Source organism: Actinacidiphila acididurans, assembly GCF_016918855.1.
Classification (GTDB): Bacteria; Actinomycetota; Actinomycetes; order Streptomycetales; family Streptomycetaceae; genus Actinacidiphila; species Actinacidiphila acididurans.
Genome location: NZ_JADKYB010000010.1, coordinates 230,279 through 332,374, shown reverse-complemented (window position 1 = coordinate 332,374; position 102,096 = coordinate 230,279). Strand labels below are relative to the sequence as shown.

The 102,096-nt window shown below is 71.7% G+C and carries 52 protein-coding genes and 2 pseudogenes (1 of these 54 running past the window's edge); 25 read left to right on the top strand and 29 right to left on the bottom strand.

What is annotated here, in order from left to right; translation table 11 throughout:
* Positions 1 to 60: 60 nt before the first annotated feature.
* Positions 61 to 4,893, top strand: coding sequence for a glycoside hydrolase family 3 N-terminal domain-containing protein (locus tag ITX44_RS20700; protein ID WP_205358757.1), 4,833 nt, complete (start codon positions 61 to 63; stop codon positions 4,891 to 4,893).
* Positions 4,894 to 5,023: 130 nt separating this feature from the next.
* Here ITX44_RS20700 and ITX44_RS20695 read toward each other — a convergent pair whose 3' ends face one another.
* The 3 genes from ITX44_RS20695 to ITX44_RS20685 form a co-directional block, all read right to left on the bottom strand.
* Positions 5,024 to 9,292, bottom strand: a complete 4,269-nt coding sequence (locus tag ITX44_RS20695) for a WD40 repeat domain-containing protein (RefSeq protein WP_205358756.1) — start codon at positions 9,290 to 9,292, stop codon at positions 5,024 to 5,026.
* Between the two features lie 7 nt (positions 9,293 to 9,299).
* Complete coding sequence (locus ITX44_RS20690; protein WP_205358755.1) at positions 9,300 to 10,133, bottom strand: lipase family protein; 834 nt, start codon at positions 10,131 to 10,133, stop codon at positions 9,300 to 9,302.
* A gap of 266 nt (positions 10,134 to 10,399) precedes the next feature.
* Entirely contained in the window at positions 10,400 to 11,569 is a 1,170-nt protein-coding gene (locus ITX44_RS20685; protein ID WP_205358754.1) for a cytochrome P450 family protein, read from the bottom strand.
* A gap of 697 nt (positions 11,570 to 12,266) precedes the next feature.
* Between ITX44_RS20685 and ITX44_RS41295 the strand changes: the two genes are divergently transcribed.
* From ITX44_RS41295 to ITX44_RS20560, 5 genes are all read left to right on the top strand, one after another.
* The gene (locus ITX44_RS41295; RefSeq protein WP_265934269.1) at positions 12,267 to 35,111 is read left to right on the top strand and encodes a type I polyketide synthase; all 22,845 of its coding nucleotides are present in this window, start codon (positions 12,267 to 12,269) and stop codon (positions 35,109 to 35,111) included.
* A gap of 2 nt (positions 35,112 to 35,113) precedes the next feature.
* Entirely contained in the window at positions 35,114 to 52,534 is a 17,421-nt protein-coding gene (locus ITX44_RS41290; RefSeq protein ID WP_236061131.1) for a type I polyketide synthase, read from the top strand.
* Positions 52,531 to 54,783, top strand: a complete 2,253-nt coding sequence (locus ITX44_RS42705) for a cytochrome P450 (RefSeq protein ID WP_205358753.1) — start codon at positions 52,531 to 52,533, stop codon at positions 54,781 to 54,783. The genes ITX44_RS41290 and ITX44_RS42705 overlap by 4 nt, the downstream gene beginning before the upstream one ends.
* Positions 54,783 to 55,946, top strand: a complete 1,164-nt coding sequence (locus tag ITX44_RS20565; RefSeq protein WP_205358752.1) for a macrolide family glycosyltransferase — start codon at positions 54,783 to 54,785, stop codon at positions 55,944 to 55,946. The genes ITX44_RS42705 and ITX44_RS20565 overlap by 1 nt, the downstream gene beginning before the upstream one ends.
* Before the next feature lie 137 nt (positions 55,947 to 56,083).
* Positions 56,084 to 56,839, top strand: coding sequence for a thioesterase II family protein (locus ITX44_RS20560; RefSeq protein ID WP_205358751.1), 756 nt, complete (start codon positions 56,084 to 56,086; stop codon positions 56,837 to 56,839).
* A gap of 192 nt (positions 56,840 to 57,031) precedes the next feature.
* On the opposite strand, the gene ITX44_RS20555 is transcribed toward ITX44_RS20560, so the two are convergent.
* A complete protein-coding gene (locus ITX44_RS20555; protein ID WP_236061130.1) occupies positions 57,032 to 57,943 on the bottom strand; it encodes a YDG/SRA domain-containing protein in 912 nt (303 codons plus the stop codon).
* A gap of 336 nt (positions 57,944 to 58,279) precedes the next feature.
* The gene (locus ITX44_RS20550; protein WP_205358750.1) at positions 58,280 to 58,741 is read right to left on the bottom strand and encodes a MarR family winged helix-turn-helix transcriptional regulator; all 462 of its coding nucleotides are present in this window, start codon (positions 58,739 to 58,741) and stop codon (positions 58,280 to 58,282) included.
* A gap of 56 nt (positions 58,742 to 58,797) precedes the next feature.
* Here ITX44_RS20550 and ITX44_RS20545 point away from each other — a divergent pair, with 56 nt between their 5' ends.
* Complete coding sequence (locus ITX44_RS20545) at positions 58,798 to 59,823, top strand: NAD-dependent epimerase/dehydratase family protein (protein ID WP_205358749.1); 1,026 nt, start codon at positions 58,798 to 58,800, stop codon at positions 59,821 to 59,823.
* 115 nt (positions 59,824 to 59,938) lie between these two features.
* Here ITX44_RS20545 and ITX44_RS20540 read toward each other — a convergent pair whose 3' ends face one another.
* On the bottom strand, positions 59,939 to 60,607 hold the full coding sequence (locus ITX44_RS20540) for a winged helix-turn-helix transcriptional regulator (protein ID WP_205358748.1): 669 nt from the start codon (positions 60,605 to 60,607) through the stop codon (positions 59,939 to 59,941).
* 78 nt (positions 60,608 to 60,685) lie between these two features.
* Here ITX44_RS20540 and ITX44_RS20535 point away from each other — a divergent pair, with 78 nt between their 5' ends.
* On the top strand, positions 60,686 to 62,281 hold the full coding sequence (locus tag ITX44_RS20535) for a DHA2 family efflux MFS transporter permease subunit (protein WP_236061128.1): 1,596 nt from the start codon (positions 60,686 to 60,688) through the stop codon (positions 62,279 to 62,281).
* Positions 62,282 to 62,664: 383 nt separating this feature from the next.
* Here ITX44_RS20535 and ITX44_RS43220 read toward each other — a convergent pair.
* The 3 genes and pseudogenes from ITX44_RS43220 to ITX44_RS20520 form a co-directional block, all read right to left on the bottom strand.
* Positions 62,665 to 62,812: pseudogene (locus tag ITX44_RS43220) on the bottom strand (IS701 family transposase); the annotation flags it as partial.
* Positions 62,813 to 62,870: 58 nt separating this feature from the next.
* The gene (locus tag ITX44_RS20525) at positions 62,871 to 64,328 is read right to left on the bottom strand and encodes a carboxylesterase/lipase family protein (protein WP_307795396.1); all 1,458 of its coding nucleotides are present in this window, start codon (positions 64,326 to 64,328) and stop codon (positions 62,871 to 62,873) included.
* 90 nt (positions 64,329 to 64,418) lie between these two features.
* Positions 64,419 to 65,837: an MFS transporter gene (locus ITX44_RS20520; RefSeq protein WP_205358745.1), complete on the bottom strand. Its 1,419-nt coding sequence runs from the start codon at positions 65,835 to 65,837 to the stop codon at positions 64,419 to 64,421.
* 192 nt (positions 65,838 to 66,029) lie between these two features.
* Here ITX44_RS20520 and ITX44_RS20515 point away from each other — a divergent pair, with 192 nt between their 5' ends.
* From ITX44_RS20515 to ITX44_RS20500, 4 genes are all read left to right on the top strand, one after another.
* A complete protein-coding gene (locus tag ITX44_RS20515; RefSeq protein WP_307795395.1) occupies positions 66,030 to 66,605 on the top strand; it encodes a TetR/AcrR family transcriptional regulator in 576 nt (191 codons plus the stop codon).
* 380 nt (positions 66,606 to 66,985) lie between these two features.
* Positions 66,986 to 67,321 (top strand): hypothetical protein, encoded by a 336-nt coding sequence (locus tag ITX44_RS20510; RefSeq protein ID WP_205358744.1) that lies wholly within the window; start codon positions 66,986 to 66,988, stop codon positions 67,319 to 67,321.
* A gap of 447 nt (positions 67,322 to 67,768) precedes the next feature.
* Entirely contained in the window at positions 67,769 to 69,886 is a 2,118-nt protein-coding gene (locus tag ITX44_RS20505) for an MFS transporter (RefSeq protein ID WP_205358743.1), read from the top strand.
* 88 nt (positions 69,887 to 69,974) lie between these two features.
* Positions 69,975 to 70,580 carry a carboxymuconolactone decarboxylase family protein gene (locus ITX44_RS20500; RefSeq protein ID WP_205358742.1) on the top strand — a complete coding sequence of 202 codons (606 nt, stop codon included), beginning with the start codon at positions 69,975 to 69,977 and terminating at the stop codon, positions 70,578 to 70,580.
* Positions 70,581 to 70,618: 38 nt separating this feature from the next.
* Here the strand turns inward: ITX44_RS20500 and ITX44_RS20495 are convergent, their stop codons facing one another.
* Complete coding sequence (locus ITX44_RS20495) at positions 70,619 to 70,873, bottom strand: hypothetical protein (protein ID WP_205358741.1); 255 nt, start codon at positions 70,871 to 70,873, stop codon at positions 70,619 to 70,621.
* Between the two features lie 525 nt (positions 70,874 to 71,398).
* Between ITX44_RS20495 and ITX44_RS20490 the strand changes: the two genes are divergently transcribed.
* Positions 71,399 to 72,784, top strand: a complete 1,386-nt coding sequence (locus ITX44_RS20490; protein WP_205358740.1) for a hypothetical protein — start codon at positions 71,399 to 71,401, stop codon at positions 72,782 to 72,784.
* A 104-nt stretch (positions 72,785 to 72,888) separates the two neighbouring features.
* On the opposite strand, the gene ITX44_RS20485 is transcribed toward ITX44_RS20490, so the two are convergent.
* From ITX44_RS20485 to ITX44_RS20465, 6 genes are all read right to left on the bottom strand, one after another.
* Entirely contained in the window at positions 72,889 to 73,221 is a 333-nt protein-coding gene (locus tag ITX44_RS20485; RefSeq protein ID WP_205358739.1) for a hypothetical protein, read from the bottom strand.
* 1,041 nt (positions 73,222 to 74,262) lie between these two features.
* Positions 74,263 to 74,397 (bottom strand): hypothetical protein, encoded by a 135-nt coding sequence (locus ITX44_RS42260; protein ID WP_265934261.1) that lies wholly within the window; start codon positions 74,395 to 74,397, stop codon positions 74,263 to 74,265.
* Complete coding sequence (locus tag ITX44_RS20480) at positions 74,361 to 74,720, bottom strand: hypothetical protein (protein WP_205358738.1); 360 nt, start codon at positions 74,718 to 74,720, stop codon at positions 74,361 to 74,363. The genes ITX44_RS42260 and ITX44_RS20480 overlap by 37 nt, the downstream gene beginning before the upstream one ends.
* Before the next feature lie 141 nt (positions 74,721 to 74,861).
* Positions 74,862 to 75,719 carry an aldo/keto reductase gene (locus ITX44_RS20475; RefSeq protein WP_205358737.1) on the bottom strand — a complete coding sequence of 286 codons (858 nt, stop codon included), beginning with the start codon at positions 75,717 to 75,719 and terminating at the stop codon, positions 74,862 to 74,864.
* Complete coding sequence (locus ITX44_RS20470; RefSeq protein WP_205358736.1) at positions 75,716 to 76,150, bottom strand: cupin domain-containing protein; 435 nt, start codon at positions 76,148 to 76,150, stop codon at positions 75,716 to 75,718. The genes ITX44_RS20475 and ITX44_RS20470 overlap by 4 nt, the downstream gene beginning before the upstream one ends.
* A 72-nt stretch (positions 76,151 to 76,222) precedes the next feature.
* Positions 76,223 to 76,543, bottom strand: a complete 321-nt coding sequence (locus tag ITX44_RS20465) for a carboxymuconolactone decarboxylase family protein (RefSeq protein WP_205358735.1) — start codon at positions 76,541 to 76,543, stop codon at positions 76,223 to 76,225.
* A 235-nt stretch (positions 76,544 to 76,778) separates the two neighbouring features.
* Between ITX44_RS20465 and ITX44_RS20460 the strand changes: the two genes are divergently transcribed.
* Positions 76,779 to 77,654, top strand: a complete 876-nt coding sequence (locus tag ITX44_RS20460; RefSeq protein WP_205358734.1) for a helix-turn-helix transcriptional regulator — start codon at positions 76,779 to 76,781, stop codon at positions 77,652 to 77,654.
* A gap of 25 nt (positions 77,655 to 77,679) precedes the next feature.
* Here the strand turns inward: ITX44_RS20460 and ITX44_RS20455 are convergent, their stop codons facing one another.
* The 5 genes from ITX44_RS20455 to ITX44_RS20435 form a co-directional block, all read right to left on the bottom strand.
* Entirely contained in the window at positions 77,680 to 78,549 is an 870-nt protein-coding gene (locus ITX44_RS20455) for a helix-turn-helix domain-containing protein (protein WP_205358733.1), read from the bottom strand.
* A gap of 150 nt (positions 78,550 to 78,699) precedes the next feature.
* The gene (locus ITX44_RS20450) at positions 78,700 to 79,581 is read right to left on the bottom strand and encodes an aldo/keto reductase (protein WP_205358732.1); all 882 of its coding nucleotides are present in this window, start codon (positions 79,579 to 79,581) and stop codon (positions 78,700 to 78,702) included.
* Between the two features lie 62 nt (positions 79,582 to 79,643).
* The gene (locus ITX44_RS20445; protein WP_205358731.1) at positions 79,644 to 80,621 is read right to left on the bottom strand and encodes an aldo/keto reductase; all 978 of its coding nucleotides are present in this window, start codon (positions 80,619 to 80,621) and stop codon (positions 79,644 to 79,646) included.
* 107 nt (positions 80,622 to 80,728) lie between these two features.
* A complete protein-coding gene (locus ITX44_RS20440; protein WP_205358730.1) occupies positions 80,729 to 81,763 on the bottom strand; it encodes an alcohol dehydrogenase catalytic domain-containing protein in 1,035 nt (344 codons plus the stop codon).
* Positions 81,764 to 81,826: 63 nt separating this feature from the next.
* Complete coding sequence (locus tag ITX44_RS20435; RefSeq protein WP_205358729.1) at positions 81,827 to 82,147, bottom strand: carboxymuconolactone decarboxylase family protein; 321 nt, start codon at positions 82,145 to 82,147, stop codon at positions 81,827 to 81,829.
* A 181-nt stretch (positions 82,148 to 82,328) separates the two neighbouring features.
* Between ITX44_RS20435 and ITX44_RS20430 the strand changes: the two genes are divergently transcribed.
* Positions 82,329 to 83,246 carry a helix-turn-helix transcriptional regulator gene (locus tag ITX44_RS20430; RefSeq protein ID WP_205358728.1) on the top strand — a complete coding sequence of 306 codons (918 nt, stop codon included), beginning with the start codon at positions 82,329 to 82,331 and terminating at the stop codon, positions 83,244 to 83,246.
* Positions 83,247 to 83,367: 121 nt separating this feature from the next.
* On the opposite strand, the gene ITX44_RS20425 is transcribed toward ITX44_RS20430, so the two are convergent.
* From ITX44_RS20425 to ITX44_RS20405, 4 genes are all read right to left on the bottom strand, one after another.
* Positions 83,368 to 84,150: a DUF1963 domain-containing protein gene (locus ITX44_RS20425; RefSeq protein ID WP_205358727.1), complete on the bottom strand. Its 783-nt coding sequence runs from the start codon at positions 84,148 to 84,150 to the stop codon at positions 83,368 to 83,370.
* A 560-nt stretch (positions 84,151 to 84,710) separates the two neighbouring features.
* Positions 84,711 to 85,190: a MarR family winged helix-turn-helix transcriptional regulator gene (locus ITX44_RS20415; protein WP_205358725.1), complete on the bottom strand. Its 480-nt coding sequence runs from the start codon at positions 85,188 to 85,190 to the stop codon at positions 84,711 to 84,713.
* 523 nt (positions 85,191 to 85,713) lie between these two features.
* Entirely contained in the window at positions 85,714 to 87,987 is a 2,274-nt protein-coding gene (locus ITX44_RS20410; RefSeq protein ID WP_205358724.1) for an ATP-binding protein, read from the bottom strand.
* A gap of 154 nt (positions 87,988 to 88,141) precedes the next feature.
* Positions 88,142 to 89,176, bottom strand: a complete 1,035-nt coding sequence (locus ITX44_RS20405) for an AraC-like ligand-binding domain-containing protein (protein ID WP_205358723.1) — start codon at positions 89,174 to 89,176, stop codon at positions 88,142 to 88,144.
* A 552-nt stretch (positions 89,177 to 89,728) separates the two neighbouring features.
* Between ITX44_RS20405 and ITX44_RS20400 the strand changes: the two genes are divergently transcribed.
* The 9 genes from ITX44_RS20400 to ITX44_RS20360 all read left to right on the top strand — a co-directional run bounded on the left by ITX44_RS20400 (position 89,729) and on the right by ITX44_RS20360 (position 99,121).
* Positions 89,729 to 90,166, top strand: a complete 438-nt coding sequence (locus tag ITX44_RS20400) for a nuclear transport factor 2 family protein (RefSeq protein WP_205358722.1) — start codon at positions 89,729 to 89,731, stop codon at positions 90,164 to 90,166.
* Positions 90,167 to 90,286: 120 nt separating this feature from the next.
* A complete protein-coding gene (locus ITX44_RS20395) occupies positions 90,287 to 91,258 on the top strand; it encodes an alpha/beta hydrolase (RefSeq protein ID WP_205358721.1) in 972 nt (323 codons plus the stop codon).
* A gap of 144 nt (positions 91,259 to 91,402) precedes the next feature.
* The gene (locus ITX44_RS20390) at positions 91,403 to 92,725 is read left to right on the top strand and encodes an epoxide hydrolase family protein (protein WP_205358720.1); all 1,323 of its coding nucleotides are present in this window, start codon (positions 91,403 to 91,405) and stop codon (positions 92,723 to 92,725) included.
* Positions 92,726 to 92,954: 229 nt separating this feature from the next.
* Positions 92,955 to 94,085, top strand: a complete 1,131-nt coding sequence (locus ITX44_RS20385) for an MFS transporter (RefSeq protein WP_307795394.1) — start codon at positions 92,955 to 92,957, stop codon at positions 94,083 to 94,085.
* Positions 94,086 to 94,167: 82 nt separating this feature from the next.
* Complete coding sequence (locus ITX44_RS20380) at positions 94,168 to 94,917, top strand: SDR family oxidoreductase (RefSeq protein ID WP_205358719.1); 750 nt, start codon at positions 94,168 to 94,170, stop codon at positions 94,915 to 94,917.
* A 120-nt stretch (positions 94,918 to 95,037) separates the two neighbouring features.
* Positions 95,038 to 95,898, top strand: coding sequence for a TIGR03620 family F420-dependent LLM class oxidoreductase (locus ITX44_RS20375; RefSeq protein ID WP_205358718.1), 861 nt, complete (start codon positions 95,038 to 95,040; stop codon positions 95,896 to 95,898).
* A 102-nt stretch (positions 95,899 to 96,000) separates the two neighbouring features.
* Positions 96,001 to 96,465: a MarR family winged helix-turn-helix transcriptional regulator gene (locus tag ITX44_RS20370; RefSeq protein WP_205358717.1), complete on the top strand. Its 465-nt coding sequence runs from the start codon at positions 96,001 to 96,003 to the stop codon at positions 96,463 to 96,465.
* Between the two features lie 150 nt (positions 96,466 to 96,615).
* A complete protein-coding gene (locus ITX44_RS20365) occupies positions 96,616 to 97,518 on the top strand; it encodes an NADP-dependent oxidoreductase (RefSeq protein ID WP_205358716.1) in 903 nt (300 codons plus the stop codon).
* A 385-nt stretch (positions 97,519 to 97,903) separates the two neighbouring features.
* On the top strand, positions 97,904 to 99,121 hold the full coding sequence (locus ITX44_RS20360) for an epoxide hydrolase family protein (protein ID WP_205358777.1): 1,218 nt from the start codon (positions 97,904 to 97,906) through the stop codon (positions 99,119 to 99,121).
* Between the two features lie 75 nt (positions 99,122 to 99,196).
* On the opposite strand, the gene ITX44_RS20355 is transcribed toward ITX44_RS20360, so the two are convergent.
* The 4 genes and pseudogenes from ITX44_RS20355 to ITX44_RS20340 form a co-directional block, all read right to left on the bottom strand.
* Complete coding sequence (locus ITX44_RS20355; protein WP_205358715.1) at positions 99,197 to 99,550, bottom strand: hypothetical protein; 354 nt, start codon at positions 99,548 to 99,550, stop codon at positions 99,197 to 99,199.
* Positions 99,551 to 99,636: 86 nt separating this feature from the next.
* Positions 99,637 to 99,825: pseudogene (locus ITX44_RS41275) on the bottom strand (DUF4913 domain-containing protein); the annotation flags it as partial.
* On the bottom strand, positions 99,819 to 100,247 hold the full coding sequence (locus tag ITX44_RS42700) for an adenine nucleotide alpha hydrolase family protein (RefSeq protein ID WP_307795393.1): 429 nt from the start codon (positions 100,245 to 100,247) through the stop codon (positions 99,819 to 99,821). The pseudogene ITX44_RS41275 and the gene ITX44_RS42700, both read right to left, overlap by 7 nt.
* Before the next feature lie 279 nt (positions 100,248 to 100,526).
* Positions 100,527 to 101,225, bottom strand: coding sequence for an SDR family NAD(P)-dependent oxidoreductase (locus ITX44_RS20340; RefSeq protein ID WP_205358713.1), 699 nt, complete (start codon positions 101,223 to 101,225; stop codon positions 100,527 to 100,529).
* A 105-nt stretch (positions 101,226 to 101,330) separates the two neighbouring features.
* Here ITX44_RS20340 and ITX44_RS20335 point away from each other — a divergent pair, with 105 nt between their 5' ends.
* Positions 101,331 to 102,096, top strand: the 5' portion of a protein-coding gene (locus ITX44_RS20335; protein WP_205358712.1) for a helix-turn-helix transcriptional regulator. Its footprint extends 113 nt past the window's final position; the window shows 766 of its 879 coding nt (coding positions 1–766); it begins with the start codon at positions 101,331 to 101,333; the stop codon falls past the right edge of the window.

Here is a 102,096-nt window from a genome sequence, read left to right as displayed (position 1 = left end):
CCCCAGAACTCCCCCCTTGCAGTTCCCGGAACCCCCTTTGAGTACCTGGAGGAAGATCCCATGAGCGGCAAGCCGTCACGTCGGCAGATCCTGAGAACCGGCGGATTGGCGGTCGGCGGCAGCGTCCTGGCAGGCATGGGCCTGCCCGGCACGGCCCACGCCTCCGCCCCGTCCGCGTCGTCCGCGCCGTCCGGCGCCCCGTTGGTCGACTTCCTCTTCCGCGACGACACCGCCGACGCCGGCGCGCGCCTGAGCGACCTCATGCAGCGTCTGACGCTGGAGGAGAAGATCGCGATCAGCACCGGCAGCGTCTCGTCCGCCGTCCCGCGCCTCGGCCTCAACGCCGGCCGCAGCGGCGGCGGCGAGGGCCTGCACGGCGTCAAGGACAGCAAGCACGCCACCGTGTTCCCCAGCCCCCTGGGCATGTCCCAGTCCTGGGACGAGGACCTGTTCCAGCACATCGGCGACATCGTGGCGACCGAGTCCCTCGCCGACAACGGCCCCACCAACCGCCTGGTGCCCGTCCTGGACATCCTGCGCGACCCGCGTGCGGGCCGCGCCTACGAGTCGATGGGCGAGGACGCCCACCTCATCGGCACCCTCGGCCGGGCGATGACCGGCGCGATGAACCAGCGCAGCGCGGACGGCTACCAGCAGTTCCTGCCCACCCTCAAGCACTTCCTGGGCTACAACAACGAGATCAACCGGCTGTGGACCAACACGGTGATGCCGCCCCGCGTCGCCCGGGAGTACTACGTCAAGTCCTTCTGGCTGTGCATCGCCTCGGGCAACGCCAAGAGCGTGATGACCTGCTACCACCTCGTCAACGGCAAGCCGGTCTCGGTCAGCCCGTTCCTCCAGGAGATGCTCCAGGAGTGGACGCCGGACTTCGAGGGCACCGGCCACCACGAGTTCCGCACCGTCAACGACTACGGCAGCGGCTCGAGCATGTGGGTGCACAGCCAGCGCTACTTCGCCGACGACCCCACCGGCCGCTCCCGCGGCAGCGCCCAGGGCGTCCGCAACGGCCAGATGTCCTGGAGCTTCCGCTCGTACGGCGACCCGGTCGCGCAGATCTACGACGCGCTGGCCCGCGGGCTGCTCACCGAGCAGGACCTCGACGACAACGCGCAGCGCAGCCTGGCGCTGAGCCTGCGCCTGGGCGACCTGGACCAGTTGCGGATCCGCAGCCCCTACATCGCCCGTACCGCCGTGACCCGCAGCTCCCTGCTGCCGGGCAACCGGCCGATCGCGATGCGCGCCTCCCAGGAGCAGATCGTCCTGCTCAAGAACGACGACGACACCCTCCCGCTGCGCGGCAAGGCCACCCGGGCGGCGGTCCTGCTCGGTTCCATGGGCGAGGAGGTCCTCAAGGACCACTACACCGGCAACTGGGCCTACGCGATCCCCCTGAAGGACGCGCTGCAGAACAAGCTCGGCGCCGGGAACGTCCACTACAGCCGGGCCGTCGACACGGTCGCGCTGAAGGCGAGCAACGGCAAGTACCTCAAGAGCGCGAACAACGCGTTCAGCGAGCCCGGTTCCTCGACCGCGTCCGACACGCCCGTCCTCGCCGCCGGAACCCCGAAGACCGACAACGCCGTTCAGAGCACCGAGACCGACCTGCTGTTCGAGGTGTACGACTACGGGGGCCTCGACAAGCTGCTGCGCACGCCGGTCAACGACCGCTTCGTGCAGGTCCCGCACGTGACGGCCTCGCCGGCGAACGGCGGCGCGCTCGTCAACAACACCTCGGCGCCCGGCCAGGCCAGCCTGGTGAGCGGCGCGACGCAGTACGTCAACTACCAGAAGCTGCGGCTCGTCCCCACCCCCGACGGCAAGTACGGCCTGTACAGCCCGGTGGCCGGTGACGGCGCCAACAACAGCTACGGCCTGAGCGCGATGGCGTACGACCAGGACGACGAGGACGTCAACAACGGCAGCTACCTGCGCCTGATCACCTCCGGTGCGCAGGCCGGGGGGATCGTCGCGGACACCACCGAGGGCCACGTCGGCCCGTACCGCGACGAGCAGCACACCGGCGGCCCGGACATCGCCACCGCCCCGTTCGACCGCAGCGGCTCCGACACCGTGGCCGACTCCCTGCCCGGCGAGTACACGTTCGACCTGCAGTCCGTGCAGACCAGTGAGCAGGCCATCGAGTCCGCGCTGGCCGGCGCCCCCGCCGACGCCCCCGTCCTCCTCGTCGTCGGTTACGAGCCGCACCTGAACGCCCGCGAGGCCGTCGACCTGTACCGCACGGGCCTGAGCGACCAGCAGATGCGCAACATCGACTACCTGACCGGCACCAAGGGCCGCGACGTCGTCCTGATCGTGAAGACCGGCAGCCCGATGACCATCGACAAGGCCGTCCACGACAACCCCAGGGTCAAGGCGATCGTCGAGATCGGCCACTCCGGGCAGGAAGAGGGCAGCGCCCTGGTCAGCGCGCTGTTCGACGACGGGTACTCGGTGCCCGCCACCGGCTGGGCCCCCACCGCGGACGTCTACCAGCCCTACGGCTCCTACAGCGCCTACCCGGGCCACCTCGGCACCGGCGGCTCCGTCCCGGCGTACTCCCCGGCCGGCCGGCTCACCGCGACCTGGTACGAGTCGATCGCGTCGATGACCGGCGCGAGCGAGGACCACCCGCCGGAGTCCTACCGGTGGCCCGCCTACGACGAGGCCGGCAACGACAACCTCGGCAACCTCAACGGCACCGTCCCCACCGGCCTGCTGACGTACGACATCATCAAGGGCGGCCGCACCTACCAGTACTTCACCGGGGACGCGCTCTACCCGTTCGGATACGGCCTGACGTACACCTCCTTCGCCTACTCCGACCTGAAGGTCTCCAAGGTCGCGCAGGGGACGTTCACCGTCTCCGGGCGCCTGACCAACACCGGGCAGCGCGTGAGCGACGAGGTCGTCCAGATCTACAGCCGGTACACCGGCACCGCGTCGCGGATCGTCCAGCCCAACAACCGCCTGATCGCCTTCGGCCGGCTCCGGGGCATAGCCCCCGGCGAGTCGCGGCGCTTCTCCTACGACATCGACCTCCAGGACAAGCTCGGCGTGTGGGACGTCGAGACCGGCGCGTACATCGTCGAGCCCGGCGCCTACCGCATCAAGGCGGCGAAGTCCTCCTCCGACGCCGGCAAGGACGTCACCCTCCAGGTGACCACCGCGAACGGCGGCCGGGCCGCGGCCCACCGCGACCTCAACCGGCAGGCCCTGGCCGAGGACTTCGACGACTACAGCGACCTCGGCGGCCGGATGACGGACATCGAACTGCTCTCCGCCTCCGATGCTTTCCACTCCGACACGGCCGTGGAGTTCCGCCACGACGGGGCGTGGATCGCCTTCAAGGACGTCGCGATGCCGGCCGGCACGAAGTGGTTGACCCTGCGCGCCGGTTCCGACCGCACCGGGACGGTCAAGGTCTACGCCCTCCCGGCCGGCTCGCCCGCCACGGCCCTGAAGTCCGCCTCGCCGCTCGCGTCGTTCCCGGTCCAGGACACCCGGCCGGTCCCCAACCTGCCCACGGGACTGGGCCGCGGGCCCATCGCCGTCTCCGGCCAGCCGTACGGCAACCTGCCCTACCCCGGCTCCCCGGCCGGGCAGAACGGCAAGGACGCCGGCGGGCAGCCGTACAGATACGCCTACATCAAGCCCGGCTGGATGAACACGGCCGCGAAGGTCTCGGCGCCCTCCCGCTCCGGCGGATCGCGCTACGACGTCTACGTGGTGGCCGAACGCCGGGGCACCCGGCTCGAGTGGCTGAAGTTCGGCACCGCGCAGGAGACCACCCAGAAGATCGCCATCGCGGAGCAGGACACCCTCGACTCGATCCGCGAGCGCGGCGGCACCCTCGCCCTGAGCGCCGAGCTCACGCCGGCCACCTCGGTCTCCCCGGTGCAGTGGTCGGTGTCGGCCCCGAACGGCTCGCCCACCCGGCTGGCGACGATCAACGCCGGCACCGGCGTCCTGCAGGCCACCGGCGGCGGCAACGGCACCGTACTGGTGACGGCCACTTCCGGGGACAGCCGGGCCACCCGGGAGGTCCTCGTCACCAACCAGCGCGCCGCCGACCAGGTCACCATCGGCGCGAAGGCGATGACGGTCGACTACATCCTCCTGCGCACCGGCAGCGGCTTCGGCCCCAACGACAACATCCAGCGGTTCAAGGGCACCAACCAGCAGACCGCGGTGTACTCCGGCCTGTTCAGCGAGAACCCCAACGCCTACTACCTGGCCGGCACCTACCTGACCGTCCCCGACTCCGAACTGAAGTGGCAGGTCACCGGCACCGACGGCGGACCCACCGCGCTGGCGACCGTCGACGCCGTCGGCCTGGTCACCGCGACCGGCACGGGCGACGGCGAGGTGGTGGTCACCGCGACGCTGGTCAGGAACCCCGACATCACCGGCCGGCGCGTCCTGACGCTGACCAACCAGGCCCCCAAGAACGCCTACACGATGATCCAGGCGGAGAACTACGACGCGACGACCGGCGACAAGGCCGCCGCCACCACCTGGGGCTTCGGCGGCAACCAGTTCGGCCTGCAGATCCCCATGCCGGCCGGCAGCACCTGGACCTACCGCAACGTCGACTTCGGGCACACCGGCCCGGACCGCGCCGAGATCCGCCTCGCCCCCGACGACACCACCCGTAACCTCACCGTCCAGATCTGGGCCGACGCCCCCACCACCGCCTCCGGCGGCACGCTCCTGGCCACCGTCCAGGCCGCCACCTCGGGCAACAACGTCCTCTACGACACCTTCACCGCCCAGATCGCGGGCAAGATCGCCGGCGTCCACGACATCTTCCTGACCCCCTCCGCCCCCACCCGCCTCAACTGGTTCGCCTTCGCGGCGGCCGCGCACGCCTGACGCGATCCGATGCGATCCGACGTTGACTGACGTGCACTGACGCGGACGAGCCGGGCGCGCCCATCGCGCGCCCGGCAAGGCACCCCGGCCCGGGACCTCCCGGCCGGGGTGTCCCGCGTCCCCGACGTGCTCAGGGAAGCCGTGCGGCGTCGATGTCCAGGACGAGGACTTCCCGGTCGGCTGCGACCACCAGGCTCTCGGCGTCGAACGCCAAAGCTGTGACCGGATAAGGGGTCGGAAAGGCATCACGCAGGGTTCCCGAGCGGAGGTCTCGGATCTCGATCAGCTGCCGGTCGGTCTTTGTCACGAGGGCCGCGAGGGAATACAGCGGTGAGTTCGTGCAGGCCAGGACGTCCGCCGGACCTGTGGTGCCGAAGGAGGCGGCGCACCGTCCGTCGTGGAGGTCCACGACGGCGAAGTGGCCGTCCCCGTACACCACAACTGCGGAAGGCCGGCCGTTCACCAGCGCGGTCTCCAGGTGGGAGACGTGCTCGTGACGTGGCAGGCGGTACTCGGCGCGGCATCTGCGGGTCCGCAGGTCCCACACCCTCAGCGCGTGAGCCGTCTCCGGATTCGCCTTCTCGATGCGGCGTGCGGTGAGGAGCACGGGCGTGCCGGTCACCGGTGCGATGGCCGTTGTTCCGGCGCCGAGGCCGAAACGGCCGACCTCCTGGTCGTCCGTCACGTCCCGGAGAACGGCGCGGTGCCGTTCATCGGGCAATTCCTCTACGAAGACGGCCACGCTCCGGCCGTCGACGTCCGCCACGCCCTGGAGGGTGGTTTCGGCGGGCCGGACCAGGTCGCGGGCCGTGCGCGTGGCGGAGTCCCACACCTGGACCTCGGGCTCGGGGGGATAAGGGCGGCCGCTTCCTGCGGTGAGCACGAGGAGTGAGGTCCCGGAGCCGGCCCCGGCCAGGGCGACCCGTTGCACCGGCCAGGAGTGGCCGCGGATGTCTGCGATTCTGCTGCCGTCCCGCAGATTCCACAGCAACACCTGCCCGATGTGCATGCCGTCGCCCCAGTCCTCGCCGCCGACTGTGGCGGCGACCGGCGTGCCGTCCATCCTCCCGACAGCGACGGCTGCGTTGTCGAAAGCCGGCCCTTCGATCGGCTCGGCAAGGTCGGGTCCCTCGCGCAGGTCCCACACCAGGGTGTTTCCGGCGCCGGACGTCACGGCCACCGGGATGCCGTCGGCATAGGTGCAGTGGACCGTGTCGATGGTGGTCACCGCGGGCAGGGGCGTCTCACGCTGATGTCCGGTGGCCAATTCCCAGACGGAGATGCGGCCGTCGTTCATGGCGGCGCCGAATCCACGGGTCGCCCCTACGACCAGCAGCACCACACCGTCGACGACGAGGCAGGCCATGTCCACCACCTGGCTCCGAGGGGCGATCGGCGTGGGCATCTCCTCCAGGGTCCGCAGGTTGAACAGGCGCACCTGCTCACTCGCGGTCACCGCGACGGGGATCCCGTCCACCTCGGCGCACGCGACGGCGCGTACGCCGTCGCCCAGTTCGGCCCGCATACTGCCTGTCCGCAGGTCCCACACCATGATCCGGTCGTCGACGGCCGTGACGACGACCGGTGCGTCGTCCACCGTCGTGCACGTCATGGCCGAGAGGCCGCTCGGGTGGCCGACGAGCGCGCACCGCGGAATTCCGGTCCTCAAGTCCCACACGAGGACCTCGTCGCCGTCGTCCCCCGGTAGCCGTGACACTCCGACCGGCTCGCCGTCGACCGTGCCGCAGGCCACCGTGGGGCCGGGGCGGCCGAACCGAACGCGGTGACCGGTGAAGACGGCCTTGGCCCGACCCGTCACGAGGTCGAGCACCGCTACCGCGGTGTCGAGCCCCGTGACCAGGACCGCCGAGCCGTCGACCTCGCCGTGAGCCACCTGGGAGGAGGAGCCTGCGATCACCGAATGCGCGAAAGGATTGAGCATGCCGCCGGTCGCCCACCGCGGGCGCACCGCCAGCCCGTCGTTCAGCCCACGTGCAAGGCCGGTCGCCCTGTACCGGGCGGCGTCGAGGGCGAGGAGTCGGTGCCGGCGCGCGGGCGAGGACCCGCGGTGGGCGACAGCGGACGCCGTGTACACCGCCCGGACGGTGCGGCCGAATGCCGTGCGCGTGTGCGGCAGTGCCGACAGCAGACCCTCGGGGTCGGAGTGGACCAGGTAGCCGACGTCGGACACCAGCGTGTCGATCCGACCGGACGCCACGGCGTGCGCCCCAAGGTGGCGCAGTGCGTAGGGGTGGGCCCGGGACCAGTCGCGGGTCGCGTCGACGCCGTAGGGCACGTCGCTGAGGACCTCGACGAACGCCCGGTGCACCGAACGCGCGTCGGCGCTGCCCCCGCGCAAGTGGTCGGCCAGCGCCTGGTGGTACAGGCGGTACACGGACCGGCCCGCCTCCTGCGATTCGACGACGTAGGCACCCGCGTGTGCCTGCAGCCATTCCAGGTCGGCGTCCGTGTACGTGCGCCCGGACACCTTGGCGGCCAGCGACGCCCACACCCCCGCCCAGGGCAGCCCCTGCCCCAGCGCGTACGCCAGCGGGCGCAGAAGGTCCTCCGCGCGGCCCGCGGCCGCGCCGAGTCTGCTGTCGAGGTCCGCCTGCATGGCGGGGCCGACCATGCTGGGCAGGGAGCGGACCCAGCGGGCGTCGGCCGGGTCGGCTGCCGTGTCGCGGGCAGCCAGGGTTCCGGCGACGATCCGGGCGACGAGGAAGGAGCCGGCCGCAGCGCGTACGACGGCCTGCGCCGCGGCCCGCGCGTGGGCGGGCGGGACCAACCGGTACGGGCTTGCCCGGTGCCCGTCGAGCAGGCACCGGATGGTGTACCGGAGCAGGCCGTCGGGGTCGGCGTACCGCTCGTCACCCAGGTCGATCACGTGGGGCCGGGGCCAGCCGGTCGCGCGGCCGTAGAGCGCCTGTTCGCCACCCGGTTCGAGAAGGGGCAGCAGGTGCGGGCGGGTGCCCAGGAGCATCCGTACCGGCGGGCCGTGGCCGTCGGTTCCCGCGGCAAGGAGGGGGCGCAGCAGGAAGGTGATCAGCTCGTGGGGGTCGGCGGCCTCGTCCAGGGCGTCGATGAGCAGGGTGAAGGGACGTTCGGTGCGGTGCAGGCGGGCGCGCAGCGCGGCGATCAGTCCGGTGGTGTCGTTCTCGGCGGTGCCCAGGGCGGCTGCGATGCCGACGCGGATCTGTGCGACGGTCAGGCCGCCGGCGTAGACGGCGATGTCGACCGCTCCGGACGGCGGCAGGGCGCCAGCGGGCAGACCGATGCCGTCGACGGGAACGGACCTTCGACGTGCGGGTTCCGCGAGGGCGGCCACGAGGCCGAGGAGCGCGGTCTTGCCCACGCCCGGGCCGGCGGTGACGACGAGGGCGGGCTGTGCCGGGGAAGGGGAGGCGAGCCAGCGCGAGACATCGGTGAGTGCTGCGTGCCGGCCGGTGAACCACCAGGCTCCGTTGTCCGCTGCCGGTCCTGGGGCGTTGTCCGCGGCCGGCACGCCGTCGTCGTCAGGGAGCGTGCCCTTGGCGCTCGGGAGGAAACGCGTACGGAACTCCGCCTCGCGCCGGTCCGCTTCGGACTCCCAGCTGAGAGCGCCCTGGAACCGTAGGTCGAGGCCGGCTTCGTCCGGGCGGTGCCGGGGGTTGGGCAGGAAGGCGGGGACCGGTCCGTTCAGGCCGATGGCGGTCCAGCCGATGTGCTGATGAGCGGGGCGTGCGGGGTTGGCGTTCATGGCGCCGACCACGGCTCCCAGGTCCAGAGCAGCCGGAATCCGCCCGGCCGTGGAAGGGGCGTCGACGGCCTCGGCGAGCAGCCGGGGGAGGGCGCCGGGATGTGCCTGTTCGAATGGGCGCGTTGCGGCGACGACGACCAGGCCGGAGTCTGACGGCCCGGTCCAGTCGCGTTCCATGCTGCTGAGCGCGGCGGCTGCGGCCTGGTTGCCTCCCTGGCCCGAGTAGCAGGTGTCGAGGACGAGGAGCAGGCGACGTAAGGGGGTGTCCAGCAGCATGGCTTCGGCCAGCCGGACCGTCGGCAGCAGGAAGGCTTCGTCGTCGGGGTCCGCGTCCGCGGCCATCAGGACGTGGCGGCCGTTCTCCAGGATCTGGCCATGGCAGCTGAGATACATCACGAGGTGGTCGTCGGGCCGGATCCGCTGCCGGCACAGGGCCCGCATTCGTTGCGTGAGGTCCGCCTCGGAGGGGTCGATGCCCGGCTCCGGCAGAAGGGTGTACCCGAGGGTGCGGGTGAACAGGTCGATGATGTCGGAGCGGGCGCCTACGAGGGTCGGCTTGTCGAGTTCCGGGGCCCGGAGGTGGCGGGCAACAGCGGCGGCGATCAGCAGACGCCGGCCGGCGGCGGGTCCAGGGCCGGGGCCCGGGCCGAGACGGGCCATCAAGCGGTCACCGCAAGCCGGCCGCGATGGCCTCGCCCGTCCGACGCTCCGTCAGGTACGGCCGGATGTCGTGGGCGTGCGCACCGTTGTGGGTGCGGATGTTGCGGACCCGCCCGAACCGCGGACCCAGGTCCTTCTCCAGCGCGACGACATCGGCGGCGTCGGCCAGGTTTGTCCAGATGAGGTTGTCGTCCCCCGGCCAGGCGCCGATGCCGTCCGCGCCGGGGGAGGGGCGCAGCCGGTCGAAGATGAGGTTCCGGATCCCCAGGGGCGATCCCACCGTGACGAAGGCGCGCACGCGATGACGCAGCCGGACGGCGCACAGGGCCTCGTAGGCCACCACGGAACCCAGCGAATGCGCCACCACGACCTCGACCTCCCCGGTCAGCAGTTCCGAGACGCGTCGGCGTGTCTTGAGACGGGTGACAGGATCCAGCAGGTAGCCGCTGACCTGTTTCAGGTCGCCGACCATGGTCCGCAGGGCCAGCCCGGCCATGAAGGGTGAGGCGCTCAGGGCGCGCAGCGCGGTCTGGGCCGTACGCGGGGTCCGGACCAGAGTGTCGGCTCCGGGGGCGACCACGGACGGATCGGTCTCGGCGGCGGCCGCCCACCAGGCCGCAAGGAGTTCGCTCTCGAAACCCTCGGCCACGTCACCGGCGCGGTAAACCCTCTCTCCGACCGCCAGGACTTCCCCGGGCGGGCGAAAGAGGTCGCCGTAGAAAGCCATTCCGACATCGCCGTCCGCGAGCAGCCCCGCGACACCCGCGCGGTCCAGTCCGTCCCTGAGGGCCGGGAGCCACTCGGCGAGCAGATCCTCCTTGCCGCGCAACTGCTGCGCCATTCCGTGTACGCACAGGACCCGCAACGCTTCCCCACCCTTCGCTGCCCGTGCGATTGCCGGACCAGTGCAGGGTATGTCCTGGACCGACAGACCCGCTGGGCTTTGGTGCACACCCACCGGAGTCATGCCGTCTGAAGGTCGCTGGATTCGGCGCATGGGAAGCCTGCGGGACATCCCGACCACCGCGACTCGGTCACCGTCCGAATCGCGGTGTGAGCCGTCAATCACTCCCGAGCCGGAAGACTGCTGGTTTCAGAGACCACGGATCACCAGGTGACCGGCAGCGCCTGGAGGCCGCGGAAGACGAGTTCCGGGACGTAGGTGAGTTCGGACTCGTCAACGGCGAGGCGCAGGTCCGGATAGCGTTTCACCACGGACCCGATCGCCACCCGCATCTCCCGGCGGGCCAATATCGCGCCGAGGCAGAAGTGCGGGCCGTGCCCGAAGGCGAGGTGGGCTGCCGGTCCTTCGCGCGTGATGTCGAAGCGGCCGGGATCCGGGTACACACCGGGGTCGCGGTTGGCCGCGACGATGACCGGCAGGACCGGTTCGCCGGCTCCCAGTTCGATGCCGTCCAGTTCGACGGGCTCGGTCGTGACGCGGACCTCGGCCGAGGTGAAAAGCCTGCTGTAGCGCAGTAGCTCGTCGACCGCCGGTCCGATCAGGTCCGGTGACGACCGCAGCAGCGCGAGTTGGTCCGGGTGGCGCAGCAGGGTCAGCAACGAGTTGCCCAACTGGTTGACCGTCGTCTCGTGGCCGGCGATCAGCAGGCCCTCGAGGTTGGCCAGCAGCTCGGGTTCGGTGAGGTGGTCGCCCTCGTCGTTGGCGGCGGCCAGCGCCGAGATCAACCCGTTGTCGGGATTCGCCCGCTTCTCACGCACCAGATCGGCGAGCCAGTCCTGCATCTCGCCCTGCGCCGCCCGCAGTTCGTCCGGAGTGATGTTCGTGACGAACAGCCGCCTGGTCCACCTGCGGATGGCCTCCGCCTCGGAGTAGGGCACGCCGAGCAGCTCGCAGATGACCATCAACGGCAGCGGAGCGCAGAGACCTGCCACAAGATCCGCGGTGGGATCGAGGGAGTCGAGCAGGGAATCCACGATGGACTGCACGCGTGGCTCGAGCTGATCGACCATGCGTGGGCTGAACGCCTGCGACATCAGCTTGCGCAGGCGGCCGTGGCGCTCGCCGTCCAGGCTGGAGACCAGTAACGGGTCGGCGGCGACGGACAGTTTCAGCGGGCTGCCCGGAAGTGTGGCCGCCTCCCGGCTGAACCGGCTGTCGCTCAGGACCTGGCGCACCGCCTTGTAGGAAAGGGCGAGCCAGACGTCTGTCGGACCCATCGCCGCGAGGACGACCGGAGCCTGCGCGAGCAGAGCCTCGGCCTCGGGCTCGTTGTCGAGGTGGTGTGGTGTGGTGAGGGGGAACGTGGCTCGCATCGCTGCCTCCTGACTGGATGGCACCAGGGGCGGGCACGGGTGGTGATCGCCGTGCGGAAGTCGTCCCGGGTGGCCGGATGACGGTCGAGGACGTTCTTTGCGCGAGTGCGAGTGGGGATTCTAGGGCGATGTCACTGGCGGCGTCGACGGTGCCCATGAACCCGGCCCGGTCGCGGCGGTGCAGGCGCGGACGAACGTCCGTGACCGCACCGGCAGGTTTACCGGCAGATGCGTCAGCAGATCCGCCGGCGGACACTGCGACGGGCCGGCGGTAAGAAACGACGCCTTTCATGGGGCACGGGACGGATTTCGCCACGGTGCCTTTGTCATGCAGGCATGTGACGTTGTGATGTGCTTCGTTTGAGACAGCCTTGGTCTGGCCTATGGCGATGGCGTGAGGCTGCTGGCATGCTCGTCTGCGCGGCGGGCCGATCATCGCCTCGGCCCCTACGCGCAGCTCACCAGCGCATCTTCCTCAAAGATCGCCAACGCTGTCGCTTTCGAGGACCGCTCCACTGATCCAGGCGCCCGTAGCGCGATCGAGTCCGGTTCGGATACGACCGCGTCGCCGGGCTGCCCGCGCGCTCGATAATCCGGCCACTCGCGCGGCCGGAGCCGCACCGTCGGGACTGCTACGGAAACACCCCGCCTTCCTTCATTCCCCGGCTCATGAGGTGTCGATGTGATGCGCTTCCCCATGGATTCGGCCGCTGATCGTGTCGCTGTCATCGGAATGTCGGGCAGGTTGCCGAAAGCCCCGGATCCGGAGGCGTTCTGGCGACTGCTGTGCGACGGGGCCGACGCGATCACCGCGCCGCCCGCGGGCCGGCAGGGCGTGCGGCACGGCGGCTGGCTGGACCGGGTGGACGGCTTCGACGCGGCGTTTTTCGGTGTGTCCCCCCGTGAGGCCGCCGGCATGGACCCGCAGCAGCGGCTCATGCTCGAACTCGCCTGGGAGGCGCTGGAGGACGCCCGGATCGTGCCGAGCACGCTGACGGGCGGTCCGACGGGGGTGTTCGTCGGCTCGATGTGGGAGGACTACACGTCCCTGGCCTACCCCCGCCACATCACGCCGCACACGCTGACCGGCACCAGCCGGGGCGTCATCGCCAACCGCGTCTCGCACTTCCTCGGCGTGCGCGGGCCGAGCATGACGGTCGACACGGCACAGTCGTCGGCGCTGGTCGCGGTGCATCTGGCGGTCGAGAGCCTGCGCCGCGGCGAGTCGGCGCTCGCCCTGGCCGGCGGGGTGAACCTCAACCTGACCGCCGCCCGCGAGGAGGGCGCGGTGGAGTTCGGCGGCCTGTCCCCGGACGACCGCTGCTTCACCTTCGACGCCCGGGCCAACGGCTTCGTCCGCGGCGAGGGCGGCGCCTTCCTCGTCCTGAAACCGCTGGACCGGGCCCTGGCCGACGGGGACCGCGTCTACGGCGTCATCCGGGGCAGCGCGGTCAACAACGACGGCGCCACACGGAGCCTGACCGTGCCCAGCGCGCAGGCCCAGGAACAGGTCATCCGCGAGGCACTGGCCCGCGCCGGTGTGCGTCCCGCGGACGTGCAGTACGTGGAACTGCACGGCACCGGCACCGCCGTCGGCGACCCCATCGAGGCCGCCGCCCTCGCGGCGGCCTACCGCGACCCGGCCGTGTCCGGCGACACCGATTCCGGCGACACCGAGTCCCGTGACACCGAGGGCGCCCCCGACAGCGCCTTGCGGGTCGGGTCCGCCAAGACGAACGTCGGCCACCTGGAAGGCGCCTCGGGCATCGTCGGCCTGCTGAAGGCCGTCCTCAGCGTGTACCACCGCGCGCTGCCGCCGAGCCTGAACTACGAAACCCCCAACCCGGGCATCCCCCTCGACGCACTGGCGCTGCGGGTCCAGACCGCTCTGACCCCCTGGCCGCGGCCCGACGCGCCCCTGCTCGCCGGTGTGTCGTCGTTCGGCATGGGCGGCACCAACGCGCACGTGATCGTCGAGCAGGCGCCCGATCCGGCCGCGCCGCCGGCCCCACGGGGCGCCCCCGAGGCCCGGCCGGTGGCGCCCTGGATCGTCACGGCGAGGACCAAGCAGGCCCTGCGCGCGCAGATCGAGCGCCTGCGCGAACACGTACGCAGCCACCCGGACCTGACCGGCGCCGAGGTCGCGCACGCGCTGGCCACCACCAGAACCCGTTTCGCGCACCGCGCGGTCCTGCTCGACTCCGCCCAGGTCGCCGCAGGCCGGGCCGGCACCCCGGGCCGTACCGTCTTCGTCTTCCCCGGCCAGGGCGCGCAGTGGGTCGGCATGGGCCGGGAGCTGTACGTCGCCTACCCCGTCTTCCGGGCCGCCATGGACGAGTGCGCCGAGGCCCTGGCCCCGTACACCGACTGGTCCCTGGCCGACGTCCTCGACGGCGCCCCGCTCGATCGCGTGGACGTCGTGCAGCCCGCTCTGTTCGCGGTGATGGTGTCCCTGGCGGCACTGTGGCGCTCCTTCGGTGTCGAGCCCGACGCGGTGGTCGGGCACTCGCAGGGCGAGATCGCCGCGGCGTACGTCGCGGGCGCGCTGTCGCTGTCCGACGCGGCCCGGGTCGTGGCACTGCGCAGCCGCGCGCTGGTGGCGCTGACCGGCCGGGGCGGCATGGTGTCCGTGGCCCTGTCCGCCGAGCGGGCCGAGGACTACGTGTCGCGCTGGGGCGGCGCGCTGACGGTCGCCGTGGTCAACGCCACCGGCTCGGTCGTGGTGTCCGGCGACACGCAGGCCCTGTCCGAACTGGTCGAGTCCTGCGCGGCGGACGGTGTCCGCGCACGCGTCGTCCCGGTGGACTACGCCTCCCATTCCGCGCACGTCGAGGCGATCCGCGAGCGGCTGCACACCGAACTGGACGGTGTGCGGCCGCGGCAGGGCACCATCCCGTACTACTCCGCGGTCACGGGCGGCCTCCTCGACGACACCACGGGACTCGACGCCGGCTACTGGTACCGCAACCTGCGCGAGCCGGTCCGCTTCGACCTGGCCACCGCCGCACTGCTGGCGGACGGGCACGACGTCGTGGTCGAGGTCAGCCCGCACCCGGTGCTGCTGCCCGCCCTCGAGCAGACCCTCGAACAGGCCCGCGAGCAGACCGGCGTACCCGGCCTCGCCACCGGCACGCTGGGCCGTGACCAGGGCGGGCCGGACGTCTTCCTGACCGCGCTGTCCCGGCTGTTCGTGGCGGGCGTGCCGGTCGACTGGTCCCCGGCCGTCGCCGAGGCCGCGCCGGTCGACCTGCCCACGTACGCCTTCCAGCGCCGCTCGTACTGGCTGCCCGAAGCGACAGCCGGGCAGAGCGTACGGACCCCGGCCGGCCCGGAAACCGGCGACACCGGGGCGGGCGGCACGGACCCGGGCGGCACCGACACGGTCGACCCGGAGCCGGGCGACAAGCCCGACGCGGCCGACGTCGACGCGGCCTCCGTGGTCACCGCGCAGATCGCCCTCGTGCTGGGCCACGAGGACCCCGCGGACATCGATCCCGCGCTCACCTTCAAGGACCTCGGCTTCGACTCGGTCACCGGCCTCGAACTGCGCAACCGCCTGGCCGGCGCGCTGGACCGGCCGCTCCCCTCCGGGCTCGTCTTCGACCACCCGACGCCCGCGGAGCTGATCGACTGGCTGCGCACCGGCCCCGGCGACCGGCCGGCCCCCGCCGCCGCGCCCGTCCACGACGACCCGGTCGTCATCGTGGGGATGGGCTGCCGCTTCCCCGGCGGGGTCGCCTCCCCGGACGACCTGTGGCGGCTCGTCGCCGAGGGCGTGGACGCGATCGGCGACTTCCCGGACGACCGCGGCTGGGACCTGGGCGGCCTGTACGACCCGGAACTGCGCGCCGCGGGCACCACGTACATCACCCGGGGCGGGTTCCTGGAGGCGGTGGCCGGCTTCGACGCGCCGTTCTTCGGCATCTCGCCCCGCGAGGCGCTCGCCATGGACCCGCAGCAGCGGCTCGTGCTGGAGACGGCCTGGGAGACGTTCGAGCACGCCGGGATCGACCCGGCCGCGCTGCGCGGCAGCCGGACCGGCGTGTTCACCGGCGTCTGGTCGTCCGGCTACGCGACCGGGCCGGGCCTGCCGGAGGACCTGGAGGGCTACCTGTTCACCGGCGTCGCGACCAGCGTCACGTCCGGCCGGGTCGCCTACCACCTGGGGCTGCGCGGTCCGGCGCTGTCCGTGGACACCGCCTGCTCGTCGTCGCTGGTCGCCGTCCACCTGGCCGCCCAGGCCCTGCGCGCGGGCGAGTGCTCGCTGGCGCTCGCCGGCGGTGTCACGATCATGGCGACACCGTTCGGCTTCACCGAGTTCTCCCGCCAGCACGGCCTGGCGGGGGATGGCCGCAGCAAGCCCTTCGCGGCCGCGGCCGACGGCACCAGCTGGGCCGAGGGCGCCGGCCTGGTGCTGCTGGAACGCCTGTCCGACGCCCGCCGCAACGGGCACCGGGTGCTGGCGGTCGTCGCGGGAAGCGCGGTCAACCAGGACGGCGCCTCCAACGGCCTGACCGCGCCCAACGGCCCCTCCCAGGAACGCGTCATCCGCCAGGCCCTCGCCAACGCCGGGCTGGAGCCGTCCGAGGTGGACGCCGTCGAAGCCCACGGCACCGGCACCACCCTCGGCGACCCCATCGAGGCCCATGCCCTGCTGGCCGCCTACGGCCAGGACCGGGACGAGCCGTTGTGGCTGGGGTCGGTGAAGTCCAACATCGGCCACACCCAGGCCGCCGCCGGTGTCGCGGGCCTGATCAAGATGGTCATGGCGATGCGGCACGGGCAGTTGCCGCGCTCCCTGCACATCGACGCCCCCACCCCGCACGTCGACTGGACCTCCGGCGGCGTCCGGCTGCTCACCGAGGCCCGGCCGTGGCCCGAGCACGAGCACCTGCGCCGCGCCGGCATCTCGGCCTTCGGCATCAGCGGCACCAACGCCCACCTGATCATCGAGCAGTCCCCCGACCCGGACCCCGGCCACCTTCCCGACCCCGCCGGCCGAGCCGCCCCCACCGCCTGGCTGCTGTCCGCGAAGACCGACGCCGCGCTGCGCGCCCAGGCCGAGCGGCTGCACGCGTACGCGACCGCCCACCCCGACGTCCCGGCCGCCGCGATCAGCCGCGCACTGGCCTCCCGCACCCGGTTCGAGCACCGGGCCGCGGTGGTCGGCGCCGACCGGGACGACCTGCTGTCCGGCCTGGCCGCGCTCCCGCCGGGACTGCCGGACCTGCCGGCCCGTACCGGCGGCACCGTGTTCGTCTTCCCCGGACAGGGGGCGCAGTGGGCGGGCATGGGCCGTGACCTGTACGAGCAGTCCGAGGTGTTCCGCGCCGCCATCGACGCCTGCGCCGCCGCCCTGGCCCCGCACACCGACTGGTCGCTGGTCGACGAACTGCGCCACGGCTCGCTGGACCGCGTCGACGTGGTGCAGCCGGCCCTGTTCGCCGTCATGGTGGCGCTGGCCGACCTGTGGCGGTCCTACGGCGTGCGGCCGGACGCCGTGGTCGGCCACTCCCAGGCGGAGATCGCCGCGGCGTGCGTCGCCGGCGCGCTGTCGTTGGAGGACGCCGCCAAGGTCGTGGCGCTACGGTCCAGGGCACTGGCCGTCCTCGCCGACCGGGGCGGCATGGTGTCCCTCGCGCTGTCCGCCGAACGGGCCGCCGGCTACCTGGCCCCCTGGGGCGAGCGGCTGACCACCGCCGTGGTGAACGGACCCGCGGCCGTCGTGGTGTCCGGCGGCCTCGACGCGCTGGACGACCTGCTGGCCGCCTGCGAGACCGACGGCATCCGCGCCCGCCGCCTGCCCGTCGACTACGCGGCGCACTCGGCGCAGGTCGAGGCGATCCGCGAGCAACTGCTCACCGACCTGGCCGGCATCACGCCGCGCCCGGCGGCGATCCCGTTCTACTCCACGGTGACCGGCGAGCCGGTCGACACCTCCGGTCTCGACGCCGGCTACTGGTACCGCAACCTGCGCGAGCCCGTACGGTTCGACCTGGCCACCGCCCGGCTCACCGCCGACGGCCACGACCTGTTCCTGGAGGTCAGCCCGCACCCGGTGCTGGTGCCCGCGCTGGATGTCGCCGCGACCGGAACACTGCGCCGCGACCACGGCGGCCTCACCGAGTTCCTCGCCGCGGCGGGACGCCTCTACGCCGCCGGGGCCGACGTCGACTGGATGTCGGTCCTGCCCCGCACCGCACCCAGGGCGGACCTGCCCACGTACGCCTTCCAGCGCGAGCCCTACTGGGTGACCGCGACCCCGCCGGCGCCCCGTGACGACTGGCGGTACGAGGTGGCATGGGCGCCGATGAGCGGCGCCGCGGCCCCGGTGGACCCGGCCCGCTGGCTCGTCCTGGGCCCGGCCGGGCACCCGTGGGCGGAGGCCCTGCGGGACCGGGGCTTCACGGTGGCCGACACCTGGGACGCGGCCGACACCCGGCCCGGGCCGGACGGCGTGCTGTCGCTGCTGGCGCTGGACGAGCAGCCGCACCCCGACCACCCGGTGCTCCCGGCCGGCCTGGTCCGCACCCTGGATCTGGTCCGCGCCCTGGACCCGGTACGGACACCGGCCGTCCCGCTGTGGTGCGCGACCAGCGGCGCCGTGAGCACATCCGGCACCGACCCGGTCACCGGCCCCGCCCAGGCCCTGGCGTGGGGCACCGGCGTGTCCGCGGCGCTGGAGTTCCCGCAGGGCTGGGGCGGCCTGGTCGACCTTCCCTCCGTGCCCGACGAGGAGAGCGTGAACGAGCTGCTCGGCGTGCTCGCCGGCACGGGCGAGGACCAGGTGGCGATCCGCGGCACCCGGCGCTTCGTCAAGCGGCTGCGCCGCAAGGCATCGTCGGGCCCGGCCGCGCGGTCCTGGCGGCCGCGGGGCACGGTGCTGGTCACCGGCGGCACCGGCGCGCTCGGCGGACAGGTGGCCCGCCGCCTTGCGCGGCAGGGCGCGGAGCACATCGTGCTGGCCGCCCGCCGCGGCCCCGACGCGCCCGGCGCGGCCGGCCTGCGCGCCGAACTGGAGGCGGCCGGGGCGCGGGTGACCGTGGCGGCGTGCGACGTGGCCGACCGGGACGCCCTGCGGGACCTCGTCGAGCGCGTCGGCGACATCCGCGCGGTCTTCCACACCGCCGGCGCGATCAGGGCGACCAGGCTGGCCGACACGACACCGGCGGAGTTCGCCGAGGTCGTCGCGGCCAAGGTCGCCGGGGCGGCGAACCTGGCCGAACTCCTGCCGGACCTCGACGCCTTCGTCCTGTTCTCCTCCACCGCGGGCGTGTGGGGCGACGGCCACGGCGCGGCCTACGCCGCCGGCAACGCCTTCCTCGACGCCCTGGCCGCCCAGCACCGCGCCCAGGGCCGCGCCACGACCTCCGTCGCGTGGGGCATCTGGGCCGACGGCGGCATGGCGGCCCTTGAGTCGGTGCAGCGCCAGCGCACCCTGCTCGGCCTCGGCGAACTGGACCCGGGCCGGGCACTCGACGCGCTGCAGGACGTCCTCGACCACGACGAGGCCCTCGCGGTCGTCACCGAGGCCGACTGGGCGCAGTTCGCCCGCGCCTACACCCACGCGCGGCCGAGCCGGCTGCTGCGGGACCTGCCCGAGGCGCACAGCCGGCCGCAGGCCCCCCGACCCGCGCCCCCCGCCGGCGGCACCGACCTGCTGGAGCTGATCACCACCCACGTCGCCGGGGTGCTGGGACACGCCACCCCCGAACGTCTCGACCCCCGGCAGGCGTTCAAGGACCTCGGCTTCGACTCGCTGACCGCGGTGGAACTGCGCAACCGCCTGACCGCCGCGCTCGGGGTGAAACTGCCGGCCACCCTCGTCTTCGACCACCCCACCCCGGCCCGGCTGGCCGCCCACCTGTCCGGCGAACAGGGCGAACAGGACGCGCCGCAGGCCCCGGCCGCGACCGCGACGGACGAGCCGATCGCGGTCATCGGCATGGGCTGCCGCTACCCCGGCGGCGTCGGCACCCCCGAGGACCTGTGGCGGCTGGTCGCGGACGGCGTGGACGCGGTCGGCGGGTTCCCGGCCGACCGGGGCTGGGACATCGACCGCCTCTACGACCCGACGGGAAGCCGCCCCCGCACGTCGAGCACGTCCCAGGGCGGCTTCCTCGACGCCGCCGGCGACTTCGACGCGGCGTTCTTCGGGATCTCGCCCCGCGAGGCGCTCGCCATGGACCCGCAGCAGCGCATCCTGCTGGAGACCGCGTGGGAGACCATCGAGTACGCCGGCATCGACCCGACCACGCTGGAGGGCACACCCACCGGCGTGTTCACCGGCATCTGGTCCACCGGCTACGCCGCCGGGCCGGTCCCCGACGACCTGGAGGGCTACCAGGTCACCGGCACCGCGTCGAGCGTGGGATCCGGCCGGCTGGCGTACCAGCTGGGCCTGCTCGGCCCGGCGCTGTCCCTGGACACCGGCTGCTCGTCGTCCCTGGTGGCCCTGCACCTGGCCGCCCAGGCGCTGCGCTCGGGAGAATGCTCCTTCGCCCTGGCCGGCGGCGTCACCGTCAACGCGGCACCCACGCTGTTCACCGAGATGTCCCGGCAGGGGGCGAGCGCGCCCGACGGCCGCAGCAAGTCCTTCGCCGCCGCGGCCGACGGGGCGGGCTGGGCCGAGGGCGCCGGCCTGCTGCTGCTGGAACGCCTGTCCGACGCCCGCCGCAACGGCCACGAGGTGCTGGCGGTCGTCCGGGGCTCCGCCACCAACCAGGACGGCGCCTCCAACGGTCTGACCGCGCCGAACGGTCCGTCACAGGAGCGGGTGATCCGTCAGGCCCTCGCCAACGCCGGGCTGGAGCCGTTCGAGGTGGACGCGGTGGAGGCGCACGGCACGGGGACGACGCTCGGCGACCCCATCGAGGCGCAGGCGCTGCTGGCGACGTACGGTCAAGACCGCGACCGGGACGAGCCGTTGTGGCTGGGGTCGGTGAAGTCCAACATCGGCCACACCCAGGCGGCGGCCGGCGCGGCCGGCCTGATCAAGATGGTCATGGCGATGCGGCACGGCGAACTGCCGCGGACCCTCCACGTGGACGCCCCCACCCCGCACGTCGACTGGGACTCCGGCGCGGTCCGCCTGCTCACCGAACCGGTCGCCTGGCCCGGGGCCGGGCGGCCGCGGCGGGCCGCCGTCTCCGCCTTCGGCATCAGCGGCACCAACGCCCATGTGATCCTCGAACAGCCCGCCGAGGCCGACGCCCCCGCACCCTCCCCCCGGGGCCGCGCGGACGACCAGGTCCTCTGGCCGCTGTCGGCCAGGTCCGAGGTGGCGTTGCGGGAGCAGGCGCGTCGGTTGCGTGCTTTCACTGCCGTACATCCGGAGGTGAGTCCGGCGGCGGTCGGTGGTGCTCTGGCCGCCCGCGCTCTGTTCGAGCACCGTGCGGTGGTGGTGGGTACCGGTGAGGCCCTGGACGCTCTGGCCGAGGGGGGCACGGCGCCGGGCCTGGTCGCCGGGATCGCCCGTCCGCTGGGCCGGTCGGTGTTCGTGTTTCCGGGGCAGGGTGCGCAGTGGGTCGGTATGGGTGGGGAGTTGTACGCCTCGGAGCCGGTGTTCCGGGACGCCATCGACGCGTGTGATGCGGCCCTGGCGCCGTACACCGACTGGTCGTTGGTGGAGGTGCTGACCGGCGGCGGTTCGCTGGAGCGGGTTGATGTGGTGCAACCCGCCCTGTTCGCCATGATGATCGCGCTCGCCGAACTGTGGCGCGCTCACGGCGTGGAACCCGATGCGGTGGTGGGGCACTCGCAGGGGGAGATCGCGGCGGCGTACGTGGCCGGGGCTCTGTCCCTGGACGACGCCGCCAAGGTGGTCGCCCTGCGCAGCAAGGCCCTGGTCGCCCTGGCCGGACACGGCGGCATGGTCTCGGTCGCGCTGTCCGCGGACGACGCCGCCGGCTACCTGAGCCCCTGGGGCGACCGGATCACCGTCGCGGTGGTCAACTCCGCCTCGACCGTCGTGGTGTCCGGCGAACCCGCAGCCCTGGACGAACTGCTGGCAGCCTGCGCCAGGGACGGCATACGCGCCCGCGCCATCCCCGTCGACTACGCGGCGCACTCGGCGCAGGTCGAGGCCGTCCGCGAGCAACTGCTCACCGACCTCGCGGAGATCCGGCCCCGGTCGGCGGCGATCCCGTTCTACTCCACGGTCACCGCGGAACCGGTCGACACCTCCGTCCTCGACGCCGGCTACTGGTACCGCAACCTGCGCGAGCCCGTACGGTTCGACCTGGCCACCGCCCGGCTCACCGCCGACGGCCACGAGGTGTTCGTGGAGGTCAGCCCGCACCCGGTGCTGGTGCAGGACCTGGACGGCGTGGCCACCGGCACCCTGCGCCGCGACCACGGCGCCATCGCGGAATTCCACACCGCCCTGGCCCGCCTGCACGTCCAGGGCGTCCCCGTGACCTGGCCGTACGACCGACCGCACGGCGTCAGGCTGCCGGGCTACGCCTTCCAGCGCAGCACCTACTGGCTCACCCCCGCGGCCGGCGACCACGGCAGCGGGCACCCGCTGGCGGGCACCACCGTCGAACTGCCCGACGGGAGCACCGTGCACAGCGGCCGCGTCTCCACCCGCACCCACCCCTGGCTGGCCGACCACGCCGTCGACGGCACGGTCCTGCTGCCGGGCACCGCCTTCCTCGAACTCGCCACCCTGGCCGGCGGGACCCTCGACGACCTCGTCCTGCACCTGCCCCTCGCGCTCTCGGACACACCGACGGACATCCAGGTGTCGGTCGGCGCCCCGGACGACGCCGGCCGCCGCCCGGTCACCGTGCACTCCAAGGGCGGCGACGGCTGGGTCCGCCACGCGTCCGGAACCCTCGGCGGCCAGGTGACGGCCGGACGCCTCGACTGGCCCCCGAGGAACGCCGAACCCGTGGACCCCGAAGGGTTCTACGCCTTCCTCGCCGGACTCGGATACCAGTACGGACCCGCGTTCCAGGGCGTGCGCGAGTTGTGGCAGAGCGAGGACGACCTCTACGCCGAGGTGTCCGTCCCCGACGGCGCCCGCTTCGGCATCCATCCCGCGCTCCTGGACGCCGCACTCCAGCCGCTGATCCTGCTCAGCCCCGACACCCGGGTCCGGCTGCCGTTCTCCTTCTCCGGCGTCGCCGTGCACACCACCGGTGTGTCGTCCGCCCGGGTCCACCTGACCCGCACGGGCACCGACACCTACCGCGCGACACTGACCGACCTGTCCGGCAACCCGGTCGCGGACATCACCGCGCTGACCGTCCGCCCGGCCGCCGAGGCCCGGGCCGCGGTGCTGCACACCCAGTGGGTGCCCCTCACCCCGAGCACACCGACCGAGGTGGTGCCGAGTCCGGTACTCACCGCGGACGCCGACGCGGACTCCGTGCACGCCCTCGCCCAGCGGGCCCGCGCACTCGTCCAGGACTTCCTGGCCGAGCAGCCGGAGCGGGCGGCCGCACGCCTCGCCGTCCTGACCCGCGGCGTGGCCGGCGCGGCCGTACGCGGCCTGGTCCGCAGCGCCGCCGCCGAGCACCCCGGCCGGTTCGTCCTGGTCGACATGGGCAACGCGTCCGAGGAGGACGCGATCCGGGCCGCCATGACAGCCGGCGACGAACCCGAACTGGCCCTGCGCCGGGAAGGCGTCCTCGTACCGCGGCAGGCCAGGTACGCGCCGGAACTGACCGCCCCCGACGGCGCGTACCGGCTGAGCGAGTCCGGCACCGGGCAACTGGACGACCTGGCCCTGCTGCCCTGGCACGAGACCGCGCTGGAACCCGGACAGGTACGGGTCGCCGTACGCGCGGCCGGCCTGAACTTCCGCGACGTGCTCATCACCCTCGGCATGTACCCGGACCGGCCCCCGCTGGGCGGCGAAGCGGCCGGCACCGTCCTCGACGTCGGCCCCGGCGTCACGGCCTGGCGGCCCGGCGACCGCGTCATGGGAATGATGCCCGGCGCCTTCGGGCCGCGCGCGGTCGCCGACCACCGGCTCCTGACGGCGATCCCCGACGGCTGGAGCTTCACCCAGGCGGCGTCGGTGCCCATCGCGTTCACCACCGCCTGGTACGCGCTGTTCGACCTCGGCGAACTGCGCCCCGGCGACCGGATCCTGGTCCACTCCGGCGCGGGCGGCGTCGGCATGGCCGCCATCCAGCTGGCCCTGAACAGGGGCGCGGAGGTCTTCGCCACCGCGAGCCCCGCCAAGTGGGACACCCTGCGGCGCCTCGGACTGGCGGACGACCACATCGGTTCGTCCCGCGACACCCGGTTCGCCGACCGGTTCCCGGCCATGGACGTCGTCCTCAACTCGCTCGCGGGAGAGCTCACCGACGCCTCCTTGAGGCTGCTCGCCGACGGCGGACGGTTCGTCGAGCTGGGCAAGACGGACGTCCGCTCGCCCGAGGGCCTGATCTACCGGGCCTTCGACCTCAATGATGTCGACCCCGCGCGGCAGGGCGACATCCTCTCCCGGGCCGTGGCGATGGTCGCCGACGGGACGCTGGAGCCGCTGCCGGTCACCGCCGCGGACCTCCGCCAGGCCGTCACCTCCTTCCGGCTGATGAGCCAGGCCGGCCACATCGGCAAGATCGTCCTCACCGTCCCCCAGCCGATCGACCCCGACGGCACCGTGCTGATCACCGGCGGCACCGGCACCCTCGGCCAGGCCGTCGCCCGCCACCTGGTGTCCCGCTACGGGGTACGGCACCTGCTGCTCGTCAGCCGCGGCGGCGGCGCGGTGCCGCACCCGGAGCAACTGGGGGACGTCGACGTACGAGTCGCGGCCTGCGACGTCGCGGACCGGGACGCGCTGGCGGGCGTACTGGCCTCGATCCCGGCTGAGCATCCGCTGACCGCGGTCGTGCACGCGGCCGGCGTGCTCGACGACACCGTCGTGGAACGGCTCACCGCCGACCGACTCGACCGGGTGCTGCGCCCCAAGGTCGACGGCGCCTGGCACCTGCACGAGCTGACCCGCGGGCACCACCTCGCCGCCTTCGTGCTGTTCTCCGCGGCCGCGGGCGTACTCGGCAACGCAGGCCAGGCCGGCTACGCGGCCGCGAACTCCTACCTCGACGCCCTCGCCGCGCACCGGCAGACCCTCGGACTGCCCGCCGTGTCGATGGCCTGGGGCTACTGGGAGCAGGAGAGCGGCATGACCGCCCACCTCACTGCGGCCGACCGCCAACGCCTCGCCCGCAAGGGCGTCCGCCCCATCAGTACCGAACGGGCCCTGGCCATGTTCGACACCGCGCTGGCCTCGGGGCGTCCCGCGCTGACCACCGCGGACCTGTCGATGCCGCAGACCCTGCCGGCGCCCAAGGCCCCCGCGTCGGACCTGCTGTCCCTGGTCGCCGCCCACACCGCCACCGTCCTCGGCCACTCCGACGCCACCGCGATCGCCCCCGGACTCGCCTTCCGCGACCTCGGCTTCGACTCCCTGACCGCCGTCGAACTGCGCAACCGCCTCGCCGGCGCCACCGGCCTGCGACTGCCCGCGACCCTCGTCTTCGACCACCCCACCCCCGCCGACCTCGCCGACCACCTCACAGCCGAACTCTCCGGTGGGGGTGCGGGTGTGGTGTCGGTGGTGTCGTCGTCGGTGTCGGTGGGTGGGGTGGGTGGTGGGCCCGATCCGGTGGTGATCGTGGGCATGGGGTGCCGGTTGCCGGGTGGGGTGGGGTCGCCGGAGGAGTTGTGGGGCCTGGTGTCGGGTGGGGTGGATGCGATGGGGGAGTTCCCGTCGGATCGTGGGTGGGATGTCGAGGGGTTGTTCCATCCGGATGCGGATCATCCGGGGACGTCGTATACGCGGTCGGGTGGTTTTCTGGCGGACGCGGCGGGGTTCGATGCGGATTTCTTCGGGATTTCGCCGCGTGAGGCGTTGGCGATGGATCCGCAGCAGCGGGTGCTGCTGGAGACCGCCTGGGAGACGCTCGAGGATGCGGGGATCGATCCGACGTCGTTGCGGGGCAGTCAGACGGGTGTCTTCACCGGCATCTGGTCCTCCGGCTATGTCGGCAGCCCCGACCAGGCACCCGCCGACACCGAGGGCTACCTCGCCACCGGCATCTCGCCGAGCATCACCTCCGGCCGGGTCTCCTACCTGCTGGGCCTCCAGGGCCAGGCCGTGTCCATCGACTCCGCCTGCTCCTCGTCACTGATGGCGATCCACCTGGCCGCGCAGGCACTGCGCTCGGGGGAGTGCACACTCGCCCTGGCCGGCGGGGTGACCGTGAGCGTGACCCCCCTGCAGTTCACGGAGTTCTCCCGCCAGCGCGCCCTGGCCCCTGACGGCCGGTGCAAGCCCTTCTCCTCGACGGCTGACGGTACGGCCTGGGGTGAGGGCGCGGGTCTGGTGCTGCTGGAACGGTTGTCCGACGCCCGCCGCAACGGCCACCGGGTGCTGGCGGTGGTGCGGGGTTCTGCGGTGAACCAGGACGGCGCCTCCAACGGGCTGACCGCGCCGAACGGCCTTTCCCAGGAACGCGTCATCCGTCAGGCCCTCGCCAACGCCGGGTTGGAGCCGTCCGAGGTGGACGCGGTGGAGGCGCACGGCACCGGCACCACCCTCGGCGATCCCATCGAGGCCCAGGCCCTCCTGGCGACCTACGGCCGGGACCGTGGGGAGCCGTTGTGGTTGGGTTCGGTGAAGTCGAACATCGGTCACACGCAGGCGGCGGCCGGTGTGGCGGGTGTGATCAAGATGGTGATGGCGATGCGGCATGGCGAACTGCCGCCGACGCTGCATGTGCAGGAGCCCACGCCGTATGTCGAGTGGGACACCGGTGACATCCGGCTGCTGACCGAGGCCCGGCCGTGGCCGGAGACGGGGCGTCCCCGCCGTGCCGGTGTGTCGGCCTTCGGGGCCAGCGGCACCAACGCCCACGTCGTCATCGAACAGTTCCCGGAGGAAACCCCCGAACAACCCGCCGCGGACGACTCCGCGGAGCCCACCGTGTGGCTGCTGTCCGGCAGGACGGACGACGCCCTGCGCGCCCAGGCCCGACGGCTCGCGGACCACATCACCGCCCACCCCGGACTCCGGCCGGCCGAGATCGGCCGGGCCCTGGCCACCACCCGCACCGTGCTCGACCACCGAGCGGCCCTGGTGGGCAGCACCCGGACCGACCTCATGGCGGAACTGGCCGCCCTCGCCGACCGAGACCCCCGCGTCATCACGGGCGTGGCCGGTCCGCTGGGCCGGTCGGTGTTCGTGTTTCCGGGGCAGGGTGCGCAGTGGGTGGGTATGGGTGGGGAGTTGTACGGCTCGGAGCCGGTGTTCCGGGACGCCATCGACGCGTGTGATGCGGCGCTGGCGCCGTATACGGATTGGTCGTTGGTGGAGGTGCTGACCGGCGGTGGTTCGCTGGAGCGGGTTGATGTGGTGCAGCCCGCCCTGTTCGCGGTGATGGTGGCGTTGGCGGAGTTGTGGCGGGCTCATGGTGTGGAGCCGGATGCGGTGGTGGGGCATTCGCAGGGGGAGATCGCGGCGGCGTATGTGGCCGGGGCGCTGTCCTTGGACGATGCCGCCAGGGTGGTGGCCCTGCGCAGCAAGGCCCTGGTGGCCCTGGCTGACCAGGGTGGGATGGTGTCGGTCGGGCTGGGGGATGAGCGGGCCGCCGACTTGGTGGCCCGTTGGGACGGCCGGCTGACGGTGGCGGTGGTCAATGCCCCTGGTTCGGTCGTGGTGTCGGGTGATCTGGACGCGGTGGACGAACTGCTGGCGGCTTGTGAGGCCGACGGCATTCGCGCCCGCCGTCTGCCCGTCAACTACGCCGCCCACTCCGCGCAGGTCGAGGCGATCCGCGAGCAACTGCTCACCGACCTCGCCGGGATCGAGCCGCACCCGGCCGTTATCCCGTTCTACTCCACGGTGACCGGCGAGGAGATCGACACCTCCGCCCTCGACGCCGATTACTGGTACCGCAACCTCCGCGAACCCGTACGCTTCGACCTCGCCGTCGACGCCCTGACGCAGGACCGGCACGGCGTGTTCGTCGAGGTCAGCCCGCACCCTGTACTGGTGCCGGTGATGGACGGCGTGGTGACCGGCACACTGCGCCGCGGCGGCGGCAGGCAGGAATTCCACCTCGCCCTGGCGCGCCTGCACACGCAGGGCGTGGCCGTCGACTGGACGCCGGTCTTCCCCGGCGAGCCCCACCATGTCCCGCTGCCGACGTACGCCTTCCAGCACCGGCCGTACTGGCTGACCCCCACCGCGGCGAAGGGCGACGTGTCGGCGGCGGGACTGGACTCGGCCGGTCACCCGCTGCTCGGGGCCGTCGTCGAACTGGCCGGGGACCAGGGTGTCCTGCTCACCGGGCGGCTCTCGACGGCCACCCGGCCATGGCTGGCCGACCACGTCGTCCTGGGCTCCGTGCTGCTGCCCGGCACCGTGTTCGTCGAACTCGCCATGCACGCCGGACGGCAGGCCGGCTGCGACATCCTGGACGAACTCGTGCTGGAAGCCCCGATGATCCTGCCGGACGACGGTTCCGTGCCGGTCCAGGTCGTCGTCGGCGCACCGGACGGAACGGGCCGGCGCCCCGTCGCCGTGCACTCCCGGACCGGCGGCACCTGGCTGCGCCACGCCACCGGCACGCTCTCGACCGCCGGCCGTCCCCACCCGTACGACACCGGCGAGCCCTGGCAGCCGGCCGGTGAGCCCGTCGACCTGACCGACTTCTACGACACCCTCGCCGCCCAGGGCTACGAGTACGGGCCGGTGTTCGCGGGCGTACGCGAGATCCGGCGGCAGGGCGACGAGCTCTACGCCGAGGTGGCGCTGCCCGCCGACACCCGCGACCGGTTCGGTCTGCACCCCGCGCTGCTCGACGCCGCTCTCCAGCCGCTGACCCTGCTGGCGGCCGGCCGCCTGCCGTTCTCCTTCGCCGGGGTGTCGATGCGGGAAGCCGGCGCCACGGCCCGGGTCCGCCTCACACCCACCGGCCCCGACACCTTCCGGGTCGCGCTCGCCGACGAGTCCGGCCCGCTGGCGGTGATCGACGCGCTGACCGTGCGCCACCGGCCGCCGGGCATGTTGGGCGCCGGGAACAACCAGCTCTTCCGCCTCGACTGGGTGCCCGTCGAGGGCACCGGCGAACCCCCGGCCGTCCACCACGTCACGCCCCCGGCGGGAGACCCCGTGGCGGCCGCGCACACCGTCGCCGCAGAGACGCTGGGCGTGCTCCAGGACTTCCTGCGCGACGGGGACGGTCGGCTGGCCGTCGTGACCCGCGGGGCGGCCGGGCCGGACCCCGTCGACCTGCCGTCCAGCGTCGTCTGGGGCCTGGTCCGCGCGGCCCAGGCGGAACACCCCGACCGGTTCGTGCTCGTCGACACCGACGACCGCGTCCTCGTCGCGGGAGACGAACCGCAGCTCGTCGTCCGCGACGGCGCCGCCCACGCCGCCCGCCTGGTACGGGCCGAAGCGGTCCCGGCACCCGGCCCGCTCGACCCGAACGGCACCGTGCTGATCACCGGAGGCACCGGCACCCTCGGCCGCCTCGTCGCCCGGCACCTGCGCGAGCGGCACGGCATCCGGCACCTGCTCCTGCTCAGCAGGACCGCGGCGGAGGTGGACTTCGACGCCGAGGTGGTGGCCTGCGACGTGGCCGACCGGGACGCGCTGGCCGCCGTACTGGCCTCGATCCCGGCCGCACATCCACTGACCGCGGTCGTGCACGCGGCCGGCGTACTCGACGACGGCGTCGTCGAATCCCTCACGCCCGACCGGATCGACCAGGTGCTGCGGCCCAAGGCCGACGCCGCCTGGCACCTGCACGAGCTGACGAAAGACCTCGGCCTGAGCGCCTTCGTGCTCTTCTCGTCCGCCGCCGGTGTGCTGGGCGGCCCGGGCCAGGCGAACTACGCCGCCGCGAACGCCTTCCTGGACGCCCTCGCCGTGCACCGGCGGGCCCTGGGCCTGCCGGGTGTGTCGCTGGCCTGGGGCCAATGGGCCGAGGCCAGCGGGCTGACCGAACACCTCACCGACACCGACCGCAAGCGCCTCGCCCGCGCCGGCGTGCTGCCGATGCCCACGGACCAGGCGCTGGCACTGTTCGACCTGGCGCTGGGCGCCGCCGATCCCGCGCTGGTCCCCGCACACCTCGATCTGTCGGCGGCGTCCGCCCGCCCCCTGCTCAGCCGCCTCACCCGTACCAGGCCGGCCCGGCGCACCGACCGGCCGGGCCTGGGCAGGGAACTGGCGGCCCTGCCCGAGACCGAGCAGCGCAGCCGCGTCCTGGAACTGGTCACCGACCAGACGGCCGCGGTCCTCGGCCACACCGACACCGCGGCCGTCAGCGCCGAGCGGGCCTTCAAGGACCTGGGCTTCGACTCGCTCACCGCGGTGGAACTGCGCAACCGCCTGTCCACGGTCGCCGGGGTACGCCTGCCCGCGACGCTGACCTTCGACTACCCGACCCCCGACGCGCTGGCCGGCCACCTGCGGGACCTCCTGGTCGGCGCCCGGCGCCAGGCCCCTGCCTCCACCGTGCCGGCTGCGGTGGTGGTGTCGGGTGATCCGGTGGTGGTGGTGGGGTTGGGTGCCCGGTATCCGGGTGGGGTGGGGTCGGCGGAGGGTTTGTGGGATGTGGTGTCGGGTGGGGTGGATGCGGTGGGGGAGTTCCCGTCGGATCGCGGGTGGGACGTGAGTCGCATTTACGATCCGGCGGGTGGTCCGGGGCGGAGTTATACGCGGTCGGGCGGTTTCCTCGAGGGTGCGGCCGAGTTCGACGCCGCGTTTTTCGGGATTTCACCGCGTGAGGCGTTGGCGATGGATCCGCAGCAGCGGGTGTTGCTGGAGACGGTGTGGGAGACGTTCGAGGACGCGGGGATCGATCCGACGTCGTTGCGGGGCAGTCAGACGGGCGTCTTCACCGGCATCTGGTCCTCGGGCTACGGCGCCGGGGCACAGCCGCCCGACCTGGAGGGCTACCTCTCGACGGGCACGGCGACGAGTGTGACATCGGGCCGGGTGTCCTATCTGCTGGGGTTGGAGGGTCCGGCGGTGTCGGTGGACACGGCGTGCTCGTCGTCGCTGGTGGCCATTCACCTGGCCGCGCAGGCGCTGCGCTCCGGGGAGTGCTCGCTGGCCCTGGCGGGCGGTGTGACGGTGATGGCGACGCCGGCGGGGTTCGTGGAGTTCTCGCGACAGCGGGGGCTGGCGGCCGACGGCCGTATCAAGGCGTTTGCCGAGGCTGCTGACGGGACGGCCTGGAGCGAGGGCGCGGGTGTCGTGCTCTTGGAACGCCTGTCGGACGCCCGGCGCAATGGTCACCGGGTGCTGGCGGTGGTGCGGGGTTCTGCGGTCAACCAGGACGGGGCGTCCAACGGTCTGACCGCGCCCAACGGCCCCTCCCAGGAGCGCGTCATCCGGCAGGCGTTGGCGAATGCCGGGTTGTCGACGGCGGACGTGGACGCGGTGGAGGCCCACGGCACGGGTACCACCCTCGGCGATCCCATCGAGGCGCAGGCGCTGCTCGCGACGTACGGTCAAGACCGCGACCGGGACGAGCCGTTGTGGCTGGGGACGGTGAAGTCCAACATCGGCCACACCCAGGCCGCCGCCGGCGCCGCGGGTGTGATCAAGATGATCATGGCGATGCGGCACGGCGAACTGCCGCCGACCCTCCACGTGGACGCGCCGACCTCCCACGTCGACTGGGAGTCCGGAAACGTCCGGCTGCTCACGGAGGCCCGGCCCTGGCCCGACAACGGCCACGTGCGTCGCGCGGGCATCTCGGCGTTCGGTATCAGCGGTACCAATGCGCACGTGATCATCGAGGCACCGGCCCCGGATCCGGCCGGGCTCTCCTCGCCCGAGTCCCCTGCCGCTCCCGATCCCGCTTCCACGCCTGCCCCCGCTTCTGCGGCCGCCGTGCCGGTGCCGTGGCTGCTGTCCGCGAAGTCGGACGCGGCCCTGCGCGACCAGGCCCGCAGGCTGCGCGGGTTCCTCGCCGAGCACCCGGAGGTCACAGCGGCCGAGGTGGCCGCGGACCTGGCCGCGCGGGCTCGGTTCCCGCACCGCGCCGTGCTGACGGACCCGGCCGGCCTGGACGCCCTGATCGACGGAAAACCCGGAATCGTCACGGGCACTGCCTCCCCGGGCAGGTCGGCGTTTGTGTTTTCCGGTCAGGGTGGTCAGTGGGTGGGGATGGGTCGGGGTTTGTACGAGGTGTTTCCGGTGTTTGCGCGGGTGCTGGATGAGGTGTGTGGGCTGCTGGGGTTGCCGGTGGGGGTGTTGTTCGAGGATCGGGAGGGGGTTTTGGATCAGACGGTGTTCACGCAGGCCGGGGTGTTTGCGTTGGAGGTGGCGTTGTTCCGGCTGGTGGAGTGGTGGGGTGTGCGGCCGGATTTCGTGGTGGGGCATTCGGTGGGTGAGGTGGCGGCGGCTCATGTGGCGGGGGTTTTGGGGTTGGAGGACGCGTGTGTGCTGGTGGGGGCTCGGGGTCGGTTGATGCAGGGGCTGGCCGGTGGTGGGGCGATGGTGTCGGTGCAGGCGTCGGTGGAGGAGGTGGCGGGTTCGCTGGTGCCGGGGGCCGAGGTGGCGGCGGTCAACGGGGTCGAAAGTGTGGTGGTGTCGGGGGACGAGGCGGCGGTGCTGGCGGTCGGTGAGGTCTGGCGAAGCCGCGGGCGGCAGGTGCGGCGCTTGGCGGTCAGTCACGCGTTTCATTCGGCGCGGATGGATCCGGTGCTGGCAGAGCTGCGCGAGGTCGCGGCGGGACTGTCGTTCGGCGAGCCGGTGATTCCGGTGGTCTCCACGGTGACCGGTGCTCCGGTGGACATGGGGGATCCGGGGTATTGGGCACGTCAGGTGCGGGAGCCGGTGCGGTTTGCCGACGCAATGGAGTGGCTGGCGGGTCAGGGCGTCACGGGGTTTGTTGAGGTGGGCCCGCACCCAGTGCTGGTGTCCACCGGGTTGATGCGGCGTGGTGGGGATTCTCCGGAGCGGTTGCTGTCGGGGCTGGGGCGGTTGTGGGCGGACGGGGCCGTGCGCTGGACCCCACCCGCCATCACAACGGCGGGAAAGGTGGGCGCGCGCGTGCCCTCGTATCCCTTCCAGCACCAGCACTACTGGCTCCACCCCACCGCACCGGCACCGACCGGTGACGGCCGGATCGACCACCCGCTGCTGCGGGACGCCATGGAACTCCCCGACGACAACGGCGTGGTGCTGACGGGACAACTCGCCACCGCCGCGCAGCCGTGGCTCACCGAACACGTCATCTCGGGGTCGCCCCTGCTGCCCGCCGCGGCATTCGTGGACCTGGCGCTCCGGGCCGGCGAACACGTCGGCTGCCCGGCGGTCGAGGACCTGACGCTGGAGACACCGCTGGTGGTCGCGGACGGCGTGCAGGTGTCCGTGACCGTCGGCCCCGACCGGGCGGGCCTGCGCAGCGTCTCGATCCACTCGCGCGCAGACGGCGAGTGGGTACGGCACGCGACCGGGACCCTGGGCGCGGCACCCGTCGCACCACGGGAGACCTGGGCACGGCAGTGGCCGCCGCGCGCCGAAGCCGTCGACCTCGACGCCTTCTACGACAACCTGGCCGACGCCGGATTCGCCTACGGCACGGCCTTCCAAGGTCTGCGAGCGGCCTGGCGCGACGGCGACACCCTCTACGCGGAGGTGGCCGCACCCCCCGGCGACACCCGGTTCGTACTGCACCCCGCCCTGCTCGACGCCGCGATCCAGACCGTGACCCTCGCCGACGACCGGGCGAAGATGCCGTTCTCCTTCACTGGGATCTCCTGGTGGCGCGGCGCCGAGCACGCCAGGGTCCGGCTGACCGTGACCGGCCAGGACACCTGTGCGATCGGCCTCGCCGACCCGTCGGGCGCGCCGGTCGCCGAGATCGCCTCGCTGACCCTGCGCCGGCCGGCCGGGGCCACCACGCAGGACGTGCCGTACCAGGTGGCGTGGCCGGTCCTGGAAGCGGCGACCACCGCACCGGACGTCCCGGTCCACCACGCCACATCGCCCGTCGAGACCCTGCGGGTGATCCAGGACTTCCTCACCACGGACACCCCGCGCATGGTGGTCGCCACGCGCAACGCCGTGCCGGTCCGGCCGGGCGAGGACGTCGACCCGCAGGCCGCCGCCGTCTGGGGCCTGGTCCGGTCGGCCGCCACCGAGCACCCCGGCCGGTTCGTACTGGTCGACGGCGACGACGGCGACGAGGTCCGGCTGGCCGGCGACGAACCCCAGCTCGCGATCCGCGCCGGCGCCGTCCACGTCCCCCGCCTCGAACGGGCGCGGACCGAACCGCTGCCCTCGCCGATCAGCCCCGAGGGCACGGTGCTCGTCACCGGCGGCACCGGCACCCTGGGCGGCACGATCGCCCGCCACCTCGCCGTACGGCACGGCGTGCGGCACCTGCTGCTGGTCAGCCGGAGCGGCCCGGACGCCCCCGGCGCGGCCGAGCTGACCGCCGACCTGGCCGCGCTGGGCGCGACCGCCGACATCCTGGCGTGCGACGTGTCCGACCGCGAGGCGGTGGCGCGGCTGCTCGCCGAACACCCGGTCACCTCGGTGATCCACGCCGCGGGCACGCTGGCCGACACCGTCGTGGAATTCCTCACCCCGCAGCAGTTCGCGCGCGTGTGGGAGCCGAAGGCCCTCGCGGCGCGGCACCTCCACGAACTGACCTCGGACCTGGAGGCGTTCGTGCTGTTCTCGTCGGCGGCCGGTGTGCTGGGCGGTGCGGGCCAGGCGAACTACGCGGCGGCGAACGCCTACCTCGACGGCCTCGCCGCACACCGGCACGCCCAGGGACAGCCGGCCGTGTCGCTCGCCTGGGGCTACTGGGCGCAGGCCAGCGGCATGACCGGAGGTCTGACCGCCACCGACCGGCACCGCCTGACCAGGGCCGGCGTACGGCCGCTGCCGACGACGGACGCGCTGGCCCTGTTCGACGCCGCGCTGACCGCCGGCACCCCCACCCTCGCCCCCGTCAGGTTCGACCTGCCGGCGCTGCGCCGCGCCGGCGACCCGCCCGCTCTGCTGCGGGAGCTGGTACGGTCCCGGCGCAAGCAGGCCGCCGACCGCGCGTGGACGCAGGCCGACGTGCTGCAACTCGTCGTGGGCCAGGTCGCCCTCGTCCTGGGGCACTCGTCACCGGAGGCGGTCAACCCCGACCAGGCGTTCACCGACATCGGGTTCGACTCGCTCACCGCCGTGGAACTGCGCAACCAGCTCGACGCGGACACCGGCCTGCGCCTGCCCGCCACGCTCGTCTTCGACCACCCGACACCGGCCCGCCTCGCCGCCTTCGTGCACACACGGCTGCACGGCACCGCCCCCGACCCCCTGCTCGCCGAACTCGACCAGCTCAAGTCCACCCTGGACGCGGCAGCCGCCGACGCCGACTACGACACCGTCGCGGCCCGCCTCGAAGCACTTCTCGCGGCCTGGACCGCCAAACGCACCGGCTCCGCGGCCGGTGTCGACGAGGCCAGCGACGACGAACTGTTCAGCCTTCTGGACGATGCGCACCGCAGGACCGAGGTCATCCGCTCGGGCGAGTCCCGCAACGCTGAGGAGTAGCGATGTCCGACGAAGAGAAGCTCCGCACTTACCTCAAGCGCGCCACGGCCGACCTGGGAGTGCTCAGCAAGCGCCTCGCCGACATGGAGGAGGCCGCGCGCGAGCCGATCGCGATCATCGGCATGGGCTGCCGCTACCCGGGCGGAGTGGAGTCCCCGGACGGCCTGTGGCGGCTCGTCTCGGACGGCGCCGACGCGATCACCGAATTCCCGCCGGACCGTGGCTGGGACGTCGTCTACGACCCCGACCCGGACCGGCCGGGCACCACCTACAGCCGATCGGGCGGCTTCCTCGCCGACGGCGCGGGCTTCGACGCCGGGTTCTTCGGCATCTCGCCGCGCGAGGCGCTGGCGATGGACCCCCAGCAGCGGGTGCTGCTGGAGACCGCGTGGGAGACCTTCGAGTACGCCGGCATCGACCCGACCACACTCGGCGGCAGCCGCACAGCCGTGTTCACCGGCCTGTGGTCCTCCGGCTACGGCAACCAGCCGCCGCCGGACCTCGAAGGTTTCCTCGCCACCGGAACAGCCACCAGCGCCACGTCCGGCCGGGTCTCCTATCTGCTGGGTCTTGAGGGTCCGGCGGTGTCGGTGGACACGGCGTGTTCGTCGTCGCTGGTGGCGATCCATCTGGCGGCGCAGGCGTTGCGGGCGGGGGAGTGCTCGTTGGCGTTGGCCGGTGGTGTGACGGTGATGGCGACGCCGGCGGGGTTCGTGGAGTTCTCGCGGCAGCGGGGGCTGGCGGTTGACGGCCGGGTGAAGGCGTTCGCCGAGGCGGCTGATGGTACGTCCTGGGGTGAGGGCGCGGGTCTGGTGCTGCTGGAGCGGTTGTCGGACGCCCGCCGTAACGGCCACCGCGTGCTGGCGGTGGTGCGGGGTTCGGCGGTGAACCAGGACGGCGCGTCGAACGGGCTCGCGGCGCCGAACGGTCCGTCCCAGGAACGCGTCATCCGGCAGGCGTTGGCGAACGCCGGGCTGTCGACAGCGGACGTGGACGCGGTGGAGGCCCACGGCACCGGGACCACCCTCGGCGACCCCATCGAGGCCCAGGCGCTGTTGGCGACCTACGGTCAGGGGCGGGGGGAGCCGTTGTGGCTGGGGTCGGTGAAGTCGAACATCGGTCACACCCAGGCCGCCGCCGGTGTGGCGGGTGTGATCAAGATGGTGATGGCGATGCGGCACGGGCAGTTGCCGCGGACCCTCCACGTGGACTCGCCGTCCTCGCACGTCGACTGGTCGGCGGGCCAGGTCTCACTGCTCACCGAGGCCAGGCCGTGGCCGGAGACGGGGCGTTCGCGTCGCGCGGCCGTGTCGGCGTTCGGCATCAGCGGCACCAACGCGCATGTGGTGATCGAGGCGCCTGCTGAGGAGCCGGTCGGGGTTTCGGCGGGGTCCGCGGCCGGGGCTGCGGGTGGGGTGGTGCCGTGGGTGCTGTCGGGGAAGTCGGATGCGGCGCTACGGGAGCAGGCGCGTCGGCTCGCGGGGTTCCTGGCCGGGCACCCGGGGGTTGGCGCGGTCGCGGTGGGCCGGGCCTTGGCGGGGCGGTCGCGTTTCGATCACCGCGCGGTGCTGAGTGGTGTGGAGGCGTTGGAGGCCTTGGCGGAGGGCCGGTCGGCGCCGGGTCTGGTGACGGGTGTGGCCGGTTCGGTGGGTCGGTCGGTGTTCGTGTTTCCGGGGCAGGGTGCGCAGTGGGTGGGGATGGGGCGGGGTTTGTATGTCTCGGAGCCGGTGTTCCGGGAGGCGATCGACGCCTGTGATGCGGCGTTGGCGCCGTACACGGACTGGTCGTTGGTGGAGGTGCTGACCGGCGGCGGCTCGCTGGAGCGCGTCGATGTCGTGCAGCCCGCCCTGTTCGCGGTGATGGTGGCGCTGGCGGAGCTGTGGCGGGCTCATAGTGTGGAACCCGATGCCGTTGTCGGGCATTCGCAGGGCGAGATCGCGGCGGCGTACGTGGCCGGAGCGCTGTCCCTGGAGGACGCCGCCAAGGTGGTGGCGTTACGCAGCAGGGCGCTGGCGGTGCTGGCCGACCAGGGCGGGATGGTGTCGGTCGGGCTCGGGCATGAGCAGGCCGCCGAGTTGGTGGCCCGTTGGGACGGCCGGCTGACGGTGGCGGTGGTCAACTCGGCGGACAGCGTGGTGGTGTCGGGTGATCTGGACGCGCTGGACGAGTTGCTGGCCGCCTGCGAGGCCGACGGCATTCGCGCCCGCCGCCTGCCCGTCAACTACGCCGCCCACTCGGCGCAGGTCGAGGCGATCCGCGAGCAACTGCTCACCGACCTCGCCGGAATCGAGCCGAGGACCGCCGACGTCCCCTTGTACTCCACGGTGACCGGCGAGGAGATCGACACCTCCGCCCTCGACGCCGGCTACTGGTACCGCAACCTCCGCGAGCCCGTGCTGTTCGACGCGACCACCCGTGCGCTGCTCGACCACGGCCACACCGTCTTCGTCGAGGTCAGCCCGCACCCGGTCCTGGTCTCCGCCGTCGAGGAGACCGGCCACCACCACGGCTCCGACCTCCTCGTCACCGGCACGCTCCGGCGCGACCAGGACGACTTCCTCACCTCGCTCGGCCGCCTGCACGTCCACGGTGTCCCGGTCGACTGGCGGTTCCCGGCCGACACCGAACCCGTCAGCCTGCCGACGTACGCCTTCCAGCGCCAGCCGTACTGGCTGCGGCCCGTCCCGACGGCGTCGGGCGACCACCCCCTGCTCAGCACGTTCGTGGAACTGCCCGACGGCGCGGTGCTCAGCGGACGGATCTCGCTCGCCACCCACCCGTGGCTGGCCGACCACGCAGTGCGGGGCTCCGTGCTCCTGCCCGGCACGGCGTTCGCGGAAATGGCGGCCTACGCGGCCGGCCGGCTCGGCCACGCGGTCGAGGAGCTGGTGCTCGAAACGCCGATCGTCCTCGACGACACCCCGGTGCACCTCCAGGTCGTCGTGGGTCCCGAGGACGACGGCCGCCGCCCGCTCACGGTGTACTCGCGTGACGGCGACGAGTGGGTGCGGCACGCCACCGGGACCCTGGGCGAGGAGCCGGCGCTGAGCGCCTGGGACTGGCCGCCGGCCGGTGAGACCCTCGACGTCGACGGGCTCTACGACTCGCTGTCCGTGCTCGGCTACGAGTACGGGCCGGCGTTCCAGGGCGTCACGGCGGCCCGGCGGGTCGGCGACACCGTCTACGCCGAAGTGGAGCTTCCCGCCGAGGAACCGTTTGCCCTGCACCCCGCGCTGCTCGACGCCGCGCTGCACCCCATGGCGTTCCTCACCGACCGCACCGGCCTGCCGTTCGCGTTCACCGGAGTGGCGATACGGCCCACGGGCGGCCGGACGCTGCGGGTACGCCTGTCCGCCACCGGACCGGACACGTACACCGTGGCCGTGGCCGACCCGGAGGGCACCCCGGTCGCGGTCATCACGTCGCTGACCGTCCGGGACGCCACCGCCGTCCCGGACAGCCTGTACGCGCTCGACTGGGTCCCCCTCGAAGCCCCCCTCGAACCGGCGGCGATGGGCGGCGACCCCGCGGACCTCGTCGTCTACGAGGTGCCGGGGCCGGAACCCGAGGCGGACCCGGTCGAGGCGGCGTACGAGAGCGCGCGGAGCGTACTCGCCGTGATCCGGGACCACTTGGCGGGCGAGCGGACCCGGCTGGCGGTCGTCACCCGCAACGCCGTGGCCGCCGCGCCCGGTGACGTGGTCGGCCTCCACCACTCGATGGTCTGGGGCCTGGTCCGCGGCGCGCGTGCCGAGCACCCCGACCGGTTCGTCCTGGTCGACGCCGACCCGACCTGGGACCCCGCGCTGATCGCGGGGACGGACGAGCCGGAACTGGCGGTACGCCAAGGGGCGCTGCGCGTCCCCCGCCTGGTCCGCGTCGGCGCGAGCCTCACCCCGCCGGACGGGACCTGGCGGCTGGAGGACACCGGCACCGGCAGCATCGACGACCTGGCGCTGGTGCCCCGCCCGGAACTCATGGAGCCGCTGGGGCCCGGGCAGGTCCGGATCGCCATGCGGGCGGCCGGACTCAACTTCCGGGACGTGCTGATCGCCCTCGGCGTCTACCCCGGCGAGGCCCTGATGGGCGGCGAAGGCGCGGGCGTCGTCCTCGAAACCGGCCCGGACACCCGGTTCCGGCCCGGCGACCGCGTCATGGGCCTGGTCCCCGGCGCCTTCGGTCCGGTCACCGTCGCCGACCAGCGGCTGCTGGTCCGGATGCCCGACGACTGGTCGTTCGCCAGGGCCGCGTCCGTGCCCGTGGTGTTCCTGACCGCGTGGTACGGGCTGTGCGACCTGGGCGATCTGAAGGCCGGTGACCGGGTCCTGATCCACGCCGGCACCGGCGGCGTCGGCATGGCGGCGATCCAACTGGCCCGGCGGCTCGGGGCGGAGGTGTTCGCCACCGCCGGCCCGGCCAAATGGCACATCCTGCGCGCCCTGGGACTGGACGAGGACCACATCGCGTCGTCGCGCACCCTGGAGTTCGAGCAGAAGTTCCCGCTCATGGACGTGGTACTGGACTCGCTGTCCGGCGAGTTCGTCGACGCCTCCCTGCGGCTGCTCGGGCCCGGCGGCCGGTTCGTGGAGATGGGCAAGACCGACATCCGCGACGCCGCCGACCACCCCGACATCGTCTACCGGGCGTTCGACATCGCCGACGCGGGGCCGGAACGGCTCGGCGAGATCCTGCACACCGTCGTACGGGCCTTCACCGACGGCGAGTTCGCACCGCTGCCGATCGACGTACGCGGGGTCCGGGACGCGGTCGACGTGTTCCGGTACATGAGCCAGGCCGCCCACATCGGCAAGATCGTCCTCACTGTCCCCGCGGATCTCGGCCCGGCCGGCACCGTGCTGATCACCGGTGGTACGGGGACGCTGGGGGGCCATGTGGCCCGGCACCTGGTGGCCGAGCGGGGTGTGCGGCACTTGTTGCTGGTCAGTCGCAGTGGTGGCGGGGCCGCGTTGCGCGAGGAGCTGGCGGGGCTGGGCGCGGAGGTGACGGTGGCCGCCTGTGATGTGGCCGATCGGGACGCGCTGGCGGGCGTACTGGCCTCGATCCCGGCCGAGCATCCGCTGACCGCGGTCGTGCACGCGGCCGGCGTGCTCGACGACGGTGTTGTCGAATCCCTGACCCCCGAACGCCTCGCCGCGGTCTGGGAGCCCAAGGCCCGGGCGGCGTGGCACCTGCACGAACTCACCCGGGGACAGGACCTGACGGCGTTCGTCCTCTTCTCCTCGGCGGCCGGGACGCTCGGCAGCCCCGGGCAGGCCAACTACGCCGCGGCCAACACCTTCCTCGACGCCCTCGCCGTGCACCGGCGCGCCCTCGGACTGCCGGCGACCTCGCTGGCCTGGGGCTACTGGGCCGAGCCCAGCGGCATGACCGGGCACCTGACCGGCGCCGACCAGGACCGGCTGACGCGAGCCGGGGTGGTGCCGCTGGCCACCGACCACGCCCTGTCGCTGTTCGACGCGGCCCTGGCCGCGGACCGGGCCGTGCTGGCGCCGGTACGCCTCGACCTGTCCGTGATGGCGGGTGCCCCGGCGGTCCCGGCCGCCCTCAAGGGCCTCGTCTCCCGCAAGGCGGCCCGGCGCCCGGCACGGCACGGCGCGATCGCCGACCGCCTGCGGTCACTGCCGGAGGCCGAACGCCTGCGCGCCGCACTCGACCTGGTCACCGCCAACACCGCCGCCGTGCTCGGTCACCGCGAACCGGGGGCCGTACGGGACCGGCAGCCGTTCAAGGACCTCGGCTTCGATTCCCTGACCTCCGTCGAACTGCGCAACCGGCTCAATACCGCCACCGGCCTGCGCCTGCCCGCCACCGTCACCTTCGACCACCCCACCCCGCGGCAACTCGCCGAGCACCTGCTGAGCGCGATCCTCGACGGGGGTGTGGTGTCGGTGGTGTCGTCGTCGGTGTCGGTGGGTGGGGTGGGTGGTGGGCCCGATCCGGTGGTGATCGTGGGCATGGGGTGCCGGTTGCCGGGTGGGGTGGGGTCGCCGGAGGAGTTGTGGGGCCTGGTGTCGGGTGGGGTGGATGCGATGGGGGAGTTCCCGTCGGATCGTGGGTGGGATGTCGAGGGGTTGTTCCATCCGGATGCGGATCATCCGGGGACGTCGTACACGCGGTCGGGTGGTTTTCTGGCGGACGCGGCGGGGTTCGATGCCGATTTCTTCGGCATCTCGCCGCGTGAGGCGTTGGCGATGGATCCGCAGCAGCGGGTGCTGCTGGAGACCGCGTGGGAGACCTTCGAGTACGCCGGCATCGATCCGACGTCGTTGCGGGGCAGCCAGACGGGTGTCTTCACCGGCATCTGGTCCTCCGGCTACGGCGACCAGGCACCCGCCGACGCCGAGGGCTACCTCGGTACGGGCGCCGCGACCAGCGTGACCTCCGGCCGGATCGCCTACCTGCTGGGGCTGGAGGGCGCGGCGGTCTCGCTGGACACCGCCTGCTCGTCCTCGCTGGTGGCGATCCACCTGGCCGCGCAGGCGCTCCGCTCGGGGGAGTGCTCGCTGGCCCTGGCCGGCGGGGTGACCGTGATGGCGACCCCGCTGGGGTTCACGGAGTTCTCCCGCCAGCGCGGCCTGGCTCCCGACGGTCGGTGCAAGCCCTTCTCGTCGACGGCTGACGGTACGGCCTGGGGTGAGGGCGCGGGTCTGGTGCTGCTGGAGCGCTTGTCCGACGCCCGCCGCAACGGCCACTGGGTGCTGGCGGTGGTGCGGGGTTCGGCGATCAATCAGGACGGCACGTCGAACGGCCTCGGGGCGCCGAACGGTCCGTCGCAGGAGCGGGTGATCCGGCAGGCGCTGGCGAATGCCGGATTGTCGACGGCGGACGTGGACGCGGTGGAGGCGCACGGTACGGGGACGACGCTGGGTGATCCGATCGAGGCTCAGGCGCTGTTGGCGACCTACGGTCAGGGGCGGGGGGAGCCGTTGTGGCTGGGGTCGGTGAAGTCCAATATCGGGCATACGCAGGCGGCGGCCGGTGTGGCGGGTGTGATCAAGATGGTGATGGCGATGCGGCACGGTGAACTGCCGCCGACGCTGCATGTGCAGGAGCCCACGCCGTATGTCGAGTGGGACACCGGTGACATCCGGCTGCTGACCGAGGCCCGGCCGTGGCCGGAGACGGGGCGTCCCCGCCGTGCCGGTGTGTCGGCGTTCGGTATCAGCGGTACGAACGCGCATGTCGTGATCGAGGCGGCTGTTGAGCAGCCGGCCGGGGATTCGGCGGGGTCCGCGGCCGGGTCTGCGGGCGGGGTCGTGCCGTGGGTGTTGTCGGCCAGGTCCGAGGTGGCGTTGCGGGAGCAGGCGCGTCGGTTGCGTGCTTTCACTGCCGTACATCCGGAGGTGAGTCCGGCGGCGGTCGGTGGTGCTCTGGCCGCCCGCGCTCTGTTCGAGCACCGTGCGGTGGTGGTGGGTACCGGTGAGGCCCTGGACGCTCTGGCCGAGGGTGGCACGGCGCCGGGTCTGGTCACCGGGATCGCCGGTCCGGTGGGTCGGTCGGTGTTTGTGTTTCCGGGGCAGGGTGCGCAGTGGGTGGGGATGGGTGGGGAGTTGTATGTCTCGGAGCCGGTGTTCCGGGAGGCGATCGATGCGTGTGATGCGGCGTTGGCGCCGTATACGGATTGGTCGTTGGTGGAGGTGCTGGCCGGTGGTGGTTCGCTGGAGCGGGTTGATGTGGTGCAGCCCGCTCTGTTCGCGGTGATGGTGGCGCTGGCGGAGTTGTGGCGTGCTCATGGTGTGGAGCCGGATGCGGTGGTGGGGCATTCGCAGGGTGAGATTGCGGCGGCGTATGTGGCCGGGGCGTTGTCCTTGGACGATGCCGCCAGGGTGGTGGCCCTGCGCAGCAAGGCCCTGGTGGCCCTGGCCGACCAGGGTGGGATGGTGTCGGTCGGGCTGGGGGATGAGCGGGCCGCCGACTTGGTGGTCCGTTGGGATGGCCGGCTGACGGTGGCGGTGGTCAATGCCCCTGGTTCGGTCGTGGTGTCGGGTGATCTGGATGCGCTGGACGAACTGCTGGCCGCCTGTGAGGCCGACGGCATTCGCGCCCGCCGTCTGCCCGTCAACTACGCCGCCCACTCGGCGCAGGTCGAGGCGATCCGTGAGCAACTGCTCACCGACCTGGCCGGGATCCAGCCGAGGACCGCCGACGTCCCCTTCTACTCCACGGTCACCGCACAACCGGTCGACACCGCCGGTCTCGACGCGGATTACTGGTACCGCAACCTCCGCGAACCCGTACTGTTCGACCAGACCACCCGGCTGCTGCTTGCCGCGGGTGGCGACCCCGTCTTCGTCGAGATCAGCCCGCACCCGGTGCTGACGCCCGCGCTGGAGGAGCACGAGGCGGGGATGGTGACCGGGACACTGCGCCGCGACCACGGCACCCCGGCCGAGTTCCTGGCCGCCGCGGCGCGGCTGTTCGTGGCGGGTGTGCCGGTGCGGTGGCCGTTCCCGGAGAGGGAGCCGGTGGCGCTGCCCACCTACCCCTTCCAGCGGACACGGTTCTGGCTCGCCGGAGGCGCCGGAGACGTGTCCGCGGCCGGGCTCGACTCGGTGGACCACCCGCTGCTCGGCGCCGCTGTCGAGGTGGGCGAGCAGCGGGTCCTGACGGGTCGGCTCTCCCTGGCCACCCACCCCTGGCTCGCCGACCACTCCGTACTGGGGACGGTGCTGCTGCCCGCGACGGCGTTCGTGGAACTGGTGGTGCACGCGGCCGGGTCGGCCGTGGAGGAACTGGTCCTGGAGGCGCCGCTGGTGCTGCCCGCGGACGGCGCCGTGGACGTGCAGGTCGTCGTGGGCGAGCCGGACGAGGCCGGCCGCCGCACGGTCGACGTGCGGTCCCGTACGGACGGGTGGGTGCGGCACGCCACCGGCACGGTGAGCGGGAAACCCGTGGTCGGGCAGGAGCTGGCGCAATGGCCGCCGGCCGGCGCGGAACCGGTCACCGGGCTCTACGACACGCTCGCCGCGGCGGGCTACGAGTACGGGCCGGCCTTCCAGGCCGTGCAGGCGGTGTGGCGCCGCGGCGGTGAGGTGTTCGCCGAGGTCACCGTGCCGGACGCGGCCCGGTTCTCGGTCCATCCGGCCCTGCTGGACGCCGCTTTGCAGCCGCTGGCGCTGCTGGCCGGCACGGAGGGCGACGTGCGGCTGCCGTTCTCGCTGGGCGGCATCGCGGTCCACCGTACCGGCGTGACCTCCGCGCGCGTGCGGCTGACGACGGTGCGCCCCGGCACGTACGCCGTCCACCTGGCGGACCGGTCCGGCGAGCCCGTGGCGACCGTCGAGGCGCTGACCACCCGTCCGATGGCCGAACGCGGCCCGCTGTACGCCCTCGACTGGGTTCCGCTGACCCCCGCCGAAGGTGCGCTCGGTGACGCCGTCGTCTCGCCCGGCTCGCTCGCCGAGGCGCTGGCGGCCGTCCAGGACTTCCTGGCCGGGCCCGGCGAACGGCTCGTGGTGTGCACGCGGGGTGCGGTCGCCGTCGTCCCCGGTGACCGGGTGAGCGACCCGGAAGCCTCTGCCGTATGGGGCCTGGTCCGGTCCGCGCAGTCCGAGCACCCCGGCCGCTTCGTGCTCGTGGACGCCGACGAGCTGCCCGACGGCCTGTCGGTCGGCGACGAGGACCAGGTGGCGGTGCGCCGGGGGGCCGTCTACGTACCCCGGCTCGTGCGCTCCGCACCGGAGGCGTTCGACGGACGGCTGACGCAGCCGGGCACGGGCAGCCTGGACGACCTCGCCTTCCTGCCGTACGAGCAGGCCCCGCTCGGGCCCCGGGAGGTGCGCGTCGCCGTGCGGGCGGCGGGCCTGAACTTCCGGGACGTGCTGATCGCCCTCGGTGTCTACCCGGACCCGGCGCTGCTCGGCAGCGAGGGCGCGGGCGTCGTCACCGAGGTCGGCGCCGAGGTCACCGCGCTGCGGCCGGGGGACAGGGTCGCCGGGCTGCTGCCCGGTGCGTTCGGCCGGGTCGCCGTCGCCGACCACAGGGTGCTGGTGCGCATCCCCGACGAGTGGACGTTCACCCAGGCCGCCACGGTGCCGATCGCGTTCATGACCGCGTGGTACGGCCTGCGCGACCTGGGCTGCCTGAAGGCCGGTGACCGGGTCCTGATCCACGCCGGGGCCGGCGGCGTCGGCATGGCGGCGGTCCAGCTCGCACGGCATTGGGGCGCGGACGTCCACGCGACCGCCGGCCCGGGCAAGTGGGACGCGCTGCGCGCCCTGGGGCTGGCCGACGACCACATCGCCTCGTCCCGGACCCTGGAGTTCGCCGACCGGTTCGGCCCCTTCGACGTGGTGCTGAACTCGCTGTCCGGTGAGTTCCTGGACGCGACCCTGCGGCTGCTCGCGCCCGGCGGGCGGTTCGTCGAGATGGGCAAGGCCGACATCCGTCCCGGCGTGCTGGCCTTCGACCTGGCCGACGCGGGACCGGAGCGGCTGGGGGAGATCCTGGCCGAGGCCGTCCGGCTGCTCACCGCGGGCGAGCTGCGCCTGCCACCGCTCACCACCTGGGACGTCCGCCGCGCGCGGGACGCCTTCCGGTACATGAGCCAGGCCGCCCACATCGGCAAGATCGTCCTCACTGTCCCCGCGGATCTCGACCCGGCCGGCACCGTGCTGATCACCGGTGGTACGGGGACGCTGGGGGGCCATGTGGCCCGGCACCTGGTGGCCGAGCGGGGTGTGCGGCACTTGTTGCTGGTCAGTCGCCGTGGTGGCGGGGCCGCGTTGCGCGAGGAGCTGGCGGGGCTGGGCGCGGAGGTGACGGTGGCCGCCTGTGATGTGGCCGATCGGGACGCGCTGGCGGGCGTACTGGACGCGATCCCGGCCGAGCATCCGCTGACCGCGGTCGTGCACGCGGCCGGGGCGCTGGACGACGCCCTGGTCGAGTCGCTGACCCCCGAACGCCTCGCCGCGGTCTGGGAGCCCAAGGCCCGGGCCGCTTGGCACCTGCACCAACTCACCCGGGAACGGGACCTGACGGCGTTCGTCCTCTTCTCGTCCGCCGCCGGTGTGCTGGGCGCCCCGGGCCAAGCGAACTACGCGGCGGCCAACGCGTACCTCGACGGCCTGGCCGCGTACCGGCGTGGCCTGGGCCTGCCGGGTGTGTCGCTGGCCTGGGGTCAGTGGGCCGAGGCCAGCGGGCTGACCGGGCAGCTGTCCGAGGCCGACCGTGAACGCCTCGCCCGCGCGGGGCTGCCGCCGATGGCGACCGACCACGGATTGGGGCTGTTCGACGCGGGCCTGGACACCGCGGAACCGGCGGTGGTCGCCGCCAAGCTCAACGTGTCCGCACTCGGCGACCGGCCGGTGCTGCGCGCGCTGGCACGTGCCCGCAAACCGGTGCGGACCACCGGACTGGCGGGCGAGCTGGGATCGCTCCCCGAGGCCCGGCAACGCGAGATCCTTCTCGACCTGGTCAGCACCCACGCCTCGGCCGTGCTGGGCCGTAGCGACGAGATCGGCGGCGACCTGGCCTTCAAGGATCTGGGCTTCGACTCGCTGACCGGCGTGGAGCTGCGCAACCGGCTGTCCACGGCGGTCGGGACCCGGCTGTCGGCGACGATGGTCTTCGACCACCCGACCCCGGCCCGGCTGGCCGAGTACCTGCGCGAGGTGGTCCTCGGCCAGGAGCGCCGGACGGTCGCACCCGTGCCGGCTGCGGTGGTGGTGTCGGGTGATCCGGTGGTGGTGGTGGGGTTGGGGGCGCGGTATCCGGGTGGGGTGGGCTCGGCGGAGGGTTTGTGGGATGTGGTGTCGGGTGGGGTGGATGCGGTGGGGGAGTTCCCGCCGGATCGCGGGTGGGACGTGAGTCGCATTTTCGATCCGGCGGGTAGTCCAGGGACGTCGTATACGCGGTCGGGTGGTTTTCTGGCGGATGCGGCGGGTTTTGATGCCGCGTTCTTCGGGATTTCGCCGCGTGAGGCGTTGGCGATGGATCCGCAGCAGCGGGTGTTGCTGGAGACGGTGTGGGAGACGTTCGAGGACGCGGGGATCGATCCGACGTCGTTGCGGGGCAGTCAGACGGGCGTCTTCACCGGCATCTGGGCCTCCGGCTACGCGGGCGGAGTGGACCAGATCTCCCGCGACGCGGACGGCTATGTGGCCACCGGCACGGCGACGAGCGTGACCTCCGGCCGGGTCTCGTACCTGCTGGGGTTGGAGGGTCCGGCGGTGTCGGTGGACACGGCGTGCTCGTCTTCGCTGGTGGCGATCCACCTGGCCGCGCAGGCACTGCGCTCGGGGGAGTGCTCGCTGGCCCTGGCCGGCGGGGTGACGGTCATGGCGACACCCGCCGCCTTCATCGACTTCTCCCGGCAGCGCGGCCTGGCTCCTGACGGCCGGGTGAAGGCGTTTGCCGAGGGCGCTGACGGCACGGGTTGGGGTGAGGGTGCGGGTCTGGTGCTGCTGGAGCGGTTGTCGGACGCCCGGCGCAATGGGCATCGGGTGCTGGCGGTGGTGCGGGGTTCGGCGGTGAACCAGGACGGGGCGTCCAACGGGTTGACCGCGCCGAACGGTCCGTCGCAGGAGCGGGTGATCCGCCAGGCGTTGGCGAATGCCGGGTTGGAGCCGTCCGAGGTGGACGCGGTGGAGGCGCACGGCACCGGGACGACGCTGGGTGACCCCATTGAGGCGCAGGCGCTGCTGGCGACCTATGGCCGGGACCGGGACGAGCCGTTGTGGCTGGGGTCGGTGAAGTCGAACATCGGGCACACGCAGGCGGCGGCCGGTGCCGCGGGTGTGATCAAGATGGTGATGGCGATGCGGCACGGCGAACTGCCGCCGACGCTGCATGTGGACGCGCCGACCTCCCACGTCGACTGGGAGTCCGGAAACGTCCGGCTGCTCACGGAGGCCCGGCCGTGGCCGGAGACGGGGCGTCCGCGCCGTGCCGGTGTGTCGGCGTTCGGTATCAGCGGTACCAATGCGCACGTGATCCTTGAGGCACCGGCCCCGGATCCGGCCGGGCTCTCCTCGCCCGAGTCCCCTGCCGCTCCCGATCCCGCTTCCACTACCGCCGTGCCGGTGCCGTGGCTGCTGTCGGCCAAATCCGAGCAGGCGCTACGGGCCCAGGCCCGCAGGCTGCAGGCGTACGCGGCCAAGGCCCCCGACGCGGACGGAATCGGCGCCGCACTCGCCGCGCGGACCCGGTTCTCCCACCGGGCCATGGTGACCGGACCGGAGGCGCTGGCGGCCCTGGTGCGCGGGGAGGCGCATCCCGGGCTGGTGACCGGCGAGGCCCGCGACTCGGGCAGGTCGGCGTTTGTGTTTTCCGGTCAGGGTGGTCAGTGGGTGGGGATGGGTCGGGGTTTGTACGAGGTGTTTCCGGTGTTTGCGCGGGTGCTGGATGAGGTGTGTGGGCTGCTGGGGTTGCCGGTCGAGGTGTTGTTCGAGGACCGGGAGGGGGTTTTGGATCAGACGGTGTTCACGCAGGCCGGGGTGTTTGCGTTGGAGGTGGCGCTGTTCCGGCTGGTGGAGTGGTGGGGTGTGCGGCCGGATTTCGTGGTGGGGCATTCGGTGGGCGAGGTCGCGGCGGCTCATGTGGCGGGGGTTTTGGGGTTGGAGGACGCGTGTGTGCTGGTGGGGGCTCGGGGCCGGTTGATGCAGGGGCTGGCCGGTGGTGGGGCGATGGTGTCGGTGCAGGCGTCGGTGGAGGAGGTGGCGGGTTCGCTGGTGCCGGGGGCCGAGGTGGCGGCGGTCAACGGGGTCGAAAGTGTGGTGGTGTCGGGGGACGAGGCGGCGGTGCTGGCGGTCGGTGAGGTCTGGCGAAGCCGCGGGCGCCGCGTGGCAAGGCTTGCGGTCAGTCACGCCTTCCATTCGGCGCGGATGGACCCGGTGCTGGAGGAACTGCGCCAGGTGGCGGCGGGGCTGTCGTTCGGTGTGCCGGTGATTCCGGTGGTCTCGACGGTGACCGGACAGCCGGTGGATATGGCGGATCCGGGCTATTGGGCGCGTCAGGTGCGGGAGCCGGTGCGGTTTGCCGACGCGATGCAGTGGTTGGAGGGCCAGGGTGTTTCGGGGTTTGTGGAGGTGGGCCCCCATCCGGTGCTGGTGGGCAATGGGTTGATGCGGCGTGGTGGGGATTCTCCGGAGCGGTTGCTGTCGGGGCTGGGGCGGTTGTGGGCGGACGGGGCCGTGCGCTGGACCCCACCCGCCATCACAACGGCGGGAAAGGTGGGCGCGCGCGTGCCCTCGTATCCCTTCCAGCACCAGCACTACTGGCTCCACCCCACCAGCCCGTCGGAGGGCCTCGACACGCCCGACCACGCGCTGCTGCGGTCCCTGGTGAAGCTCCCCGACGGGCAGGGTGTGGTGTTGACCGGGAAGCTCTCCGCGTCCGTTCACCCGTGGCTGGCCGAGCACACCGTGCTCGGTTCGACGCTGCTGCCCGCGATGGCGTTCGTGGACATGGCCGTCCACGCCGGCGAGCACACGGCCAGCCCCGTACTGTCCGAACTGGTCCTGGAGGCGCCGCTCGTGCTGTCCGAGCGCGACGGTGTGCATGTGCAGGTCACCGTCGGCGCGCCCGACGACACCGGACGCCGGCCCGTCACCGTCCACTCCCGCACCTCCGCCGAGCCCGACGAGTGGACCCGCCACGCGACCGGCGTACTCAGTCCGCCGGCGGACGGGGCGACACGGGCGGACCGGGCGGCCGTGCCCGGGCCGGACGACAGCGAGGGCGTGCCGATCGACATCGGCTCGCTCTACGATCGGCTCGCCGACGCCGGCTACGACTACGGGCCGACCTTCCAGGGGCTCACCGGCATCCGGCGGCACGGCGGGGACCTGCACGCCGAGGTGAGCTTCCCGGCGGACCCCGCGGCGCTGACCGGCTACCGCCTCCACCCCGCGCTCCTGGACGCCGCCATACAGCCGCTGACCCTCCTCGCCGGCCTCGCGGCCGAGGACAGCGGCGTCGGCGGCAGCGCGGCGCGGCTGCCCTTCTCGTTCTCCGGTGTGTCGGTCACCGGGTCGGCCGGGACGGTCCGCGTAGTGCTGCACCCGACCGGGCCGGACACCTGCGCGGTGCGGATCACCGACGCCGCCGGGACGCCGGTCGCGAGCATCGACGAGATCGTCCTGCGGCCCGTCGAAGCGGCGGGTCCCGGGGCCGGGCGCCGGCCGAGCACGCTGTTCGCCGTCGACTGGACCCCGATGGCGGCATCGGACGGCCCGGACACCGAGACGGTCCGCCACGAGGTCGCCGGCGAGGGCGAACCGGTCGCGGCCGCCCACGCGGTGACCCGGGAACTGCTCCGCACGGTACGGGAGTTCCTGGCCACCGACACGCCGGCCCGGCTCGTGGTCCTCACCGGCGACGACCTGGCCTCGGCCGCCGCCCGCGGCTTCCTGCGCAGCGCGCACAGCGAGAACCCCGGGCGGATCCTGACCGTCCGGCACGACGGCACGGCCGCCTCACGCCGGGCGATCCCCGCCGCGGTGCGCGCCGCCGTGAGCGACGGCGAGCCCGAGATCCGGTTGCGTGACGGAACCGCCCTCGTGCCGCGGCTGGTGAGGGCCGCCCCGTCCGCCCCGTCCGCCCCGGCCGGGCCCCTGGACGGCGCGCCCCTGGACGGCACCGTGCTGATTACCGGCGGCACCGGCACCCTCGGCGTCCTGGTCGCCCGGCACCTGGTCGCGCGGCACGGCGCCCGGCACGTGGTGCTCGCCGGCCGCCGCGGCGTCGAGCCGCCCGGGCTCAGGCAGGAGCTGGGCGCCGCCCTCACCGTGGTCGCCTGCGACGCCGGTGACCGCGGGGCACTGAGGGATCTCGTCGCCTCGATCCCCGACCTGCGGGTCGTCGTGCACGCCGCCGCGATCGTCGACGACGCCGTGGTGGGATCGATGACACCGGAGCAGATCGACACGGTGCTGCGCTCGAAGGCCGATGCCGCGTGGCACCTGCACGAGGCCACCGAGCACCTGGACCTGCGGGCGTTCGTGCTGTTCTCCTCGGCGTCCGGGGTGTTCGGCGCCCCCGGGCAGGCCAACTACGCCGCCGCGAACGCGTTCCTCGACGCGCTCGCCGAGCACCGGCACGCGCGCGGCCTGCCGGCCACCTCCCTGGCCTGGGGCCAGTGGGCCGAGTCCAGCGGCATCACCGGGAACCTGACCGAGGCCGACCACCGCCGGCTGGCGAGGACCGGGATGCTGCCGCTGGCCACCGAGCAGGCCCTCGACCTGTTCGACACCGCCCTGGCGGGCGGACGCCCGGCGCTGGTGCCGGTCCGCCTCGACCTCGCGGCGATCGACACCCCGCCCGCGCTGCTGCGCGGACTCGCCCGGCCGCGGCGCGCGCAGGCCCCGGTGGCAGGCCCCGGCGACCTCCAGGCCAGGCTCGACGCCCTGCCCGAGCCCGAGCAGCGCGCCCTGCTGCTCGACCTGGTCGTCACGCACAGCGCGAGCATCCTCGGGATGGCCCCCGGCGGGATCGACGACCCGCGTCAGCTGTTCCGCGACCACGGCGTCGACTCGCTGACCGCCATCGAGCTGCGCAACCGGCTCAACGCGGCCACCGGGCTCCAGCTCCCGGCGACCCTCGTCTTCGACTTCCCGACGCCCGAACAACTCGTCAACCACCTCTACGGGCAGCTGTGCTCGCCGGAGAACCGGGTCGCCGGGCCGATGGAGCGCCTGCTGCGCAAGGCCGTCGACGTCGGCCGCGCGCAGGACGGCCTCGACCTGCTGGCCACGGCGTCCCGGCTGAGCCCGGCCACCGACGCGCCCAAGGCCGAGGCGGTCGCCCTCGCGACCGGCTTCCTCCAGCCGTCGCTGGTCTGCCTGCCCTCCGCGCTGGCGTCCAGCGGCATCGAGGAGTACGGGCGGTTCGCCGCCGCGCTGGAGGCCGCCCGCGACGTCACGGCGGTCACCCTGCCGGGCTTCGCCGGCGACCCGCTGCCCGCGGACGCCGACGTCCTGGTCCAGGCACTCGCCGAGGCCGTGTCGGCCATCGCCGCGCCGGTGCTGGTCGGCCGTTCGGTGGGCGCGTGGCTGGCGCTGGCGACCGCCGGGGAACTGGAACGGCGGGGGGCACGGCCCAGTGCCGTGGTGCTGATCGACGGCTACCCCGACGACCTGCCGGGTGTGCTCACCGGCATGCTCGACGCCGGCCACCAGGTCCAGCCGGTCGACGACGACCGGCTGGTGGCCATGGGCCGTTACCTCGATCTGGCCGGCGCCCCGGAGCCCGTCACCGCGCCGGTGCTGCTGGTGAGCACCGGGAAGCGCTCGTGGCCCCGGCTGTCCACCACCGCCCAGGAGGTGCTCACCGTCTCGGGCGACCACTTCACCGTACTGGAGGAGCACTCCGCTGCCACGGCGCTGGCCATCAGCACGTGGCTCCTCGACTTCAGCGGGTACGGGGCCGGGCTGTCCGCACTCAGGGGAAAGGACGATGCATGATCTGGGACAACGTCTACATCGGCGGAACGGGGCGATATCTGCCGCCCCGCACGCCCGCGACGCAGGCCGTGCCGGACACCGAGACCATGCGGCGGCTGCTCGCGCTGTCGGACTTCGTGTCGTTCACCCGTTCCGACGACGTCACCGAGCACGCGATGGCCGTGCACGCGGCGATCGGGGCGCTGCGCGAGTCCGGCCTCAGCGGCGCCGACATCTCCATGGCCGCCTACGCCCAGATGGACCACCAGGACCACATGGCGTCCTCCTGCCACCTGCAGCGCGTCCTCGGCCTCGGCCACGCCCTCGTCTACGAGGTCGAGGCGACCAGCAACGGTGGCTCGGCGGCGCTGCAGTCCGCCGCCGCGCATCTGGTGGCCGACCCGGCCGCGACCGCGACCCTGGTCACGGCCACCGCCCGGTTCCTGCCGCCGCGGTGGGAACGCTGGCAGCCCACCATCGGGATCTTCCTGGCCGACGGCGCGGTCGCGGCCGTGCTCAACCGCGAGGGCGGCCGGGCGAGGCTGGTCGCGACCGCCAACAGCTCCGCGACCCAGATGGAGGTCCTCGCCACCCCGACGATCCCGGACCCCGAAGGCCACCGCAACCGTACGCCGATCGAGGTCACCGGCCTGGCCCCGTATCTGACGCTGATGAGCGGGGCCCTGGTCACCGCGGTCGAGCAGGCCGCCAAGGAGGCCGGCGTCAACGTCGCCGACATCACCAGGTTCGTCGTCACCGGTCTGGGCCTGGCCCAGTTGGAGGTCGTCGTGCTGGAGCCGCTCGGCATCGACCTGGGCCGCACCACCTGGCCGATGCTGCGCGAACTCGGCCACGTCGGGCCGTGCGACCAACTGCTCGGCATGGACCACCTGCTGCACGACGAGACCCTCAAGCCCGGCGACACCATCATGTCGATCGGCCTCGGCATGGGTTCGCGGTTCACCGCGTCCCTGCTGGAGATCACCGAGCCGCCCAAGCCCCGTACGACCACCACCTTCACCGAGCCGGTGCGCACGCAGGCCCCGCCGGCCGACGCGTACGTCATCGACCCCTCGGGCGGCGACATCTTCGGCGAGGGCGCCGCCTTGCGCGAGCGCGGACCGGCCACGCCCGTCGAACTGCCCGGTGGCGTGTCGGCCTGGGCCGTGACCGGGCACGACCTGGCGAAGAAGCTGCTGCTTGACCCGAAGGTCTCCAAGGACGCGAACAAGCACTGGCCCATGTGGCGCGACGGCGACATTCCGCCGGACTGGCCGCTGATCATGTGGGTCGCGATGCAGAACATGTTCACCGCCTTCGGGGCCGACCACACCAGGCTGCGCAGCCTGGTGGCCAAGGCGTTCACCCCGCGCCGTATCGAGGCGATGCGGCCGCGCGTCGAGGAGATCACGGCCGGCCTGATCGCCGACCTGGCCGCGGTGCCGCCGGGGCAGGCGGTCGACCTGCGCGCACGGTTCGCGTTCCCGCTGCCGATCCAGGTGATCACCGGCCTGTTCGGGGTGTCCGCGCAGACGGGCGCGGACCTGCGGCGGCTGGTGGACGCGGTGTTCAGCCTCGACGCGGACCCGGCGGGCGTACAGGCCGCCTCCGGTGAGCTGTACATGCTGCTCAAGGATCTCGTCGCCGCCAAACGGCGCGAGCCCGGCGACGACATGACCAGCGACCTGATCGCCGCGCAGGAGGCGGACGGCACCCGGCTGTCCGAGCGGGAACTGCTGGACACCCTGCTGCTCACCATCTCCGCCGGCTTCGAGACGACGGTCAACCTGCTCGACCACGCCGTCCACGCGCTGGCCACGCACCCCTCCCAGCTCGACCTGGTCCGGTCCGGGTCCAGCACGTGGGAGGACGTGGTGGACGAGACGCTGCGCTGGCAGGCGCCGGTGCCGAACCTGCCGCTGCGGTACGCCGTGGAGGACATCTCCGTGGACGGCGTGCGGATCCGCAAGGGCGAGGCGATCCTGCTGTCCTACGGCGCCGCCGGCCGCGACCCGGCGCAGCACGGGGCCGACGCGGAGGACTTCTCCGTCACCCGGCCGTCGCGGGCCGACCACCTCACCTTCGGGCACGGCGTGCACTACTGCCTCGGCAGCCCCTTGGCGAAGCTGGAGGCGACGACCGCGCTGTCCGCGCTGTTCTCCCGGTTCCCCGGGCTGCGGCTGGCGGTCCCGTCGTCGGAACTCCAGCCGCTGGGTTCCTTCTTCACCAACGGACACAAGACCCTGCCGGTCATCCTGGAGGAGAGCTGATGGCCCACTTCGCCTTCGTGAGCGCGCCCGCGTCCGGGCATGTGAACCCGACCCTGCCGCTGGTCGAAGAGCTGGTCCGGCGCGGTCACCGGGTCAGCTACGCCACGGGACCGGCCACCATGGACGGCCCCGTGGCCGCCGGGGCGTCGCCGGTGACCCTGCCCTCGCAGTTGCCGCCCGACATGGCGGCGCGGGGCGAGTTCACGGCGGAGCAGCTCGCCGTGACGATGGAGTACTACCTCGATGACGCGCGTGCCTCCTTCCCCGTCCTGTCCGAGCACTTCTCGGCCGACCCGCCGGACGCGGTGTGCTACGACTCGGTGACCTTCACCGGGCGGATGCTGGCGAACCTGCTCGGGGTGCGGGAGATCTCCCTGGTGCCGACCTTCGCGGAGAACGAGTCCTTCTCGGCGGCGCAGGTGTACTTACCGGCCGACTTCGACCACACCAACCCCCAGTTGGTGGCCGCGATTCAGGACATGGGGAAGTTCGCGCAGGGCCACACCTTCCTCGAGGACCCGAACCTGATGTTCGGCTACGTGGCCCCGACGAGCCTGGTGTTCATCCCCCGCGAGTTCCAGATGTCGGGGGAGACCTTCGACGAGCGCTTCCACTTCATCGGGCCGTCGCTGAGCGGCCGGCAGACCACGGAGGAGTGGAGCCCCCGGTCGCAGGCTCCCGTCCTGCTGATATCGCTGGGAACCGTCTTCAACGACCGGCCCGAGTTCTACCGGACCTGCATCGAGGCGTTCGGCGACAGCGACTGGCAGGTCGTCATGGCGGTGGGCGCCCTGGACCAGGAGTCGCTGGGCCCCATCCCGTCGAACGTCGAGGTGCACGCCCACGTGCCGCAGGTGGCGGTACTGCGCCACACCGAGGTGTTCCTGAGCCACGCCGGGATGAACTCGACGATGGAGTCGCTCTACCACGGGGTGCCCTTCGTGGCGGTCCCGCAGATCCCGGAACAGCGGGCGATCGCCCGGCGCGCGGAGGAGCTGCGGGTCGGCAGGACGCTCACCGACCCGACTGTGCGGGGCCTGCGCGACGCCGTCCAGGACGTCCGGTCCTCCCGCCCCCGGGCGCAGGCCCTGAGCCGGATCGTACGCGGCGCGGGCGGCGCGTCGAAGGGCGCGGACGTCCTGGAGCAGCTGCTGACGCGGTAATGGCCGGACTCCGCCGGGCAGGCCGCACCCCGCCCGGCGGAGCCCGTTCCTTGATCGACGTGAGCATGGTCCTGGGCCCCGGCGGTAGGGGGCTTCAGGGCATGTCGAAATCGTTCGCACCCGGAGGTACTGCTGCCATGTCTGTGACCGCCGACACCGCCGAGCTGTGGCTGCGCCGGTTCCACCAAGCGGTGGAGGCAGGGGCCCGGCTGGTCTGCCTGCCGCACGCCGGCGGCTCCGCGAGCTGGTTCTTCCCGATGGCCAAGGCCCTCGCGCCCGAGGTCGAGGTCGTGGCCGTCCAGTACCCGGGACGTCAGGATCGCCGCCTGGAGCCCTGCCGCACCTCGGTCGGCGAGCTCGCCGACGAACTGGTGGGACTGGTCGCGGAACTGACGGACAAGCCGCTGGCGCTGTTCGGGCACAGCCTGGGCGCGACGGTCGCCTTCGAGGTGGCCCGCGGGCTGGAGGCGAGGGGCATCGTGCCCGAGGTGTTGTTCGCCTCGGGCCGGCGGGCCCCGAGCATCGAGCGGGACGAGTCCGTGCACCTGCGGGACGACGCCGGGATCATCGCCGAGATCGTGGCCCTCGGCGGCAGCGACGCCAGCCTCTTGGAGGAGCCCGAGGTCGCGGCGATGGTCCTCCCCGCGGTCCGCGGCGACTACCGGGCGGCGGAGACCTACCGCTACGCCGGCGGCCCCCGGCTGAGCTGCCCGGTCGTCGTCCTCACCGGGGACGCAGACCCCAAGGTCACCCCACGGGAGGCGGCGGCCTGGGCAGAGCACACCTCAGGCCGGTTCGAGCTGCACTTCTTCCCGGGCGGCCATTTCTACCTCAGCGATCAAGCCCCGCAAGTGCTCGACCTGATCCGGGGATGGCGCCCCGGCGCGCACTGAGGGGGGCCCGGTGACCGGGCCCCCCTTCATGCCATGGGATCAGGGCAGCCGCACGGAGAGCGAGCGCTGGAAGACGTTCAGCGGGTCCCATTTGGCCTCGATCTGCTGGCGTGGAGACGGCTGCGAGGACGATGGCGTCGCGGTGCGGTGTGGCGGTCGTCCCGACCGGCACGGAGTCGATCTGGCCGAGTGTTACTGACGCCAGCGCTCGCGGTGCTTCGCTACGCAGGCCACGTCGATGACATGCGTCGGGTGCGTGTGCAGCCTGCCGGCGCGCTCGCCATGGCGAACGATCGTAAGGTCATCCAGCAGGATGATTGCTCCTCCGTCAAACATGACGTGACACGTGGGACAAAGGCAGAGCACGTTGCCGGTGATGTCCGGCCCGTTGTGCGGGCCACCAAGAGCCTGTATGTGTGCTCCCTCGCTGTAGTTCCCCCCGGGGAGCTGGACCGTCGTGGCACAGATCTGGCAGGCACCGTCATACCAGCTCTTCACCTGCCGAGTTACAGCCGTGCTGCGAACGATGCGCTGCACGCTCGTGGTCACGCGCTCGGGGGCCTCTGTCCCCGTGGGCGGCTGCTCCGACACGGGCGCGGGGAGTAGTTCGGATGACTCAGGTAGCTCCTGCTGCACCGCTTCGGGGGGCGGGGTGTCGTCATATGCTTCGAGCCTGAATTGCCAAATGAGGAAGCCGTCTATGCCAAGCTTGCTGCCGTAGCTGGTGACGCGGTACAGCCCGTCGTAGCGGTACCCGCCGGTGGGGGCGTAGACGGAACCGCTGTGTGCCCCGCGGATCACACGGACGGGCAGGCCCTCCAAGTGGCTCGTTACCAGGGCCGCGTTGCCCGGATCGTCAAGGGTCTGATCGCTGACCTGGTTCCTTGAGCCGTCCTGGCCACCGTGCCCTGTGTAGATGATGACGTTGCCGTAGTCCTCGTCATCCTTGTAGCCGCCAGACACGACGATCGACTCGGCGCCGGTCTTCTTTGTCCCGCAGATCCCGGCCTGAAGCGGTCGATGAACGCCGGCCTCGTGGGCAAGTCGGCGGCTCTCGTACAGCTGACCGATCTTGACGTTGTGTATCTCGCCAATCATGGCCATAGCCTTCCATCCAGCACCGACAATCAGCTCATGGTTTTGTCTGATAATCGAGCTGGAAGGTGAGTGTGGCGGCCCCGCGGTGAAGCACATGCACTACGGGCTCAGGGTGCGGGTTCCGTCCGGGGAGATTGGCGTGGTTGACCCGCGTGGACCCCGAGCAGCCACAGGCAAGCCGGCGGCGGGCGAGGCCGAAGCAGGTGGTGCTGGGCCGGCCTCCGGATAACGCCCGAGCTGATCAAGGTGGACCCTCTGCCCCGACCAGGGCAAGTCCGGTACTGGCGAGGCATCCGTCGATGAGGGCGTCGGCGGCCGGCCGGGCCGACGCCGTGTGGATCTCTAGTGTCGCGGCTGCATTTTCGTCAGCAGTGCGAGCAGGGTGCGCTGTTCCTCCGCGTCGAGACCGGCGAAGAGGCCGGAGGCGTGAAGTCGCGACCTGAGCGCCTCCCATAGTTCGTGCCCGCGGTCCGTCAGGGCCAGGGTTCGCTTGCGGCCGTCGGAGGGGTGAGGGCGGCGGGCGATGAGTCCCGCGCTCTGAAGTTTGTCGGCGGCGAGACTGACCGTCGAAGGATCGCAATGGAGGCGGGCCGCCACGTCCCGCAGCGTTGGCGGCTCAGTTCCCGGCGCAAGCGCCCACAGCGTGCCCGCGACGGAGGCCGGCACCCGGAACTCCCCGAGCACTTGGGCCACGACGGCGTCCGCGGAGTGTCCCACTTCCACGAGAACACGGACGATCTCGGCTTTCCGCTCGACGTCCGCGCGGTGAGTCGTCGGTGTCGTCGCATCACGGTCGGCAGTCATGGGGCCATGCTACGCTCAAAATCTCAATGAGAAACTCAATGAATTAGGGGACGTAAATGACTCACGGTGACGACGGTGGGACGGTGCTCGTTACGGGCGGAACGGGCTACCTGGCAAGCTGGGTGATCGCGGGCCTGCTCCAGCGCGGCTACCGGGTGCGTACCACCGTGCGCAGCATCGGCAAGGCGGAGCAGGTGCGTGAAGCCGTCAGCGGGCACGCAGGCCAGGAGGCGGCCGGGGGTATCACGTTCGCTGTCGCTGATCTCCTCGGCGACGAGGGCTGGGACAGGGCCTTCGAGGGCGCTCATTACGTGATGCACACCGCGTCGCCGATGCCCTTCGACTCAGGCGTAGATCTCGTCAAGACCGCCCGAGAGGGCACCCGCCGCGTCCTGGGCGCCGCCGCCCGCGCCGGGGTGAAGCGTGCCGTGCTCACCTCTTCCGGCATCACGGCCGGTGCGGGCGACTCGGGTACGCCCGCGACCGAAACGACATTCGCCGAACCGTCCGGCACCCCGCAGCGTGCGTACCCGGACTCGAAGATCCTCGCCGAGCGCGACGCATGGGAGCTCGCCGGAGCGGCCGGGCTCGAACTGTCCGCCGTCCTGCCGACGTTCATGCAAGGCCCCCCACTGGGCCCGCGGAACCGGGCAGGAACGACCGACGTCATCCGCCGCCTGCTCGCCCGTGAAATCCCCGCTGTCCCAAACATCGGCTGGAACGTCGTCGACGTCCGTGACGTCGCCGAACTGCACATTCTGGCCATGACGAGTCCCGCCGCCGCGGGGCAGCGTTTCCTCGCTTCGGGCAGCTTCCTGTGGTACCGCGACATCGCCCGCATCCTGCGCGACAGGCTCCCAGGCGCAGCCACCGAGGTACCCACGCGCACCATGCCCGACATCATCGTCAAACTGCTGGCCCGAGTGAACCCGCAGATGGCGATGGTGCGCTCCGAACTCGGTCGCAAGAGGCTCGTCGACAGCAGCAAAGCACGCACGCTCGGCTGGCAGCCCCGTCCCACCGAACAGACGATCATCGACACCGCCACAGCGCTCACGGCCAAGGACTCGCCCGGCAAGTAGCTGCCACCACGTTGCGGCCAATTGCTCGATGAGCGTCTCGGCGAGCGCGAGTTCCTGTTCGGTGACGGGTGCGGGGGAGGCGATGTCGCCCCGATGCGCCGGGTTGCTGAGCCGCTCAGGCCCGGGACGCGTCGCGGGTGCGACCCCTGTCCTGGTCGTCGGGGCGCAGGCGCGTGAGCAGGTCGGTTCGTCCGGTGGCGGTCAGGCCGATGCTGGTGGCGCGTTCGAGGTCGATCAGGCCGTTGATCAGTCCGAGGACGGCACGCGGTGGTCCTTCGAGGAGCAGGTCGGGTTCGGTGGCGCGGCCGAGCCGGGTGCGGACCTGGCCGTCCCGCAGTTCGACGACGGCCGCTTCGTCGGCGGCGACGAGTTGGATGACGGCCGGCGGGGCGTCGGGGTCGGCGTCGGTGGTGAACCATTCGGGGGCGTAGGCCAGCCACCGTGCCTGGAAGGCGTCGTCCGGCCGTTCCTCGGTCATGAACCGCAGTCCCCACAGCCCGAGCGCCTTCAGGACCGGCTCCAGTGCCGTGCCGGTCTCGCTCAGGGTGTAAAGGACGGTCGCGATCGGCGGCGGTGCGTCCTCGCGCGTGATCAGCCCGGCCTCTTCGAGTTCCTTCAGGCGGGTGGACAGCAGGTTGGGCGCGATGCCCGGCAGTCCCCTCTTGAGGTCCGTGAACCGGCACGGGCCCTGTAGCAGCAGCTCCCGGGCGATCAGCAGCGTCCAGCGATCACCCACGACGTCGAGGGCTCGGGCTATCGAACAGTACTGACCATAACTCCGCATGCACCCAGAGTACGGCAAGGAGATACCTCTTCAATCGGTCGGTAGAAAAACTCAACCATCCGTGCTTAATATTCAACCATGACTCGTTCGTCGTCGAAACCGCTTCTGCTCGCCGCCCTGCTGCTGGCCTCGTTCGTGATCAACCTCGACACGACCCTGGTCAACGTCGCACTCCCCACGCTGACCCAGCAGTTGGGCGCCTCCACCGCACAGCTGCAGTGGGTCGTGGACGCCTACAACCTCGTCTTCGCCGCCCTGCTGCTGACCTCGGGGAGCCTGTCGGACCGGTTCGGCCGCAAGGGCATGCTCATGGCCGGCCTGCTGGTCTTCGGGGCGTCCAGCTTCGTCGGCGGGTACGCCGGCTCTCCGGCGCAGCTGATCACGGCCCGGGCCGTGATGGGCCTGGGCGCCGCCATGACGTTCCCCGCCACGCTCGCCCTGCTCACCGGCGCCTTCACCGGCCGCAAGGAGCGGGCGCTGTCCATCGGCCTGTGGGGCGCGACCGCCGGCGTCGCCATCGCGCTGGGGCCCATCGTGGGCGGCTTCCTGCTCGAGCACTACACCTGGTCGAGCATCTTCTACGCCCTGGGACCGGTCTCCTTCACCGTCGCCGCCCTGGTGGCCGTGTTCGTCCCCGCATCGCGCAACCCCGTCCCGCGCCGCCTGGACTACCCGGGCCTGGTCCTGTCCGGCGGCTTCATGGCACTGCTCGTCTACACCGTCATCCAGGCCCCCAGCCGCGGCTGGACGTCGACGGCGTCGCTCGCCGGCTTCACCGGCGCCCTGGCCCTGCTGATCGCGTTCGTCGTCGGCGAGCGCCGCGCCGCCGAGCCCATGCTCGATGTGCGGCTCTTCAAGGACCTGCGGTTCAGCGCCGCCAGCGCCTCGGTCACGATCGCGTTCTTCACCCTGCTCGGATTCATCTTCCTGATCACGCAGTTCTTCCAGCTCGTCCGGACCTACAGCCCCCTGTCCACCGGCGTCCACCTGCTGCCGGTGGCGGTCTCCGTCGCCGTCGGATCCACCCTGGGCACGCGGCTGGCCGTCCGGGTCGGCACCAAGGCGATCGTCACGGCCGGACTGGCCCTCCAGGCGGGCTTCTACTTCTGGGTCGCCAGCGCCATCTCCCCGACGCTCCACTACGGGGTCATCGCCGTTCAGATGGTCCTCTACGGCCTGGGCATGGGCCTGACCTCCGCGCCCGCGACCGAGTCCATCATGGGAGCGGTCCCGGCCGACCAGGCCGGCGTCGGGTCCGCCGTCAACGACTCCACCCGCCTGCTCGGCGGAACCCTCGGCGTCGCCGTCATCGGCAGCGTGTACGCCACGGTCTACTCCACCCGCCTCGGCAGCGCCCTGCCGGCGTCACTGCCCTCCGGCCCGGCCGCCCGCGCCCACGACTCCGTCGGAGCGGCCTTCGGCCTGTCCGGCCAACTCGCCTCCCAAGGCCGGCCCGCCCTGGCCGACGCCGTACGGCAGGCCGCGATCGGAGCCTTCGACCACGGCCTGAGCATCGGCTGCATCGTCGCCGGACTCGTCGCCGCCGCCGGAGCACTGCTCGCCGGGGCCTTCCTGCCCGCCCACCCCCCGCAGCCCGGACCCGACACCCCCTCCGACACCGGCCGCCAGGAGCAGCCGCTCGCCCCGGCGCTGGACGCCGCCCGCCCGCGGTGACGAAGCCGCGCGGCGCAACGGCCTCGAAGGGCCACCGCACTGCCCGCACCGCCGGTACCCAGCCTCAGCCCATCCAGCCGGCCACTGTTCCTCGAAGGGATGTCATCAATGTCCAGCCCCGGTCCTTCGCAGTGGCATGGCTCTCCGTCCCCGGCTTCGCCTCCTACAGTGCGACGAAGTCCGCCGCGTGGAGCCTCGCCGACGGGCTGCGGTTCGAGCTCAAGGGGCAGGGCACGCACGTCGTCGGTCTGCTCATGGGGCCGGTGGACACCGACATGGGCGCGCAGTTCCCGTTCCCCGACAAGGTCGGCCCCGCCCAGGTCGTCACCGCCGCCCTCGACGGCATCGAGTCGGGCGCGGACGAGGTCCCCGACGCCTTGGCCGGCCAACTGCCATCCGTTCTTGCGGTCGACCGGTCCCAGCCGGCCGCGTACGCAGGCCCGCATCCGCAGCCGCAGGTCCACCCGCCCGAACCGGACCGATACGCACCAGCGATTCTTCCCGCTTCGCCGACCACGCGTCGGGCTGCACATCACCTTGCACGAAATCAGTTGTGAACAGCGCTGATTCCCTCCCCGCGGGAGAAGGATCAGGTGAACTTCTTCAAGTTGTTGGGGGTCTTGGCGAGGCCGTCGGTGCATTCGTAGGAATCGTGGTCGAAGACCATGGTGCGGCGCTCGTCGACGGTGTACGCGCTCCAGCCCGGATTGTCGCCGTGTGCGAAGCGGATGAGGGCTGTGTGCATGCGCTCGGCCATGTGCCGGGGAGCGTCCGGTCCCAGTAGCTCGGGCGCCTGGGGTGCGTCCAGGTGGTCGAAGACGAAGGGAAGGTCGGCGCAGTGGGCGGCGCCGAAGAGGGGAACGGGCCAGGCGGACTGGTAGGTGTAGGTGGGGATGCGAGCTCGGGCGGCGGTGTCGGCAATGCGGCGAGCGGGGCGCCGGAAAGTGCGGTCGCTCAACGCCTGGGCGAGTGCGTGGCCGGGATTCCTGCTGCCGAGCCGGCTGAGGTAGGTGTCGAGGTCGTCGGCGGTGAAGCCGAGGTTGGCCATGCCCTTGAGGCTGGCGTCGGTGCTGGGAGCGGTCGTGAGGTCGCCGAGGATGAAGTTCCATTCCTGTGTGGTCGTGCCGATCAGCAGGGCCTCCACCGCGCCGGATCCGGAGAGTGCTTCCTCGGGCGTGGTGGTGACGACTTCACCGTCCAGGGTGGGCTGCCAGCGCAGTGCGTCCCGGCCGGCCCGGCGGGCGCGGTCGTCGACGCTCTCGGCGGGTGCCCGCACTTCTCCGGGCAGCCAGGCTTGTTCGAGTTCCATGCGGCGCGCGGTCGGCGTGGCGGAGACGGCCTGTCGGGTCTGCGGTATGCCGAGCTGGTCCGCGAAGTCGGCAGAGAGCTGCCTCATACGCTCCAGCGGCGTGAGCAGAGGAGTCCCGGCGCTCATGACGACCAGGCGTCGGAACAGGCCGCGAGCCGCAGGGGCGCCGGTGAGGGCGAGGGCGGCCGTCGCGCCGGCGGACTGTCCGGCCAGGGTGACGTTGGTGGGGTCGCCGCCGAAGGCGGCGATGTTGTCGCGTACCCAGGCCAGGGCAGCGGTGATGTCGAGCAGGGCGCGGTTGGCGACCTGGTCGTCGAGGATCATGAACCCTTCTGCGGCGACACGGTAGTTGGGGACGACGAAGACGACGCCGTCGCGGGCGAAGGAGGCTCCGTCGTACCAGGGGCTGGCGTTGCTGCCGGTGAAGAAGCCGCCCCCGTACAGCCACACGATCACTGGGAAGGGCCCGTCGCCGTGGGACGGGGCGTAGACGTTGAGGTTGAGGGCTTCATCGCCCGCGACGACGGGGTCGGGAAAGAGTTCCTGGCCGACGTGGGGGTGGGCGGGGCTGGGGCCGTAACTTGTCGCCTCGAAGCAGGTCGTGAACCTCTCACGCGGCTGGGGGGTGTCGAAGGCGTTGCTGGGGTAGGGGGCGCGGGCGTAGGGGATGCCGAGGTAGGCGGTGTGGGCCTCGCGCGTGATTCCCACGATGGGTCCGCAGGGGGCGTTGACAGGCACGGGTTGCTTCCTTCCGACCGGTGCGGGTATTGGGGCGGGGTCACGATGCGGCCGCGGTGAACAGGCTCTCCACCGTGGTGGCGGTACGGCTCAGTCGGTGGCGGCCGGGTTCGTCGTGGCTGCGGTGTTCTGGGCGGGCCTGAGCCGCAGGGCCAGGGTGGCGGTGACGAGGCTGAGGGCGGCGAGCGCGTAGAAGGCGATGCGGTAGCCGTCCACGACGGCCGAGTCGCCGCTGCTGGTGCTGTGGCTGGTGACGGTGGCGGCGATGGTGACCAGGACGGCCAGGCCGAGGGCCGCGCCGAGTTGACGGCACATGTTGATCAGCCCGGAGGCGACGCCGGCGTTGCGGGGGTCGATGCCGCTGGTCGATGCGACGATCGCGGGCATCATCGTCAGGCCGGTGCCCGCACCCACGACCACGGTGGGCAGCAGAACGTGGGCGACGTAGTCGGAGTGGGCGGGAAGCTGCCCCGCCCAGACCAGTCCCGCAGCGGCGACGGTCCCGCCTGTCACCACCAGGCGGCGGGCTCCGACGAGGGGGATCAGCTTCTGGGACAGCAGCACTCCGACGCTGATGACGGCGACCATGGGGAGCAGGGACAGTCCGGTGCGCACGGCGCTCTGTCCCAAAACCTGCTGCAGATACAGCGAGAGGAAAAACAGCGGTGCGGTGATGACGGCGCCCATGCACAGCGTGAGAACATTGCCGATGCGCACGTTGGCGATGGAGAAGATCGCCAACGGGACCAGCGGCTCACTGGTGCGACGCTCGACGGCCACGAACGCCGCGAGCAGGAGCACACCGGCCACGAGCGAGACGATCACGCGGGTCGCTCCCCAGCCCGCGTCAGGCGCGACCGAGACGCCGTAGACGAGTGCCGCGGCCGACAGCGTCACGGTGATCGCGCCGGGAAGGTCGATACGAGAGCGCCGCTGTCCGGTCGCGGTCGGTGCCAGGAACGTCAGGCTCGCGATCAGCAGGCCGACGCCGATGGGCACGTTGACCAGCATCACCCACCGCCAGTTCACCGACGCCAGCAGTCCGCCGACCACGATGCCGGCCGCCCCGGCGCTGGAGGCGGCAACGCCCCACCACGTCATGGCGCGGGTGCGCTGGGCGGGCTCGCTGTGGCTGGCGGTGATCAGGCTCAGGCTCGACGGTGCAAGCGCCGCCGCCCCCGCGCCCTGCACCACCCGGGCCGCCAGCAGCATCCAGCCGTCCTGCGCCAGCCCGCCGACCAGGGACGCCACCGAGAAGACGACCAGACCGATCTGGAAGACACGGCGGCGTCCGAACAGGTCGCTGGCGCGCGCGGCGAAGAGCAGCAGACCGCCGAAAGCGACCAGGTAGCCGTTGACCACCCACTGCTGGGCGGAGGGCGCCAGGCCCAGGCCCGACTTCATGGCCGGCAGGGCCACGTTCACGATGGACGAGTCCAGCACCACCATGAACTGCGCCACGCACGCCACGGCGGCGACGGCCGCGAGCGCCACACCTCGTTTGGCCACCCCGTGTGAGGGATCCGCATCTGCCGGCGCGGATGCGCCGGCGCCTGGGGAGAGGTGCGATCGGTTGGGCATGGCTGTGCTCCTCGAAGCTTTTCCGGATAGCCTGTCCGTTAAGCGTAGGGCGATACCGGATAGGCTGTCCACTTGAGAGGCGCGGGTCCTGGCGGGCCTACCCGAACACGAAGAGCGTGCGTGGAGGAGTTCATGGAGGCAGGCAAGACGGCGTTCCCCAGGCGGCGGGCAGCCGCAGAGCGCAATCGTGACAAGATCCTCGACGCGGCCCGGGAGGCGTTCGCCGATCCTGTCCCCGACATCTCCATGGCGGAGATCGCCCGTCGCGCCGGGGTGGGTATGGCCACCCTGTACCGCAACTTTCCGGGCCGGCAGGAGCTCCTGGAAGCGCTCTACGCGGACGAGGTCGATCAGATTTGCGCCGCGGCAACGATCGAGCCCGGCCAGACCCCCGCGTCAGCTCTCATCGCCTGGCTGCGTCTGCAGATCGCGTTCATTCCGCACAAACGGCTGATCATTTCTGAACTGCTGGAGCACACCGACCGGGACGGCATCACCAGCCACCGCGGCCGAGCCATCGAAGCGGGTCGTCCCCTGCTGGCCGCGGCCCAGAAATCAGGACAGATCCGCGACGACCTCACGCTGGAGCAGATCTTCGACTTGATCGTCGCCATCGCCAAGGTCAACGAATCGCCAGATTACCTGCAACCCCTCTTCGAGACCGCCTTCGACGGCTTGCACCGAACGACGACATGACGAAGCCGTCTGGCGGAGCGCTTCGAAGGCTGCTGGTGAGGTGAGGCGTGGCGGCCTTGGTCGACCTGGGTCGTCGAAGCCGAGGTAGAGCTTCGTGACGGTTGTCAGGGTGAGCCAGGTGTCGTGGTCGTCGAGGAACCTGCGACTTCACCCTCTGAAAGTGCTCAGCGCTTGAGTGGGCTGCTATAAGGCTCCTGATTTCGGAATCGCCCGGGCGACCACGGCGGCAGGGCGCGCGCGGCCCGGCAATGGTGGAGAAGTTCTTCGGCGACCGCGTCGTCACGATGAGCGGCATGAATAGACGACAGGCTCCAGGAGTCTGCGTTACCGCCGCGATCGCCGCCCCCGTGTCAGTGTTCGGGCTCGGGACTTTCGCTTGCGTGCACCGCGGCTCCCGGACTTCGGGGCTGGCGGCCGGCTGCGCCGACACCGGCACCCGCCGACCGCCGCGGACCTCGATGCGCCTGGCTGCCGGCAACCCGCAGGCCGGCGCGTACGGCCTGGGCATCAAGCGCGTCCCGGGAGAACACGGCGCGATGCGGGGCCACGACGGCTGCGCACCGTTGCACGCCACGTTCGCCTGGAACAGCCAGGACGGACGGTCGGTGCAGCTCTTCCCGGCGGAGAACCTCACTCGGTACGCCGGGTTGCACGGCAACTCGGCCAACGCGATCGACAAGGCGCGGACCGCGTTCGAAGAAGCGGCCCGCCGCTGATCGCCGGGGTCCGCCGAAAAGACGTCTACCAGGCGGTAGGACCGAAAAGGGCGTGGATGGCCGATGCGCGATACCGCAACAGATTCCATGCGATCCCGACGGCGGGCCGGCAGCGCTCGGCTCGGCCGGATCTGTGGCGCCTTCGTGGTGCAGATCACCGTCGTGACGTTGATGCCGCCGCGTCTGCGCGAGGGAGTCAGTCCTCTCATTCAGCGGCCTACCACCTGGCGTGGAGCGGGGTACCGGCTTCGCGTATCGCAACAAGCTGCGATGTTCCCGAGGCGTTCGCCGTGCTCATCATCGACGACGTCCGGCGTGCCGCCTCCCACCGGGCCGGGCGGCGCGCAACTCCTCCGGCGGCCGCACAGCGCCGGCCGGAGGCCGAAGAACCCTCCGGCGATCTGATACCAGCGGACTTCCACCTGCTCCGACGGAAGAGGTACCGACATGTCAGCACCGACCATCCCGGCCGCGCCGCCGATCAAAGCCAGGCGCGGGTTGTGGGGACGCCAACTCGACCGGTACCCCGGAAACGGGGCCCGGGCGCTCTATCTGGGCATCGTCGTGGTGAGCACGGTGACCTTGTATTACGAGCTCTTCGTGCAAAACGCGGTGTCGACGCAGATCGCCGCGAAGCTGCACATGTCCCTGGCGTACTTCGTCGCCGTGATCGTGATCGGTTACGGGCTCGGCGCGGTGGGATCGGTCCTCGCCGGGCTCGCGGACCGCTGGGGTCGCGCGAACCTGGTGGTCTACGGATTGGCCCTGACCGGAGGGCTGGTGCTGTTCGCGCTGCCGAACGCGCACACCAAGCTGACGTACCTGGTTTTGTTCGGCCTGGTCAGCATCGTCGAGGGCGTCGTCCTGGTGGCCACCCCGGCACTGGTGCGGGACTTCTCGCCGCAGGTCGGCCGGGCCTCGGCGATGGGCCTGTGGACGCTGGGCCCGGTGGCCGGCTCGCTGCTGGTGACCGAGGTCTCCAGCAACACCCTCACCGCGCACCCCGACTGGCAGTACCAGTTCCGGTTCTGCGGCGTCGTGGGTCTGGCGGTGTTCGTGATCGCGTTCCTGGGCTTGCGGGAACTGGCGCCGCGGCTGCGCGACCAGTTGATGGTCAGCCTGCGGGACCAGGCCGTGGTCGAGGCGCGGGCCCGCGGTGTCGACCCGGACCGGGACGCGGGTGGCCGGTGGCGGCAGGTGCTGCGGACCGACGTGATCGGACCGGCGTTCGGGATCGGCGCCTTCCTGCTGTTCTTCTACATGGCGGTCGGCTTGTTCGTGGTCTTCTACACCACGACCTTCGGCTACAGTCTGGCCCGCGCCAACGCCCTGGGTAACTGGTACTGGGGTCTGCAGGCCGTCGCCCTGATCATCGCCGGCGTGCTGTCCGACCGGCTGCGCGTGCGCAAGCCGTTCATGGTAGTCGGCGCAGCCGTCAGCGCCGTCGGCGTGGCTCTGTTTGCCCGGGCCACCACGCACGCCGACACCGGCTACTACCACTTCGCGTGGATCATCGCGCTCATCTCGATCGGCGGCGCGATCGCCCTCTCGGCGTGGATGGCCGCGTTCACCGAGACCGTGGAGAAGCACAGCCCAGCCGCCACCGCCACCGGCCTGGCAGTCTGGGGCGCGATGCTGCGCGTCATCGTCGTGGCGACACTGGGCTCGGTGACCTTCGCGATTCCGGCCGCCGAAACCTTGGTGGACCACGGACCGCAGCTCAAGGCCGCGGTGGCGGGCCAGGACCCGAGCCTGAGCGCGTCGCAGAACGCGATCGTCAAAGCGGTGGCGGCGGACCCGGGCATCGCGGTCAAGGCGCAGACGCTGGCCGCCCAGGACTCCTCCGAACTCGCCACCGCCGCACGGCTCACACCGGCCGTCTCCGCCGCCCTGATCGCGAACCCGAACGACCAGGTGGCGCAGGCCACGGCGCTGAGCCAGATCTCAGGCAAACCAGTCCGCGAAATCGCTCAGGTGCTGACGCTCACCACGCGCTACCAGGCGCAGCTCGCCACCGCCGCCACCCTTGACCCGGCCACCCAGGCCGCGCTGGCCACCGGCGCCACCGACCCGGGCACCCTGGCCAAGGCCGTCGGCGAGATAGCGGCCGGGCTGCACGTACCGGTCGCCACCGCGACCGCGGACCTGCAAGCCCTGGCCCAAGTCCCGCCGACCGACCTGACCCTGCTGCGTACCGATGGCCCTGTGCTCCAGCAGGCACGTGCGAAACTCACCGCGCTGGGCAAGGTCCCGCCGGCCGATCTGACGTTCCTCAACACCTATGGCCGCGGCCTGAAGGACCCCGCGGTGGCCTCCGCACTGGCCTACCTGCAGAAGGAAGCACCGGTGGTGCAGAAGGCGGTCAAGGACAGCCCGGCGCAATGGCAGCGCTGGTGGTGGCTGTGCTTCATCGGCCAACTGGTGTTCCTGCCGTCCATCTGGCTGCTCGCCGGACGCTGGAGCCCGGCCAAGGCCCGCGCCGACGCCGCCGCGCACAACAGCGCGGTCGCCCGCGAACTCGCGGCCCTGGCGGCTGAACGAGCGGGCGGCCAACAGGCCCGCTGAGCCATTCCGGTCGGACCTCCGGTGCTATAAATTCAGGGTTCTGCCTCTTCATCACGGATGACACCCCGATGCCCGGAGGTCCACCGCCATGCCGCACATCGAGTTGGGCAACGACCAGCCCGGGATCCGTTCGCTGTTCTTCTTCCGCCCCGAGACCGCCGCGCCGCTGTGCGACCTGGTCGAGGTCCTACTGCGTGCGCCGAGCACATTGCAGCGGTGGGAGCGTGAGCTGATCGCGACCCGGGTCTCCGGACTCAACGAGTGCCGTTACTGCACGACGACCCACGCCGCCTTCGCCTGCGCGCAGCTCCCGGAGGACGTGAAGCTGGACCTGGTCCGCGCCGACGTCATTGCCGACCCCGGCATCGTCGGCGCGGACATCCTCGCGGCACCGATCAGCGACAAACTGCGGGCGCTGCTGGCGATCGCCGAAGCCGTGCAGCGCAGCGGGCGAGACGTGACCCCCGAACTCGTCGAGCAGGCCCGCGCGCAGGGGGCGACGGACGTCGAGCTGCACGACACGGTCCTGATCGCGGCGGCGTTCTGCATGTACAACCGCTACGTCGACGGACTGGGCACCATCGCGCCGGAGGACCCGGAGAACTATACGAAGCGCGCCGAGGCGTTGGCCCAGAACGGCTACCTGCCGATCGTCGACGCGGCGTTGGCCCACCAGGCCGCCGCGCGAGGCTGACACTTCGGGGTGTGCTTCGCGCCGCGAACTGCACATCCTTATCCACTGTATCCACGAGTGATCGCGGTGCGGGGGCGCCGGGCAGTGGCCGGCCGAAGGCGCCGGTGTCCGCCGCACAGCACATGGACCGGGCTCTCGTCCCCGCACAGCACCTCCCCGGCGCACAGGGCGTCCTCCATCGCCTCGTCGAACCCGGCCGCGGCAAGGCGCTCGGCCAGGCGGGCGCGGGCGACGAACCCGGATGAGACCTTGACCCCGAGCAGGGAGTTCATCAGCGTCGCGGTCCGCTCCACGGGGACGTTGCCCCGCTGCCCGGCAGCTCGGCTGCCGCGTTGAGGTTCGGGCCGTAGACCGCGGCGCCGGCCTGCCCGCCCGGCGGAACGAGGTCGTCGAGGAGGGCACCAAGACCGACGCGGGCAAGCGCACCCTGCCACTGCCCGCACCGGTCCGGAAGGCCCTGCGCGTCTTCCATGCCCAACAGGCCCAGGAGAAGCTGGCCGCCGGCCCCGCATACGTTCACACGGCAACGTGCTGGTCGACGCACTTGGACGCCCGTGGAAGACGGACAAGCTGCGCCGTGAGGCGTACAAACTGCCGGGTCGGCCGGTCCGGGACGCGGTCCTCCTGACGCCGGGCCCGGTCCTCCTGCCGGTGCGCGCGTACCTGTTGTGGCGGGGCAAAGGGTCGGCGTAGGGCCGCCACGAATTCCGGTGCTTTCTCATCAGTCACGGACTACGATTCCTACGCCGCCCGAATTACCGGTGCGTTTTCAGGCGCGGAATTCAGGCGTTCTCCAGGGGAGGGAAAACCACTTGAGCATGTCCTTGAGAGCGCGGCCGCGTGCCGTCCTCGCGCTTCTGGGAACCGCGGTCCTGGCGCTGTTCGCCGCATCGCCCGCACACGCGGCGACCGGGACGCCCACCACACCCACCGATCTCTACAACGGCTACGAGTCCTGCTCGACCGACGTGGCCCGACCGACGTACCTCTGGGCCGGCAACGGACTGAACGTCGAGGGCATCCCCGGTGACACCGACCTGTCCGTCGGCCCCACCGTCTCCCTGCAGTACCAGGTCTGGCCGGTCGCCGACCCGAGCCAGGTCACCACGGTCACCCGCAACTACGCCGTCCTCGGCTCCGAGGCGATCGGCAACCTGCCGGCCGAAGCCCTCACCGACGGGCAGACCTACGCATGGCAGGCGCAGACGGTGGTCGGGGAGCAGGCCTCGGACTGGTCGGCTCCCTGCTACGTCACGATCGACGACACCCGGCCGTCGAACGCGCCCACCGTGACCTCGCCCAACTACCCGCAGGGGCAGTGGAACCCGGGCGGCACGCCGGTCCGGTTCGTTCTGGACTCCAACGGGGTGAGCGACGTCACCGGTTTCGAGTTCTCCTGGCAGCAGGACCTCCCCGTCGTGGGCCTCGCGGAGATCGGCAGCCATGGCATCCCGGCGTTCCAGAACCCGTACGACGACCCGGAGTACTTCGTGCGTGCCGACACGCTCGGCGGCTCGGCCACGCTGGACCTGGTGCCGCCGACCGGCTCCGGCCCGATGAGGCTGTGGGTGGCGACGCTGGACCGGGCCTACAACCGCTCGGAGGTGACGAGCTATCAGTTCTACGTCTCCTCCACAGCGCCGACCGTGACCCCGCCCGAGCCGGCCCCGCGGTTCGGCAAGCCGGCCACGTTCACGCTCGCGCCCAACCCCGCGCAGCAGTCGCTGAGTCCGGTCGTCAGCTATACCGTGTCGACCAGCGGGGGCCAGCACGACACCACGATCCAGGTGCCCGCGGCGGCCGACGGTACCGCCCACGTCACCATCACCGTGGACGGCTTCTACAACGAGTCCGTCAACGTCCGCAGTACGAGCGCGAACGGCTGGGTCAGCGACACCGGCGGCTGGTACAGCTCCTATGACTCGACGCCCACCGTGAACTCGGGCGTCTACACGGAGTACGGATCGAGCGGCGGCGCGGGCGTCCCCGGCACCTTCACCTTCGCCCCGAAGGTCCCGGACGTCGCGAGCTACACATACTCCTTCAACGGCGAGGACCCCGTCACGATCCGTGCCGGCGCCCACCACACGGCCGATCTCACCTGGACTCCGTCCGAGAGCGGTGGCCAGGACCTGGAAGTCTTTGCCACGACCAGCAGCGGCATCCGGACGGCGCCCTACGATTACTACTTCTCGGTGAACTGATCCCCGGACCTGTGTCCTCGGAGAAACGAGCGGCCCCTGCCCGCGCCGAACACGGGCGGGGGCGCGCCTCCGCCCAATTCTCGGGCCGAACGCTGCGGCGCCGGTCACGCTACGCGTGCGCCCCGGGACTGCTTCCTCTGGCGGGCCTCGATCGTGAGCACGACCGTCAGGCTGACCGCGGCCGCTGTCATCGAACTGAAGAAAATTCCGTCGAAGAGCAAGCTGTTCGCGCCCTCGACCGTGCCGTTCTCATGTGTGCAGGACTTCTCGAAAGGGAAGCTCGCCGTGTGTACTTCACAGCGATTCTGCAGATCCTCATTGAGCACGCTCGCCTTGAACCAGGACAGTGCCCACGTGAACAGGAAGATGCCGGCGCAGGCGCACACCACTGCCCACAGGCGGTTCAGTCGGGCGTCACCCGCGCTGGCACTGGGCATGCGGTTGAGCTTATCCCTCGGCCACTCGGGCTGCTCAAGGTTCGACGAGACCGCTCAGCCTTGCGGGACTCAGGCCCCTGGCGGCCGGCCGTGGTCTGCTGTCCGACTCCTCCAGCGCACTTCGCGCAGACCTCGAGCCGTTCGTGGTCGCCGGCGACACGACGGCCGCGAGCGTGCCGCAATGGATCCCGCGTCCGCACCGGATCACTTCACGGGGCGGCTGACGCGGTCGACGAAGGAGGCCCCAAGGATGCTGCGCCGGCAACTCGTGCCGACCTCATGACCGTCGGACCTCATCGCCGCGTTGAGACGGCCGCTGCCTGACCTGGAGCCCGCGAGTCAGGCATCGGAGTCGCTGAACAGTGTTGAGATCTCAGTCGCCGGCTTTCAGGTCATGTCGCACCGGCCAGTTCGGATCGTCCATATCCTTGAGGGCCTGCTCCGACAGCCGGGCGAGTCCCGCACCACGCCCCCGGGCAAAGCATCCGTGAGCCTCGCACCGGGCGTGCTCCTTGGCCGCGGCCCGGGCGGCATCCTCGTTGTCGTACCGCACCGGAGAAGTAACCTCAGGTCACAGGCCATGCAGTGCCGGTGCCGACCCCCAGCACCCAGCGCCCCAGGTGCCCCGGCCCAGCCCGTCACGCGGCCTCGCGGGGGACCGAGGACAAGCACCAGAGCGGCGTGGTCGGTCAGGCCCAGCTCCACTGGCTCGTGGTCGTTGCTGCACCGTCGAACCGGTAGCCCTGGCCGCTGCGCCCGAACCAACTGTGCCAGGACACGGAAGGCATCCGTGAGCCCGGCCGCCGCGAACTACGGGCAGGGCAGTCGTTGAGGCCATCTACGCAGGTCATCGGTGGTGTCAGGTGTGCCGGAGTGCACCGTTGGACGGTCTGGATGCCGTGCTTCGCTGCGGTACAGCACGGGCGACCAGGCACGTTGCTGCACGGGGAGCACCGCATGGGAGGTGGTCAGGCTCTCCCAGTACAGCAGCACGGGCAGGAAGATCAGCAACACGACGCCCGGAGGCAGGAACACCTGCCGCTAGGTGGGGATGAAGCCGAACAGCACGCCGGTGAGCAGCAGGAGCACGGGCGGGGCGATGCGGAAGCGGTCGGTCGGTACGTGGGCGGCCAGCAGGGTCAGACCCAGCAGGACGACGACTTCGAGTCCGAGCACGGAGTCTTCCTTCGGGGTGCTGTCCGGGGCGCGGCGTTGGCGACGGCCTGGGCAATCAGGGTGTGGCCGCACGTGAGTTCCAGGATGATGCGGCGCAGGCGTGACCGATGGACGGCCTCGGCGAGGACGGCGGCGACGTCGTCGCGGGGTACGTCGTCGTAGTCGATGGCCGGGCCGGGCCGGACCGTGCCGGTGCCCGCGGCCGTCGCCAGCCCGCGCTCGTCCACCGCATCGGCTGCCGCCGGCCCACGCTCGGAGGCGCCCGCGGTGAAGACGACCGCGTCGCAACCCCGCACTTGGTCGCCGAGCGTGGCAGCGTCCACCTGGTCAGGCCGCCCAGGACGGGGGTTGCGCCGGCCGCGGCGAGCCGCGTGGCCTGTGCGGGAGTCCGGTGCAGGGCCGTCGAGGTACCGGTTCGAGCTGCCGCTCATGGCGTCAGGCCGTCACGGGGGGCTCGTCTGGCGTCACTTGCCGCTGTAGACAGGGAAGACGCTGTGCTCGCCGTAGTCCACGTCGCGCAGGCCCCGCAGGACGTCCATGTCATCGCTGGAGATCTCGAAGTCGACCTCGGTGTTGGACCTCATGTGTTCGGGGTTCGCCGTCTTGGGCAGCGACACGGTGCCCAGCTGCAGGGTGTAGCGGATGCACAGCTGGGGGACGGACACGCCGTACTTCTCTGCCACCGCCTGGACCTCGGCGTCTCGCAAGATCGCGCCGTGGGCGATGGGCGAGTAAGCCTCGACGAGGATCTGCCTGCTCTCGCAATAAGCCAGCAGCTCGAAGGGGGTGTTGCCGGCATGCACGAGCAGCTGGTTCACGTGCGGGACGACGGTCGCGCCCTGCAGGATGTTCTCGAGGTCGTGCTGCTGGAAGTTGGAGACGCCGATGGATCGGATCCTGCGGGCCTGGTGGGCGTCCTCCAGGGCCCGCCATGCCTCGCGATTGCCCTGGTCGTAGCCGCCGCCGCGGAAGTCGTCCCACGGCTGCGGGCTGTGGATCAGCATCAGGTCGATGCGGTCCAGGCCCAGCTTCTCAAGAGAACCGTCGATCGCGGCCAGCGCCTGGTCGTAGTCCTTGATCTCCGCAGCGAGCTTGGTCGAGACGAACAGCTCGTCGCGGGGCACTCTCGAGGTGCGCACGCCCTCGCCGACGCCGCGCTCGTTGCCGTACGCCTGCGCGGTGTCGATGTTGCGGTAGCCGATCTCCACGGCTGTGCGGACCGCGTCGGCCGCCTGGTCGTCGTCGATGAACCAGGTGCCGAGCCCCAGCTTGGGGATCTCGACGCCATTGGACAGCGTGTAGGTCTCGTCCAGGACGGTCATGCGTTCGCTCCGTTCTTCGGCAGCTCGCCGTACGCCTCGTCGGTGACCTGTTCAAGCCATTCGTTGCCGACGTCCTCGCCCGGGGTGATGAAGGCGATGTGAGAGAACCACGAGTCGGCCTTCGCGCCGTGCCAGTGCTTCGTGCCCGCCGGGACGCGGACCACCGTTCCCGGTTCCATGCTGACGGGATCCTCACCCTCGGCCTGGAACCAGCCGCTGCCCGCCGTGCACAGCAGAATCTGATCCCCGCCCCCGGCGGTGCCGTGGTGGATGTGCCAGTTGTTGCGGCAGCCCGGCTCGAAGGAGACATTGCTGACGGGAACGCTCCCCGAGGCGAGCGGAGCCAGGTAGCTCTGGCCGACGAAGTACTGCGCGAAAGCGTCGTTCTTCTCCCCGAGGGGGAAGATCTGATCAAATCCGTTGCCAGCCATATCGTTCTTTCCTGTTGATTCAGCCCGCCCCACCGGCCGTGCGGGGTGTCGTTGCCGTGCTCGCGCCAGTGGTCAGGCGGAGCGCTCGTCGGCGATCTTCTTCAGCTGGGTGATCGCGGTCATGGCGTTGGGCCATCCGGCGTAGAAGGCCAGGTGCGTGATGGCCTCCGACAGCTCCTCAACGCTCAGCCCGTTCTCCAGCGCCCTGCCCAGATGGAAGGGCAGCTGCTCGGTTCGGTACAAAGCGGCCAGAACACTGACGGTGATCAGGCTGCGGTCGCGTGGCGACAGCTCGGGGCGCTCCCACACGTCCGCGAACAGCACCTCGTTGCTGACCTCGACCAGCTTCGGCGCGATGCCTGCCAATTCCTGGGGCGCGGACAGTTTCGCCATCGGACGACTCCCTGCAACAGATCGAACACACGGACAGGCATGGACGCGGTCTGAAACCCACGGTCCGCCACCGCCGGCCCGGCGGCATCTCGGGGTAACCGCCTCCCGACGGCATGCGGGCCGCATCGGCTGCCACCATCGAGAAAACCGCAGCTCACAGCCCCGGGGAAGGCACTGCTGTTACAGGTACTGACAGGACCCCCCACCTGTGCGCCACCCCGCCTAGCCTGGCGATATGGACACCGCCCACGAGATCCGCGAGTTCCTGGCCACCCGGCGCGCGAAGATCAGCCCCCGACAGGCCGGACTGCCCGCCTACGGGACAACCAGGCGCGTGCCGGGCCTGCGCCGCGAAGAAGTCGCCCTCCTGGCCGGCGTCAGCATCGACTACTACGCCCGCCTGGAGCGGGGACAGCTCGCCGGCGCCTCCGAAGAAGTCCTGGACGCCGTCTGCGGCGCCCTCCAGCTCGACGACGCCGAACGCGCCCACCTGCACGACCTGGCTGCCGCCCAGCGCCGACGACCCCCGCGCCGCACCGCCCGCGCTGCCAAGGGCGCCGTCCCTGCCAGCCTCCAACGCGTCCTGGACTCCATGACCGGGTCCCCGGCCTTCATCCGCAACGGGCGCCTGGACATCCTCGCCACCAACCCGCTCGGGCGTGCCCTCTACGCGCCACTGTTCGCCAGTGCGCTTCCCGAGCCGGTGAACATCGCCCGTTTCCAGTTCCTCGACCCCACAAGCCGCGGTTTCTTTCCCGACTGGAACGCCGCGGTCAACACCACCGTCTCCCTGCTGCGCACCGAAGCAGGGCGCGCCCCCTCGGACACCGAGCTGACCGGACTGGTCGGCGAGCTGGTCACCCGCAGCGACGAATTCCGAGCCGCCTGGGCCAAGCACAACGTCCGGCTGCACCACACCGGACGCAAACCCTTCGGTCACCCCGACATCGGAGAGATCACCCTCGACTTCGACGCCATGGAACTGCCGGCCCACCCCGGCCTGACCCTGACCGCCTACAGCGCCGCACCGGGCACCCCCGACCACGACGCCCTGTGCCTGCTCGCCTCGCTCGTCGCGACCAGCCAGGACCAGGACCCCGCCCGCCCGTAGAGCCGGCCGCATCTCAACCCGCGGGTCACAGCCTGCCGGCCGCTACCTCCAACGCGGGACGGGAATCAGCCCAGTCCGACAACAGACGCACCCGCTGCGCCGACTCGCTCCCCGGTTCCGGCGTCAGCACCGACATCATCAGGTCCGGCCGCCCCGGCACCGTCAACGTCTGAAACGGCAGACTCAGCCGACCCACTACGGGGTGCTCGTACTCCTTCACACCGTCCCAGTGCAACCGCACCTCGTGGTCCCGCCAGCACCGTCTGAACGGCTCGCTGGCTGCCGACAGCTCCGCGATCAAGTCCTTCATGCCCGGGTCCTCGGGCATCATCCCGGCGCCCGTCCGCAGCAACGCGACCGTGTTGCGGATCGAGTGCTCCCAGTCGTAGAAGAAGGACCGCGCTTCCGGATCGAGGAACTTGAACCGCGCGATGTTCACCGGCCCCGCCGACCGCTCCGCGAACATCGGCGCGTACAGGGCATAACCGAGATAGTTGGCCGCGACCAGATCCAGTCTTCTGTTCCACACGAACGCGGGCACGACACCCATCACGTCCAGAACCCGCTGCACTCCCTCGGGTACTGGATCCCCCGATGCCTCCCAGCCGCGCCCGGATGCGGATCTGGCCAGGTCGAAAAGATGGGACCGCTCCGCCGTATCGAGTTGCAGGGCGTCAGCCACCGCGTTCAAGACCGAGTCAGAAGCACCACCAAGATGACCCCGCTCCAGGCGCACGTAATAGTCCACGCTCACCCCGGCCAGCAGAGCGACCTCCTCCCGCCGCAACCCGGGCACCCGGCGATGCGCACCCAGCGCCGGCAGACCAGCCTGTCGCGGCGACACCCGGCCCCGCCGCGACACCAGAAAGTCCCTGATCTCCCTCTGCCTGTCCACGCCCCCAGCCTAGGCACCCGGCCGCCGCGCAGCCGGGTCCGGCGGCTGATCGCGGGTGCCCTGCACAGCCGCTCGGGCATGGGGTGCCTTTCTGGTGAACGGCGTGGCCGACCGTGGGCGCCCCTTGCAGAGGGCGCCCGCGGTGCTCAGTCACTGAAGGGCGCGTGGGGTGTCGTCGGCCTCAGCCGTCGAGGCGGCGCTTGTGAGCCAGTCGACCATCTCGGGGTCGTGGTGGTCGAAGAACAGCATGGTGCCGGTGTCGAGGCCGGCGATCTGCTGCATCTGACCGTCGGTGAGCTGGAAGTCGAAGACATCGATGTTCTGGGCCATGCGCTGAGGGCTGACGGACTTGGGGATGGTGACGATCTCGCGCTGGATCAGCCAGCGCAGCACGACCTGGGCCGCGGACTTGCCGTGAGCCTTGCCGATCTCGGTAAGGACGGGGTGGGTGAACAGGTCGTTCTTGCCCTCGGCGAAGCCGCCCCAGGACTGGTGCTGGATTCCGTGCTCGCGCATGAGGTCGTGGTCGGCAGTGCGCTGGAAGAACGGGTGGGTTTCGATCTGGTCGACCGCCGGGGCGATCTCGTTGTTGAGGACAAGGTCGAGGAGCCGGTCGGGGTAGAAGTTGGCGACGCCGATGGCCTTGGCCAGGCCCTCGCGGTTGGCGGCTTCCATGGCGCGCCACTGGCCGTAGACGTCGCCGAAGGGCTGGTGCATCAGGTACAGGTCGACGTGGTCCAGGCCCAGCTTGGCCAGCGAGGTCTCCAGCGCCCGGCGGGTGTTGTCCTGCGCGGGGGCGTCCTGGACCCACAGCTTGGTGGTGACGAACAGGTCCTGGCGGGGGATGCCGCTGGCCTTGATGGCGCGGCCGACTGCTTCCTCGTTGCCGTAGGCGGCGGCGGTGTCCACCAGGCGGTAGCCGGCCGCGAGGGCGTCGGAGACGGCCTGCTCGGTCTTGTCGGCGGGGATCTGGAAGACGCCGAAGCCGAGGATCGGCATCTGGACGCCGTTGTTCAAAGTGACGTGCTGCACGGGTTCTCCCGGGACGTTGCGGGGTGGGAAGGCGATGTGAGGGCGTTTGTGAGGAGGACCGGTCAGCGTTCCATCATGCGCATCTGGGCCTCGTTGTGGGTGTCGCCGGCCGCGGGCGGCAGGCTGGTGAGTTCGGCGAGCTGGTCGTCGGTGAGGTGCACCTGGTCGGCGGCGATGTTCTCTTCGAGCCGGGCCACGCGCTTGGTGCCGGGGATGGGGGCGATGTCGTCGCCCTGGGCCAGCAGCCAGGCCAGCGCGACCTGTGCCGGGGTGGCGCCGACCTGGCCGGCGACGGCCGCGACCTGGTCGGCCAGGCGGAGGTTGTGCGCGAAGTTCTCCTCGGAGAAGCGCGGGTTGGTGGCGCGGAAGTCGGTGGGGTCGAAGTGGTCGGTGGAGCGGATCGCTCCGGTCAGGAAGCCGCGTCCGAGGGGTGAGAACGGCACGAAGCCGACGTTCAGCTCGCGCAGCACCGGCAGCACCCGCGCCTCGGGGTCCCGGGTGAACAGCGAGTACTCGGACTGCACCGCGGTGATGGGGTGGACGGCGTGGGCGCGGCGGATGGTGTCGGGCCCGGCTTCGGACAGGCCGATGTGCCGGATCTTGCCCTGGGCGACCAGGTCGGCCAGCGCGCCGACGGTCTCCTCGATCGGCGTGTTGGGGTCGACGCGGTGCTGGTAGTACAGGTCGATGTGGTCGGTGCCCAGGCGGGTGAGGGAGCCCTCGACGGCGGTGCGGATGTTGGCCGGGCTGCTGTCCACGTTCTGCGGTCCGCCGCCCGCGTGGGAGACGAGGCCGAACTTGGTGGCCAGGACGACCTGGTCGCGGCGGCCCTTGAGGGCTCGGCCGACGAGTTCCTCGTTGATGTAGGGGCCGTAGATCTCGGCGGTGTCGATGAAGGTGACGCCCAGGTCCAGGGCCCGGTGGATGGTGCGGATGGACTCCGCGTCGTCGGTCCCGGCGCCGGTGTAGCCCTGGGACATGCCCATCGCCCCGAGCCCGATCCGGGAGACCTCCAGGTCACGCAGTGTGATGTGCTTCATCAGGATTCCATCCGTTCACTGTGGGTCTTGCTGTGCGCGTGCGGCTGGTGGCGGCGCCCCGCGCGGTTGTTCGCGGGTCGGCTGCCCGGGGACGGGCCGCGTAGCGGTCATGGGCGGACGATGACCTTCAGCGCGTCGCGGTCGTTCATGAGCCGGTAGCCCTCGGCGACCTGCTCCAGCGGGACGGTGCGGTCGAAGACCCGGCCCGGGCGGATCTCGCCGTTGAGGATGTGCGGCATGAGTTCCTCGATGTAGGCGCGGGCGGGAGCCACCCCGCCGGTGAGGGTCAGATTGCGCACGAACTCCGGAAACCCGAAGGGCACGGCCGGGTACTGCGGGGCGCCGACGCGGCTGATCACGCCACCGTCACGGGCCACGCCGGCGGCCTGAACAAGCGCGTCCTCCAGGCCCACGCACTCCAGGACCCGCTCCGCGCCGCGACCCGACGTCAGCTCGCGGACCTGGGCCACGCCCTCCTCGCCGCGGGCGGCGACGACGTCGGTGGCGCCGAAATCGCGTCCGAGGCCGGTGCGCGCGGCGTGCCGGCCCATGAGGATGATCCGCTCGGCACCGAGAAGCTTCGCGGAGATCACCGCGGACAGACCCACCGCGCCGTCGCCGACGACGGCGACGGTCTCGCCGGCCCGGACGCCGGCGGTGCGGGCGGCGTGGTAGCCGGTGCACAGCACGTCGGACAGGGTGAGCAGGTCGGGCAGCAGGTCGGAGTCCTCGCCGACGGGCAGCGGGACGAGGGTGCCGTCGGCATAGGGGACGCGGGTGGCCTGGCCCTGTCCGCCGTCGACGCCGTTCACGCCCCACTGGCCGCCGTGCGGGCAGGAGGTGTGCAGGCCGCTGCGGCAGTACTCGCACGTTCCGTCCGCGTAGGTGAAGGGGGCGACGACCAGATCGCCGGGCTTGACGCCGCTGACCTGGGGGCCGGTCTCCTCGACGACGCCGAGGAACTCGTGGCCCATCTGGCGGGGGCTGTCGGTGAGCGGCTGCGACTTGTAGGGCCACAGGTCGCTGCCGCAGATGCAGCCCATGACGATGCGCACGACGGCGTCGGTCGGCTGCTGGATCTTCGGGTCCGCGACGTCCTCGACACGGACGTCACCGGCCTGGTGGAGACGGGTTGCGCGCACGGTGGTGCCCTTTCTGCTGAACGAAGTCCTGGGGGCGAAGGTGGAGGCGTGGGCCGTGCCGCCCTACTCCTCGGTGATCGCCTTCAGGCGGGTCATCGCGGACATCGCGCTGGGCCATCCGGCGTAGAACGCCAGATGCGTGAGCGCCGCCACCAGCTCCTCCTGGCTCAGGCCGTTGGCCAGGGCCAGCCGCAGATGCGAGTCCAGCTGTTCGGGACGGTAGGGCGTGACCAGCGCCGCGACGGTGACCAGACTGCGGTCCCGCCGCGACAGCCCCTGATCGGCCCACACCTGGCCGAAGAGCACGTCGTCGGTCAACCGGACCAGCTCAGGTGCGGTGTCACCGAGGATCTGCTGGGCTCGGCTCTGTTGCTGGTCCGGCATGGGTGCCTGCTCTCGTTCCGGGAGGTGATCGTCTGCGGGAGCGCGGATGTCCGCGTTCTCCACCGTTCCCGATCCGTCGGCCGTCTGGCAGGGCGGGCCTTTCCCGGGAGCCCCAAAGGGGGTGTGGCAGGGCGTCCCTCGGCCGAAGCACCCCGGTGACCTGCGGGTCACACTGGAAGGCATGGCGGAACAGCGGCACAACGACAGCGGCACGGAGCTGGGCCGGTTTCTGCGCGCCCGGCGCACCCAGGTGACCCCGGCCGAGGCCGGCTTCACCCCCAGCGCCGGGGTGCGCCGAACCCCCGGGCTGCGCCGCGAGGAGGTCGCCGCGCTGGCCGGAGTGAGCATCGACTACTACACCCGGCTGGAACGCGGCAAGGAGACCCGCCCCAGCCTGTCCGTGGTCGACGCCCTGGGCCGCGCCCTGAAACTCGACACCGACGAGCTGGAACACCTCCAGGACCTGGTGATCCGCGCCGCCCGGCACGCCCCCGAACCGCCACCTGCCCCCAGCCGCACCGTGAACCCCCAGGCCAAGCTGCTGCTGGAAAGCCTGCGCCCCAACCCGGCCTACGTCACCAGCCGCACCCTGGACCTCCTCGCCCACAACCCCGGCGCGCTCGCCCTGTACGCCGGCATCGAGGACTGGCCCGCCAAGCAGCGCAACCTCGCCCGCTTCCTCTTCCTCCACCCCGCAGCCCGCGACCTCTACGCGGACTGGGACACCCAGCTCGCAGGCTGCGTCGCCCGCCTGCGCGCCCTGGCCGGAACCGACCCCGACGCCCCGGACCTGGCCAACCTCGTCGGCGAACTCCTCCTCAAGAGCCCGGACTTCGCGAAACTGTGGGACCGCTACCAGGTCACCCGCAGCCCCCACACCCGCAAGCCCAAGACCTTCCACCACCCCCAGGTCGGCGACATCACCCTCCCCTTTCAGGGCATGCGGCTCGAGGGCACCCCCGGCCACCGGCTGGGCGTCTACGTCACCACCCCCGGCACCCCCGAGCACGACGCCGTCACGCTCCTGGACATGAGCGCGCCCCAGCACGCGCCGCGGCCCGCGCAGGCAACCCCAGGGCAGCCCGACAGGCAGCTCTGAACGGCTGGTCGCCGAGACCGCGGCGGGCACGATCACGTGCTGTACGGCTGGCAAGCCTCAAGGTCCGTCAGCGAGGGCCGCGTCGTCGCCCCGGTCCACAACTTTTCCCATCGGCCGGTCTTCAGTGCCAGGCTTGCGTCACCAGTTTGATGTCGCCGAATTCCTTGTCGGCAAGATCCTTACGGCGGATCATCCAATACACGACCAGCACCATGTCGGGATCTTCCGGATTAGGGTATTCCGCCTGGGCCAGCAGCACACGTGCTTCACCGTCGTCCTCAGGCCAGCGGTACCCGCACGGGTCTTCGTGCACCGGGCATGAATAGCCGCCGAGGGTGAGCTCACCTACGCCGCCGAGGCCGTCGAAGTCACTGAGATCGTACTCGTCGTAGAGCCGCTCGTTTTCGGGGCTCGACAGCACGACGTCGTCTTCGCTGTTCGGCACGTGTGCCTCGACGCGGCCGTAGAGCGGGAAGGGCTCGCAGAGATACTCGGCGTGCTTCTCGGCAGGAGTCCGCTCGGCCGTCTCCACCCCGGCGGGGACATGGACGACACGGCCGCGGCGGTCCTCATCGCCTGGCATCGAGCCGCCCGCCCAGTACTCCTTGCTGGCGAAGAACAGCAGCCGGCCGTCCTTGGGGAGCGGAATGTCCAGCGCGTCCGGCGGCAGGGCCGCGCAGTCGACCGATGCGACGAAGTGCGGGTAGCCGTCCCACGCGACATCCGGTGGGAGCCAGGGCGAGCCGCCGTAGCGCCCCATGACCGGATCACTCTCGCTCCGCATCGAATCGTCGGGGGAGCGCAGCTCGATCCGCGGCCGGGCCAGCCGCAGGGCCCGGCCGACGACCTCGTCGGGTAAACCCCGGCTGCGCGCGCGCTCACGATAGAGCTCAAGAATGGTCACGGCCGCCACTCTTCCACACCCCTCCGACGACCTGACCTACCTGGCGACGGCATCCTGCCCGCGACGTGGCGCTTCCCCGACGCGACGGCCGGGCCACCGGTCGGTTGCGTCCAGGGAAGTGGCGTACGGGTTCCCACCTGATCCGGGCGTTGGCCCGGGGCGTCGGGGTGAGTGCCCGGATACGAGAACGGCCACGGGCTGATCTTTCAAGACGACCAAGTCTTTTCGGGTGCTGTATGCGGCCCAGGCAGTCTTCCGGTCGTCTCCCTCAAGCCGCCGGCAGATCCCACGCCCCTGCACACCCGTCAGTTCACTCCACTCCTGGCCGTCCCGCTGTGCGGTGAACGCCACCTGGACGGACGGCTGTTCCTGCAGCGCCCTGCCATGCCGTGTGCCGGTGGATGTGACGAAGACCAACAACGGAACGGCCCCCGCAGTCGGGGTGTACGACACAGCGCATGCTCCGGGGCCGTCAGCATCCGCGTAGGCAAGGGTCAGCGTCGTGTGGGCGGCCAGCGCCTGGCGGATGGCAGTCGACACGGGCGCCGCAGTGGCCTCGTTCATCGGGATCCTCTCAAGGAAACCCCGCCTTCAGGCGCAGCGGGTGACAGGTCTCCCAGCAGCAGGTCCTCGACCTGGCCGGCATAGGGGGCGAGTTGGACGACCGTCTCACGCCCGGTTGGTGTGAGGGCGAGGACTTTGCGGCGCGCGTCGGCAGTGTCCCGTTCGACGGTGAGCAGTCCTCGCGCCCTCAGTCTCTCCACGATGGGCGCGGCAGTGGACTTGTCCAGACTCGCGTAGTGGCCCAGATTGCGCTGGTCCATTGCGCCGTGCAGGCAGAGCACGCCGAGGACAGTGAACTGGGGTCCTGCGATGTCGTCGGGCAGCGTCTGCTGCCACAACCGGGTGCGCTGCTGGAACAGGCGCCTGATGACGTTGCCGGCCCCCGAGATTCCCCGAACTACGGGTTCATCGCGGCTGACTGCGTTGGCGCCGCCGTTCCCTTCGTCTCCGGCGCCGGCGCCCTCCTTGCCGAACATGGTGTGTTCCTCCTGCGCGTATGTCGAGCCAACAGGCGACCAGGCTGCCACGAGGCTGTTTCGCCTCCTGCCGACTGGCCCCGCTCCACTGCGTCGACAACAGGGCCAGGGACCAGCCGCTTGTATTGGGACGTACAACCGCTCGGACGCGTGGGCCTTGCCCGTCATGCGTCACGGCTGGGCGCCGACCGTCCGAAGGCGTGGCGACTACGATCACGGCGCCCCGCCGACCGCTGTGCCACGATGTCCCGCTTGAGGCCGAACGCCCGCCAGATCCGCGGAACAGCTGGACGGCCCGACCGAGGCGGAAGTCGGACACTTCGCGGGGGTTACCCGTCCGAGGTGTCTGGGCCTCGGCCGACGACCTGGGCGCTGCCCGGTACGAGGTTATGATCGGCGTCCTCGCTGAATACCCGCCGGAGTACCGTCGCGCCCGTCGCCGCGTCGGAGGGATTTCACGTCGGCCACGATCAAGGCGTGCTCGAGCGTGGCCGGCTCCTCCAGCAGCCCGGATGGCGGCGGTTCACGCGCTGGCGAGGTCGGCGAGGCGTTCGCGGGCCTCGGTGAGGCGGTCGGGGTCGGCTGCCTCGCCCAGGGCGAGGCAGCGGCTGTAGGCGTCCCGGGCCTCGTCGTGCCGGCCGGCCGACTCCAGCGCGTCGCCGAGGTGGATCAGGGCGCGGCTCTCCACGCGTGTATTGCCGCTGGCGCGGCACAGGTCCACGGCGGTGCGCAGGTGGCCGGCGGCTTCGGGCCAGTTCTTGAGGGAGGCGTGGGCCCGCCCGATGGACATGTGCAGGGAGGCGCGGGAGGAGTCGGCGATGGGCGGTGCGATGCGGTCGCCGGCCTGGTCGAGGAAGGCGAGCGTGCGCGTGAGCTCCGTAATCGATTCCTCGTACCGGCCCGCGTGCACAAGGATCTGGCCGTAGTTGCTCCTGGCCTGCAGGGTGCCGTGGAGGTCACCGGCGGCTTCGAAGAGCCGGGCCGACTCACGGTTGTGAGGGGCCGCCGCGGCGTAATCGCCGAGCTCGTTGAGGGCCCAGCCGGCGTAGTAGTGGGCCCAGGCCTGCTGGGGGAGGTCTCCGGCGCGCTGGGCCGCGGCGAGGGCCTGTGCGGAGCGCTGGAGGCTCTCGTGGTGGCGGCATTCGCAGATGAACAGGGCCCAGGCGTGGTAATTGAGGTGGGTGGCTTCGAGGAGGGGGTCGCCGAGGGCTTGGGCGGAGTCTGCCGCGGTGCTGAAGACCTCGGGCCAGTGTCCCCAGAAGGTCCAGTGGTCGGAGAACCAGTGAAGGGCTTCGGCGACTTCGACGACGGTGGCGTGGTCGCCGGAGGCGGCGGCCGCGCGCAAGGCGGCCAGCCAGTTGGTGCCTTCGGCCTGGAGCCATTGGCGGGCGTGTTCGGCGGTGGACAGGTCGACGGTGCCCTGCCAGGTGGGGGGTGGTGCGCCGTGGCCGGGTTCGTACCAGCGGCCGGCCACAACGGCGGTCTCGAGCAGCCAGCGGCGCAGCGCCGTACGGGCCGCCTCGGCCCGCTCGGCGGGTTCTTCGGCCCGCAGCCGATTGTGGGCGAACAGCCGGAGCAGGTCGTGGAGGCGGTAGCGGTCCTGGTCGGTGCCGAGCAGGCCGGTCTCGACGAGTTCTTCGAGGGTGTCCTCCGCGTCGAACAGCGGCTGCCCGGACAGCTGGGCGGCGCCGGCGGCGCTGGTGTCGGGGCCGTCCACCAGGGCCAGCAGCCGGAAGAGGCGGGCGGCGGTGGGGGTGAGCTGCCGGTAGGACAGGTCGAAGGCGGCGGAAAGGTGCAGGTCGCCAGCAGTGAGTACGTCCAGACGGCGTTCTTCCAGGGCGAGGCGGTCGGCGAGGCGGCGCAGGGTCCAGCCGGTGCGGGTGGCCAGCCAGTTGCCGGCCACCCGCAGGGCCAGCGGCAGGTGTCCGCAGCGGTCGGCGACCTCGGCCAGGGCGGACGCGTCCGCGTCGGCGCGGTCCCGTCCGACGAGGGCGGTCAGGAAGGCGGCGGCCTCGGCGGGGGAGAGCTCGCCGATGGGCATGCGGTGGATGTTCTCCAGGCCGGTGAGCATCCTGCGGCTGGTGATCACCACCATGCCCGTACCCGCGCTCGGCAGCAGCGGGCGCACCTGCGCCTCGTCACGGGCGTTGTCCAGCACCAGCAGGCAGCGCCGATCGGCCAGCACCCGCCGGTACAGATCCGGACGGCCCTGCTGGCCGGCGTGGGCCAGGTCCCGGTCGGCCACCCCGAGCGCTTTCAGGACCTGGAGCATCAGTTCGGCCGGTGCGGGCGGACTGTCGTCCATGCCGCGCAGGTCGACCATCAGATGCCCGTCAGGGAACCGGTCCGCCAGCGTACGGGCGGCCTGCAGTGCCAGGGTGGTCTTCCCTGCCCCCGGCGGCCCGGACACCGCCACCACCACCGGCAGCCCTGTGGCCGGGTGCCCGGCCAGTGCCGTCAGCCGCGCCAGCTCCGTCTCCCGGCCGACGAAATCGTCGATCCCGCGGGGGAAGGCACGCAGGCTGGCCGGATGGGGGCGGGGGTCGCGGCCGGACCGGGCGGCGGTCAGCAGCCGTTCCCGTTCCGCGTCGCCCAGCCCTAGCCCGTCCGCCAGTGCGGCCACCGTCCTGCGCTGGGGTGTCGCCCGCCGTCCCCGCTCCAGGTCTCCGATCCCGCGGACACTCACCCCGGAAGCCTCGGCAAGTTCCTCGATCGTCAGCGACGCCGCCAACCGCAACCGACGCAGCTGTGCCCCGAACCCCGCACCCGTCTCGGCCACCTGTTCGATCCTGTCCATTCACACCACCCGCGCACGAACCGTCCTGACATCATGCCCCAACGAGACGAGGGGCCGACCTGGGCGTTCGAGCGGCGGGCGGGGTCACCGGCCAGGCGGTGCGGCCGCGGGCAGCCGTCGGATCGGGTCCGTGGTGACTCAGCCGCGGTGCGGGTTATCCCTTTGGCGGTGCGAGGTCAGCCCCTGCGCTCCGGCCGGAAAGCGCTGTGGGCGCCGAGGACTGCCCGCCGTCTTCCTGGGCGGTTCGCAGTGCGCGCCATTGGCGGGGGGAGATGCCGTAGGCGGCGCGGAACGCCCGGCTGAAGTGGGCGGGGCTGATGAAGCCCCATCCCCGTGCTACGGCTGACACGGTGGGGGCTGTCCTGCCGCGGCGGGCCAGCTCTCGGCTGCACTCCTCCAGGCGCCGCTGCTGGATGAGTCGGCCGACGGTGGTTCCCTCGCCCTCGAAGAGCCGGTGCAAGTACCGGACGGAGATCCGGTGCGTCCGGGCGATGCTCTCCGGCGACAGGTCCGGATTGCCGAGGTTGCGGTTGATGTGGTCGCGGACCTTCAGCAGCAGGTGGCTGCGGGCGTTGTCCGCGTCCATGGCGCCCGCCTGGGCCTGCTCGGTGATCAAGGTGGCGATCAGGTCGACGACATTGCCGGCCAACCGCTCTCCGACGGTCCGCGGGTACGTGCCCGCCGAGGAGACCAGAGCCGTCAAGAACGGCAGCAACGTCGCCCCGAAGCCGTCTGCGGTGCTGATGGCGTTGCCCGTGACCTGCCGGATGTCGCCGTCCGCCACGCCCAGCATGCGGCGGGGCAGCTGGAAGACGTACGTGACGAACCGCTGCGGATAGTCGAAGGCGTACGGCCGGGTCGTGTCGTACACCACGAGGTCGCCCTCGCCCAGCTCGGCCAGCCGGCCGTCGTGGATGAAGGTGGCCGTGCCGGACATCTGGACACCGACCGCTACCAGCGCCTCGCAGGAGCGGGCGATCAAGGCCGGAGTGCGGCTGACCCGGTTCGCGTCGGCCTCCACGGTGGAGACCTGGAGATACCCGAGGCGGTTGGTGGCGATCCGGCCGTCGAACGGCCCGTCCTGCCGCGGAGCGACGGTCATGGGCACCAGCGTCCTGCTCACCGCATCGTTCCAGTAGGCGACCTTGTCCCGGTCCGGCACCGAGGCAGTCGTCAACACCAAGCTCAACTTGCTCTCCCCTCAGGGGAATGACTCCGGGGCTGCGAACGGACGGGAACAGGACGTACGGCAGCAGCTCCCCGAAGCGGCGGCCGGTGCCCGGGCACAGCCGGACGGTGCGTCGTACGGGCAGCGACCCTGCTGGGGCGCAACCGGGCCGCTTCGGCGGGGCCCGGGTTCCCGCCCGCGCCGAACAGCCAAGCAGCGGGCCCTTTTGCTCTCCAGGCAGGACCACAGGCAGAAGTCGCGATGGCGGATGTGCCTGTCCAGGGCCCCGGAGCAGCTCACCTGGGAATGCGGTCGGTCGCTACCCCACTGCGCCCACGTCTACGCCTACGCGTGCGCTGTAAGGAAAGGTCGCTGCGCTGCGGGGCAATTTCTGCGCCGTGCGGGGGCCTAGCCTCGGCGTCAGTTGCGTGCAGACCCGTTACGTCGCATCCCAGCTGCGGCGAAAAAGTTGATGTATCACCTAAATGGCCTAGGGCGATCAAGTCGAGGGCACCACCCGCGGCACCTGCACTGCCACGACCGGTGCGCTGGTTACACGAGGAGCGAGGACTCATGTCGGACAACGAGAAGTTCATCAGGGCCGCCTATCAGGTGGCGGAGGTCCAGGACATCCCCGGATGGGTCGCCTGCTTCACCGAGGACGGCACCTTCACCGACGAGTCGGTCGGTGTCACCTACCGAGGACAGGACGTCGCCCAACCCGTCGAGAACTACGCCGAAGCTTTCCCCGACATGCACCGGGAGCTGTACGACGTCTACGTCCAGGGCGACATCGTCATCGTGGAGCTGTCCCTCAACGGGACGCACAACGGCCCCCTGCGCACGCCGTTCGGAGTGATCGCACCCACCGGCAAGACCATCAAGGTGCCCTGCTGCGACGTGTTCCGGGTCCGCGACAGCAAGATCGCGTCGTTCAACTGCTACCCGTCCGGCACGGTCCTGTTCGGCCAGCTGGGCGTCCTGAACAACCTGCAGGCCGCCGCCCGGTAGCCCGCAGCACGCACCCGTCTCGATTCGTGGGGTTCCTGCCCGGATCAGAGCGGTTTTCACCCACCCGGCGCGACAGGCCGGCCGCTGCCCCCACGCCATGACCGAACGAGGAGTACCACCATGTCCGGCAACCCCCGCAACATCGCTCTCGAACCCGCCGCGCAGGCGTTCGTGGATGCCACGTCCGAGCCTCCGTTCCTCTACCGGCTTCCTCCGGAGGAAGGCCGCAAAGCCGTGGACCAGGTCCAGGACGCCGAGATCTTCAAGCCGGAGATCGACGAGGAGTGGGTGGACGTACCGGCAGGGCCCACCGGCACCGTCCGGGTCCGCATCGTCCGCCCCGCGGGATCGGGCGGCACGCAGCTGCCGGTCATCCTCTACGTGCACGGCGCCGGATGGGTCTTCGGCGACGCGCACACCCACGACCGGCTGGTGCGCGACCTGGCCGTCGGCGTGAACGCCGCCGTGGTCTTCCCCGAGTACGACCGCGCGCCGGAGGCCGGCTACCCGGTCGCTCTGGAGCAGAGCTACGCGGCGGCCCGGTGGGTGACGACCGACGGCTCCCCCCGGAACCTGGACGCCCAGCGGCTCGCGGTGGCCGGCGACTCCGTCGGCGGCAACATGGCCATCGCCCTGACACTGCTGGCCAAGGAGCGCGGCGACGTCCGGTTCGTCAAGCAGGTCGAGTTCTACCCGGTCACCGACGCGGCCTTCGGCACCGCCTCCTACCAGGAGTTCGCCGAGGGCTACTTCCTCGCCCGCGACGGGATGAAGTGGTTCTGGGACCAGTACACCACCAGCGAGGAGGAGCGCGGCCGGATCACCGTCTCGCCGCTGCGCGCCGACCTGGAGGACCTGAAGGGCCTGCCGCCGGCGCTGATCATCACCGCCGAGGCCGACGTGCTGCGCGACGAGGGCGAGGCGTTCGCGGCCAAGCTCCGCAGGGCGGGCGTGCCGGCCACGAACGCCCGGTTCGGAGGCATCGTCCACGACTTCGTCATGGTCAACGCGCTTCACGACACCGAGGCGGCCAAGCACGCGGTGCTGCTCGCGGTGGCCAGCCTGAAGCAGGCCCTGCACCCGGTGGTCTGACCGGCCCGTAAGGCCCGTCCGCCGCGGGCCGCCGAGTAGGCGGCAGGCCGCGGCGGACGGCCCCCGTCGCCGTATCCCGCACGAATCTTCCCGCTCGCGCCGCACCCGTTCACCCCGGTGCGCGCCTTGTGTTGGAGCGCTTCCATGCGTATATCACGTCAACCCGGCCCGGCCGCGGACACGGCGCCCTTCCAGCCGTCGCGGCGCAGCCTGCTGCGGACCGCGACCGTCGCCGGCCTGGCGACCGCCCCAGCGGTCCTGGGCGCGGACCTCGCGTTCGCCGGCACCGCCACCGGCACTGTCGGCCCGCTGCAACTGCCGGAGGCCACCGAGCAGATCACACCGCTGCACATCAACGTCCCCGAAACCCTGCTGAAGGACCTGCGCCACCGGCTGGCGAGCGTTCGCCTGCCCGAGCGGGAAACCGTCGACGACGCCTCCCAGGGCGTCCAACTCGCCAAGCAGATCGGCCTGTTGCGGTACTGGCGCACACGGTACGACTGGCGGCGCTTCGAGCGGAGGATCAACGCCCTGGGGCAGTACCGCACCCGGATCGACGGATTGGGCATCCACTTCCTCCACGCGCGCTCCCGGCACGCCGACGCCACGCCGCTGATCCTGACGCACGGATGGCCCGGCTCGTTCGTGGAGTTCCTGAAGACGATCGGCCCGCTGACCGACCCCACCGCCCACGGCGGCACCGCGCAGGACGCCTTCCACGTCGTCATCCCCTCCCAGCCCGGCTTCGGTTTCTCCGACCGCCCCGGCGGCACCGGCTGGACCACCGCCCGCACCGCGGCCGCCTGGGCCACCCTCATGGAACGCCTGGGCTACACCCGCTACATCGCGCAGGGCGGCGACTGGGGCGGCGGCGTCACGACCCAGCTCGGCAGGCTGCGCCCCAACGGCCTGCTCGGCACGCACCTGAACTTCCCCGAGTACGCCTTCGCCCCGCCGGTCACCGGCACGGTCACCGCGGCGGAACAGGCGGCACTCGACGAGATCCAGACCTTCTCCGCCCAGTACTCCGGCTACTTCCAGGAGCAGTCCACCCGCCCGCAGACCATCGGCTACGCCCTGGCCGACTCGCCCTCGGGACAAGCCTCCTGGATCTACGAGAAGTTCCTCGACTGGACCGACAACACCGGCACGCCGCAGGGCGTTCTGTCGACGGACGAGATCCTGGACAACATCACGCTGTACTGGCTCACCGACACCGCCGCCTCCTCGGCCCGCATCTACTGGCAGAACTACGGCGCCTCAGGGCTGACCAAGCTCGACCTGCCGGTCGGGCTGAGCGTGTTCCCGCACGAGCTGGTGCGCAGCCCGAGGATCTGGGCCGAGCGGGCCTACAGCGACCTGGTCTATTTCAACGACCAGATCCCGTACGGGGGCCACTTCGCGGCGTTCGAGCAGCCGCAGCTCTTCGCCGAGGAAGTCAGGAAGTTCACGCGCCTGGTGAAGTAGCGCCTCCCGCCGACCGGTCGGCGGCGCGTGCGACGAGACGCGTGCCGCCACCGACATCCGGCCCACCCGGGCCGCCGTCCGGACCAGCAATCCAGGGAGAGCCATGAACAGCCGGCCACCGACGCATGGCGGCCGCCCGGCCGGATCCAGCACCGAAGCCGTGCCCCCGACGACGCGTACGCGGGCATCGAAGCCGAAGCCGAAACGGCCGCGTGGGGGATGGCCGGCCGTGGCGTCCGTCGCCGCGGTGTCGTTCGTCCTGGTGCTCTCGGAGTTCCTGCCCATCGGCCTGCTGCCCGCCATCGGCGGCGGCCTTCACGTGGACACCGGCACCGCCGGCCTTTTGGTGGTCGTACCCGGAGTGACGGCCGCGGTGGCCGCACCACTGCTGACCGTCGCGTCCGGCCGGCTGGACCGCCGGCACGTCCTGATCGCCCTGGCCGCCCTGATCACCGGGTCCGACGTGCTGGCGGCCCTGGCACCCGGCATCGGGGTGATGGTGGCGGCACGCCTGCTGCTGGGGCTGAGCGTCGGCGGGTTCTGGGCCATGGGAGCAGGCGTCGGTGGCCGCCTCGTCGCAGCCGCTGACGCAGACCGTGCGGCCTCGCTGATCACGGCCGGCATCTCCGCCGGCACCGTCATCAGCCTCCCGCTTGGCGCGCTGATCGGCCATCTCGCAGGCTGGCGCGCCGCCTTCGTCATCGCGGCCGCCGCCGGAGCACTGGCCGTGTTGCTGCTGGGCGCCGCGCTGCCCGCGCTCAGGCTCACCGAGGCGGTACGTCCGGCCACGCTCGCGAGTGCGCTGCGCCGGCCCCCCGTCGCGCTGGCGCTGCTCGCCACCGCGGCCGTGTTCTTCGGCCACTTCGCCGCCTACACCTACATCACCCCCTACCTCCAGCAGCACGCCCACCTCGGCCCGCCCACCGTCACCGCGGTGCTGCTCGGCTACGGGCTGGCGGGTCTGGCGGGCAACCTGCTGGTCGGCTTCGCCGGGGGCCGCTCGCCGCGGGTCATGGCTGCGTTCGCCGCCGTGGTCCTCGCCGGCGCCGTACTCGCGCTCACCCTCACCACCGTGACACCCGTCGCCGTGGTCCTCGTCCTGCTGTGGGGTGCGGCCTTCGGCGCGGTGCCCCTGATCGGGCAGGTCCGGGTCACGCGTGCGCTCCCGCAGGCCCCGGACGCCGCCCTCGCCTTGCTGGTCAGCGCCTCGCAGACGTTCCTCGCGCTCGGCTCGTTGACGGGTGGGGCGCTGACCGACCGCCACGGCACCACGGCTGCGTTCGCGGTCGGAGCCGTCGTGGTGCTGCTCGGAGCGCTGGTGCCCGCTGGCCGGCCTGCCAGCGGTGCCCCAGGTAGTTGACATGTCACCTACTCGGGGCTATGTTGGTTGAAGTTTGAATGAGATGGGTGGTCTACGGACCGCTCGGAGGCAGGAGCACACCATGGGACAGCTGAACGGCAAGACGGTCGTGATCACCGGTGGCACCAGCGGCATCGGGCTGGCCACGGCGGAGCGCTTCAGCCAGGAGGGCGCCCACGTCTACATCACCGGGCGCCGCAAGGACGCCCTCGACCAGGCGGTCGCGAGGATCGGCGGAAACGTGACGGCCGTCCAGGCCGACAGCAGTGACCTCGCGGACCTCGACCGCCTCTACGCCACCATCGCCGACGCCGGGCACCGTATAGACGTGCTGTTCGCCAACGCCGGCGGTGGCGGGTTCGCCAAGCTGGGCGAGATCACCGAGGAACACTTCGAGGCCACCTTCGGCACCAACGTCAAGGGGACGCTCTTCACCGTGCAGAAGGCTCTCCCGCTCCTCGTCGACGGCGCGTCGGTGATCCTCACCGGCTCCACCGCCGCCACGGTCGGCAGCGAGGCGTTCGGCGTCTACGGCGCCTCCAAGGCCGCGATCCGCTCCTTCGCCCGGACCTGGGCGAACGAACTGCGCGGCCGCGGCATCCGCGTCAACACGATCTCCCCCGGACCGATCACGACTCCCGGCCTGAACGGGCTCGCCCCCGACGAGGAGCAGGCCGCTCAACTCCGCGAGACCCTCGCCGCAGGCGTGCCCCTCGGCCGTATGGGGCAGCCCGAGGAGGTCGCGAGCCTCGCCCTCTTCCTCGCCACCGGCGAGTCGAGCTTCATCACCGGCACCGAGATCTACGTCGACGGCGGCGCCAACCAGATCTGACGCGGGCACCCGCGGGCCGATCCACTCGCGGGTCGGCCCGCCCACCGGCAGGCTTCTCGACCGGCCCCGCCCTCCGGCCCGCGGCAGATCCGGGCCGGACCAGCACTGAGGGACACGAACATGGACATCGGAACCACCGGCATCTGGAGCCCGGAACTTCGCCTGCACCCCGACCCCGTGGAGATCCACGAGGCCGCGGCCGAGCTCGGCCGGCACGGCTGGGGAGCCCTCTGGATCCCCGGACTCGGTGGCGGCGACATCCTCGGGGACGCGGAACGCCTGCTGCGGGCCACCGACGAGACCGCGGTGGTCACCGGCGTCCTCAGCATCTGGCGCCACAGTGCGACCGACATGGCGGCCGGACACGCCCGGCTGAGCAAGGAGTACGGCCGCCGGATCCTGCTCGGCCTCGGAGTGAGCGACGCCGCGGCCGCGCGCCAGGCCGGCGGGACCTACCGTCCGCTGGCCGCGCTCAACGCCTACCTCGACCAGCTCGACGAGGCAGCCTCCGGCGTTCCCGCCGGTGAACGCCTCGTAGCCGCCATGGGACCCAAGCTCACCGAACTGGCCGGCCGACGCAGCGCGGGCACGCACCCCTTCCTCGTCACGCCGGAGTCCACCGCCGGCGCCCGCGAGTTGCTCGGCCCCGCCCCGCTGCTCGCCCCGTACCAGGCCGTCGTCGTGGACGAAGACCCGGACCGCGCGCGTGCCACGGCCCGCGGGTTCCTGGCGCCGTTCATCGGCATGGGCCACTACGCCGCCAGTCTGCAGCGGCAGGGCTTCACCGCGGACGACCTCGCCCACGGCGGCAGTGACCGGTTGATCGACGCCGTCGTCGCGTGGGGCGGGCTCGATGCGATCGACGCGCGCATCCGCGCCCACCTCGACGCCGGCGCCACCCACGTCGCGATCCACGCCATCGGCGACGGCCAGGGGCTCCCGCTCGACCAGTGGCGGGCATTGGCGCCGCTCGCCCGCTGACCGCTCCGCCCTTCGGGCGGACGAACGCGGGCCGGCAGGGATTAGCAGTGAGGGTGGTGGCAGGAGGAGGTGGAGACGTCAACCTTCTCGTACCATGCACGCATGGACATGGAGCCCCGCTGGCTCACCCCGGTCGAGGAACGGGCGTGGCGCGGCATGCTGCGGATGCACGACCTGCTGGTGAGCGAGGCCGGCCGGGTCATGCAGAGCGAGTACGGGCTGTCCGGAGCCGACTACCCTGTGCTGGCGGAGCTGAGCCGCGTCCCCGGCGACCGGCTGCGAATCCTCGAACTCACCAAGGTGCTCGGGTGGGAGAAGAGCAGGGTGTCCCACCAGCTCGCACGCATGATCAAGCGCGGCCTCCTCGCCCGCGAGGAGTGCGTGGAGGACGGGCGCGGGGCGTACGTGATGATCACCCCTGCCGGCCGTGCGGCGATCGAGGCCGCCGCACCACGGCACGTCGAGGACGTCCGGCGCCTGCTGTTCGACCACCTCACCCCCGGCCAGGTCGTCATGCTGGCCGAGATCTCCGAGACAGTCATCGGGAAGATCAGCCCGGACCGTTGACGCCCGGCGGTCCCCACACCACCCGAAGAGCCTTCTGAAGGCCGTGGTGAAGGCCGTGGTCCGCTGCACTATGTCACGGGCGTATTGGTGACGTATCAACTATAGGTGAGGCGCCGGTCGCCGAACCATGAAGCCATGGAATGAGGAGACATGCCGGGTGCTGTAGTGCTGTCCGAGTTCGGGCCGCCGGAGGTTCTGCGATGGGCGGAGGTGCCGCTGCCCGAGCCTGCCAAGGGCCAGATAAGGATCAAGGTGAAGGCGGCGGGCGTCGGCCCGACCGACCTCGCTATCCGATCGGGACACCTGAAGGCATTCCCACTGGGGCCGGACACCGTGCTCGGCTTCGAGGCCGCGGGCACCGTCGACGCCGTGGGTCCGGGCGTGGAGGGCACCGCTGTCGGGGACGAGGTCGCGGCGCTGCTGTTCGGCCTGGGCGGCTACGCACAGTACGCGCTCGCGTCGATCTGGACGCGCAAGCCCGCGCCGGTGTCCTGGGTGGACGCCGCGGCCCTGCCGAGCTCCGCCGAGGCGGCCGCAGGAGTGCTGCGGCAGCTTGACGTCAGGCCGGGGGAGACGCTTCTGCTGTTCGGCGGCGGCGGATCGGTGGGCGTCATCGCCACCCAACTCGCCGTCGCCCAGGGCGTGAAGGTGCTCAGCGCGGTCGGTGCCCGGGACGACGAGCTGGCCGCCCGGTTGGGCGCCACCCCGGTGCGTTACGGTCCCGGGCTCGTCGAGGAGGTTCGCCGGTCGGGCGGCGTCCAGGCCGTCTTCGACGCCGCCGGCAAGGGGGTACTGGCCGATGCGGTCAGCCTGGCCGGGGGACCTGAACGCGTGGTCACCCTGTCCGACCCCGCGGCGGCCGACTTCGGCGTCGTGCTCTCCCAGCCGTCGCCCGACCGCGCGCCCGGCGCGCTGGACGAGGCCATGAGGATGCTCGCCGAGGGACGGCTGACGATGCGGGAGCGCATGGCCATGCCCATGGCTCAAGCCGCCCAGGCCCACCGCCTGCTGGAAAGCGGCGAGGTGCACAAGCGCATCATCCTCACCCTCTGACAACCCGGCGCCGGCGGGCCGCGCTCAGTAGCTCGCCGGTACCGCGCAGAACGTTCGGGCAGACGGCGCGGTCCTCGCTTCAGCCGGCGTCGTCCCGGCCGAGATCCGGCTCGACGCCCGAGTCCCCGCTGCCGTCGCACGCGACACGGGTGCTCACCACACTCCACGCCGACCCACGGCCGAGCCCTGGCGCGGATGCACCACTCGAAGCCGCTTCCGGCTGACGTAGGTCAGCAGTACGCACACCCACACCCCAGCGACCATGGAGACCCCCATGCTCAGAGGCACCAACCGCCTTCTGCCGCCCCCGGCCGAGGAGTCGCCGCGGACGAACAGCCGCCGCGGTTTCCTGCGTACGGCCGCACTGGCGGGGAAGGCTTCCGTCCTGCCGGTCGGACTGACCACCAACGCCCCGGCGGCACAGGCCGCGACGGTAGCCGACCTGGCCCTGCCGCCGGCCGGCAAGGACATCGAACGGTTCAACCTGCACGTACCCCAGAGCGCGCTCAACGACCTTCGGCGCCGGCTGGCCGCGGCCCGGCTGCCGGACCCGGAAACCGTCGAGGACGTCTCCCAGGGCGTGCCGCTCACCCGGTTGCGCGGCCTCGTCGAGTACTGGCGTACCAGCTACGACTGGCGCGCCCTGGAAGCCCGGCTGAACCGGACCGGCCAGTACCGGACGCAGATCGACGGCCTGGGCATCCATTTTCTGCACGTCCGCTCCAAGCACCCGAACGCCCTGCCGGTCATCCTCAACCACGGCTGGCCCGGCTCCTTCGTCGAGTTCCTCGACACGATCGGCCCACTCACCGACCCGACTCGCTACGGCGGCAGTGCCGACGACGCCTTCCACGTCGTCATCCCCTCGATGCCCGGCTACGGCTTCTCCGACCGGCCTACGCAGCCGGGCTGGGACCCTTCCCGGATAGCCGCCGCATGGGGCGAACTGATGCGGCGTCTGGGCTACCACCGCTACATCGCCCAGGGCGGTGACTGGGGCGGCGCCGTCACCACCCAGATGGCCAAGCAACGTCCGAACGGCCTGATAGGTGTGCATCTGAACCTGCCGGAATTCATGCTGACCAACACCGCCCTCGGGGACAGCACGCCGGAGGAACAGGCGGCCATCGCCCAGCAGCAGGTCTTCGCCGCGCAGTACTCCGGCTACTTCCAGGAACAGGCCACCCGCCCCCAGACCCTGGGCTACGGACTCGCCGATTCCCCCACGGGACAGGCCGCGTGGATCTACGAGAAGTTCATCGACTGGACGGACAGCGACCACCACCCTGAACGCGTCCTCGGTTACAGCCGGATGCTCGATGACATCACCCTTTACTGGCTCACCAATACGGGCGCCTCGTCGGCGCGACTGTACTGGGAGTTCTACCGGGACAACCACGACCTGACCGTGCTGGAACTGCCGGTCGGGGTCAGCGTCTTCCCCGCGGAACTGGTGCGCACACCCAAGGTGTGGGCGGAGAAGGCCTACAAGGACCTCGTCTACTTCAACGACGACATCACCGCCGGCGGTCATTTCGCCGCGTTCGAGCAGCCACGGATCTTCGCGGACGAGCTGCGGGCCTACGCCCGACTCGTCCGGTGAGCCGGACTGAGCGGGCATGCCGTGGTCCCGCCGCCCGGGGGCCGGACTGACAGCCGTCGCCGAACCGGGCCCTGCTCAGGGCCGCCCTCGATGAAGAGCCCGATGGACGCCAACTCGGCGTGCCAGCGGGCAGCCGCGCTGGATCAGCCACTTCTGGGCGAAGGCAAGGGTGGCGTGGCGACGGGTGTCGAAGGTGAAGGATCGCCGGTCCATGTCGCGGGTGATGTGGATGGCGACGAGCTGGTCGGCGCCCGGGCCGGCCCACGGAGCCGAGGCATCGTGAGCGATCAGGTGACTGGCCTGTTCAGGGCCTTCGGCATGGTGCTCGGCGAGCACGGTGAGATCGCCGTCCCGCACACCGCCCGCCGTCAGGTCGTCGTGGGCGTGCGCGGGCTGCAGCCCGTCCGGACGGAAGTCCGGGCCGGTCACCCGGCGGCTTCCGGCATCTGGGCAACGGCTGGCTGGGGCCGCGGTTGGGCGCGTGCGGTGAGTGGATCCGCTGCTTCGGTCGCTGTAGCGGGGGTGGCGAGCAGGCGGTGCGTGGGGCGGTTCGTGTTGGTCGTGCAGGCGCCGAACGGGCCGTCGGGCGCGCGGAGCCGGGAGAGAGTGGGGTCGAGGTGGTTGCGGTGCCATGTCGAGGCTCCGGTGAGGCCGGCTTCGGTGTCGGTGAGCTGCTGCCAGGCCAGCCACAGGGCGTCTAGGCGGTGAGGTCGAAGCCCTCTGCGGCGGGGTCGCCGCCGGGGCATGACCAGGGTGAGCAGCCCTCGGCGGCGCCGTGCTCCAGCACATCGGCGGCTTCCTCGTCCAAGGTGGCCTGGCGCCCGGCCCACTCGTGGGCGGAGACGTGGTCGATCGGCGCTTGGTCCAGATTGAGTGCGTGGTCGCGGATGTGGCCGGCGGAGACCCGGGGGATCGGGATGCCAGCGGGTTCGGCGACTTCCCGCTCCAGGCGGTCGAGGTGCTCGTAGACGGCGCGGGGCTCCCACCTGGTGTCGGCGAAGACCGCGGCGTCCAGGGCCGGAAGTCGGCCCTCGGCCGCCAGCAGGAGCAAGGTGGAGGACTGCACTCCGGCGCCCAGCGACAAGGTACGCAGCGCGGGCCTTGCACGCTCCGTGGTCCCGCGCACTGCTCGGCATCCGCGCTGTGCACCGTCACCCGCGTGTGATACGCCCGGGCAGCTGGTGACGCCCCGACGAATGCCTTGCCGATCCCCGCGACCTGGCCGGTGCCGGCCAGGTCGATGTGCGCATGGTTCCTGCTCATTCACGGTCTGCAGGCGATGCTGTCATCTGGAGATGTCGCCCAGTGCGCTCCGCCAACTTGAAGACGCAGGTCAAAGGGCTGGCGTGACGGTCGCCCCAGGTTCTCACGCTGGTCGGAGGCGGCAGTCTCCGGACCGCCGGTGTCAGGACCAGGCGATCTCGCCATGGCGGTCGATGAAGCGTCCGGTGCCGGCGCCGGGTTCCTCGGTGGCGAGGGCGACGATCGCGTCCGTGCCCTCGGTGAGGGTCTGGAAGCCGCTGTGGCCGTTTATGTCGGTCGCGGTGTAGCCGGGGTCGGCGGCGTTGAAGCGAATGCCCTTGAGCCCCTTGGCGTACTGCGTGGTCAACATCGTCAGCGCCGCCTTCGAGGAGGCGTACAGCGGCGCGACGACGTGCGACTCGGACCGGCTGGGGTCGTGGGTGAAGGCGAGAGAGCCCATGCCGCTGCTGACGTTGATGATCACGGGGTCGTCCGAGCGGCGCAGCAGCGGCAGGAACGCGGTGGTGGTGCGGACGACGCCGATGACGTTGACGTCGAGGACGGCGCGGGCGTCGGCGGCGGTGAGGTCGCCGGGATCACCGAAGGGTCCCTGTACCCCCGCGTTGTTGATCAGGACATCGATCCTGCCCTCGTGCTCGGCGATGTCCGCGGCGGCGGCGGCCACGGACGCGTCGTCGGTCACGTCGACGGGGACGAAGCGTGCGCCCAGCGCGGTGGCGGCCTCCTCACCCCGCCCACGGTCGCGGGCTCCCAGGAGAACGGTGTGACCGCACGCGATGAGGCGGCGGGCGGTCTCGCGGCCGATGCCCTTGTTGGCTCCGGTGATGAAAGTGATCGTCATGCCTTCGATGGTTGCCTTGACGAGGGAGTCGGACCAGGGACGCTTCGACGGTGGGAAGACCAGTACCACCCTTGCGCTCCCGCACGTGATCGGGGATGCAGGAGGATGGAGGGCATGACGACGACATCCCCCGGGGCCGGACTGGGCGCCGCGATCCGCACGTGGCGGAACCGGCTTCCCCCGTCGGCCGCCGGGCTGCCGGTCGTCCGCAAGCGCCGGGCTGTCGGGCTGCGGCGCGAGGAACTGGCCGACCTGGCCGGAGTGTCGGTCGACTACGTCGTGCGCCTGGAGCAGGGGCGGGCCACGACACCCTCGGCGTCGGTGGTGGCGTCCCTGGCGCGCGCCTTGCAGTTGTCCACCGCCGAGCGGGACCACCTCTACCGGTTGGCCCGGATCGTGCCGCCGGCGGACGGCACGATCCGCGACCATCTCCCGCCCGGTATGCAACGAGTGCTCGTCCGCCTCGGAGACGTACCGGTTGCCGTGTTCGCGGCGAACTGGCAACTGGTGTGGCGGAACCACGGGTGGGCGGCCCTGCTGGGCGACCCCTTGGCCTCGCCGCCCCGGATGCGCAACTTCGCCCGCGACAGGTTCCCGGTGGGCGCCGATCACACCCCCCTCGCGCTGTGGCCGGTCACCGATACGGACCCCGACACCACCGACGCCGCCCTCGTCTCCGACCTGCGCCGCGCCACCGGCCGCTTCCCCCGGGACAGTCGCCTGGCCGCGCTGGTCCGCGACCTGAACGCAGGCAACGAGCGGTTCGCCGAGTTGTGGGCGAAGGGAGAGGTGACCGCGAACCGCGAGGTCCGCAAGACGGTCGACCACCCGTCGGTGGGCCCGGTCACGGTGGACTGCGATGTCCTGACCG

Coding starts and splice junctions, on each gene's coding strand:
- ITX44_RS20700 (WP_205358757.1), top strand. CDS start 61: ATGAGCGGCAAGCCGTCACGTCGGCAGATCCTGAGAACCGGCGGATTG.
- ITX44_RS20695 (WP_205358756.1), bottom strand. CDS start 9,292: ATGGCCCGTCTCGGCCCGGGCCCCGGCCCTGGACCCGCCGCCGGCCGG.
- ITX44_RS20690 (WP_205358755.1), bottom strand. CDS start 10,133: ATGGCGCAGCAGTTGCGCGGCAAGGAGGATCTGCTCGCCGAGTGGCTC.
- ITX44_RS20685 (WP_205358754.1), bottom strand. CDS start 11,569: ATGCGAGCCACGTTCCCCCTCACCACACCACACCACCTCGACAACGAG.
- ITX44_RS41295 (WP_265934269.1), top strand. CDS start 12,267: ATGGATTCGGCCGCTGATCGTGTCGCTGTCATCGGAATGTCGGGCAGG.
- ITX44_RS41290 (WP_236061131.1), top strand. CDS start 35,114: ATGTCCGACGAAGAGAAGCTCCGCACTTACCTCAAGCGCGCCACGGCC.
- ITX44_RS42705 (WP_205358753.1), top strand. CDS start 52,531: ATGATCTGGGACAACGTCTACATCGGCGGAACGGGGCGATATCTGCCG.
- ITX44_RS20565 (WP_205358752.1), top strand. CDS start 54,783: ATGGCCCACTTCGCCTTCGTGAGCGCGCCCGCGTCCGGGCATGTGAAC.
- ITX44_RS20560 (WP_205358751.1), top strand. CDS start 56,084: ATGTCTGTGACCGCCGACACCGCCGAGCTGTGGCTGCGCCGGTTCCAC.
- ITX44_RS20555 (WP_236061130.1), bottom strand. CDS start 57,943: ATGGCCATGATTGGCGAGATACACAACGTCAAGATCGGTCAGCTGTAC.
- ITX44_RS20550 (WP_205358750.1), bottom strand. CDS start 58,741: ATGACTGCCGACCGTGATGCGACGACACCGACGACTCACCGCGCGGAC.
- ITX44_RS20545 (WP_205358749.1), top strand. CDS start 58,798: ATGACTCACGGTGACGACGGTGGGACGGTGCTCGTTACGGGCGGAACG.
- ITX44_RS20540 (WP_205358748.1), bottom strand. CDS start 60,607: ATGCGGAGTTATGGTCAGTACTGTTCGATAGCCCGAGCCCTCGACGTC.
- ITX44_RS20535 (WP_236061128.1), top strand. CDS start 60,686: ATGACTCGTTCGTCGTCGAAACCGCTTCTGCTCGCCGCCCTGCTGCTG.
- ITX44_RS20505 (WP_205358743.1), top strand. CDS start 67,769: ATGTCAGCACCGACCATCCCGGCCGCGCCGCCGATCAAAGCCAGGCGC.
- ITX44_RS20500 (WP_205358742.1), top strand. CDS start 69,975: ATGCCGCACATCGAGTTGGGCAACGACCAGCCCGGGATCCGTTCGCTG.
- ITX44_RS20490 (WP_205358740.1), top strand. CDS start 71,399: ATGTCCTTGAGAGCGCGGCCGCGTGCCGTCCTCGCGCTTCTGGGAACC.
- ITX44_RS20485 (WP_205358739.1), bottom strand. CDS start 73,221: ATGCCCAGTGCCAGCGCGGGTGACGCCCGACTGAACCGCCTGTGGGCA.
- ITX44_RS20475 (WP_205358737.1), bottom strand. CDS start 75,719: ATGACCGTCCTGGACGAGACCTACACGCTGTCCAATGGCGTCGAGATC.
- ITX44_RS20470 (WP_205358736.1), bottom strand. CDS start 76,150: ATGGCTGGCAACGGATTTGATCAGATCTTCCCCCTCGGGGAGAAGAAC.
- ITX44_RS20465 (WP_205358735.1), bottom strand. CDS start 76,543: ATGGCGAAACTGTCCGCGCCCCAGGAATTGGCAGGCATCGCGCCGAAG.
- ITX44_RS20460 (WP_205358734.1), top strand. CDS start 76,779: ATGGACACCGCCCACGAGATCCGCGAGTTCCTGGCCACCCGGCGCGCG.
- ITX44_RS20445 (WP_205358731.1), bottom strand. CDS start 80,621: ATGAAGCACATCACACTGCGTGACCTGGAGGTCTCCCGGATCGGGCTC.
- ITX44_RS20435 (WP_205358729.1), bottom strand. CDS start 82,147: ATGCCGGACCAGCAACAGAGCCGAGCCCAGCAGATCCTCGGTGACACC.
- ITX44_RS20430 (WP_205358728.1), top strand. CDS start 82,329: ATGGCGGAACAGCGGCACAACGACAGCGGCACGGAGCTGGGCCGGTTT.
- ITX44_RS20415 (WP_205358725.1), bottom strand. CDS start 85,190: ATGTTCGGCAAGGAGGGCGCCGGCGCCGGAGACGAAGGGAACGGCGGC.
- ITX44_RS20410 (WP_205358724.1), bottom strand. CDS start 87,987: ATGGACAGGATCGAACAGGTGGCCGAGACGGGTGCGGGGTTCGGGGCA.
- ITX44_RS20400 (WP_205358722.1), top strand. CDS start 89,729: ATGTCGGACAACGAGAAGTTCATCAGGGCCGCCTATCAGGTGGCGGAG.
- ITX44_RS20395 (WP_205358721.1), top strand. CDS start 90,287: ATGTCCGGCAACCCCCGCAACATCGCTCTCGAACCCGCCGCGCAGGCG.
- ITX44_RS20390 (WP_205358720.1), top strand. CDS start 91,403: ATGCGTATATCACGTCAACCCGGCCCGGCCGCGGACACGGCGCCCTTC.
- ITX44_RS20380 (WP_205358719.1), top strand. CDS start 94,168: ATGGGACAGCTGAACGGCAAGACGGTCGTGATCACCGGTGGCACCAGC.
- ITX44_RS20375 (WP_205358718.1), top strand. CDS start 95,038: ATGGACATCGGAACCACCGGCATCTGGAGCCCGGAACTTCGCCTGCAC.
- ITX44_RS20370 (WP_205358717.1), top strand. CDS start 96,001: ATGGACATGGAGCCCCGCTGGCTCACCCCGGTCGAGGAACGGGCGTGG.
- ITX44_RS20365 (WP_205358716.1), top strand. CDS start 96,616: ATGCCGGGTGCTGTAGTGCTGTCCGAGTTCGGGCCGCCGGAGGTTCTG.
- ITX44_RS20340 (WP_205358713.1), bottom strand. CDS start 101,225: ATGACGATCACTTTCATCACCGGAGCCAACAAGGGCATCGGCCGCGAG.